At 62.6% G+C, this 112,592-nt stretch carries 111 protein-coding genes and 1 pseudogene (1 of these 112 only partly in view); 47 read left to right on the forward strand and 65 right to left on the reverse strand.

What is annotated here, in order from left to right:
• From LJY18_RS06025 to LJY18_RS06035, 3 genes are all read left to right on the forward strand, one after another.
• Positions 1-58: the end of a heavy metal translocating P-type ATPase gene (locus LJY18_RS06025; protein ID WP_238040870.1), read on the forward strand. The gene continues 2,294 nt to the left of window position 1, outside the view; 58 of the gene's 2,352 nt are visible here — the last part of the coding sequence; its start codon lies off the left edge, out of view; its stop codon occupies positions 56-58.
• A gap of 65 nt (positions 59-123) precedes the next feature.
• Positions 124-342 carry a hypothetical protein gene (locus tag LJY18_RS06030; protein ID WP_238040871.1) on the forward strand — a complete coding sequence of 73 codons (219 nt, stop codon included), beginning with the start codon at positions 124-126 and terminating at the stop codon, positions 340-342.
• Positions 343-451: 109 nt separating this feature from the next.
• Positions 452-1,015, forward strand: a complete 564-nt coding sequence (locus LJY18_RS06035) for a carboxymuconolactone decarboxylase family protein (protein WP_238040872.1) — start codon at positions 452-454, stop codon at positions 1,013-1,015.
• A 78-nt stretch (positions 1,016-1,093) separates the two neighbouring features.
• Here the strand turns inward: LJY18_RS06035 and bufA2 are convergent, their stop codons facing one another.
• Positions 1,094-1,354 carry a BufA2 family periplasmic bufferin-type metallophore gene (bufA2, locus tag LJY18_RS06040; RefSeq protein WP_238040873.1) on the reverse strand — a complete coding sequence of 87 codons (261 nt, stop codon included), beginning with the start codon at positions 1,352-1,354 and terminating at the stop codon, positions 1,094-1,096.
• Positions 1,355-1,956: 602 nt separating this feature from the next.
• On the opposite strand from bufA2, the gene LJY18_RS06045 reads away from it, so the two are divergent.
• The 3 genes from LJY18_RS06045 to LJY18_RS06055 are packed head-to-tail and all read left to right on the forward strand — an operon-like array spanning position 1,957 to position 5,568.
• The gene (locus tag LJY18_RS06045; protein ID WP_238040874.1) at positions 1,957-3,807 is read left to right on the forward strand and encodes a copper resistance system multicopper oxidase; all 1,851 of its coding nucleotides are present in this window, start codon (positions 1,957-1,959) and stop codon (positions 3,805-3,807) included.
• 12 nt (positions 3,808-3,819) lie between these two features.
• Positions 3,820-4,743, forward strand: a complete 924-nt coding sequence (locus tag LJY18_RS06050; protein ID WP_238040875.1) for a copper resistance protein B — start codon at positions 3,820-3,822, stop codon at positions 4,741-4,743.
• 9 nt (positions 4,744-4,752) lie between these two features.
• Positions 4,753-5,568, forward strand: a complete 816-nt coding sequence (locus LJY18_RS06055; protein ID WP_238040876.1) for a c-type cytochrome — start codon at positions 4,753-4,755, stop codon at positions 5,566-5,568.
• Between the two features lie 282 nt (positions 5,569-5,850).
• On the opposite strand, the gene glmS is transcribed toward LJY18_RS06055, so the two are convergent.
• From glmS to rpmH, 21 genes are all read right to left on the reverse strand, one after another.
• On the reverse strand, positions 5,851-7,701 hold the full coding sequence (gene glmS, locus LJY18_RS06060) for a glutamine--fructose-6-phosphate transaminase (isomerizing) (protein WP_238040877.1): 1,851 nt from the start codon (positions 7,699-7,701) through the stop codon (positions 5,851-5,853).
• A gap of 12 nt (positions 7,702-7,713) precedes the next feature.
• On the reverse strand, positions 7,714-8,484 hold the full coding sequence (locus tag LJY18_RS06065; RefSeq protein ID WP_238040878.1) for a DeoR/GlpR family DNA-binding transcription regulator: 771 nt from the start codon (positions 8,482-8,484) through the stop codon (positions 7,714-7,716).
• 137 nt (positions 8,485-8,621) lie between these two features.
• A complete protein-coding gene (gene glmU, locus LJY18_RS06070) occupies positions 8,622-9,986 on the reverse strand; it encodes a bifunctional UDP-N-acetylglucosamine diphosphorylase/glucosamine-1-phosphate N-acetyltransferase GlmU (protein ID WP_238040879.1) in 1,365 nt (454 codons plus the stop codon).
• 96 nt (positions 9,987-10,082) lie between these two features.
• Entirely contained in the window at positions 10,083-10,511 is a 429-nt protein-coding gene (locus LJY18_RS06075; protein ID WP_238040880.1) for a F0F1 ATP synthase subunit epsilon, read from the reverse strand.
• Between the two features lie 42 nt (positions 10,512-10,553).
• Complete coding sequence (gene atpD, locus LJY18_RS06080) at positions 10,554-11,930, reverse strand: F0F1 ATP synthase subunit beta (RefSeq protein ID WP_238040881.1); 1,377 nt, start codon at positions 11,928-11,930, stop codon at positions 10,554-10,556.
• A gap of 30 nt (positions 11,931-11,960) precedes the next feature.
• Positions 11,961-12,821, reverse strand: coding sequence for a F0F1 ATP synthase subunit gamma (atpG, locus tag LJY18_RS06085; RefSeq protein ID WP_238040882.1), 861 nt, complete (start codon positions 12,819-12,821; stop codon positions 11,961-11,963).
• Positions 12,822-12,871: 50 nt separating this feature from the next.
• The gene (gene atpA / locus LJY18_RS06090) at positions 12,872-14,416 is read right to left on the reverse strand and encodes a F0F1 ATP synthase subunit alpha (RefSeq protein ID WP_238040883.1); all 1,545 of its coding nucleotides are present in this window, start codon (positions 14,414-14,416) and stop codon (positions 12,872-12,874) included.
• 21 nt (positions 14,417-14,437) lie between these two features.
• Entirely contained in the window at positions 14,438-14,974 is a 537-nt protein-coding gene (locus LJY18_RS06095) for a F0F1 ATP synthase subunit delta (protein WP_238040884.1), read from the reverse strand.
• Positions 14,975-14,988: 14 nt separating this feature from the next.
• Positions 14,989-15,459 carry a F0F1 ATP synthase subunit B gene (locus LJY18_RS06100; RefSeq protein ID WP_238040885.1) on the reverse strand — a complete coding sequence of 157 codons (471 nt, stop codon included), beginning with the start codon at positions 15,457-15,459 and terminating at the stop codon, positions 14,989-14,991.
• Between the two features lie 57 nt (positions 15,460-15,516).
• The gene (atpE, locus tag LJY18_RS06105; protein ID WP_003097235.1) at positions 15,517-15,774 is read right to left on the reverse strand and encodes a F0F1 ATP synthase subunit C; all 258 of its coding nucleotides are present in this window, start codon (positions 15,772-15,774) and stop codon (positions 15,517-15,519) included.
• 166 nt (positions 15,775-15,940) lie between these two features.
• Positions 15,941-16,810, reverse strand: a complete 870-nt coding sequence (atpB, locus tag LJY18_RS06110; protein WP_238040886.1) for a F0F1 ATP synthase subunit A — start codon at positions 16,808-16,810, stop codon at positions 15,941-15,943.
• A 14-nt stretch (positions 16,811-16,824) separates the two neighbouring features.
• Entirely contained in the window at positions 16,825-17,232 is a 408-nt protein-coding gene (locus LJY18_RS06115; protein WP_238040887.1) for a F0F1 ATP synthase subunit I, read from the reverse strand.
• Positions 17,233-17,379: 147 nt separating this feature from the next.
• Positions 17,380-18,252, reverse strand: coding sequence for a ParB/RepB/Spo0J family partition protein (locus tag LJY18_RS06120; protein WP_238040888.1), 873 nt, complete (start codon positions 18,250-18,252; stop codon positions 17,380-17,382).
• A 10-nt stretch (positions 18,253-18,262) separates the two neighbouring features.
• Complete coding sequence (locus tag LJY18_RS06125) at positions 18,263-19,051, reverse strand: ParA family protein (protein WP_238040889.1); 789 nt, start codon at positions 19,049-19,051, stop codon at positions 18,263-18,265.
• A 12-nt stretch (positions 19,052-19,063) separates the two neighbouring features.
• Positions 19,064-19,711: a 16S rRNA (guanine(527)-N(7))-methyltransferase RsmG gene (gene rsmG, locus LJY18_RS06130; RefSeq protein WP_238040890.1), complete on the reverse strand. Its 648-nt coding sequence runs from the start codon at positions 19,709-19,711 to the stop codon at positions 19,064-19,066.
• Positions 19,711-21,603, reverse strand: a complete 1,893-nt coding sequence (gene mnmG, locus LJY18_RS06135; RefSeq protein WP_238040891.1) for a tRNA uridine-5-carboxymethylaminomethyl(34) synthesis enzyme MnmG — start codon at positions 21,601-21,603, stop codon at positions 19,711-19,713. Before mnmG ends, rsmG begins: the two co-directional genes overlap by 1 nt.
• Positions 21,604-22,290: 687 nt before the next feature.
• A complete protein-coding gene (gene mnmE / locus LJY18_RS06140; RefSeq protein ID WP_238040892.1) occupies positions 22,291-23,658 on the reverse strand; it encodes a tRNA uridine-5-carboxymethylaminomethyl(34) synthesis GTPase MnmE in 1,368 nt (455 codons plus the stop codon).
• An 87-nt stretch (positions 23,659-23,745) separates the two neighbouring features.
• Positions 23,746-25,494, reverse strand: coding sequence for a membrane protein insertase YidC (gene yidC, locus LJY18_RS06145; RefSeq protein ID WP_238040893.1), 1,749 nt, complete (start codon positions 25,492-25,494; stop codon positions 23,746-23,748).
• A gap of 2 nt (positions 25,495-25,496) precedes the next feature.
• Positions 25,497-25,742 carry a membrane protein insertion efficiency factor YidD gene (gene yidD / locus LJY18_RS06150; RefSeq protein ID WP_238040894.1) on the reverse strand — a complete coding sequence of 82 codons (246 nt, stop codon included), beginning with the start codon at positions 25,740-25,742 and terminating at the stop codon, positions 25,497-25,499.
• Complete coding sequence (gene rnpA / locus LJY18_RS06155; RefSeq protein ID WP_238040895.1) at positions 25,735-26,136, reverse strand: ribonuclease P protein component; 402 nt, start codon at positions 26,134-26,136, stop codon at positions 25,735-25,737. Before rnpA ends, yidD begins: the two co-directional genes overlap by 8 nt.
• A 14-nt stretch (positions 26,137-26,150) precedes the next feature.
• On the reverse strand, positions 26,151-26,285 hold the full coding sequence (gene rpmH / locus LJY18_RS06160) for a 50S ribosomal protein L34 (protein WP_002551315.1): 135 nt from the start codon (positions 26,283-26,285) through the stop codon (positions 26,151-26,153).
• A 522-nt stretch (positions 26,286-26,807) separates the two neighbouring features.
• Here rpmH and dnaA point away from each other — a divergent pair.
• The 5 genes from dnaA to LJY18_RS06185 all read left to right on the forward strand — a co-directional run bounded on the left by dnaA (position 26,808) and on the right by LJY18_RS06185 (position 35,586).
• Positions 26,808-28,262 (forward strand): chromosomal replication initiator protein DnaA, encoded by a 1,455-nt coding sequence (gene dnaA / locus LJY18_RS06165; protein WP_238040896.1) that lies wholly within the window; start codon positions 26,808-26,810, stop codon positions 28,260-28,262.
• A 32-nt stretch (positions 28,263-28,294) separates the two neighbouring features.
• Positions 28,295-29,398 carry a DNA polymerase III subunit beta gene (dnaN, locus tag LJY18_RS06170; protein WP_238040897.1) on the forward strand — a complete coding sequence of 368 codons (1,104 nt, stop codon included), beginning with the start codon at positions 28,295-28,297 and terminating at the stop codon, positions 29,396-29,398.
• A 7-nt stretch (positions 29,399-29,405) separates the two neighbouring features.
• On the forward strand, positions 29,406-30,509 hold the full coding sequence (gene recF / locus LJY18_RS06175; protein ID WP_238040898.1) for a DNA replication/repair protein RecF: 1,104 nt from the start codon (positions 29,406-29,408) through the stop codon (positions 30,507-30,509).
• Positions 30,510-30,512: 3 nt separating this feature from the next.
• Entirely contained in the window at positions 30,513-32,930 is a 2,418-nt protein-coding gene (gene gyrB / locus LJY18_RS06180; protein ID WP_238040899.1) for a DNA topoisomerase (ATP-hydrolyzing) subunit B, read from the forward strand.
• Between the two features lie 1,519 nt (positions 32,931-34,449).
• Positions 34,450-35,586: a BCCT family transporter gene (locus LJY18_RS06185; protein ID WP_238040900.1), complete on the forward strand. Its 1,137-nt coding sequence runs from the start codon at positions 34,450-34,452 to the stop codon at positions 35,584-35,586.
• Positions 35,587-35,699: 113 nt separating this feature from the next.
• On the opposite strand, the gene LJY18_RS06190 is transcribed toward LJY18_RS06185, so the two are convergent.
• The 7 genes from LJY18_RS06190 to glyQ form a co-directional block, all read right to left on the reverse strand.
• Positions 35,700-36,644 carry a phosphatidate cytidylyltransferase gene (locus LJY18_RS06190; protein WP_238040901.1) on the reverse strand — a complete coding sequence of 315 codons (945 nt, stop codon included), beginning with the start codon at positions 36,642-36,644 and terminating at the stop codon, positions 35,700-35,702.
• A 1-nt stretch (position 36,645) separates the two neighbouring features.
• Positions 36,646-37,266 (reverse strand): lysophospholipid acyltransferase family protein, encoded by a 621-nt coding sequence (locus tag LJY18_RS06195; RefSeq protein WP_238040902.1) that lies wholly within the window; start codon positions 37,264-37,266, stop codon positions 36,646-36,648.
• Between the two features lie 146 nt (positions 37,267-37,412).
• A complete protein-coding gene (locus LJY18_RS06200) occupies positions 37,413-38,018 on the reverse strand; it encodes a CDP-alcohol phosphatidyltransferase family protein (protein ID WP_238040903.1) in 606 nt (201 codons plus the stop codon).
• Positions 38,019-38,279: 261 nt separating this feature from the next.
• Positions 38,280-39,053 (reverse strand): lysophospholipid acyltransferase family protein, encoded by a 774-nt coding sequence (locus LJY18_RS06205; RefSeq protein ID WP_238040904.1) that lies wholly within the window; start codon positions 39,051-39,053, stop codon positions 38,280-38,282.
• A gap of 26 nt (positions 39,054-39,079) precedes the next feature.
• Positions 39,080-39,610: a D-glycero-beta-D-manno-heptose 1,7-bisphosphate 7-phosphatase gene (gene gmhB, locus LJY18_RS06210; RefSeq protein WP_238040905.1), complete on the reverse strand. Its 531-nt coding sequence runs from the start codon at positions 39,608-39,610 to the stop codon at positions 39,080-39,082.
• 109 nt (positions 39,611-39,719) lie between these two features.
• Positions 39,720-41,774, reverse strand: coding sequence for a glycine--tRNA ligase subunit beta (gene glyS / locus LJY18_RS06215; RefSeq protein ID WP_238040906.1), 2,055 nt, complete (start codon positions 41,772-41,774; stop codon positions 39,720-39,722).
• A complete protein-coding gene (glyQ, locus tag LJY18_RS06220; RefSeq protein WP_238040907.1) occupies positions 41,771-42,718 on the reverse strand; it encodes a glycine--tRNA ligase subunit alpha in 948 nt (315 codons plus the stop codon). The genes glyS and glyQ overlap by 4 nt, the downstream gene beginning before the upstream one ends.
• 83 nt (positions 42,719-42,801) lie before the next feature.
• On the opposite strand from glyQ, the gene LJY18_RS06225 reads away from it, so the two are divergent.
• The 4 genes from LJY18_RS06225 (at position 42,802) to LJY18_RS06240 (ending at position 45,587) form a co-directional block, all read left to right on the forward strand.
• Positions 42,802-43,356 carry a DNA-3-methyladenine glycosylase I gene (locus LJY18_RS06225; protein WP_238040908.1) on the forward strand — a complete coding sequence of 185 codons (555 nt, stop codon included), beginning with the start codon at positions 42,802-42,804 and terminating at the stop codon, positions 43,354-43,356.
• A gap of 196 nt (positions 43,357-43,552) precedes the next feature.
• On the forward strand, positions 43,553-44,440 hold the full coding sequence (locus LJY18_RS06230; protein ID WP_238040909.1) for a lysophospholipid acyltransferase: 888 nt from the start codon (positions 43,553-43,555) through the stop codon (positions 44,438-44,440).
• A gap of 99 nt (positions 44,441-44,539) precedes the next feature.
• Positions 44,540-44,803, forward strand: coding sequence for a PilZ domain-containing protein (locus LJY18_RS06235; protein WP_238040910.1), 264 nt, complete (start codon positions 44,540-44,542; stop codon positions 44,801-44,803).
• A 124-nt stretch (positions 44,804-44,927) separates the two neighbouring features.
• Positions 44,928-45,587 carry a 7-cyano-7-deazaguanine/7-aminomethyl-7-deazaguanine transporter gene (locus tag LJY18_RS06240; RefSeq protein WP_238040911.1) on the forward strand — a complete coding sequence of 220 codons (660 nt, stop codon included), beginning with the start codon at positions 44,928-44,930 and terminating at the stop codon, positions 45,585-45,587.
• A 40-nt stretch (positions 45,588-45,627) separates the two neighbouring features.
• Here the strand turns inward: LJY18_RS06240 and LJY18_RS06245 are convergent, their stop codons facing one another.
• From LJY18_RS06245 to def, 5 genes are all read right to left on the reverse strand, one after another.
• The gene (locus LJY18_RS06245; protein WP_238040912.1) at positions 45,628-45,951 is read right to left on the reverse strand and encodes a tetratricopeptide repeat protein; all 324 of its coding nucleotides are present in this window, start codon (positions 45,949-45,951) and stop codon (positions 45,628-45,630) included.
• Positions 45,952-46,040: 89 nt separating this feature from the next.
• A complete protein-coding gene (gene trkA / locus LJY18_RS06250) occupies positions 46,041-47,414 on the reverse strand; it encodes a Trk system potassium transporter TrkA (protein ID WP_238040913.1) in 1,374 nt (457 codons plus the stop codon).
• 116 nt (positions 47,415-47,530) lie between these two features.
• Positions 47,531-48,835, reverse strand: a complete 1,305-nt coding sequence (rsmB, locus tag LJY18_RS06255; protein WP_238040914.1) for a 16S rRNA (cytosine(967)-C(5))-methyltransferase RsmB — start codon at positions 48,833-48,835, stop codon at positions 47,531-47,533.
• Positions 48,832-49,776 carry a methionyl-tRNA formyltransferase gene (gene fmt / locus LJY18_RS06260; RefSeq protein ID WP_238040915.1) on the reverse strand — a complete coding sequence of 315 codons (945 nt, stop codon included), beginning with the start codon at positions 49,774-49,776 and terminating at the stop codon, positions 48,832-48,834. Before fmt ends, rsmB begins: the two co-directional genes overlap by 4 nt.
• Before the next feature lie 68 nt (positions 49,777-49,844).
• A complete protein-coding gene (def, locus tag LJY18_RS06265; RefSeq protein WP_238040916.1) occupies positions 49,845-50,351 on the reverse strand; it encodes a peptide deformylase in 507 nt (168 codons plus the stop codon).
• Positions 50,352-50,503: 152 nt separating this feature from the next.
• On the opposite strand from def, the gene LJY18_RS06270 reads away from it, so the two are divergent.
• The 3 genes from LJY18_RS06270 to LJY18_RS06280 all read left to right on the forward strand — a co-directional run bounded on the left by LJY18_RS06270 (position 50,504) and on the right by LJY18_RS06280 (position 53,354).
• Positions 50,504-51,529, forward strand: coding sequence for a LysM peptidoglycan-binding domain-containing protein (locus LJY18_RS06270; RefSeq protein WP_238040917.1), 1,026 nt, complete (start codon positions 50,504-50,506; stop codon positions 51,527-51,529).
• Between the two features lie 111 nt (positions 51,530-51,640).
• On the forward strand, positions 51,641-52,753 hold the full coding sequence (gene dprA / locus LJY18_RS06275; RefSeq protein WP_238040918.1) for a DNA-processing protein DprA: 1,113 nt from the start codon (positions 51,641-51,643) through the stop codon (positions 52,751-52,753).
• Between the two features lie 43 nt (positions 52,754-52,796).
• Entirely contained in the window at positions 52,797-53,354 is a 558-nt protein-coding gene (locus LJY18_RS06280; RefSeq protein ID WP_238040919.1) for an L-threonylcarbamoyladenylate synthase, read from the forward strand.
• 160 nt (positions 53,355-53,514) lie between these two features.
• Here the strand turns inward: LJY18_RS06280 and LJY18_RS06285 are convergent, their stop codons facing one another.
• On the reverse strand, positions 53,515-54,492 hold the full coding sequence (locus LJY18_RS06285; protein WP_238040920.1) for an NADPH:quinone reductase: 978 nt from the start codon (positions 54,490-54,492) through the stop codon (positions 53,515-53,517).
• A gap of 173 nt (positions 54,493-54,665) precedes the next feature.
• Here LJY18_RS06285 and hemF point away from each other — a divergent pair, with 173 nt between their 5' ends.
• Positions 54,666-55,583 carry an oxygen-dependent coproporphyrinogen oxidase gene (hemF, locus tag LJY18_RS06290; RefSeq protein WP_238040921.1) on the forward strand — a complete coding sequence of 306 codons (918 nt, stop codon included), beginning with the start codon at positions 54,666-54,668 and terminating at the stop codon, positions 55,581-55,583.
• Between the two features lie 80 nt (positions 55,584-55,663).
• Positions 55,664-56,485 (forward strand): shikimate dehydrogenase, encoded by an 822-nt coding sequence (gene aroE, locus LJY18_RS06295; RefSeq protein ID WP_238040922.1) that lies wholly within the window; start codon positions 55,664-55,666, stop codon positions 56,483-56,485.
• Between the two features lie 137 nt (positions 56,486-56,622).
• Here the strand turns inward: aroE and LJY18_RS06300 are convergent, their stop codons facing one another.
• The 3 genes from LJY18_RS06300 to betC all read right to left on the reverse strand — a co-directional run bounded on the left by LJY18_RS06300 (position 56,623) and on the right by betC (position 60,797).
• Complete coding sequence (locus tag LJY18_RS06300; protein ID WP_238040923.1) at positions 56,623-58,191, reverse strand: SulP family inorganic anion transporter; 1,569 nt, start codon at positions 58,189-58,191, stop codon at positions 56,623-56,625.
• 118 nt (positions 58,192-58,309) lie between these two features.
• A complete protein-coding gene (gene choX, locus LJY18_RS06305) occupies positions 58,310-59,236 on the reverse strand; it encodes a choline ABC transporter substrate-binding protein (protein ID WP_238040924.1) in 927 nt (308 codons plus the stop codon).
• Positions 59,237-59,288: 52 nt separating this feature from the next.
• Positions 59,289-60,797 carry a choline-sulfatase gene (gene betC / locus LJY18_RS06310; protein WP_238040925.1) on the reverse strand — a complete coding sequence of 503 codons (1,509 nt, stop codon included), beginning with the start codon at positions 60,795-60,797 and terminating at the stop codon, positions 59,289-59,291.
• Positions 60,798-60,911: 114 nt separating this feature from the next.
• Between betC and LJY18_RS06315 the strand changes: the two genes are divergently transcribed.
• A complete protein-coding gene (locus tag LJY18_RS06315; protein ID WP_238040926.1) occupies positions 60,912-61,820 on the forward strand; it encodes a choline sulfate utilization transcriptional regulator in 909 nt (302 codons plus the stop codon).
• Between the two features lie 134 nt (positions 61,821-61,954).
• Positions 61,955-62,869: a D-alanyl-D-alanine endopeptidase gene (gene pbpG, locus LJY18_RS06320; protein WP_238040927.1), complete on the forward strand. Its 915-nt coding sequence runs from the start codon at positions 61,955-61,957 to the stop codon at positions 62,867-62,869.
• A 76-nt stretch (positions 62,870-62,945) separates the two neighbouring features.
• Here pbpG and LJY18_RS06325 read toward each other — a convergent pair whose 3' ends face one another.
• The 7 genes and pseudogenes from LJY18_RS06325 to trpB form a co-directional block, all read right to left on the reverse strand.
• Positions 62,946-63,422 (reverse strand): nuclear transport factor 2 family protein, encoded by a 477-nt coding sequence (locus tag LJY18_RS06325; protein ID WP_238040928.1) that lies wholly within the window; start codon positions 63,420-63,422, stop codon positions 62,946-62,948.
• Positions 63,423-63,668: 246 nt separating this feature from the next.
• A pseudogene (locus tag LJY18_RS06330) lies at positions 63,669-64,583 on the reverse strand (pyridoxamine 5'-phosphate oxidase family protein); the annotation flags it as partial.
• 67 nt (positions 64,584-64,650) lie between these two features.
• The gene (locus LJY18_RS06335) at positions 64,651-65,277 is read right to left on the reverse strand and encodes a glutathione S-transferase family protein (RefSeq protein ID WP_238040929.1); all 627 of its coding nucleotides are present in this window, start codon (positions 65,275-65,277) and stop codon (positions 64,651-64,653) included.
• Positions 65,278-65,509: 232 nt separating this feature from the next.
• Positions 65,510-66,415, reverse strand: coding sequence for a LysR family transcriptional regulator (locus LJY18_RS06340; protein WP_238040930.1), 906 nt, complete (start codon positions 66,413-66,415; stop codon positions 65,510-65,512).
• A gap of 6 nt (positions 66,416-66,421) precedes the next feature.
• Positions 66,422-67,333 carry a LysR family transcriptional regulator gene (locus tag LJY18_RS06345; RefSeq protein ID WP_238040931.1) on the reverse strand — a complete coding sequence of 304 codons (912 nt, stop codon included), beginning with the start codon at positions 67,331-67,333 and terminating at the stop codon, positions 66,422-66,424.
• A gap of 177 nt (positions 67,334-67,510) precedes the next feature.
• Positions 67,511-68,320 (reverse strand): tryptophan synthase subunit alpha, encoded by an 810-nt coding sequence (gene trpA / locus LJY18_RS06350; RefSeq protein ID WP_238040932.1) that lies wholly within the window; start codon positions 68,318-68,320, stop codon positions 67,511-67,513.
• Positions 68,317-69,528 carry a tryptophan synthase subunit beta gene (trpB, locus tag LJY18_RS06355; RefSeq protein ID WP_238040933.1) on the reverse strand — a complete coding sequence of 404 codons (1,212 nt, stop codon included), beginning with the start codon at positions 69,526-69,528 and terminating at the stop codon, positions 68,317-68,319. The genes trpA and trpB overlap by 4 nt, the downstream gene beginning before the upstream one ends.
• 140 nt (positions 69,529-69,668) lie before the next feature.
• Here trpB and LJY18_RS06360 point away from each other — a divergent pair, with 140 nt between their 5' ends.
• From LJY18_RS06360 to LJY18_RS06375, 4 genes are all read left to right on the forward strand, one after another.
• Entirely contained in the window at positions 69,669-70,556 is an 888-nt protein-coding gene (locus LJY18_RS06360; protein ID WP_238040934.1) for a LysR family transcriptional regulator, read from the forward strand.
• 107 nt (positions 70,557-70,663) lie between these two features.
• A complete protein-coding gene (locus LJY18_RS06365) occupies positions 70,664-70,879 on the forward strand; it encodes a dodecin (protein WP_238040935.1) in 216 nt (71 codons plus the stop codon).
• A 318-nt stretch (positions 70,880-71,197) separates the two neighbouring features.
• The gene (locus LJY18_RS06370) at positions 71,198-72,199 is read left to right on the forward strand and encodes an LLM class flavin-dependent oxidoreductase (protein WP_238040936.1); all 1,002 of its coding nucleotides are present in this window, start codon (positions 71,198-71,200) and stop codon (positions 72,197-72,199) included.
• Between the two features lie 67 nt (positions 72,200-72,266).
• Complete coding sequence (locus LJY18_RS06375) at positions 72,267-72,692, forward strand: OsmC family protein (RefSeq protein ID WP_238040937.1); 426 nt, start codon at positions 72,267-72,269, stop codon at positions 72,690-72,692.
• Between the two features lie 106 nt (positions 72,693-72,798).
• Here the strand turns inward: LJY18_RS06375 and LJY18_RS06380 are convergent, their stop codons facing one another.
• Entirely contained in the window at positions 72,799-73,212 is a 414-nt protein-coding gene (locus tag LJY18_RS06380; RefSeq protein WP_238040938.1) for a PA0061/PA0062 family lipoprotein, read from the reverse strand.
• Between the two features lie 81 nt (positions 73,213-73,293).
• Here LJY18_RS06380 and LJY18_RS06385 point away from each other — a divergent pair, with 81 nt between their 5' ends.
• Together LJY18_RS06385 and LJY18_RS06390 are read left to right on the forward strand one after the other, a co-directional pair.
• Positions 73,294-74,373 (forward strand): aminopeptidase, encoded by a 1,080-nt coding sequence (locus tag LJY18_RS06385; protein ID WP_238040939.1) that lies wholly within the window; start codon positions 73,294-73,296, stop codon positions 74,371-74,373.
• Between the two features lie 62 nt (positions 74,374-74,435).
• Complete coding sequence (locus LJY18_RS06390) at positions 74,436-74,705, forward strand: DUF1161 domain-containing protein (RefSeq protein ID WP_238040940.1); 270 nt, start codon at positions 74,436-74,438, stop codon at positions 74,703-74,705.
• A 112-nt stretch (positions 74,706-74,817) separates the two neighbouring features.
• Here the strand turns inward: LJY18_RS06390 and LJY18_RS06395 are convergent, their stop codons facing one another.
• Both LJY18_RS06395 and LJY18_RS06400 read right to left on the reverse strand, forming a co-directional pair.
• Complete coding sequence (locus LJY18_RS06395; protein ID WP_238040941.1) at positions 74,818-75,465, reverse strand: HAD hydrolase-like protein; 648 nt, start codon at positions 75,463-75,465, stop codon at positions 74,818-74,820.
• A 14-nt stretch (positions 75,466-75,479) separates the two neighbouring features.
• Positions 75,480-76,022 (reverse strand): gamma carbonic anhydrase family protein, encoded by a 543-nt coding sequence (locus LJY18_RS06400; protein ID WP_238040942.1) that lies wholly within the window; start codon positions 76,020-76,022, stop codon positions 75,480-75,482.
• Between the two features lie 199 nt (positions 76,023-76,221).
• Here LJY18_RS06400 and LJY18_RS06405 point away from each other — a divergent pair, with 199 nt between their 5' ends.
• The 5 genes from LJY18_RS06405 to LJY18_RS06425 all read left to right on the forward strand — a co-directional run bounded on the left by LJY18_RS06405 (position 76,222) and on the right by LJY18_RS06425 (position 82,643).
• Positions 76,222-77,895, forward strand: coding sequence for a diguanylate cyclase (locus LJY18_RS06405; RefSeq protein WP_238040943.1), 1,674 nt, complete (start codon positions 76,222-76,224; stop codon positions 77,893-77,895).
• 145 nt (positions 77,896-78,040) lie between these two features.
• A complete protein-coding gene (gene prlC / locus LJY18_RS06410; RefSeq protein WP_238040944.1) occupies positions 78,041-80,089 on the forward strand; it encodes an oligopeptidase A in 2,049 nt (682 codons plus the stop codon).
• Complete coding sequence (locus tag LJY18_RS06415) at positions 80,086-80,370, forward strand: YheV family putative zinc ribbon protein (RefSeq protein WP_238040945.1); 285 nt, start codon at positions 80,086-80,088, stop codon at positions 80,368-80,370. Before prlC ends, LJY18_RS06415 begins: the two co-directional genes overlap by 4 nt.
• A gap of 259 nt (positions 80,371-80,629) precedes the next feature.
• On the forward strand, positions 80,630-81,691 hold the full coding sequence (locus tag LJY18_RS06420; RefSeq protein ID WP_238040946.1) for a PA0069 family radical SAM protein: 1,062 nt from the start codon (positions 80,630-80,632) through the stop codon (positions 81,689-81,691).
• Between the two features lie 238 nt (positions 81,692-81,929).
• Positions 81,930-82,643: a carbonic anhydrase gene (locus LJY18_RS06425; protein WP_238040947.1), complete on the forward strand. Its 714-nt coding sequence runs from the start codon at positions 81,930-81,932 to the stop codon at positions 82,641-82,643.
• An 86-nt stretch (positions 82,644-82,729) separates the two neighbouring features.
• On the opposite strand, the gene LJY18_RS06430 is transcribed toward LJY18_RS06425, so the two are convergent.
• Positions 82,730-83,386 carry a hypothetical protein gene (locus LJY18_RS06430; protein ID WP_238040948.1) on the reverse strand — a complete coding sequence of 219 codons (657 nt, stop codon included), beginning with the start codon at positions 83,384-83,386 and terminating at the stop codon, positions 82,730-82,732.
• A 353-nt stretch (positions 83,387-83,739) separates the two neighbouring features.
• On the opposite strand from LJY18_RS06430, the gene coxB reads away from it, so the two are divergent.
• From coxB to LJY18_RS06450, 4 genes are read left to right on the forward strand one after another with little or no spacing between them, the layout of a single operon-like run.
• Complete coding sequence (gene coxB, locus LJY18_RS06435) at positions 83,740-84,864, forward strand: cytochrome c oxidase subunit II (RefSeq protein WP_238040949.1); 1,125 nt, start codon at positions 83,740-83,742, stop codon at positions 84,862-84,864.
• Positions 84,865-84,868: 4 nt separating this feature from the next.
• Entirely contained in the window at positions 84,869-86,473 is a 1,605-nt protein-coding gene (gene ctaD, locus LJY18_RS06440) for a cytochrome c oxidase subunit I (RefSeq protein ID WP_238040950.1), read from the forward strand.
• Positions 86,474-86,485: 12 nt separating this feature from the next.
• Complete coding sequence (locus tag LJY18_RS06445) at positions 86,486-87,037, forward strand: cytochrome c oxidase assembly protein (protein WP_238040951.1); 552 nt, start codon at positions 86,486-86,488, stop codon at positions 87,035-87,037.
• Between the two features lie 11 nt (positions 87,038-87,048).
• On the forward strand, positions 87,049-87,936 hold the full coding sequence (locus LJY18_RS06450; RefSeq protein WP_238040952.1) for a cytochrome c oxidase subunit 3: 888 nt from the start codon (positions 87,049-87,051) through the stop codon (positions 87,934-87,936).
• Positions 87,937-87,990: 54 nt separating this feature from the next.
• On the opposite strand, the gene LJY18_RS06455 is transcribed toward LJY18_RS06450, so the two are convergent.
• Positions 87,991-88,194: a twin transmembrane helix small protein gene (locus tag LJY18_RS06455; protein ID WP_090500813.1), complete on the reverse strand. Its 204-nt coding sequence runs from the start codon at positions 88,192-88,194 to the stop codon at positions 87,991-87,993.
• 76 nt (positions 88,195-88,270) lie between these two features.
• Here LJY18_RS06455 and LJY18_RS06460 point away from each other — a divergent pair, with 76 nt between their 5' ends.
• Genes LJY18_RS06460 through LJY18_RS06480 form a run of 5 tightly spaced genes read left to right on the forward strand, consistent with a single transcriptional unit; the run spans position 88,271 to position 92,258 of the window.
• Positions 88,271-89,002 carry an SURF1 family protein gene (locus tag LJY18_RS06460; RefSeq protein WP_238041124.1) on the forward strand — a complete coding sequence of 244 codons (732 nt, stop codon included), beginning with the start codon at positions 88,271-88,273 and terminating at the stop codon, positions 89,000-89,002.
• Positions 88,977-89,561, forward strand: a complete 585-nt coding sequence (locus LJY18_RS06465; protein WP_238040953.1) for a hypothetical protein — start codon at positions 88,977-88,979, stop codon at positions 89,559-89,561. The genes LJY18_RS06460 and LJY18_RS06465 overlap by 26 nt, the downstream gene beginning before the upstream one ends.
• A gap of 28 nt (positions 89,562-89,589) precedes the next feature.
• Positions 89,590-90,690, forward strand: a complete 1,101-nt coding sequence (locus tag LJY18_RS06470) for a COX15/CtaA family protein (protein ID WP_442964471.1) — start codon at positions 89,590-89,592, stop codon at positions 90,688-90,690.
• A 21-nt stretch (positions 90,691-90,711) separates the two neighbouring features.
• Positions 90,712-91,626 carry a heme o synthase gene (gene cyoE / locus LJY18_RS06475; protein ID WP_238040954.1) on the forward strand — a complete coding sequence of 305 codons (915 nt, stop codon included), beginning with the start codon at positions 90,712-90,714 and terminating at the stop codon, positions 91,624-91,626.
• Entirely contained in the window at positions 91,623-92,258 is a 636-nt protein-coding gene (locus LJY18_RS06480) for an SCO family protein (RefSeq protein ID WP_238040955.1), read from the forward strand. The genes cyoE and LJY18_RS06480 overlap by 4 nt, the downstream gene beginning before the upstream one ends.
• A gap of 40 nt (positions 92,259-92,298) precedes the next feature.
• Here LJY18_RS06480 and LJY18_RS06485 read toward each other — a convergent pair whose 3' ends face one another.
• On the reverse strand, positions 92,299-92,724 hold the full coding sequence (locus tag LJY18_RS06485) for a VOC family protein (RefSeq protein WP_238040956.1): 426 nt from the start codon (positions 92,722-92,724) through the stop codon (positions 92,299-92,301).
• A 110-nt stretch (positions 92,725-92,834) separates the two neighbouring features.
• Between LJY18_RS06485 and LJY18_RS06490 the strand changes: the two genes are divergently transcribed.
• Positions 92,835-93,698 carry a LysR substrate-binding domain-containing protein gene (locus tag LJY18_RS06490; protein WP_238040957.1) on the forward strand — a complete coding sequence of 288 codons (864 nt, stop codon included), beginning with the start codon at positions 92,835-92,837 and terminating at the stop codon, positions 93,696-93,698.
• Positions 93,699-93,849: 151 nt separating this feature from the next.
• Here LJY18_RS06490 and LJY18_RS06495 read toward each other — a convergent pair whose 3' ends face one another.
• The 7 genes from LJY18_RS06495 to LJY18_RS06525 all read right to left on the reverse strand — a co-directional run bounded on the left by LJY18_RS06495 (position 93,850) and on the right by LJY18_RS06525 (position 99,586).
• Positions 93,850-94,620, reverse strand: coding sequence for a MetQ/NlpA family ABC transporter substrate-binding protein (locus LJY18_RS06495; protein WP_238040958.1), 771 nt, complete (start codon positions 94,618-94,620; stop codon positions 93,850-93,852).
• Positions 94,621-94,694: 74 nt separating this feature from the next.
• Entirely contained in the window at positions 94,695-95,372 is a 678-nt protein-coding gene (locus tag LJY18_RS06500) for a methionine ABC transporter permease (protein WP_238040959.1), read from the reverse strand.
• Positions 95,372-96,379, reverse strand: a complete 1,008-nt coding sequence (locus tag LJY18_RS06505) for a methionine ABC transporter ATP-binding protein (protein ID WP_238040960.1) — start codon at positions 96,377-96,379, stop codon at positions 95,372-95,374. Before LJY18_RS06505 ends, LJY18_RS06500 begins: the two co-directional genes overlap by 1 nt.
• A gap of 172 nt (positions 96,380-96,551) precedes the next feature.
• A complete protein-coding gene (locus LJY18_RS06510) occupies positions 96,552-97,385 on the reverse strand; it encodes a tetratricopeptide repeat protein (RefSeq protein ID WP_238040961.1) in 834 nt (277 codons plus the stop codon).
• A 131-nt stretch (positions 97,386-97,516) separates the two neighbouring features.
• Positions 97,517-98,305, reverse strand: coding sequence for a zinc ABC transporter permease subunit ZnuB (gene znuB, locus LJY18_RS06515; RefSeq protein WP_238040962.1), 789 nt, complete (start codon positions 98,303-98,305; stop codon positions 97,517-97,519).
• Entirely contained in the window at positions 98,298-99,104 is an 807-nt protein-coding gene (gene znuC / locus LJY18_RS06520; RefSeq protein ID WP_238040963.1) for a zinc ABC transporter ATP-binding protein ZnuC, read from the reverse strand. Before znuC ends, znuB begins: the two co-directional genes overlap by 8 nt.
• On the reverse strand, positions 99,101-99,586 hold the full coding sequence (locus LJY18_RS06525) for a Fur family transcriptional regulator (protein WP_238040964.1): 486 nt from the start codon (positions 99,584-99,586) through the stop codon (positions 99,101-99,103). The genes znuC and LJY18_RS06525 overlap by 4 nt, the downstream gene beginning before the upstream one ends.
• Positions 99,587-99,653: 67 nt before the next feature.
• Between LJY18_RS06525 and znuA the strand changes: the two genes are divergently transcribed.
• Positions 99,654-100,607, forward strand: coding sequence for a zinc ABC transporter substrate-binding protein ZnuA (znuA, locus tag LJY18_RS06530; RefSeq protein ID WP_238040965.1), 954 nt, complete (start codon positions 99,654-99,656; stop codon positions 100,605-100,607).
• 139 nt (positions 100,608-100,746) lie between these two features.
• Here the strand turns inward: znuA and LJY18_RS06535 are convergent, their stop codons facing one another.
• The 7 genes from LJY18_RS06535 to LJY18_RS06565 all read right to left on the reverse strand — a co-directional run bounded on the left by LJY18_RS06535 (position 100,747) and on the right by LJY18_RS06565 (position 109,081).
• Positions 100,747-101,538 carry an outer membrane protein OmpK gene (locus LJY18_RS06535; RefSeq protein WP_238040966.1) on the reverse strand — a complete coding sequence of 264 codons (792 nt, stop codon included), beginning with the start codon at positions 101,536-101,538 and terminating at the stop codon, positions 100,747-100,749.
• 310 nt (positions 101,539-101,848) lie between these two features.
• Positions 101,849-102,808, reverse strand: a complete 960-nt coding sequence (locus tag LJY18_RS06540) for a 2-oxoglutarate and iron-dependent oxygenase domain-containing protein (protein WP_238040967.1) — start codon at positions 102,806-102,808, stop codon at positions 101,849-101,851.
• 130 nt (positions 102,809-102,938) lie between these two features.
• Complete coding sequence (locus LJY18_RS06545; RefSeq protein WP_238040968.1) at positions 102,939-104,021, reverse strand: BMP family ABC transporter substrate-binding protein; 1,083 nt, start codon at positions 104,019-104,021, stop codon at positions 102,939-102,941.
• A gap of 303 nt (positions 104,022-104,324) precedes the next feature.
• A complete protein-coding gene (locus LJY18_RS06550; RefSeq protein ID WP_238040969.1) occupies positions 104,325-105,251 on the reverse strand; it encodes an ABC transporter permease in 927 nt (308 codons plus the stop codon).
• 123 nt (positions 105,252-105,374) lie between these two features.
• Complete coding sequence (locus LJY18_RS06555; RefSeq protein WP_238040970.1) at positions 105,375-106,472, reverse strand: ABC transporter permease; 1,098 nt, start codon at positions 106,470-106,472, stop codon at positions 105,375-105,377.
• A 13-nt stretch (positions 106,473-106,485) separates the two neighbouring features.
• Positions 106,486-108,027: an ABC transporter ATP-binding protein gene (locus tag LJY18_RS06560; RefSeq protein ID WP_238040971.1), complete on the reverse strand. Its 1,542-nt coding sequence runs from the start codon at positions 108,025-108,027 to the stop codon at positions 106,486-106,488.
• A 397-nt stretch (positions 108,028-108,424) separates the two neighbouring features.
• A complete protein-coding gene (locus tag LJY18_RS06565) occupies positions 108,425-109,081 on the reverse strand; it encodes a TetR/AcrR family transcriptional regulator (protein WP_238040972.1) in 657 nt (218 codons plus the stop codon).
• A 208-nt stretch (positions 109,082-109,289) separates the two neighbouring features.
• Here LJY18_RS06565 and LJY18_RS06570 point away from each other — a divergent pair, with 208 nt between their 5' ends.
• From LJY18_RS06570 to LJY18_RS06580, 3 genes are all read left to right on the forward strand, one after another.
• Positions 109,290-110,009 (forward strand): class I SAM-dependent methyltransferase, encoded by a 720-nt coding sequence (locus LJY18_RS06570; RefSeq protein ID WP_238040973.1) that lies wholly within the window; start codon positions 109,290-109,292, stop codon positions 110,007-110,009.
• A gap of 435 nt (positions 110,010-110,444) precedes the next feature.
• Positions 110,445-110,612 (forward strand): hypothetical protein, encoded by a 168-nt coding sequence (locus tag LJY18_RS06575; RefSeq protein WP_238040974.1) that lies wholly within the window; start codon positions 110,445-110,447, stop codon positions 110,610-110,612.
• 567 nt (positions 110,613-111,179) lie between these two features.
• The gene (locus LJY18_RS06580) at positions 111,180-112,451 is read left to right on the forward strand and encodes an MFS transporter (protein WP_330872717.1); all 1,272 of its coding nucleotides are present in this window, start codon (positions 111,180-111,182) and stop codon (positions 112,449-112,451) included.
• Positions 112,452-112,592 lie beyond the last annotated feature (141 nt).

Raw genomic sequence — 112,592 nt, forward strand, 5'->3', positions numbered from 1 at the left:
GAGTTCCGCCTCGGTGGTGTTCAATGCCCTGCGCCTGCGCCGGGTAGTCATCGACTGAACGGGCGACAACACTCGACTTGCAGCTTGCTGCTGGATTTATCAATAACCTGGAGACGTCCTTTGATGCATGACCCCTCGATGTGGCCATTTGGGCCCGTGATGATGCTGGTGTTCTCAGTACTGATCATCCTGCCGTTTTGTCTGATCTTTAAAAAGGCGGGGTATTCGCAGTGGCTGGGGCTGTTGATGGTTGTGCCCATCGTCAACTTCGTTCTGCTGTATTTTCTGGCGTTTTCCAGTTGGCCGGCACACAGCGCCCGGCAAACACCCGCCAATGAGTAGCCACTCGGATCAGTTGTGCCCGGCGCTGCAGGCCAGGCCCTCTTGCCCAGGGCCTGATGGAATGGGCCAAAAGCGCTGACCCGTTAGCCTGTGCACACGAGGAAGGACGATGAGAGTTTCAGCGCGACCAATCCGTGACTATCCCTGGTGGGTACGGCCCTTCTTCTGGAATCAGCAAAGAAAATACGGCGCCATCCTGCAACCTGGCTTGCTCTGGGCACGCGTGCCGAAACTGTTCGCGGCAGTGGCTATTCTGTATGGCGTGCTGGACAGAAAAGGTTCGCCGCTGAGCCCAGTTTTGCGCTCACTGGTTACAGTGCGGGTCTCGCAAATCAATCAGTGTGAGTTCTGCGTGGATATCAACTCGGCCACGCTCGCCAAGCGCACGGGCTCCATGGAGAAAGTCGAGAGTCTCGCGCAGTGGCGCGATAGCGCGTTATTTGACGAAAGCGAGCGGACGGTGCTGGAGTACGCGGAGGCCATCACCTACCCGGAGCGTCGGGTCACCGATGAATTGATGGGGAAAGTAAGCCGACTCTTCGATGAGGACGGCATCATTGAACTGACCGGGCTTATTGCCTTCCAGAACTTATCGAGCAAATTCAATAGTGCGCTCGATGTGCCCGCCCAGGGCTTGTGCAAGCTCCCGCCGGCTCCGGCGAGTGGCCCCTGAATTGATCACGCCGAGGTTACCGCGATTGCTTATCAAGGGGGGCGAAGCAAGGGAGTGGCAGGCACTCCCTGCGCAACCTTACTTGCCGGTCTTGCCACCCGCCTCGTCGCACTTGGCCTGGGTCATCAGGTTGAAGCCCTGGCCTTTGCAGGCGCCTTCACCCTTGCAGGCATTGGTGGCGGTCATGCAGTCGTTCTGGCCTTTGCAGGCATTCACACCGTAGCACTGCACTTGAGCTGTTTGCGCATCTTGGGCCGCTTGCGCCGGCAGACTGGCGAACAGGCCGGCGGCAACCAATGCCAATGCGGCGCCGGTGACGGCAGAAGATATTGTCGACATAGGGCTATTGCTCTTGCTGGGGATGGTTGAGGTCACGACTGACCGAGAGAAGCCTGCATAGCGCTGCTGTTCAGGCTTTGTAGAGTAGACCTTACAGAACCCGGGCAAATCCCTACAAGCGAAAGATAGCTTGCTGACAGAACTGTAATCTTTGCCTCAGCGGGCTGGCAGGCCGCGCAGATCACGATTGTCTCGAACCCGAAGCTCGATAAAAAAAGGATCGGCGGGGCAACCGAACGCTATCCAGGACAGCCCCATGCACCTCATGCTAAGCCGCGTCGCCATCGTCGGCCTGAAGCGAGGGCAACGGCGCACGCCGCTTGGCGCGGATCGAGCAAACTGCAACTATCTCTGCACCGGTCGCACAGCAGCAGACCAGCGATTCGCCGCCGGCCATAGCTGAGCCGCGCATGAAGCGCCATGCCGCCAGTTGAGCCTCATCAGGGCAGCCAAGCTGACAGAAATGTAATCTGCCGCAAGGTCGAAATATGGCAGTTTACCCTCGCTGAAGTTTGCCGGTTCCGCAGCGCCGCGAGCAAGGCCGTCAGCCAAAGCGCTGGCTACTCAGCACCGATTTCTATTGATTGATTGGACAACACGCCATGCACAGCAAAACCTCGAGGCGAACGTTCGTCAAAGGCCTGACCGCCGGCGGCCTATTGGCGAGCCTGGGTCTCTGGCGGGCTCCGGCCTGGGCGGTAGTCAGCCCAGGGCAGCCCAACGTTCTCAGCGGTAGCGACTTCGAACTCTATATTGGCGAAACGCCGGTGAACATCACCGGCGCGCCCCGTACCGCGATGACCATCAACGGCAGCCTGCCTGGGCCGCTGCTGCGTTGGCGCGAGGGCGACACGGTGACCTTGCGGGTCAAGAATCGCCTGAGCCAGGACACCTCGATCCACTGGCACGGCATCATACTGCCGGCCAACATGGATGGCGTGCCCGGCCTGAGTTTTCATGGCATCGCCCCCGATGGAATGTACGAGTACCGCTTCAAGGTGCAGCAGAACGGAACCTACTGGTACCACAGCCACTCGGGGCTGCAGGAACAGGTGGGGGTCTATGGCCCGATCGTGATCGACGCCAAGGAACCGGAGCCGTTCCAGTACGACCGCGACTATGTGGTAATGCTGAGCGACTGGAGCGATGAAGACCCCGCGCGGGTCTTGGCCAAGCTGAAAAAGCAATCGGACTACTACAACTTCCACCAGCGCACTCTCGGCGACTTCATCGCCGACGTCAGCGAACAAGGTTGGTCGGCCGCCGTAGCCGATCGCAAGATGTGGGCCGAGATGAACATGAGCCCCACCGACCTCGCCGACGTCAGTGCCTATACCTACACCTACCTGATGAACGGCCGGGCGCCGAATGGCAACTGGACCGGCATCTTCCAGCCCGGCGAGAAGCTGCGCCTGCGCTTTATCAACGGCTCGGCCATGAGCTATTTCGACGTGCGCATCCCCGGCCTGAAGATGACCGTGGTCGCCGCCGACGGCCAGCACGTCAACCCGGTCAGCGTCGATGAATTGCGCATCGCGGTGGCGGAAACCTATGACGTGATAGTCGAACCGGCAGGTGCCGAGGCCTACAGCATCTTCGCCCAGTCCATGGACCGCAGCGGCTATGCCCGCGGCACCCTGGCCGTGCGCGAGGGCCTGAGCGCGCCAGTGCCCGAACTCGATCCACGCCCGCTGATCGGCATGGGCGATATGGGCATGGATCACAGCCAGATGGCTGGCATGGGCGACATGGGCGGTATGGACCACAGCCAGATGGCCGGCATGGGCGACATGGCCGGCATGGACCACAGCCAGATGGCTGGCATGGGCGACATGGCCGGCATGGACCACAGCCAGATGGCTGGCATGGGCGACATGGCCGGCATGGATCACAGCAACATGGGCAGCCCGGCCGCAACGAGCGGCGAGATGCAGTCCCACCCGGCTTCCGAGACCAACAACCCGCTGGTCGACATGCAGACCATGATGCCCACCCATAAATTGAATGACCCGGGTATGGGCCTGCGCGACAACGGTCGACGGGTCCTGACCTACGCCGACCTCAAAAGCAGCTTCGCCGACCCGGACGGCCGCGAACCGAGCCGTACCCTGGAACTGCACCTGACCGGCCACATGGAGAGGTACGCCTGGTCCTTCGATGGCATCAAGTTCTCCGATGCCGAGCCACTGCGGCTCAAATACGGCGAACGCCTGCGCATCACCCTCGTCAACGACACCATGATGGCCCACCCCATCCACCTGCACGGCATGTGGAGCGACCTGGAGGACGAAGAAGGCAACTTCATGGTGCGCAAGCACACCATCAACATGCCACCTGGCTCCAGACGCAGTTACCGGGTCACCGCCGATGCCCTTGGGCGCTGGGCCTACCATTGCCACCTGATGTTCCACATGGAAATGGGCATGTTCCGTGAAGTACGCGTGGATGAATAAGGGAATCTGCCGATGAGCCTATTAGTGAACCAAAAAATACTGGTCGGTGGCGCTTTGGCACTGCTACTGGGCAGCGCTGGCCCAGCCGTGGCTGCCGAGCCGATGGACCACGCGGCGATGGGCCATGGCGCCAAACCCGCCGTGCCGCCCAGCCAAATGGAGTCCGTCAACCACGCGGCCATGGATCACAGTCAGATGAACCACGGCAGTCGCGAGCCAGCCAGCAGCCGGACGCCGATCCCGCGGCTGACCGATGCCGATCGCGCCGCCGCATTCCCGCCGCTGGACGGTCATAAGATGCACGACAAGGCGCTCAACGGCTTCCTGCTGTTCGAAAAGCTGGAATACCAGGATGCCGATGAAGGCAGCGTACTCAGCTGGGACGCCTCGGGCTGGATCGGCGGCGATATCGACCGCTTGTGGCTGCGCTCGGAAGGCGAGCGAACCAATGGCGTGACCGAAGATGCCGAACTCCAGGCACTCTGGGGCCACGCTATCGGCCCCTGGTGGGAGCTGGTCGGCGGGGTGCGCCAGGACTTCAAGCCGGGCTCGGCACAAACCTGGGCCGCGTTCGGCGTGCAGGGCATGCCGCTGTTCGGCCTGGAAGTCGAAGCCACCGGTTTCGTCGGCGAGCAAGGGCAAAGCGCCCTGCGCCTGGAAGGCGACTACGACATGCTACTGACCAATCGACTGATCCTGCAGCCCACTGCAGAGCTGAATTTCTATGGCAAGAACGACCCTGGACGCGGCCTGGGCTCCGGCCTGGCCAACAGTGAAATCGGTCTGCGCCTGCGCTATGAAATTCGCCGAGAATTTGCCCCCTATATCGGGGTTAGCTGGAACCGCGCCTACGGCAATACCGCCGATCTGGCGCGCGATGAAGGCGGCTCTGTCAGCGAGGCTCGCTTTGTCGCCGGTATTCGACTGTGGTTTTGAGGACCTGAGATGAAAAGAACAATAAAAACCTTGGTGGCAGCCAGCATTGTCGCCAGCATCGCGGTCACCGCCGGCGCCTACTATGGCCTGGTCAACGTGGGCGCCGACGATCCCCATCCGCCTGCCGTCTATGCCTTCCTGGCCATGGCCCGTGATCGCTCGATCCTGTTGCGCTCACGGGATATCCAGGTACCCGATCTGCAGAACCAGGCCCTGATCCGCGCCGGGGCCGGCAACTACAACTCGATGTGCATCGGCTGCCACCTGGCGCCCGGTATAGCGGCTACCGAGTTGAGCCAGAGTCTCTACCCGGCACCGCTGAACTTGACCAAGGCCGGCTTCGATCGCGATCCGGCGGCGACCTTCTGGATTATCAAGCACGGCATCAAGGCCAGCGGCATGCCCGCCTGGGGCAAGAGCATGGCCGACCCCTATATATGGGGCCTAGTCGCCTTTATGAAAAAGTTGCCCGACCTCGATGCCCAGCAGTATCGGACCCTGGTTGCCAGTAGCGCGGGCCACCAGCACGGCGGGGGCGAGAGCGAGATGCACAACCATGAGGGTCAGCACAACAGCGCGGAGGCAGGCGCCGATCACCATTCCGGCGAAATGGCCGGGATGAACCACCCTGATGAAGCCGCAGCCGACCATCACGCCGGGGAAATGCCCGGGATGAGCCACCCTGATGAAGCCGCAGCCGACCATCACGCCGGGGAAATGCCCGGGACCAGCCACCACGACGTCAAGCCAGCTGCCGCGGCCCCCAAGCCTGCGAGCAAGGGCCACGTCCACGCCGATGGTAAGGAGCATCTCCATGCCGGCTGAAACCGTCGTTTCACAGATCGAGTAGCACGTGTCGCCGCCTTGGCGGCAGCGCTCATCGATGCTGCGCCCAGGGCATCGCCTCGAGCACGCGCGCCGACCTGCCGGGCATCGCCCGGCGGGCTCTGCCGGTATTCCGGACGGCGGCAGGCCTACCAGGTCATTGGCCTGCCCCGCGCCGACAGCGAACAGTGGTAGCCGGGTAACCTGCCAACCTATGGCCGATCATTGCAAATGAACAACAGGGTGGTAACCCTGATGCAGGCCAGTGCTAACGGCACAGCGCTATTCCACCGTCACGCTCTTGGCCAGGTTGCGCGGCTGGTCGACGTCGGTGCCCTTGAGCACGGCGACGTAGTAGGACAGCAGCTGCAGCGGGATGGTGTAGAGAATCGGCGCCAGGGCGTCGTGGATATGCGGCATGTTCACCACATGGGTGCCCTCGCCGTTGCGCAGGCCGGCCTGCTCATCGGCAAACACCAGCAACTCGCCGCCACGGGCACGCACTTCCTGCAGGTTGGATTTGAGCTTCTCCAGCAGCTCGTTGTTCGGCGCCACCGTGACCACCGGCATGTCGCTGTCGACCAGGGCCAGCGGGCCGTGCTTGAGCTCTCCGGCCGGGTAGGCTTCGGCGTGGATATAGGAAATTTCCTTGAGCTTGAGCGCGCCTTCCATGGCCACCGGGTACTGCGCGCCACGGCCGAGAAACAGCGCGTGGTGCTTCTCGGCGAACAGTTCGGAGACCTTCTCCACCACCGTGTCCATCGCCAGGGCTTCACCCAGGCGGGTCGGCAGGCGGCGCAATTCGTCCACCAGCTCGGCTTCCAGCTGTTTGTCCAGGCTGCCGCGGACCTGCCCGAGGGACAGGGTCAGCAGCATCAGGGCGACCAGCTGGGTGGTGAAGGCCTTGGTCGAGGCCACGCCGATTTCCGGGCCGGCATGGGTCAGCAGGCACAGGTCGGATTCGCGCACCAGCGAGCTGATGCCGACGTTGCAGATGGCCAGGCTGGCCAGGTAACCGCCCTGCTCGGGGCTCAGCGCCTTGGCGTTGCGCAGCGCCGCCAGGGTGTCGGCGGTTTCGCCGGACTGGGAGATGCTGATGAACAGGGTGTCGGGTTGCACCACCACCTTGCGGTAGCGGAATTCGCTGGCCACTTCGATCTGGCAGGGAATCCCGGCCAGCTCTTCCAGCCAGTAACGGGCGACCATGCCGGCGTGATAGCTGGTGCCACAGGCGACGATCTGCACGTTTTTCACCCGGGCGAACAGCTCGGCGGCTTGCGAGCCAAACGCCTGGACCAGCACCTGGTTGCTGCCCAGGCGGCCTTCCAGGGTGCGCTGCACGACCTTGGGCTGCTCATGGATTTCCTTGAGCATGAAATGGCGGAACTCACCCTTGTCGGCCGCTTCCGCGCCCTCGTGGTACTGCACGCTTTCGCGCACCACCGGATTGCCGTCGACATCCCATATCTGCACGCCATCGCGGTGGATCTCGGCGATATCACCTTCTTCCAGGTACATGAAACGGTCGGTCACCTGACGCAGGGCCAGTTGATCCGAGGCGAGGAAGTTCTCGCCCAGGCCCAGGCCGATCACCAGCGGGCTGCCGCTGCGCGCGGCGAGCAGGCGATCCGGCTGTTGCGCGCTGATCACCGCCAGGCCGTAGGCGCCGTGCAGCTCCTTGACCGCGGCCTTGAGCGCGGCGGTCAGGTCACCCAGGCTCTGCAGCTTGTGCTCGAGCAGGTGGACGATGACTTCGGTGTCGGTGTCCGAACTGAACACATAGCCCAGGCCCATGAGCTGAGCACGCAGTTGTTCGTGGTTTTCGATGATGCCGTTGTGCACCACCGCCAGATCAATGCCGGAGAAATGCGGGTGGGCATTGCGTTCGCTCGGCGCGCCATGGGTGGCCCAGCGGGTGTGGGCGATGCCCAGACGGCCGGCCAGCGGTTCGGCAACCAGCGCGGCCTGCAGTTCGCTGACCTTGCCCACCCGGCGGCGGCGCTCGAGCTGGCCCTGCTCATTCACCAGCGCCACACCGGCGCTGTCGTAGCCGCGGTATTCCAGACGTTTCAGGCCTTCCACCAGCACGGCGGTGATGTTGCGTTCGGCGACGGCGCCCACGATGCCACACATAGTCTTTCTCCTTTAATGCTCTACGGCGGCGCAGATCAGGTTGACCCCGCGCGCCATCAGTTGTTCACGCACTTCAGCGCTGAGGCGCTCGTCGGTGATCAGGGTATGGATGCTGCTCCAGGGCAGTTCCAGGTTGGGAATCTTGCGGCCGATCTTGTCACTCTCGACCATCACCACCACCTCGCGGGCCACCTCGGCCATCACCCGGGACAGGCCGAGCAACTCGTTGAAGGTGGTGGTACCACGGGCCAGATCGATGCCATCGGCGCCGATGAACAGTTGGTCGAAGTCGTAGGAGCGCAGCACCTGCTCGGCGACCTGGCCCTGGAAGGATTCCGAGTGCGGATCCCAGGTGCCGCCGGTCATCAGCAGCACCGGCTCGTGCTCCAGCTCGCTCAGGGCGCGGGCCACATTCAGCGAGTTGGTCATCACCACCAGGCCCGGCTTGTAGCCAAGCTCGGGAATCATGGCCGCCGTGGTGGTGCCGCTGTCGATGATGATTCGCGCATGTTCGCGGATGCGTGCCACACCAGCGCGGGCGATGGCCTGCTTGTAGGGGGAAATTGGCTGGCCGGCATCGCCGATCAGCTCCTGCGGCAGGGGTACCGCACCGCCATAGCGGCGCAGCAGCAAGCCGTTCTTTTCCAGGGCGGCGAGGTCTTTGCGAATGGTCACTTCAGAGGTGGCGAAACGCTTGGCCAACTCATCCACACTCACCTCGCCCTGCTCGGCGAGCAAGGTGAGGATGGTGTGACGACGTTGCGGCGTGTTGCGTTTCGACATGCTAAGTTTCGATTCGAAAGATAATGGTGCGAATCAAAACCTAATGAAGCTTTCGAGTCAAGAGCCGCTGGGCGACCAGACCCTTCGGCATACTCGCCCAACTCAATAGCGGGCTGCCGCTGCGCGGCGAGGCCGCACTACTTGTTGATCTTCACCGGGCGCTTCCAGGCGTCGATATTGCGCTGCTTGGCCCGGCCGACCGCCAGGGTGCCCGCCGGTATATCGGCGGTGATCACCGAGCCGGCGCCAGTGGTGGCGCCGTCACCCAGGGTCACCGGCGCCACCAGGGCACTGTTGGAGCCGATGAACACGTCCTCACCCAGTACCGTCTTGAACTTGTTCGCGCCATCGTAGTTGCAGGTGATGGTGCCGGCACCGATGTTGCTCCGCGCGCCGATCTCGGCATCGCCCAGGTAGCTCAGGTGCCCGGCCTTGGCACCCTCGCCCAGCACGGCGTTCTTCAGTTCGACGAAGTTGCCGACATGCGCCTTGGCCCCCAGCACGCTGCCGGGCCGCAGACGGGCGAAGGGACCACAGTCGGCGCCCTCGCCCAGTTCGGCGCCGTCCAGATGACTGTTGGCCTTGACCAGCGCGCCCTTGCGCAGGGTGCTGTCCTTGATCACGCAGTTCGGCCCGATCTGCACGCCATCCTCGATGACCACCCGGCCTTCGAGGATCACATTGATGTCGATCAGCACGTCGCGTCCCACCGTCGCCTCGCCGCGCAGGTCAAAACGCGCCGGATCGCGCAGGGTCACGCCCTGGGCCATCAGGCTGCGGGCGGCACGCTGCTGGTAATGACGCTCCAACTCGGCCAGTTGCAGGCGATCGTTGGCGCCCTGCACTTCCATCGCATCCAGTGGTTGCTCGGTGGCCACGACCAGGCCGTCGGCCACCGCCATGGCAATCACGTCGGTGAGGTAGTACTCGCCCTGGGCATTGCTGTTGGACAGGCGCGCGAGCCAGTCGCCCAGACGCTTGCCGGGCACGGCGAGAATGCCGGTGTTGCCTTCGCAGATCTGCCTTTGCTCGGGCGTGGCGTCCTTGTGCTCGACAATCGCCTTCACCACGCCAGCCGCATCACGCACGATACGGCCATAGCCGGTCGGGTCGATCAGGTCGACGGTCAGCAGCGCCAGTTGCTCGGCGCCGACCCGTTCCAGCAAACGCTCGAGGGTGGCAGTCTCGATCAGCGGCACATCGCCGTAGAGAATCAGCACGCGCTCGGCAGTCAGCGCCGGCAGGGCCTGGGCCACGGCATGGCCGGTGCCCAGTTGTTCGTTCTGCAGGACGAAGTTCAGGTCATCTGCGGCCAGTCGCTCACGCACCAGGTCTGCGCCATGCCCGATCACCACATGGATGCCGACAGGTGAAAGCTGTCGGGCGCGGTCGATGACGTGCGCGAGCATGGATTGTCCGGCGATCGGATGCAGGACTTTCGGCAAGGCGGAGCGCATGCGGGTGCCTTGGCCGGCGGCGAGGATGACGATATCGAGAGACATAGGCAGACACTGATCCAAAAAATGCGGACAAAGAAAAAGGGTAGCCAAGGCTACCCTTTTACTGACTTTCGATGAAGTGCAACGTCTAGCTTGGTATCAGCTGCCGCCGTACTTCTTGCGCAGCTGCTGGACGGTGCGCAGCTGAGCTGCGGCCTCGGCCAGACGAGCGGCGGCGGAACCGTAGTCGAACTCGGCGCCTTTTTCATGCAGGGCCTTCTCGGCAGCCTTGACGGCTTCCTGAGCAGAGGCTTCGTCGAGGTCGGCAGCACGCTGCACGGTGTCGGCAAGAACCTTGACCATGTTCGGCTGCACTTCAAGAAAGCCACCAGAGATGTAGTACACCTCGGTTTCGCCACCCGGCATGACCAGACGAATCGGGCCCGGCTTGAGGTCGGTGATCAGCGGCGCGTGACCCAGAGCGATACCCAGATCGCCCAGGTTGCCGTGCGCAATCACCATCTCGACCAGACCGGAGAATATTTCGCCTTCTGCGCTGACGATGTCGCAATGGACTGTCATAGCCATATCTAGCCTCACAAAAGCGCCCGTCTCCGGGCGCACGGGTGATTACAGTTTCTTCGCTTTCTCGATGGCTTCTTCGATGCCGCCGACCATGTAGAACGCCTGCTCCGGCAGGTGATCGTAATCACCTTTCAGAATACCGCTGAAACCAGCGATGGTGTCCTTCAGGGAAACGTACTTGCCAGGCGAACCGGTGAAGACTTCGGCGACGAAGAACGGCTGCGACAGGAAGCGCTGGATCTTACGCGCACGGGATACCAACTGCTTGTCGGTTTCCGACAGCTCGTCCATACCCAGGATCGCGATGATGTCCTTAAGTTCCTTGTAACGCTGCAGCACGTACTGCACGCCACGCGCGGTGTCGTAGTGCTCTTGACCGATCACGTTCGGGTCAAGCTGACGCGAGGTGGAGTCGAGCGGGTCGACCGCTGGGTAGATACCCAGGGAGGCGATGTCACGGGACAGTACGACGGTGGCGTCCAAGTGGGCGAAGGTGGTCGCCGGGGACGGGTCAGTCAAGTCATCCGCAGGTACGTAAACGGCCTGAATCGAGGTGATCGAACCGTTCTTGGTCGAGGTAATACGCTCTTGCAGGATACCCATTTCCTCAGCCAGCGTCGGCTGATAGCCCACGGCGGAAGGCATACGGCCCAGCAGAGCGGATACTTCGGTACCGGCCAGGGTGTAACGGTAGATGTTGTCGACGAACAGCAGAACGTCGTTACCTTCGTCACGGAACTTCTCGGCCATGGTCAGGCCGGTCAGTGCTACGCGCAGACGGTTGCCTGGTGGCTCGTTCATCTGACCGTAAACCAGGGCTACCTTGTCGAGAACGTTGGAGTCCTTCATCTCGTGGTAGAAGTCGTTACCCTCACGGGTACGCTCGCCCACACCGGCGAACACGGAATAACCGCTGTGCTCGATGGCGATGTTACGGATCAGCTCCATCATGTTTACGGTCTTGCCGACACCGGCACCACCGAACAGGCCGACTTTACCGCCTTTGGCGAACGGGCAGATCAGGTCGATAACCTTGATGCCGGTTTCCAGCAGGTCGTTGCCGCCCGCTTGTTCAGCGAAGGACGGCGCAGGACGGTGAATGCCCCAACGCTCTTCTTCGCCAATCGGACCGGCTTCGTCGATCGGGTTACCGAGTACGTCCATGATCCGGCCCAGGGTCGCTTTACCGACCGGTACGGAGATGGCAGCGCCAGAGTCGATAACGTCCAGACCGCGCTTCAAGCCTTCGGTAGAACCCATCGCAATGGTACGAACCACGCCGTCGCCCAGCTGTTGCTGAACTTCCAGAGTGGTTTCCGCGCCTTGTACTTTCAGCGCGTTGTAGATGCTCGGAACCTGATCGCGTGGGAATTCCACGTCGATCACGGCGCCGATGATTTGTACGATACGTCCGCTACTCATAGCTGGATCCTCTGAATATTTGAACCGGTATCAGACCGCGGCTGCGCCGCCAACGATTTCCGAGATCTCTTGGGTGATCGCCGCCTGACGTGCCTTGTTGTAGATCAGCTGCAAATCGCTGATCAGATCACCGGCGTTGTCGGTAGCGTTCTTCATCGCGATCATCCGCGCCGCTTGTTCAGCCGCGTTGTTCTCGACCACCGCCTGGTACACCTGCGACTCCACGTAGCGCACCATCAAGCCGTCCAGCAGCTCCTTGGCATCGGGTTCATAGAGATAGTCCCAGTGATGCTTGAGCTGTTGATCCGAATCAGCCACCAGGGGAATCAACTGTTCCACTGTCGGCTGTTGCGTCATGGTGTTGACGAACTTGTTCGAGACCACGGACAAACGGTCGATGCGGCCATCGAGGTACGCATCGAGCATGACCTTGACGCTACCGATCAGATCATTGATCGACGGTTCTTCGCCCAGGTGGCTGATCGCAGCAACGACATTGCCACCAAAGCTGCGGAAGAAAGCCGCACCCTTGCCACCAATCACGCAGAGGTCGATCTCTACACCTTGTTCGCGGTTTACCACCATGTCCTTGACCAGGGCCTTGAACAGGTTGGTATTGAGGCCACCACACAAGCCACGGTCACTGCTCACCACCACATAACCAACGCGCTTTACTTCGCGCTCGATCATGAACGGGTGACGGTATTCCGGGTTGGCGTTGGCCAGATGACCAATCACCTGGCGGATGCGCTCCGCGTAAGGACGGCTGGCAGACATGCGCATTTGAGCCTTGCGCATCTTGCTGACAGCTACCTTTTCCATGGCGCTGGTGATCTTTTGCGTGCTTTTGATGCTCGCAATCTTGCTGCGAATCTCTTTTGCGCCTGCCATTTGACACCTATCGGGTTAGCAGGCGGAGGTCATAAGACCTCCGCTGCGGCTTACCAGGTTTGGGTGGCCTTGAACTTCTCGATACCGGCTTTGAGGCCAGCGTCGATTTCGTCATTGAAGTCACCCTTCACGTTGATCTTCGCCATCAAGTCGGCGTGATCGCGGTTGAAGTAAGCAATCAGAGCTTGTTCGAAGCTGCCGATTTTGACGATTTCGATGTCCTGCAGGTAGCCACGTTCGGCCGAGTACAGGGACAGCGACATGTCGGCGATGGACATCGGCGCGTATTGCTTCTGCTTCATCAGCTCGGTAACGCGCTGACCATGCTCAAGCTGCTTGCGGGTGGCTTCGTCCAGGTCAGAAGCGAACTGGGCGAAAGCCGCCAATTCACGGTACTGAGCCAGAGCGGTACGGATACCACCGGAAAGCTTCTTGATGATCTTGGTCTGAGCGGCACCACCTACGCGGGAAACCGAAACACCGGCGTTCACTGCCGGGCGAATGCCGGAGTTGAACATGGCCGATTCCAGGAAGATCTGACCGTCGGTGATCGAGATCACGTTGGTCGGAACGAACGCGGAAACGTCGCCAGCCTGGGTTTCGATGATCGGCAGAGCGGTCAAGGAACCGGTCTTGCCTTTCACTTCGCCATTGGTGAACTTCTCGACATACTCTTCGGACACGCGCGATGCGCGCTCCAGCAGACGGCTGTGGAGATAGAACACGTCGCCCGGGTAGGCTTCACGGCCTGGCGGACGGCGCAGCAGCAGGGAAATCTGGCGGTAAGCCACGGCTTGCTTGGACAGATCGTCATACACGATCAGCGCGTCTTCGCCACGGTCGCGGAAGTATTCGCCCATGGTGCAACCGGAGTACGGTGCAATGAATTGCAGCGCAGCGGATTCGGAAGCACTGGCCGCGACGATGATGGTGTTAGCCAAGGCGCCGTTTTCTTCCAGCTTGCGCACCACGTTGGCGATAGTCGATTGCTTCTGACCAATTGCTACGTAGACACACTTAATGCCGCTGTTCTTCTGGTTGATGATGGCATCGATCGCCAGAGCGGTTTTACCGATCTGACGGTCACCGATGATCAGCTCGCGCTGGCCACGGCCAACCGGGATCATGGCATCGACGGCCTTGTAACCGGTTTGCACCGGTTGGTCGACCGACTTACGCCAGATCACGCCCGGTGCAACCTTCTCAACCGCGTCGGTAGCGACGTTGTTCAGCGGGCCTTTACCGTCAACCGGGTTACCCAGGGCATCGACTACGCGACCCAGCAGTTCCGGACCAACCGGAACTTCGAGGATGCGGCCGGTGCACTTGGCGCTCATGCCTTCAGCCAACGACTGATAGGCACCGAGAACCACGGCGCCGACAGAGTCGCGCTCAAGGTTCATCGCCATGCCGTAAACGGCACCCGGGAACTCGATCATTTCACCGTACATAACGTCGGCGAGACCGTGAATGCGCACAATACCGTCGGATACGCTGACGACAGTGCCTTCGTTACGGGCTTGCGAGGCAACATCGAGCTTGTCGATGCGGCCCTTGATGATTTCACTTATTTCGGAAGGATTGAGTTGCTGCATAGCTCTGCTGCCCCTTCAAACTCAAGATTTCAATGCTTCGGCCAGCTTCGCGATTTTGCCGCGAACTGAGCCATCGATAACCAGGTCGCCGGCGCGGATTACGACACCACCGATAAGGCTGGCATCCTCCGTTGCATGCAGGCGCACTTCCCGGTTGAGCCGTGCACTGAGAACCTTGGCGAGTTTGTCTTGCTGTTCATCGCTCAATGCAAAGGCACTGGTGACATCCACGTCGACCGATTTTTCCTGTTCGGCTTTGTACAGCTCGAACAGATCGGCGATCTCCGGCAGCAAGGCCAGGCGATCGTTTTCGGCGACAATGTGAATGAAATTGCGTACCTGGGCGTCGAACTTGTCACCACACACCTCGTTGAAGGTGGTGGACTTATCTGTACTCGTCAGACGCGGAGCCCCGAGCATGCGCTGGATGGTGTCGTCTTGCGACACCGCAGCAGCCAGGCCGAGCATGGCTGACCAAGAGGCCAGTTGCTGGTGGGCCTGGGCATACTCAAAGGCAGCCTTGGCGTAAGGTCGGGCCAGCGTGGTCAGTTCTGCCATGATCGCGCCCTCGCTTAAATTTCGGCTGCCAGTTTGGAAACCAGCTCCGCATGCGCGTTTTGGTCGATAGATTTGCCCAGGATCTTCTCGGCACCGCTGACGGCCAGGCTACCCACTTGGGCACGCAAGGCGTCTTTGACGCTGTTCAGTTCCTGTTCGATCTCGGCCTGAGCCTGAGCCTTCACGCGGTCAGCTTCGACACGGGCCTGGTCACGGGCTTCGTCGACGATCTGGGATCCACGCTTCTTGGCTTGCTCAATGATTTCGGCTGCTTGGCCTTTGGCTTCGCGCAGTTGTTGGGCCACTTTATCTTGGGCCAACTCCAGGTCACGAGCCGCACGGCTGGCAGCGTCCAGTCCATCTGCAATCTTCTTCTGACGATCCTGCAAAGCCGTAATGACCGGAGGCCACACGAACTTCATGCAGAACAGCACGAAGATGAAGAAGGCAACGGACTGGCCAATCAGGGTTGCATTAATGTTCACGCCAACACCTCGCTCGTTCGTTGTCCATCAAACCAATCCACTCGAATACTCGAGTGATTAGCCTGCAATTTGACCAACGAAGGGGTTCGCGAAGGTGAAGAACAGTGCGATACCAACACCGATCATGGTCACGGCGTCGAGCAGACCGGCGACGATGAACATTTTAACTTGCAGCATCGGTACCATTTCCGGCTGACGCGCTGCGCCTTCCAGGAACTTGCCGCCCAGCAGGCCGAAACCAATGGCGGTACCCAGGGCACCCAGGCCAATCAGCAGTGCTACAGCGATCGCGGTCAGACCAACTACAGTTTCCATCTTTCCTCCCGACTTTTATGTCGTATTGGTTTAAGGTTTTCTAAGGTAAAGCGGTAAAGCTAAATCATTGCCTGTGTTGCCCTTGCGGGCGTCCACCTCGAGCAGAGCGCAGCCTCATCTGCCGTTTCCCCGGAGGGGAAGGGCATCGAGGATGCGCATTGCGCCCTTAGTGGTTGTCTTCGTGCGCCATCGACAGGTAGACGATGGTCAGCATCATGAAGATGAACGCTTGCAGCACGATGATCAGGATGTGGAACACCGCCCACGCCCACTGCAAGACGATACCCAGACCGCCCAGCAGCAAGCCGCCGCTGAACATGACTGCGATAAGGATGAAGATCAGCTCGCCGGCGTAGAGGTTACCGAACAGACGCAGCGCCAGGGAAATCGGCTTGGCGATCAGGGTCACCAACTCAAGCAGCAAGTTGACCGGCACGAACAGGGCCTGGACCAGAACGTTCTTGCTGCCAAACGGGTGCAGGGTCAGCTCACCGATGAAACCGCCGATACCCTTGACCTTGATGCTGTAGTAGAGGATCAGGGCGAACACCGACAGGGCCAGGCCCAGGGTCGCGTTCGGATCGGTGGTCGGCACCACGCGGAAGTACAGGTGCGGGTCGCCGACGAGGGTCGCGGCCAGCAGCGGCAGCCAATCCACCGGGATCAGGTCCATGAAGTTCATCAGGAAGACCCAGACGAAGATGGTCAGACCCAGCGGTGCGATCAGTGCGTTGCGACCATGGAAAGTGTCTTTGACACTGCCATCGACGAACTCAACCAGGACTTCGACTAAATTCTGCAGACCACCCGGTTGCCCGGAAGTGGCGCGCTTGGCTGCAGCGCGGAACAACAGAATGAAAAGCAGGCCGAGCACCACCGACACCAACAGGGTATCGACATGGAATGCCCAGAAGCCCATTTCTTGAGCTTCCCTGACGTTGTGGGCAAAGCTCCAGCCATTAACCGGGTGCTGACCATAGGTCAGGTTGGTCAAATGATGCTGGATATAACCCGAAGCGGTTTCTGCAGCTGCCATATATCCCTCGAGCGCTAAGGTCTTAAAAATCTTATTTTCATTAGCAAGGGTGAGAACCAGTTGACCAACTGGGTCAACAGGAATACGCCGAATACTGCCAGCGCATCCAATGGCTTCACACCTGCAAACGTCAGTGCAAATAGCACTGCCGTCAAAATCAGTTTGCCCGCTTCACCGGCATAAAAAGACCGGACTATCGCCTGGGCGGCCCGCGCTCCACTGAAACGGAACGCCTTGTGGGCAAAGTACAAATTCGGCAACCAGGCAATCAGGCCACCGCACAACCCCGAATAACCACTAACTGCTCCGCGTGTGACATACAGCACCGCAGCCGCTAACAGTAGTACAGCCAACTGGGTCAGCAAGACCGGAAACACCGCTAAACGATGAAAGGGCGTGCGATTTGGCTTGCGAACATCCATCGTCACAGTCCCTACGGCGTCGGCCGCCTTAAATCAACGACTTGGCATATTTCCTGCCGACAAAAGCGCGCAAAGTATAGGGGCGCAAGTCCCACGGTTCAACTGTCAGGTAGTGATTTCCGTGAACCTGCTACATGGTCAATTGTTTCAGCGAATGTGGGCCAGAACACCCTGCAATTCATCCAGCGAGCTGTAACGAATCACCAGTTGACCTTTGCCCTTCTGTCCGTGCTTGATCTGCACCGGAGAGCCCAGGCGCTCAGCCAGACGCTGTTCCAGGCGACTGATATCCGGGTCGGTCTTGGGCGTCACAACCGGCTTGTCCTTGCCACTCAACCACTGGCGAACCAGGGCTTCGGTTTGCCGCACTGTCAGCCCGCGTGCGACAACGTGTCGCGCCCCTTCGACCTGTTGCTCCGCTGGCAAACCAAGCAGAGCGCGCGCATGGCCCATCTCCAGGTCACCATGGGACAGCAGGGTCTTGATCTCGTCCGGCAGACCGATCAGGCGCAGCAGGTTGGTGATGGTCACGCGGGATTTGCCCACGGCCTCAGCCACCTGCTGCTGGGTCAGCTGGAATTCCTGCTGCAGCCGTTGCAGGGCAACGGCCTCGTCGATCGGGTTGAGGTCTTCACGCTGGATATTCTCGATCAGCGCCATGGCAATCGCCGCCTCGTCGGGCAGTTCGCGCACCATCGCCGGGATCTTGTCCAGGCCAGCCTGCTGGCAGGCACGCCAGCGCCGTTCTCCGGCGACGATCTCGAAACGGCCTTCGCCAATCGGCCGCACCACGATCGGTTGCAGGACACCCTGGGCCTTGATCGACTGTGCCAGTTCCTCCAGCGCGGTGGCATCCATGTCGCGGCGCGGTTGGTACTTGCCGCGCTGGATCAGGTCCAGTGGCACGTATTGCAGCTCGCGGCTATCGACCTGGGCGGCTTCTTCCTGCAGAGCAGTGACGGTGGTGCCCCCCAGCAGGGCGTCCAAGCCTCGTCCCAGCCCTCGTTTCTTGACGGCCATGCGGAGTTCCTTATGCGGTTGCGGTGTGGGCGCCGGCGCGCTGACGGCGAACTAGTTCGCCAGCCAAGGCCAGGTAGGCAATGGCGCCACGGGATTGCTTGTCATAGACCAGCGCCGGCATGCCGTAGCTGGGGGCCTCGGCTAGGCGAATGTTGCGCGGGATAACGGTTTGATACAGCGTGTCGGGGAAATGCTGCTTGAGCTGCGCCGATACATCGTTGGTCAGGCTGATACGTGGGTCGTACATGGTGCGCAGCAGGCCTTCGATCTTCAGCGAAGGATTGAGCATTTGCGCAATGCGCTGAATGCTGTTGATCAGGTCGCTCAAGCCTTCCAGGGCGAAATACTCGCATTGCATGGGGATGATCACCCCATCGGCGGCCACCAGGGCATTGACCGTGAGCATCGACAGCGCCGGCGGGCAGTCGATGAGGATGTAGTCGTAGTTCTCGCGGATTGGCGCCAGGGCGTTACGCAGGCGACTTTCCTTCATTTTCATTTCCAGCAGGCCAACTTCCGCAGCCGTCAGGTCACGGTTGGCCGGCAGCAACTGGTAACCGCCGTGCTCGGAATATTGCATGGCCTCGATCAGGTTGCATTCACCGATCAACACGTCGTAGATCGAATGCTCCAGGGCATGCTTATCCACACCGCTGCCCATGGTCGCGTTGCCCTGTGGATCAAGATCGATCAGCAGTACGCGGCGCTTGGTCGCAACCAGCGAGGCCGCCAGATTGATGCAGGTGGTGGTCTTGCCCACGCCGCCTTTCTGGTTGGCGATTGCGAATACTTTAGCCATGTTGCGTTCCCCCTAGACCGAGCGACGCAGTATCAGCAGATGACGCTGACCTTGGCAACCGGGAACCTTGAGCACATGGGTGGCTGCCAGGCGGAAGTCGGCCGGCAGGGCTTGCAGTTCGTCATCCGGATGCACGCCCTTCATGGCCAACCACTGGCACTGGCCATCACCGAGATGGCGGGTCCAGTTGGCAAAATCCTCGAGGCTGCTGAACGCACGGGAGACGATACCGCTGAACGCCTGCTGCGGCTTGAAGGCCTCGACCCGGCTGTGGATAACTTCCAGGTTGCTCAGTTTCAGCTCCAGCTTCACCTGGGTGAGAAAGCGGGTTTTCTTGCCGTTGGAGTCGAGCAGGGTGAACTGCCGCTCGGGGAACAGGATGGCCAGAGGAATGCCCGGCATACCGCCGCCACTGCCGACGTCCAGCCAGTTATCCCCAGCATCAAAGACGAAGGGCTGCACACTCAGGCTGTCGAGCAGGTGGCGCGAAACCATTTCGTCCGGGTCGCGCACCGCGGTGAGGTTGTAGGCCTTGTTCCACTTGATCAGCAGCGCCAGATAGGCCAGCAGCTGTTCCTGCTGCAATGCTGATACCTCGACGCCCAGCTCGAGGGCGCCTTGCGCCAGTTCTTCGGCGTGCTTGCTGGTTACCACAGACATCAGGCGCTTTGCTCCAGCTGGCGACCAGCTCCGCGTTTTTTCAGGTGGATCAGCAGCAGGGAAATCGCCGCCGGGGTGACCCCGGGAATCCGCGAAGCCTGGCCGAGGGTTTCAGGACGAGTGTTGCCAAGCTTGTGCTGGATCTCCTTGGACAGGCCGGAAATCCCGTTGTAATCGATATCCGCAGGCAATTGGGTGTCTTCGCTGGCGCGCAGCCGGGCGATTTCATCCTGCTGACGATCGATGTAGCCGGCGTACTTGGTCTTGATCTCGACCTGCTCGGCGACTTGCGGGTCTTCTGCCCCTGCGCCGGTCAGTTCGACCAGACCGAGGTAATCGATCTCCGGGCGCGACAACAGGTTGAGCAGGTTGTACTCGTGGGTCAGCGGCGTACCGAAATGCGCGGCAATCGCATCGCCCTGGGGCGTACCGGGCCTGACCCAGGTACTTTTCAGGCGCTGTTCTTCCACCGCGATGGCTTCACGCTTGATCTCGAATGCGGCCCAGCGGTGATCATCGACCAGGCCCAGCTCACGGCCTTTTTCGGTCAGGCGCAGGTCGGCGTTGTCTTCGCGCAGGATCAGCCGGTATTCGGCCCGCGAAGTGAACATGCGATACGGCTCCTGGGTGCCCAGGGTGATCAGGTCGTCGACCAAAACGCCGAGGTAGGCTTCGTCGCGGCGCGGGCACCAGCTGTCTTTGCCCTGCGCACGCAACGCGGCATTGGCCCCGGCGAGCAGACCTTGGGCGCCGGCTTCTTCGTAACCGGTGGTGCCATTGATCTGGCCGGCAAAGAACAAACCGGCGATGACCTTGGTTTCCAGGCTGTATTTCAGGTCACGCGGATCGAAGTAGTCGTACTCGATGGCGTAGCCCGGACGCACGATATGGGCGTTTTCCATGCCGCGGATCGAACGCACCAGCTGCAATTGCACGTCGAATGGCAACGACGTGGAAATCCCGTTGGGATAAAGCTCATGGGTGGTCAGCCCCTCAGGCTCGATAAATACCTGATGGCTGTCCTTGTCGGCAAACCGGTGGATCTTGTCTTCGATCGATGGGCAGTAACGCGGCCCGACGCCTTCGATCAACCCGGAATACATCGGCGAACGATCGAGATTGGCGGCAATGATCTCGTGGGTCCGCGCATTGGTATGGGTGATCCAGCAACTGACCTGAGGCGGATGCTGCTCACGTGTTCCGAGGAACGACATGAGCGGAATCGGCGTATCGCCGGGTTGCTCGGTCATCACGGAAAAGTCCACCGAGCGGCCATCGATGCGTGGCGGAGTGCCGGTCTTCAGGCGACCGACCCGCAGCGGCAATTCGCGTAAGCGCTGGGCCAGGGCAATCGATGGTGGATCACCAGCGCGGCCGCCGGAATAGTTCTGCATGCCGATGTGGATAAGTCCACCGAGGAAGGTGCCGGTGGTCAACACCACCGAATCGGCGAATATCCGCAGCCCCATCTGGGTGACCACGCCTTTGACTTGGTCGTTCTCGACGATCAGGTCATCCGCGGCCTGCTGAAATATCCACAGGTTGGCCTGGTTTTCCAGGGTTTCGCGAATTGCCGCCTTGTACAGCACCCGATCGGCCTGGGCGCGAGTGGCGCGAACGGCAGGGCCCTTGCGGCTGTTGAGCACGCGGAACTGGATGCCGGCCTTGTCGGTGGCGGTTGCCATGGCGCCGCCCAGGGCGTCGATTTCCTTGACTAGGTGGCTTTTGCCAATCCCGCCGATGGCTGGATTGCAGCTCATCTGGCCAAGGGTTTCCACGTTATGGGTCAGCAGCAGGGTTTTTACCCCCATGCGTGCCGCTGCCAAAGCAGCCTCGGTGCCGGCATGACCACCGCCGATCACGATCACCTGAAAACGGGAAGGGAAATCCACCACGCACCTCGTGCCTGTTGAGAAGCTTTGAAAAGCCGGAAAGCCGGCGAGTATAGGGATTTAGCCGGTGTGAAAGAAGCCTTTTGCACAAAAAATAGCCAGCCTGCCTTGGCTCTCCCAGAGCGTCCGGTTAATAAAGAATAAAAGAATAGATTTATATAGATCTTTGTTTTTATGTTTATAAAGTACGGAGCGCTTTTCTGTGGATAGATCGCTGCAGCCCAATGCTCATGTGCCCTGCAGCGTTTCAAAAGGCTGTGATGATCCTGCCGTTAGCCTGTTGGGTAGCCGTAGACAGCCTGTGGATTAAAGTGATGGTTATCCACAGGGGCATTTATCCTCAGTTTTATCACCGGGTTATGGACTGGGCTCAGGCACGGTTTTCCACAGGGCTTAGACGAGAAAATAACCGAATATAAAACCGTATTTGGCTAAGATAACGACTGCCCGAAGGATGCAAACGTGAAGTCGTTGGGCAGGACGGCTCGCCCAGGTCGCAGGATCGGGTAAACGCAGAGGGGGATATTTCTATCAGCCGCAGGAGCTGAAGGCGTTAGCCAGCAGGGCTGATCGATGTTGTGGCAGCGAGTGCTATCGCTGCGCTCTACGGGGTTTGCGTAGCCGGGTTCTGCAGCGCGGTCGAGCTGAAACGGAGTACCGCCCAGCTCACCGTGGGCAAGGCGCTAGCTACTTGCCGATACAGAAGCTGGAGAAGATCCGTCCGAGCAGGTCGTCGGAGCTGAACGCACCGGTGATCTCCCCCAGAGACTGTTGCGCCAGGCGCAGGTCTTCGGCGAGCAGCTCACCGGCCCCTGCCAGGGTCAGCTGAGCGTGACCGTGGTCGAGATGGGTTGCAGCGAGGCGTAACGCCTCCAGATGGCGCCTGCGGGCACTGAAGCTGCTCTCGGCAGTCTGTTCATAGCCCATGCAGGCTTTCAGGTGCTCGCGCAACAGGTCGAGACCGTCGCTGGATCTGGCCGAGAGGCTGATGGTTACATGGCCATCGCTGCCGACTTCCAGGGCAATGGCTTCGCCCGACAGATCAGCCTTGTTGCGAATCAGGGTGACTTTGCCCGGGGCGGGGCGCTGAGCGAGAAATTCAGGCCATAGCGAGAAGGGGTCGTCGGCTTCTGGAGCAGTGGCATCGACCACCAGGAGAATACGGTCGGCTTCGCCAATGGCTTTAAGTGCGCGCTCGACGCCGATCTTTTCCACTTGATCCTGGGTGTCGCGCAAGCCGGCGGTATCCACGACATGCAACGGCATGCCATCGATGTGGATATGTTCGCGCAGGACGTCGCGGGTGGTGCCGGCGATCTCGGTGACTATGGCGGCTTCACGCCCGGCCAGGGCATTGAGCAAACTGGATTTACCGGCATTCGGCCGACCGGCGATCACCACTGTCATGCCATCGCGCAACAGCGCGCCTTGTCCTGCTTCGCGCAGCACCTCGGCCAGATCTGTGCGTACGCCCTCGAGCAGGCTGAGCACATGGCCATCGGCAAGAAAGTCGATTTCCTCTTCGGGAAAGTCGATGGCCGCCTCGACGTAGATGCGCAGGCTGATCAGGCGTTCGGTCAGGCCATACACGCGACGCGAGAACTCGCCTTGTAGCGAACGTAAGGCATTTCGCGCGGCCTGTTCCGAGCTGGCTTCGATCAGGTCGGCAATCGCTTCGGCCTGGGCCAGGTCGAGTTTGTCATTGAGGAATGCACGCTCGCTGAACTCACCGGGACGTGCCTGGCGCGCGCCGAGTTGCAGGCAACGGCGCAGGAGCAAGTCGAGCACCACCGGACCGCCGTGGCCTTGCAGTTCCAGTACATCCTCGCCGGTAAAGGAGTTGGGGCCGGGAAAGTACAGGGCCAGGCCCTCATCCAGCACCTGCTCGGCATCGGCAAAAAAAGGCCCGTAATGGGCATAGCGGGGTTTCAGTTGGTGCTGGCAAATCGCCAGGGCCAGTTGCCCGGCCAGGGGGCCCGAGACCCGCACGATGCCGACACCACCGCGGCCCTGGGCGGTAGCGACGGCGGCAATGGTTTCACGGACTGCTGACATGCTGGACTCCAAACGCTGGATAGCAAGACGCCCCACGATGGGGGCGTCTTGGGTAACGGCTTGCTAGAGCTTAGGCGCTCCGACTGATCAGGCCGCAGCCGCCTTGGTCGCCGCTTCGATCTTGCGGGTAATGTACCACTGCTGGGCGATCGACAAGACGTTGTTGACCACCCAGTACAGCACCAGACCGGCCGGGAACCAGAGGAAGAAGAAGGTGAAGATGATCGGCATCAGCTTCAGCACCTTGGCCTGCATCGGATCCGGCGGCGTCGGGTTGAGCTGCTGCTGGATGAACATGGTGGCGCCCATGATGATCGGCAGGATGAAGAACGGATCCTTGATCGCCAGGTCGGTAATCCAGAACATCCAGGGAGCCTGGCGCATCTCCACGCTTTCCAGCAGGGTCCAGTAGAGCGCGAGGAACACCGGCATCTGAACCAGAATCGGCAAGCAACCGCCCAGGGGGTTGATCTTCTCTTTCTTGTACAGCTCCATCATCGCCTGGGACATCTTCTGCCGATCGTCACCGTGCTGCTCTTTCAACAGCGCCAGTTTCGGCGCTACGGCACGCATGCGCGCCATCGACTTGTAGCTGGCGGCAGACAGTGGGAAGAAGATCAGCTTGATGATGACGGTCAGGACGATGATCGACCAGCCCCAGTTACCCAGGATGCTGTGGATATGTTCCAGCAACCAGAAGATCGGTTGGGCGAGGAACCACAGAATGCCGTAGTCGACAGTCAACTCCAGTCCGGGGGACAGGGTTTTCAGATGACCCTGAAGTTTCGGGCCGGCATACAGAATGGCACTGATTTCGCCTTGGGCGCCGGGAGCAACCTGAACGGCCGGGCCGGTAAAGCCGACAATGTAATTGCCTTGGCTATCCTTGCGGGTCTGTACTTGGTTGGTGGTGCCTTTTTCAGGAATCCAGGCAGTGACAAAATAGTGCTGCAGCCAGGCAACCCAGCCTCCTTCGACGGTTTCTTTGAAGACTTGCTTGTCGATATCTTTCATCGACACTTTTTTGTACGGCTCGTCGGCTGTCCAGAGCGCGCCACCCAGGTAGGTAGCGGTGCCAGTGGCAGTGGTCGAAGAGGGATCGTCACTGCCATCGCGCTTGAGCTGGGCGAACATATTGCCGCTCCACGCTTTGCCACTCTGGTTATCGATCAGGTAGCTGACGGTCATCTGGTAAGACGCGGGATCTACGCACCCCGGCTTTTTCTGCTGTTGTTCAGTGGCCGAGCACTCGGGGTTCAGGCCACGGGTGAAGGTGAAGCGTTTGATGTAATTGACGCCGTCTTCGCTGAGCTTGAGGTCTACCTGCAGCTGGTCCTGGCCTTCGGCCAATTCATAACTCTGCTTGTCGCTGCTCCACAGGGCACGGCCGCTGGATCTGTCCGGTGCGCTAGCGCCAATCAAACCGCTTTGCGCCAGGTAGGTGCGTTCGCTGCCGTTATCGAACAGCTGGAAAGGCACCTCCGGGTGGTCTTGGCGGCGCGGGTACTGCGGCAACCGCAGCTCCACCACATCACCGCCACGTGGATCGATGGCCAGATCCAGGACGTCGGTTTTCACTCGAATCAGTTGGTCACTGACGGCCACTGGGGCAACGCTGATGGAGCCTGATTCGGCGGCAGGGGCTGCAGTCGGTATGTCGTCACCGCTGGCGGTTTGGGCGCGGGCAGTGGTATCCGGCAAGCTCGGAACATTACTGCTGACTGCTGCAGTCTGAGTCGGCAGGGCAGCTTGACCGTAGTCCTGGTTCCAATTGAGAACCATCATATAGGACACGATTGCCAGGGCGACGATCAGGATCGAGCGTTGAATATCCATGATTATTCGGCCATCGAAGAGGAACGGGAGGTTTTCGCGGGGGGAACCGGGTCGTAGCCACCGGGATTCCACGGGTGACAGCGGCCGAGCCGGCGCAATGCCAGCCAGCCACCACGCATGAGGCCTTGTTGTTCAATGGCTTCATGCGCGTAGCAGGAGCAGCTTGGATAAAAACGACAGTGACTGGCCATCAAAGGACTGATGGCATAGCGGTAGAACTGGATTGGAACCAAGGCCAGTTTACGCATGGGGACTGTCGTTTATCCCGATAGGGGTAGAAGTTTCCGGGTTTGGTTTGTTGCGTGCGAGGCGTTTCCAGAGCTTGCCGAACTGGTGAGCCAGTTCGGCATTCTGCAGATCGCCCAGGCCTTTTCGCGCAACCACTACGATGTCCCAACCAACCAGGTTGTCCTGGTGGAGGCGGAACGATTCGCGGATCTGGCGTTTCAGGCGATTGCGCTCAACCGAGAGCTTGACGCTCTTCTTGCCGATCACCAGACCCAGACGGGGGTGGTCAAGCTGGTTGTTGCGCGCCAGCAGCAGGACATTTTTGCCCGGAACTTTGCCGCTAGGGGAGTCGAAGACTGCCTTGAATTGTCGGGGGGTTAGCAGACGCTTTTCCCGACTGAAGTCTCGACTCACCACGATACCGAAATTTAGACGGCGAGACGCTTACGGCCCTTGGCGCGGCGACGCGACAGGACAGCACGGCCGTTCTTGGTGGCCATACGAGCACGGAAACCGTGAGTGCGAGCGCGTTTGATAGTGCTGGGTTGGAAAGTGCGTTTCATGGCGTGTTACCTGGCTGTCGACTACGGGCCGGAATGGCCCCCGTTTTAAGAGACCGGCGATTCTAGAGAATCACGAGGGTCAGGTCAATTTCCAACCAGCATTTTCGTTAATAAAGAAATATAGAGAAGAGAATATTTAAAGCTTTTCTGTAATGTTAACTACTATTAGTAAGCCGTTTTTCTGTGCATAAGTGCCCTAAGCCCTTTATCCATGCTGCTTACGCGGCAGGGTAAGTCTGTCAGGAAGAGGTGCTGCAGCTGTGTGAAGGCAGCGGATAAGCTGGGGATGGAATGCCATGTTATCCACAGCAGGGTTCATGCACCACTTATGCCCAGGCTTATCCGCCGGGCTTAAGCGGGGTTATCCACAGACTTGAATCTGCAATTATCGACCAGTGGTAAGGGCCATGGCCGACGTCAGGTATCTCAGCAGAGCGATCGTTACGTGTGGATAACTCGCTCTTCGGCCGCTACAATGGCGGCTGTTTTTTGCCTCGCCGCTTTCCTATTTAGGGGTTATCCGTGTCCGTTGAACTTTGGCAGCAGTGCGTAGAGCTTCTGCGCGATGAACTGCCTGCCCAGCAATTCAATACCTGGATCCGACCGCTGCAGGTCGAAGCCGCAGGCGACGAGCTTCGCGTCTATGCGCCGAACCGTTTCGTGCTTGACTGGGTCAATGAAAAGTACCTGACCCGGCTGCTGGAATTGCTCGCCGAACGCACCAACGGCATGATGCCGTCACTGTCCTTATTGATAGGCAGCAAACGCAGCAGCGCTCCTCGCGTGGCTGCCGCTCCGGCGCCAGTTGTGACCAGTACGCCAGCGGCCGCGCCGAGGGCCGCCCCTGCGCTGTCAGAGCCATCGCGCTCCAGTTTTGACCCCATGGCCGGGGCTGCCAGCCAGACCGCTCCTGCGCGCACTGAGCGCACGGTCCAGGTGGAAGGCGGGCTCAAGCACACCAGCTACCTGAACCGTACCTTCACCTTCGACAATTTCGTTGAGGGCAAGTCCAACCAGTTGGCCCGCGCGGCGGCCTGGCAGGTGGCGGACAACCCCAAGCACGGTTACAACCCGCTGTTCCTTTATGGCGGCGTGGGGCTGGGTAAGACCCACTTGATGCACGCGGTGGGTAATCATCTGTTGCAGAAGAACCCGAATGCCAAGGTCGTGTACCTGCATTCCGAGCGCTTCGTTGCCGATATGGTCAAGGCACTGCAGTTGAATGCGATCAACGAGTTCAAGCGTTTCTACCGTTCGGTGGATGCCTTGCTGATCGACGACATTCAGTTTTTCGCCAAGAAAGAACGCTCTCAGGAGGAGTTCTTCCACACCTTCAACGCGCTGCTTGAGGGTGGCCAACAGGTGATTCTGACCAGTGACCGCTACCCGAAGGAAATCGAAGGCCTGGAAGAGCGCCTGAAATCGCGCTTCGGTTGGGGCCTGACGGTGGCGGTCGAACCGCCTGAGTTGGAAACCCGGGTGGCGATCCTGATGAAGAAGGCCGATCAGGCCAAAGTTGATCTGCCTCACGACGCGGCGTTCTTCATTGCCCAGCGCATTCGTTCCAACGTGCGCGAGCTGGAAGGCGCGCTCAAGCGAGTAATCGCGCATTCGCACTTCATGGGCCGTGACATCACCATCGAGTTGATCCGTGAATCGCTGAAGGATCTGTTGGCGCTGCAAGACAAGCTGGTCAGCATCGACAATATCCAGCGCACCACGGCCGAGTACTACAAGATCAAGATCTCCGATCTGCTCTCGAAACGCCGTTCACGCTCGGTGGCAAGACCGCGGCAAGTGGCGATGGCACTGTCGAAGGAACTGACCAACCACAGCCTGCCGGAGATTGGTGATGCCTTCGGCGGCCGCGATCACACCACGGTATTGCATGCTTGCCGTAAGATTGCTGAACTGAAGGAATCCGACGCGGATATCCGCGAGGATTACAAGAATCTGCTGCGTACGTTGACCACTTGAATACGCCACTCCACTAGGCAAGGGACTAGACCATGCATTTCACTATTCAACGCGAAGCCTTGTTGAAACCACTGCAACTGGTCGCCGGCGTCGTGGAACGCCGCCAGACCTTGCCGGTGCTGTCCAATGTGCTGCTGGTGGTCGAAGGCCAGCAACTGTCGCTGACCGGTACCGATCTCGAAGTCGAGTTGGTGGGCCGCGTAAGCCTGGAAGAGCCGGCCGAGCCCGGTGAAATCACCGTACCGGCGCGCAAGCTGATGGATATCTGCAAAAGCCTGCCGAATGATGCGCTGATCGATATCCGCGTCGATGATCAGAAGTTGCTGGTCAAGGCCGGACGTAGCCGTTTCTCCCTGTCGACCCTGCCGGCCAATGACTTCCCCACAGTCGAGGAAGGACCGGGTTCGCTGACCCTTAGCCTGAGCCAAAGCAGACTGCGCCGCCTGATCGAACGCACCAGTTTTGCCATGGCGCAGCAAGACGTGCGCTATTACCTCAATGGCATGTTGCTGGAAGTCCAGACGGGTATTCTGCGTGCAGTTGCCACCGATGGTCATCGCCTGGCCATGTGTTCGATGGCCGCCGAGATCGAGCAAACCGAACGGCATCAGGTGATAGTGCCGCGCAAAGGCATTCTCGAGTTGGCTCGTCTGCTGACCGAGCAGGATGCCAACGTCAGTATCGTCCTGGGCCAGCATCATATTCGTGCGACCACCGGCGAGTTCACCTTCACCTCCAAACTGGTTGACGGCAAGTTTCCCGATTACGAACGTGTGCTGCCGCGCGGTGGTGACAAATTGGTGGTCGCCGATCGTCAGGGGCTGCGCGAAGCGTTCAGCCGCACGGCTATTCTCTCCAACGAAAAGTACCGCGGTATTCGTTTGCAACTGGCGGCTGGCCTGCTGAAAATCCAGGCCAACAACCCGGAGCAGGAAGAGGCCGAAGAAGAGATTGCCGTGGACTACAACGGCAACCAGTTGGAGATCGGTTTCAATGTCAGCTACCTGCTCGATGTGCTGGGTGTGATGACGACTGATCAGGTGCGCCTGATTCTGTCCGACTCCAATAGCAGTGCCCTGGTGCAGGAGGCCGATAACGACGATTCCGCCTATGTCGTTATGCCCATGCGTCTGTAACTGCTAAATGTCCCTCACCCGCATCATGGTTACCGCGGTGCGCAATTTGCACCCGGTGACCCTCTCCCCCTCCCCGCGTATCAATATCCTCCACGGCGCCAATGGCAGCGGCAAAACCAGTTTGCTGGAAGCCGTGCATCTGCTCGGTTTGGCCCGATCATTTCGCAGCACACGACTACTGCCAATGATTCAGTACGAGCAACAGGCTTGTACGGTTTTCGGTGAAGTGCAACTGGCCGATGGCCGGCAAAGCAGTTTGGGAATTTCCCGTGATCGTCAGGGCGAGTTGCAGATTCGCATCGATGGGCAGAATGCGCGCAGTGCTGCCCAGTTGGCTGAAGCGCTGCCATTGCAATTGATCAACCCGGATAGTTTCCGCCTTCTTGAAGGCGCGCCCAAGGTTCGCCGGCAGTTTCTCGATTGGGGAGTGTTCCACGTGGAACCTCGCTTTATGCCGGCCTGGCAGCGCCTGCAGAAGGCCCTGCGGCAGCGGAACTCGTGGCTGCGGCATGGTACACTTGACGCCGCTTCGCAGGCGGCCTGGGACCGTGAGCTTTGCCTGGCCAGCGACGAGATTGATGGTTACCGCAGGGCCTATATCAAGGCCTTGAAACCGGTGTTCGAACGCACGCTAAGCGAGCTGTTGGAGCTGGAAGGCTTGACCCTCAGTTATTACCGCGGCTGGGACAAGGACCGCGAGCTGAATGAAGTGCTGGCCACTTCCCTTCTCCGTGATCAGCAAATAGGTCATACCCAGGCCGGCCCCCAGCGCGCGGATCTCAGATTGCGTCTGGCAGCCCATAGTGCCGCGGAGATATTGTCGCGAGGCCAACAGAAGCTGGTTATTTGTGCCCTGCGCATTGCTCAGGGCCATTTGGTTAATCAGGCCAAGCGCGGGCAATGTATTTATCTGGTGGATGACTTGCCGTCAGAACTGGATGAGCAGCATCGCCGCGCCTTGTGTCGTTTGTTAGAAGACTTGCACTGCCAGGTGTTCATCACCTGTGTAGACCATGAATTGTTGAGGGAAGGCTGGCGCACGGATACGCCCGTTGCCATGTTCCACGTGGAACATGGCCGTATCACCCAGACCGATGACCACCGGGAGTGAAGCATGAGCGAAAACCAAACGTACGACTCCAATAACATCAAGGTCTTGAAAGGCCTGGATGCCGTACGCAAGCGACCTGGCATGTACATCGGCGATACCGATGATGGCAGCGGTCTGCACCACATGGTATTCGAGGTGGTCGACAACTCGATTGACGAAGCTCTGGCGGGACATTGCAGCGACATCACCATCACCATTCACCCCGATGAATCCATCAGTGTGAGCGACAACGGTCGTGGCATCCCGGTAGATATCCATAAAGAGGAAGGCATTTCCGCCGCCGAGGTCATCATGACCGTGTTGCATGCCGGCGGTAAGTTCGATGACAACTCCTACAAGGTTTCCGGTGGTCTGCACGGTGTTGGGGTCTCAGTGGTCAACGCCCTTTCCGAGCATCTGCTGCTCACCGTGCGCCGCAGTGGCCACATCTGGGAGCAGACCTATGTGCATGGTGTGCCACAAGAACCCATGCGCATCGTTGGCGACACCGACACCACGGGTACCCAGATTCACTTCAAGCCGTCCTCGCAGACCTTCGCTAATATCCATTTCAGCTGGGATATTCTGGCCAAGCGCCTGCGCGAACTGTCGTTCCTCAACTCCGGCGTGGGCATCGTCCTCAAGGACGAGCGCAGCGGCAAGGAAGAGCTGTTCAAGTACGAAGGCGGTTTGCGCGCCTTCGTCGAATACCTCAACGTCAACAAGACTGCGGTAAACCAGGTGTTCCACTTCAGCATCCAACGTGAAGACGGCATCGGCGTGGAAGTGGCGTTGCAGTGGAACGACAGCTTCAACGAGAACCTGCTGTGCTTCACCAACAATATTCCCCAGCGCGATGGCGGCACCCACTTGGCGGGCTTCCGTTCGGCGCTGACGCGTAACCTGAATGCCTACATCGAGCAGGAAGGTCTGGCCAAGAAGCACAAGATCGCCACCACCGGCGACGATGCCCGCGAAGGTCTGACCGCGATTATCTCGGTCAAAGTGCCGGACCCCAAGTTCAGCTCGCAGACCAAGGACAAGCTGGTCTCCTCCGAGGTCAAAACCGCGGTCGAGCAGGAAATGGGCAAGCACTTCTCCGACTTCCTGCTGGAGAATCCAGGCGAAGCCAAGGCCGTGGTCGGCAAGATGATCGATGCCGCCCGTGCCCGTGAGGCCGCGCGTAAAGCACGTGAGATGACCCGGCGTAAAGGCGCCCTGGATATCGCCGGCCTGCCCGGCAAACTGGCCGACTGTCAGGAAAAGGATCCAGCGCTGTCCGAACTCTACATAGTGGAAGGGGACTCCGCGGGCGGTTCTGCCAAGCAGGGCCGTAACCGCAAGACCCAGGCAATCCTGCCGCTCAAGGGCAAGATCCTCAACGTCGAGAAAGCCCGTTTCGACAAGATGATTTCCTCCCAGGAAGTCGGCACCCTGATCACCGCGCTGGGCTGTGGTATCGGCCGCGATGAATACAACATCGACAAGCTGCGCTATCACAACATCATCATCATGACCGACGCCGACGTCGACGGTTCGCACATCCGTACCCTGCTGCTGACCTTCTTCTTCCGACAGTTGCCGGAACTGGTCGAGCGCGGCTACATCTATATCGCCCAGCCACCGCTGTACAAGGTCAAGAAGGGTAAGCAGGAGCAGTACATCAAGGACGACGAGGCCATGGAGGAATACATGACCCAGTCGGCCCTGGAAGATGCCAGCCTGCATGTCAACGAAAGTGCACCCGGCTTGTCAGGCGAGTCGCTGGAGCGGCTGGTCAACGACTACCGCCTGGTCATGAAGACCCTCAATCGCTTGTCGCGGCTGTACCCGATCGAGCTGACTGAACATTTCGTCTACATTCCCCGCGTCAGTACCGAACAGTTGGCGGACAAGGACGCCATGCAAGCCTGGCTAGACCTGCTGGATGCACGTCTGAAAGGCATGGAGAAGTCCGGTCTGGGGTACAAGACCAGCCTGCATGAAGACCCGGAGCGTCACCTGTGGTTACCGCAGGTCGAGCTGATTTCCCACGGGGTCTCCAGCTATATCACCTTCAATCGCGACTTCTTTGCCAGCAACGACTACAAGACCGTTACCAGCTTGGGCGACCAGTTGAACAGTCTGCTGGAGGAGGACGCGTACGTGCAGCGCGGCGAGCGCAAGAAGGCAGTAACCACCTTCAAGGACGCCTTGGGCTGGCTGATGACCGAAAGTACCAAGCGCCATAGCATTCAGCGCTACAAGGGACTCGGTGAAATGAACCCGAACCAGTTGTGGGAAACCACCATGGATCCCGAAGTACGGCGCATGCTCAAGGTGACGATCGAAGACGCCATTGGTGCGGATCAGATCTTCAATACCTTGATGGGCGATGCTGTAGAACCCCGCCGCGAATTCATCGAGGCCAACGCCTTGGCGGTTTCCAATCTGGACTTCTGATCCTGGTGTCGACGGGCGCATGAACTGACCTGTTTGTGCGCATTTGTTGTCATGAGCAGAACGAAAAACCCCGGCCAAAAGCCGGGGTTTTTCATTTTATGATCAGTGGGTTACGAGTGGCGTGGCGAGATCAAGGCTCCTGTACTGCTGGAGTGTACTGTGGACCGAGTGAAAATCAGCTGTGTCGGCAATGCAGAAAATCCGAGGGCGGTGAAACCGCAGAGAAATATTGCAGACCGCCGGGGTAAACAGCGCCCAATAGTTTCCACGCCGGTGTGTACAACCATCCGCTCATTTGCTCGGTGAATTGCGGTGTTATCAATGCACAGCAGTACGGATATTCGGCGGCTGGCTCTGGTCAGTGGCCAGGGCATCAGCCCCAAATAGAAATTGGTCATCGCAGTTTGACCTCCTTTCCGGCAAGCACCACAAAAGCGGGGAAGTAACCTGCCGCGTGATCGCCGCCACAGCAAGACGAGAATGACCTGCTGAAGATGGAGAAGCCAGAAAGCACTGAGGGGAGCCATTGGCTCCCCTCTAATAACTAATGCGTGCTTTGTTTTTCTTGTTTAGCGATCTGTTGTTGTTATTAGTGATCGACAGCTTTTTCATCAGATCCCCAAGAGGGATCAAGGGCAAACGTATTTCTTTGGTTGCTGGTAATGCCCTTGTCACCAGGTGATCCAACCAGAACGAGCTACCTCAGGGTAGTTTTATTCTTCTAAGACTGGTTGCCGGAATGAACCCGGAAAAGCCTACCCTCTCCAAAAAAATCGGTTTGCTGCTTCTCTGCGGTTTTGTTTTTGTTTTACCAGAGTCGAGATGTTTTTTCTTTTTGCTGTTTTTGTTGTTGTTCTTCCGTAGATAAAGCACGGCTCGTGCCAGATTCAAAATATCTTTATAAATCAATATATTGTTAGATGGCGGTTGTTTCAGCCAGGTGAGAAGCGTGCCCGATCTGTTTCCCTATCACTCAGTTGCGTTACCTGAGGAAGGCGGCCGTAACACGGGGCGCTTGGTGGGCGGTGTCACTCAGGGCGCTTGGTGAGAAAAAGGGTGGGCCATAGCGCTGGCGTAGCCGCGCGATCAGGCCGCCTGTGGGAGCCTGCCGCTGATCAGGTAATCCAACCGATTGAGCAGGAGAACCCCGCCGCTGGAATCGATGATCCGCCCTGCCCTTCAAGTAATCACTCGGACAGTGCGTGCCCTGGCCGGAGACAGGATAAAAGGTGTCGCCTACAGCAATGCGAAGGGTTGCAGCTAACGACAGGATAACGACCACACCAGAGCGTGCACGCCGCCAGCCCTGGAACTCAAGATGTTGGCCCGGATCAACTTGGCACAGCTGCCGACCGTAGTTGAACCCTGGCTATCAGGTACCAGGACCTCAGCGCGGCAAGCAAGGACCAATCCGCACGCAATCCATCCAGCCATTTCAACAACAAGTACAACGCTAAGGCTGACCTGAAGGTTGATCCTGACCCACAGCTACAGGCTAGGCGTTCGGTATGGGATCGTTATGAATATTGTATTGTCCGGCGCGATCATCACGCTGTTGCTCGCCACCCTGTTTGTCCTGATGCGCTGGGGTAATCAGCGCTGTCATGGCGCCGAGCCAGTGGGGTTGTTGACCTTCATGGCCATCCTGTTCACGTCGGGCCTGGACATGGGCCTGATCATATTTCCGTTGACCGAGTTCCCGGTCTACGCCAAGGATGGGCCATATCAATTCTCCAACCCGTTGGCTGTCGAGTTCGGCTTCTGGGGCTTTCTGATTTGGGTGTTTTACTTCATCACCACCTTTTACTTCTGTGTGATCGAGCCACGGGTGAAGTTCTTCGAGCTGAAACCGGTGAAGATCATCAACAATCTGGTGATCATCTCGACCTGCGCCTTCACCGCTTACCTGTTTCTGGTGAATATCGCCTGGTATGCCCCGGAAGTTGGCGAGGCCTGGGGTTACCTGGTGGTCTTCCTGATACTGTTGGCGGCGGTCTATTCGAGTACGGATCTCCGGTACCTGAAGATCCTGAGCGTGGCGTCGACCTGGTTGTTCTTCGCCCTGATTGCCGGAATGTGGTGGTTGATGGATGCCGATGCAGGCTACGTGGCCGAGGCGGCTGCGGCGATCGGCAGCGGCTATTTCGCCAAGCTGCATGAGTTCGTCCTGCCGCTGAGCGACTACCACGCCTTCTATTTGTTCTGGTGGTTTGCCTGGAGCGTGATGATCGGCCAGTTCGTATCGCGCTTTGTCGGTGGCCTGAAGACCTATCAACTGCTGCTGGCCCTGCTGATCATTCCGTCCATACCCTTGGCGATATGGTTTTCCGTGCTGTACTACTACTTCGCCAACGCCATCGAGATCACCTTGCTGTTGAAGCTGGCGATGGTCACGGTGGGGATTATCTTCGTGATCAATTCGGTCGATTCGCTGGTGCGCTTGTACACCGACAATCTCGGGATCAAGGTCGAGAAACTGGGGCGGCCGAAGTTCATTTTGCTGAACGTGAGCCTGCTGACTGCCCTGGTCCTGCTGTTCAAATTTACCCCGTTCGAAATTCAGACGGTGGGGCTGGTGGTGATTGCCCTGTATGCCGCGACCATCGCGACCCTGATGTGGCGCCACCGGCCGGCGCTGGCCTCGATCAATGGCTGAAAAACCTATCCACTGAACGGTATATCGAGGCTTGGCTTCAGCGAATAAAACCGCTATCGAGTACTCGAGGCTGTTCCATTCCTGGGACGTGCTGGCGGCCGACATTACTGATGTCAGGCCAGTGCCGGCACCCACCAGTAGCGCACGAAGTGGAAGAATATCGGAGCGGCGAAGCACACCGAATCCAGGCGGTCGAGCATGCCGCCATGGCCTTCGATCATATGGCCCCAGTCCTTCACCCCGCGGTCGCGTTTGATTGCCGACATCACCAGGCCGCCGGCGAAACCGAGCAGGTTGACTGTCAGGGCCATGAGCGCAGCCTGCCAGAAGTTGAACGGGGTGATCCAGCACAGCAGTGCGCCAACCAGGCAAGCCAGGCTGACACCGCCGATAAAGCCTTCCAGGGTCTTCGAGGGCGACAGGCGTGGGGCAATCTTGTGTTTGCCGAATAGCTTGCCGCAGACGTATTGCAGCACGTCGGAGAGCTGCACCACGATGATCAGCCAGGCAATCAGCAACAGGTTGCGGCCTTCATAGCCGGGGATGTCGAGGGTCAGCAGTGCCGGCACTGCGGAGATGCAATACACCGCGATCATCAGGCCCCATTGCACCTTGGACGCCCGCTCGAGAAAGCGCGTGGTATCGCCGCCCAGGGTGGCGAGAATCGGTAGCAAGAGAAACAGGTAAACCGGGATAAAGATGGCGAACAAGCCGTACCAGTCCAGCGCGATCAGCAGGTACTGCATGGGCAGGGCGAAATAGAAGGCCGCCACCAGTGCCGGGTAATCACTGCGCCGGGTCGGAGTCAGGGTCATGAATTCGCGCAGGGCATAGAACGAGACAAAGTAGAACAGCAGGATGACGCCGATATCGCCGAACAGAAAGGCCACGCCTATCACCAGCACCATCACCCACCAGGCGTTGATCCGCGCATTGAGGTTGTCGATCACCGGATTGGGCGTGTTGCCGGTGCGGCGCTTGAGCAAAAAGCCAATGGCCGACGCCAGCAGTAACAGGGCGCCGATACCGGCGAACAGCATCAGGGTGTTGTGATCCATCTCAAACCTCCTCGGGCGCCATGGCCAGCAGGGCATTGCGCGCGCGTTCGAGGAACGCATGCTTATTCTCTGTTTCGAGCCGCTGCAGCGGCTCGCCGAAACTCAGGGTGCACAGCAGCGGCAATGGCAGCGCCCTGCCCTTGGGCATGACGCGGCTGAGGTTGGCGATCCATACCGGGATCAGCTCGACCTGTGGTCGTGCCTGGGCCAGGTGGTAGAGGCCACTCTTGAATGGCAGTAGGCCGTCCTCCAGATTGCGCGTGCCCTCGGGGAACAGGATCAACGAATCACCGTTGTCCAAGGCGTCGAGCATGGGTTGCAGCGGATTGGCGTCGGGCGAACTGCGCTCGCGGTCGATCAGTACGCCGTTGAACACCCGGTTGATCAGATAGCGGCGCACGCCATCGCGCTGCCAGTAGTCGGCACCGGCCACCGGGCGGGTCGTACACCGCAGCTCTGGCGGCAACGAGGCCCAGAGCAGGACGAAGTCGCCATGGCTGCTGTGGTTGGCGTAGTACAGCCGTTGCACCGGCTGGGCGGTGCAGCCGAGCCAGAGTGCACGGGCGCCGGTCAGCAGGCGCGCGGCGGAGGTGATTGCAAAAGCGCTCAGGGAAGCGAGCATGACGACTCCTTATCCAGTAATGATTAGCTGAGGACGGCCGAGAATGATCATTACCAGCAGCCGTCAGGCAACGTACCGAAGCAAGAGCGCACCGCCGTGAGGGGGACGCTTCGCGCATGGAGATGCCCTTATGTCGAGGTGGCAGATCAGGCCGCTTCGGCGAGGCCCTGGCGCACGCGGTTGTAGAGGGTGTAGAGCAACAGGGCGAGGACCAGGGCGAGCAGGCCGTCGATCCAGCTGGCCGGCAACAGGCCGCTGGCTACACCGGCGCCGAGCACACCGAAACAGAAGGCCCGGTCGCTCTTGCCCATGGGCCCGTCGTAGCGGCGCGAGGCACCGACCATCGGCCCGAGTACGCCGGCGTATTCGCTGATCAGGGCCAGCAGCACCACCAACACCACCAGCAGCGGCGAGACGCCGGGCAGCAGGGCGAACGGCAAGTACAGGGCGCTGTCGGCGATCAGGTCGCAGAGTTCGTTGAGGTAGGCGCCGAGCCGCGACTGTTGAGCGAATTCGCGGGCGAGCATGCCGTCCACGGCGTTGAGCGCCATGCGCAGCAGCATCCACAGCGGGATCAGGGCGAACAGCCAGGCGTGCTGATGGAAGATCGCCAGGAGGCTGCCGAGCAGCAGCGAAAGCAGGGCCGCTGCCAACGTCACCTGATTGGCGCTCACACCTCTGTCGTAGAGGTACTTCACGCCGGGACGTAGCAGGTTCTGGAAGTGTGGCTTGAGTTGATATATGGACGGCATCGGCCTGAATTCCCTTTCAGTGCACTGCAGTGGTGAACAGCTTAACTGCTTTGTGTATGGCGCAGTCGCGCGCCAGTGTCGAATTAGCGCAACGGGTGAAAACTTATGCCCAGTTGTCGTGCGTTCCATGCTCTATATAAAGCATCGAATAATCAGTTAGTTATATTTCAATAAAGGATATTGCCAATATTTCGCCCACAGCTTATCCACAGGTAGCGCAGTAGGCGGCGGATTCTCCATGGTGACGAATCCACCCGGTGGCTAGAGGCTTTCGCTGGTATCGCAGGCGGCACCTTCGGCGGCCAGGGCACCGATATCGCGTTGTGCCTGGCTGATCCAGGCGAAGGCGCGATCATTCAACGCGGCAATCGCCCGCGGGCCTGTGCCTTCGGCCTGCATGGCCGGGCCTATTACCACCTGAATGGTGCCGGGGGTCTTGCCCCAGCCTTGCTTGGGCCAGAACTCGCCGGCGTTATGGGCGATGGGCAATACCGGCAGGTTGGCGTTGACCGCCAGGGAGGCGCCGCCACGGGAGAATTTGCCGATCTGGCCGGTGGCGATCCGCGTGCCTTCCGGGAAGATCAGCACCCAGGCGCCCTGCTCCAGGCGCTCGTGACCCTGCTTGGCTAGCTGCTTGAGTGCGGCTTTGGGGTTGCTGCGGTCGATGGCGATGGGTTTGAGCATGGCCATGGCCCAGCCGAAGAACGGCACATAGAGCAGTTCGCGCTTGATCACCTGGCTCAGTGGCTCGAACAGCGCCGAGAGGAAGAAGGTCTCCCAGGTGCTCTGGTGTTTGGCGAGGATCACGCAGGGCCGCTGCGGGATGTTCTCCAGGCCTGTGACCTGGTAGCGGATGCCCAGCACCACCTTGGCCAGCCAGACGGCGCAACGGCACCAGGTCTGATTGACGAAACGGTAGCGCGCCCGAAACGGCAGGAACGGCGCGACGAACATGCTGAGGATGCACCAGAAGCACGCGCTGGCAGACAGCAACAGGTAGAAGAGGAAGGTTCTGATGGTCTGCAATATCGACATGGGAGCGTGTACCGTCCTGCTGTATTTCAGTGGATAAGTTGGCTGGCGACCGCCGCCAGGTCATCGAATACCAGGGTTCCGGCAGGCAATGGCTGGGCCAGAGTCCGCAGGCCTTTGCCGGTCTTGACCAATACCGGCTGACAATCGACGGCCAGTGCGGCTTTAAGGTCACCGCTGCTGTCGCCGACGAACCACACCCCGGCCAGACTGACGCCGTAGTGTGCGGCTATCTGCTGGAGCATACCGGGCTTTGGCTTGCGGCAGTCGCAGCCGTCATCCGGACCATGCGGACAATGCACGATCAGCCCCAACTCGCCGCCCTGCTCGGCAACCAGTTGGCGCAAGCGCGCGTGCATCGCCTCCAGCGCGGCCTGATCGAAATAGCCACGCGCCAGACCGGACTGGTTGGTGGCAACCGCGACCGTCCAGCCGGCCTTGGACAAGCGGGCGATGGCGTCGACGGCACCGGGCAGCGGCAGCCACTCGTCAAGGTTTTTGATATAGGCGTCGGAGTCGTAATTGATCACGCCGTCGCGGTCGAGAATCAGCAGTTTCATGGGGCGTCCGTGGCCGGATTGCGGTGGTGGCCGCAACCCGGCGAAGGTGATGATGGGTCTCGCGAAGGTCTACCTGCGCGATCCGACCCATCCTACGATCAGGCGAGCGTCAGCTCAGTACCGAGATATCGGCCACGCCAAGGAACAGGCCGCGCAGTTTGGCCAGCAAGGCATAGCGGTTGGCCCGCACTGCCGGGTCTTCGGCGTTGACCAGCACCGACTCGAAGAAGGCGTCCACCGGTTCGCGCAGGCCGGCCAGTTGGGCCAGGGCGGCGCTGTACTGACGCGCCTCGGCCAGTGGCTGCACCGCCTGTTCGGCCTGCTGGATAGCGGCGTTGAGGGTGAACTCGCTCGGCGTATCGAAGTGGTGGGCCTGGATACTCGCGGCGACCTGACCCTCGGCCTTGCCCAGCAGGTTGGATACGCGCTTGTTGGCGGCGGCCAGGGCCGCCGCTTCAGGCAGGGCGCGGAAGGTCTGCACGGCCTGCACGCGCTGGTCGAAGTCCAGCGGCGAGACCGGGTTGACCGCCCGCACGGCCTGGTAGACGGCGACATCGACGCCTTCGTCTTCATAACGCGCGCGCAGGCGGTCGAAGATGAAGTCCTGCACCTGGGACGCCAGATTGCCGGCTTCGACCTTGCCGTCGAACTGCTCGATGGCGAAGGCGATGGTGGCCGCCAGATCCAGATCCAGTTGTTTCTCGATCAGGATACGCAGCACACCGAGGGCGGCGCGGCGCAGGGCGTAGGGGTCCTTGCTGCCGGTGGGCAGCATGCCGATGCCGAAGATGCCGACCAGGGTGTCGAGCTTGTCGGCCAGGGCCACCGCGGCGCCGGTCAGGGTGCTCGGCAATTCGGCGCCGGCACCGCGCGGCATGTATTGCTCGTTCAGTGCCAGGGCGACGTCGTCCGCCTCGCCGTCATGCTTGGCGTAGTAATAGCCGGCGATGCCCTGCATTTCCGGGAACTCGCCGACCATCTCGCTGGCCAGGTCGCACTTGCACAGCAGGCCGGCGCGCGCGGCGCGCGTAGCGTCGCCGCCAACGCGCTGGGCGATGAAGCCGGCCAGCGCGGAAACCCGCTTGGCCTTGTCGTAGACCGAGCCGAGCTGGGCCTGGAACACTACATTGGCCAGGCGCTGGTTGAGGGTCTCGAGCTTGTGCTTCTGGTCCTGCTTGAAGAAGAACTCGGCGTCGGTCAGGCGTGGGCGCACCACCTTCTCGTTGCCGGAAATGATCTGCTGCGGATCCTTGCTTTCGATGTTGGCCACGGTAATGAAGCGCGGCAGCAACTTGCCGTTGGCATCGAGCAGACAGAAGTACTTCTGGTTGTCCTGCATGGTGATGATCAGGGCTTCCTGGGGCACGTCGAGGAAGCGCTCCTCGAAGGAGCAGACCAGCGGCACCGGCCATTCGACCAGGGCGCTGACTTCATCCAGCAGCGCAGGCGGCACTATCGCAGTGCCCTGCTGCTCGCTGGCCAGTTGCTCGATGCGCGCGGCGATCTGTGCGCGACGCTCGGTGAAGTCGGCGATCACATAGGCGCTGCGCAGGTCCTCGGCGTAGTTGGCCGGTGCCGAGATGCGCACTTCCTGATTGGCGTGGAAGCGGTGGCCGCGCGAGACTCGACCGGAGGTCTGGGCGAGGATTTCGCAATCGATCACCTGGTCGCCGAACAGCATCACCAGCCACTGGCTCGGACGGACGAATTCGGTCTTGCGCGCACCCCAGCGCATGCGCTTGGGAATCGGCAGCTCGTTCAGCGAGGTTTCGACGATGCCCGGCAGCAGGCCGGCGGCGGCCTGGCCAGGGATGCGCAGGCTGAATCTCAGCTTTGGCCCACTGCGGTCGATCTCCGTCAGCTCGACACCACATTTCTTGGCGAAGCCCAGCGCCGCCTGGGTCGGGTTGCCGTCCTTGTCGAAGGCCGCCTGCAGGGGTGGGCCATCGAGGTTCTGGGTGCGATCGGCTTGTTGCTCTTCAAGTTGCTCGACGAGCACCGCGAGACGGCGCGGCGCGGCATAGTAGCGCACCTTGCCATAGCTCAGCCCGGCGCCTTTCAGGCCCTTTTCGATACCGGCGAGGAAGGCTCGGCCCAGGGTGTTCAAGGATTTTGGCGGCAGTTCTTCGGTGCCCAGTTCTACCAGGAAATCGTGCGCACTCATTCTGCTGCCTCCAGCTTGGCCAATACTTCATCACGCAGGTCGGGGGCGGCGAGGGGGAAGCCGAGTTTGCGCCGCGCTTGCAGGTAGCTCTGCGCCACGGCGCGGGCCAGGGCGCGTACGCGCAGGATGTATTGCTGGCGCGCGGTCACCGAAATGGCGCGGCGGGCGTCCAGCAGGTTGAAGGTGTGCGAGGCCTTGAGCACCATCTCGTAGGTCGGCAGCGGCAGTTCCAGTTCGATCAGGCGATTGGCTTCCGACTCATAGAAGTCGAATAGCTCGAAGAGCTTCTCGACGTTGGCGTGCTCGAAGTTGTAGGTCGACTGCTCCACCTCGTTCTGGTGGAACACATCGCCGTAGGTGACGGTGCCAAACTGACCATCGGTCCACACCAGGTCGTAGACCGAGTCGACGCCCTGAATGTACATGGCCAGGCGTTCCAGGCCGTAGGTGATCTCGCCGGTTACCGGGTAGCATTCGATGCCGCCGACTTGCTGGAAGTAGGTGAACTGGGTGACTTCCATGCCGTTCAGCCAGATTTCCCAGCCCAGACCCCAGGCGCCGAGGGTCGGCGATTCCCAGTTGTCCTCGACAAAGCGGACGTCGTGTACCAGCGGGTCGATGCCGATGGCCTGCAGCGAGCCGAGGTACAGCTCCTGGAAGTTTTCCGGATTGGGTTTGAGTACCACCTGGAACTGGTAGTAATGCTGCAGGCGGTTGGGGTTCTCGCCATAGCGGCCGTCAGTCGGACGACGCGAAGGCTGCACGTATGCAGCGTTCCAGGTCTCTGGGCCGATGGCGCGCAGGAACGTGGCAGTGTGGAAGGTGCCGGCGCCCACTTCCATATCGTAAGGCTGTAACACCACACAACCTTGCTCGGCCCAGTATTGTTGCAGGGTGAGGATCAAGTCTTGGAAGGTGCGCACGGCAGGCGTAGTCTGGCTCACGGAAAATTCACCTGTTGGGGCTGCGACAGAAAGGGCGGGAGTATACCCCAATCGACGCGGCCTCCACCGCCCTGGAAGGCCCTATGCCGCGTTGCTTCTGGTGTACCGACGACCCGCTCTATCAGGCCTATCACGATCAGGAATGGGGCGTGCCACAGCGCGATCCCCAGGCCCTGTTCGAGTTATTGCTGCTGGAGGGCTTTCAGGCCGGTTTGTCCTGGATAACCGTGCTGAAGAAGCGCGAACGGTACCGCGAGGTGCTGTTCGGCTTCGACGTGCAGCGTTTGGCCGTTATGAGCGATGAGTATCTGGAAAGCCTGATGCAAGACCCCGGTATTATCCGCAACCGCTTGAAACTCAAGGCCGCGCGGCAGAACGCCCAGGCCTGGCTGAGGCTGGAGGATCCGCTGGCGCTACTCTGGTCGTTCGTCGGCGGCGCGCCTAAGATCAATCACTTCAGCGAGCGCAGCCAGATGCCGGCCGTCACCGTGGAGGCCGAAGCCATGAGCAAGGCGCTGAAGAAGGCCGGCTTCACCTTCGTCGGCCCGACCATCTGCTACGCCTATATGCAGGCCACAGGGATGGTCATGGACCACACCACCGATTGCGACCGCTATGCCGTGCTGGCCGGTGTGTAAGTCGGGCTGAGCCCAGCGAGGCCCCACTCCCGGTTGCCGCTCGGCACAATCCCGTTGGGCGGGGCCATCCGCCTGGATCACCCGCATGACTGGCGGGTTGCGCCCGCCCTATTTCCCAACCCAAACCAAGGGGCACGCCTGCAACCGTTTCAGCCGGTTACAATGCCGGCTTTTATCCAACTGCCTGGAGTCGTACGTGGAAGTATTCAAAGGCCGCCTGGTGGTCGGCTTTCTCCGTCTGTTCGCCCTGCTGCCCTGGCGCGCCGTGCAGGCGGTGGGCAATGTCATCGGCTGGCTGATGTGGAAGCTGCCGAACAGCTCACGCGAGGTGGTGCGGATCAACCTGGCCAAGTGCTTTCCCGAACTGGGCGAGGACGAGCGTGAGCGCCTGGTCGGTCAGAGCCTCAAGGACATCGGCAAGACTCTCACCGAAAGCGCCTGCGCCTGGATCTGGCCGGCCCAGAAGTCCATCGGCCTGATCCGTGAGGTCGAGGGCCTGGAAGTCCTCGAGGAGGCTCTGGCCAGCGGCAAGGGCGTGGTCGGTATCACCAGCCATCTGGGCAACTGGGAGGTGCTCAATCACTTCTACTGCGCCCAGTGCAAGCCGATCATCTTCTACCGGCCGCCCAAGCTCAAGGCGGTCGACGAGTTGCTGCGCAAGCAGCGGGTCCAGCTGGGTAACCGGGTGGCGCCCTCGACCCGCGAAGGTATCCTCAGCGTTATCAAGGAAGTGCGCAAAGGCGGCGCCGTGGGCATTCCCGCCGACCCCGAGCCCAGCCTGTCGGCAGGGGTGTTCGTGCCCTTTCTGGGCACCCAGGCGCTGACCAGCAAGTTCGTGGCCGGCATGCTGGTTGGCGGCAAGGCCCGCGGGGTGTTCCTGCATGCCCTGCGCCTGGCCGATGGTTCCGGTTTCAAGGTGATCCTTGAGGCGGCGCCAGCAGAGATGTACAGCGAAGATGTGGAAACCGCGGTGGCGGCGATGAGCGCGGTCATCGAGAAATACGTGCGGGCCTACCCGAGCCAGTACATGTGGAGCATGAAACGCTTCAAGAAGCGCCCGCCAGGCGAACCGAGGTGGTACTGAGTCGAGGCGCCCGAACGGCACCTTTTGCCCATTGCTGCTCGGTGTTTCCAGGATTTGGCGCGATGAATCGAACCTCACCCGCTTAGGAGGGCCACCGCCATGCCCAGTCAGCGCCAGCACCCTCGTACCTCAATGAAGTGTCGGATCAAGATCTGCCACCCGAGTTTCGGTGAAGTGGTGGCGCAGACCCGTGACCTCTCCGATGGCGGCGTCTACGTCCAACACCCGGATCTGCTGGTCCTGCCCCAAGGCACAATAGTTACCGGTCAGGTACAGGATCTGCCGATCGAGGCACCGGTGCTGCAGATGGAAGTGATGAGGGTGGACGCCAAAGGTATCGGCCTGCGCTTTATTGAGCGTTGACCTACGGGCCGCCGCGCTGAAAACTTATCCCAGTGGTCAAGAAACCGCTAGAATGCCGCGCGGTGAATATTTCCAGCCGCGGCAATGGGTTCCCTAACCCCATCTCATTTAAAAAGGACATGCCATGCCCACAGTCCCTGCGACTATCTGGCGCCCGGCCCTGAGCGGCCTGATCGCCTTTCACATGCTTATCATCATTGCCAGCAACTACCTGGTGCAGCTTCCCATGACCCTGTTGGGTTGGCAGACCACCTGGGGCGCGTTCAGCTTTCCGTTCATCTTCCTCGCGACCGACCTTACCGTGCGCCTGCTCGGCAAAGGGCCGGCGCGGCAAGTGATCGCGCGGGTCATGCTGCCCGCCTTGGTCGTCTCTTATGGGGTGTCCGTGCTGTTCCAGAGCGGCAGTTTCGCCGGCGTTAGCGCGTTGCTGGCGTTCAACCTGTTCGTCGCCCGCATCGCCCTGGCCAGCTTCCTCGCCTATGTCCTCGGGCAGCTGCTGGATATCCAGGTATTCGACCGCCTGCGCAACCTGCGTCACTGGTGGGTGGCCCCGGCTGCCTCGACGGTGTTGGGCAACCTGCTGGACACCTTCGCCTTCTTCTCCATCGCCTTCTGGCAAAGCAACGACCCGTTCATGGCCGAGCACTGGGTCGAGATCGCGGCAGTGGATTACGCCATCAAACTGGCGGTCAGCCTGCTGCTCTTCGTGCCCCTCTACGGCATGCTGCTCAACGCCATCGCCCGGGCTGTGCCCAAGCGCGAGGTGCTGTCTTCCCGAGGTTGACGGCGACGCAACAGCGAACCGGGGGCCGACTGCGTGTGAGCTACTCGGGTTGCTGCTGGCGTTTATCCAGCTTGCGCAGGAATACCGTCATTTCCTTTTCCGCCTGCTTGTCGCCATGATCGCGCGCGGCCTGCAAGCCCTGCTCCCATGCCTGGCGGGCCGCCAGCGGTTGTTCGGCGGCCAGCAGCGCCTTGCCGAGCAACTTCCAGGCGGCCGAATACTTGGGGTCGAACTCGACACAGCGCTGCAGGTGTTCGGCGGCGCGCGCCGGTTCGCCCGCATCCAGATAGCCCTTGCCCAGGCCGAAGCGCAGCAGGGCGTTGTCCACGCCCTTGGCCAGCATTTTTTCCAGGGATTCGAGCATAAAACCTCCGAGTAGGAGCGGACGGAACGCCTAGTTCCAAGCCCGCGAAGCTCTTGCGTTGCCCAGCTAGCAGGCATGGCCTCCTGTGCTCAGAAAAACGTCAGGCCGACCTGGAACAGTCGCTCGGCATCGCGGATGTACTTCTTGTCCACCAGGAACAGGATCACGTGGTCGCCGGATTCGATCACCGTGGCGTCGTGGGCGATCAGCACTTCCTCGGCGCGAATGATCGCCCCGATGGTGGTGCCCGGCGGCAGCGGGATGTCCTTGATGGCGCGGCCGACCACCTTGCTCGACTTGGCGTCGCCGTGGGCGATGGCCTCGATGGCTTCGGCGGCGCCGCGACGCAACGAGTGCACGCTGACGATATCGCCACGGCGCACATGGGTCAGCAGGGTGCCGATGGTGGCCAGCTGCGGGCTGATGGCGATGTCGATCTCGCCGCCCTGGACCAGGTCGACATAGGCCGGGTTGTTGATCAGGGTCATCACCTTGCGCGCGCCGAGACGCTTGGCCAGCAAGGACGACATGATGTTGGCCTCGTCGTCGTTGGTCAGGGCGAGGAAGATGTCGGCATCGCTGATGTTCTCCTCGACCAGCAGGTCGCGGTCGGAGGCGCTGCCCTGGAGGACCACGGTGCTGTCGAGGTTTTCCGAGAGGTAGCGGCAGCGCGCCGGGTTCATCTCGATGATCTTCACCTGATAGCGACTCTCGATCGCCTCGGCCAAGCGCTCGCCGATATGCCCGCCGCCGGCGATCACCACCTTCTTGTAGCTGACCTCCAGGCGGCGCATCTCGCTCATCACCGCGCGGATGTGGCCCTTGGCGGCGATGAAGAACACCTCGTCGTCGGCCTCGATCACCGTATCGCCCTGCGGCAGTATCGCCCGGTTGCGCCTGAAGATCGCCGCCACCCGGGTGTCGACATTGGGCATGTGTTCGCGCAACTGGCGCAGTTGTTGGCCGACCAGCGGGCCGCCGTAGTAGGCGCGCACGGCCACCAACTGGGCCTTGCCTTCGGCGAAGTCGATTACCTGCAGCGAGCCGGGGTATTCGATCAGGCGCTTGATGTAGTTGGTCACCACCTGTTCCGGGCTGATCAGCACGTCGACCGGAATCGCTTCGTTGTTGAACAGGCCGGAGCGGGTCAGGTAGGCCGCCTCGCGCACCCGGGCAATCTTGGTCGGGGTATGGAACAGGGTGAAGGCCACCTGACAGGCGATCATGTTGACTTCGTCGCTGTTGGTCACCGCGATCAGCATGTCGGCATCGTCCGCGCCGGCCTGGCGCAGCACCGTGGGGAAGGAGCCGCGGCCCTGTACGGTGCGGATATCCAGACGGTCGCCGAGGTCACGCAGGCGATCACCGTCGGTGTCGACCACGGTGATGTCGTTGGCCTCGCTGGCCAGGTGTTCCGCCAGGGTGCCGCCGACTTGGCCAGCGCCGAGAATGATGATTTTCAAGCGATCACTCCTGTTGGGTGGACCGGGCTGCGTTCAGCTCCAGTCCACCGACTCCAGTTATACGGGCGTTGCGCTGGACTCGAGCCTGTGCAGCCCGGCCCAGCCGACGAATCTGTTCAGCATGCGGCGATCTTGCTCAGCTTGGCATAGTAGAAACCATCGTGACCGTCGATTTGCGGCAACAACTGGCGACCGTGGGCCACCTGGAGACCGAAGTCGGCGCTTATCTCCAGTTCACGGGCGCTCGGCGTACGGGCGAGAAAGGCGGCGATGTTGTCACTGTTCTCCATGGGCAGCACCGAGCAGGTGGCGTACAGCAGGATGCCGCCGACTTCCAGGGTCGGCCACAGGGCATCGAGCAATTCGCCCTGCAACTGGGCCAGCGCTGGAATATCCGCGGGTTGACGGGTCAGCTTGATGTCCGGATGGCGGCGAATCACCCCGGTGGCGGAGCACGGCGCGTCGAGCAGAATCCGCTGGAACGCCTGGCCATCCCACCAGGCCGCGGTATCACGGCCATCGGCGGCGATCAGCTCGGCGTCGAGGTTGAGGCGCTTGAGGTTTTCGCGCACCCGGACCAGGCGCTTTTCTTCCAGATCCACGGCCACCACGCCGGCCAGTGCCGGTTCGGCCTCGAGCAGGTGACAGGTCTTTCCGCCCGGTGCGCAGCAGGCATCCAGCACCCGTTGCCCGGGGGCCAGTTCGAGCAGGTCGGCGGCCAGTTGCGCGGCTTCGTCCTGCACGCTGAAGTAGCCTTCGGCGAAGCCCGGCAAGCCGGTGACATCGCACGCTTGCAGCAAACGGATGCCGTCTCGGCTGAACGTGCAGGGCTCGGCGGCGAATCCGCTGCGGCGCAGCTCAGCCAGGTAGTCATCGCGGCTGCCGAGGCGGCGATTGACCCGCAGGATCAGCGGCGGATGGGCGTTGTTGGCTGCGCAGATGGCTTGCCATTGTTCGGGCCATTGGGCTTTCAGGGCTTTCTGCAGCCAGCGTGGATGGGCGCTATGCAGCACCGGATCGCGATCCAGGCTGGCAATAATGCTGTCGCTGTCGCGCTGGGCATTGCGCAGCACGGCATTGAGCAGGCCCTTGAGCGAAGGCTTCTTCAATTTGTCGATACAGGCGACGGTCTCGCCGATGGCGGCGTGGGCGGGAATACGCGTGTAGAACAACTGATACAGCCCGATCAGCAGCAGTGCCTCGACATCCCGGTCGACCGCCTTGAAAGGTTTTTGCAGCAGTTTATCGGCGATCAGCGCCAGGCGTGGTTGCCAGCGTGCGGTACCGAACGCCAGATCCTGGGCCAGGCCGCGATCGCGCTGCTCAACCCTGTCCAGCAGCGGTGGCAGGCTGCTGCCCAGGGAGGCCTTGCCATTGAGCACGACAGCCAGGGCGCGGGCGGCTGCGAGACGAGGGTTCATACGCCGAGCACCAGGCCGACGGCGAACTGCTCGCGGCGGCTGTTGTACAGGTCACTGAAGTTAAGCGCCTTGCCGCCGGGTAGTTGCAGACGGGTCAAGCGCAGTGCGCCTTGGCCGCAGGCAACCGTCAGGCCCTGTTTGTCGGCCGCGAGTATGCTGCCGGGAGCACCGCTGCCCTCACCCAACTCAGCCGCATGCACCTTCAGCGCTGCGTCACTCAGGGTGCTGTGGCAGATCGGCCAGGGGTGGAAGGCGCGGATCAGCCGCTCCAGTTCCAGCGCCGGGCGCGTCCAGTCCAGACGTGCTTCATCCTTGTTCAGCTTGTGCGCGTAGGTGGCCAGGCTGTCGTCCTGCACATCGCCGACCAGGGTGCCGCTGGCCAGGCCGCTGATTGCTTCGAGCACTGCCTGCGGGCCAAGAGCGGCCAGGCGGTCGTGCAGGCTGCCGCCGGTGTCGTCGGCGGCAATCGGTGTGCTGACTTTCAGCAGCATCGGCCCGGTGTCCAGGCCAGCTTCCATCTGCATGACGGTGACCCCGGATTCGCTGTCGCCGGCTTCAATGGCGCGCTGGATCGGTGCGGCGCCGCGCCAGCGCGGCAGCAGTGACGCGTGGCTGTTGATGCAGCCCAGTCTCGGGATATCCAGGACCACCTGCGGCAGGATCAGGCCGTAGGCCACGACCACCAGCAAGTCTGGCGCGAGCGCTGCCAGTTCGGCCTGGGCTGCCGGGTCGCGCAGGGTTTGCGGCTGAAATACCGGAACTGCATGCTGCAGTGCCAGCTGCTTGACCGGGCTGGCGGCGAGCTTCTGTCCGCGGCCGGCCGGCCGATCCGGCTGGCTGTACACGGCAATGATCTGGTGCGGGCTATCGAGCAGGGCCTTGAGGTGTTCGGCGGCGAACTCCGGGGTGCCGGCAAAGACGATACGCAAAGACTCGGACATGGATTCTCGCTAATCACTACTGAAAAAGAAGAAGGCTTGCCGCGGCAAGCCTTCTATCAAGGTGTGGTTCAAGCCTGCTGGCGATGTTGCTTTTCCAGCTTCTTCTTGATCCGGTCGCGCTTGAGGTTGGACAGGTAATCGACGAACAGCTTGCCGTTGAGGTGATCGCACTCGTGCTGGATGCACACCGCGAGCAGGCCTTCGGCGATCAGTTCGTAGGGCTGGCCATCGCGGTCCAGGGCCTTGATCCTGACTTTTTGCGGTCGGTCGATGTTTTCGTAGAAGCCCGGCACCGAGAGGCAGCCTTCCTGGTATTGCTCCACCTCGTCGGTGAGGGTCTCGAACTCGGGGTTGATGAACACCCGGGGTTCGCTTCGGTCTTCCGACAGATCCATCACCACCAGGCGCTTGTGTACGTTGACCTGGGTCGCGGCTAGGCCGATGCCGGGGGCTTCGTACATGGTTTCAAACATGTCGTCGATCAGTTGACGCAAGGCGTCGTCGACCATGTCCACCGGCTTGGCGATGGTGCGCAAGCGTGGATCGGGAAATTCGAGGATGTTTAAGATAGCCATATGCGTTTGTGATGCACTTGTGGAATAAAGTCAAAATCCGCTGCTAAGATGATGAGCAGCATTGAAAAACGGCTTCACGCCGCAGTACTACTGGGTTTAGTCGCGGCGCTAGGGCGCTCCACGTGAAGACACATAATAAAGGGATTCACCGCATGAGGAAATCACTACTCGCCCTGCTATTGCTTGCCGCTAGCGGCTTGGCCCAGGCCGAAGTGCATCTCAAGGACGGTCACCCAGACCGTTATACCGTGGTCAAGGGCGATACTCTCTGGGATATTTCCGGGCGGTTTCTCAGTGAGCCGTGGAAGTGGCCGGAAATCTGGCATGCCAACCCGCAAGTGGCAAACCCCCACCTGATCTATCCCGGCGACCAACTCAGCCTGGTCTATGTCGATGGTCAGCCACGCCTGATGCTCAGCCGCGGCGAGTCGCGTGGCACCATCAAGCTGTCGCCGCAGATCCGCAGCACGCCGATGGCCGAAGCGATTCCGACCATCCCGCTGGGAGCGATCAACAGCTTTCTGCTGAGCAACCGCATCGTCGATACCCCTGAAGCGTTCGAGAGAGCACCCTATATCGTCGCCGGCAACGCCGAGCGCGTGGTCAGCGGTGCCGGTGATCGGGTCTACGCGCGCGGTTCCTTCGACGAAACTGCGCCGGTGTATGGCATCTTCCGCCAAGGCAAGACCTACGTCGACCCGGATACCCAGGAGTTCCTCGGGATCAACGCTGATGACATCGGCGGCGGTGAGATCGTGGCCGAGGAAGGTGATATCGGCACCATGAACCTGACCCGCTCGACCCAAGAAGTGCGCCTCGGCGATCGCCTGTTCGCCACCGAAGAGCGGGCGATCACCTCGACCTTCATGCCCAGCGCGCCGAGCAGCGACATCAAGGGATTGATCCTCGACGTCCCGCGCGGCGTGACCCAGATCGGCCAGTTCGACGTGGTCACCCTGAACAAGGGCGCGCGTGATGGCCTGACCGAGGGTAACGTGCTGGCGGTGTACAAGACCGGCGAAACCGTGCGCGACCGGGTCACGGGCGAAGCGGTGAAGATCCCGGATGAGCGGGCCGGTCTGTTGATGGTGTTCCGCACCTACGAAAAGCTCAGCTATGGCCTGATCCTTGGAGCCACCCGCCAGCTTGCGGTGATGGACAAGGTCCGCAACCCGTAACGCCCCAGCGCCAGCCGCGCGCCTGCGCGGTTGGCGTTTCTGCTGCACCGCTACCTGCCGCCCGTACTCCCCCGCGAAGTTTCCGGGCGCGACCGATCAAGGATGATCGCCATGGCGCAATGCCCCAGCTACCGTATTTCCCCTGCCGAACTCGAAGCCCGCCTGCGTCTGCACAGCCTGCCGGAGCTTGGGCCGCGGCGTTTCCGCAAACTGCTCAGCGCCTTCGACAACGCCTGCGCGGCCCTTAGTGCGCCGGCCAGCGCCTGGCGTTCACTGGGTTTGCCGGTGGCTTGTGCCGAACCCCGGCGCAGCAGCGAGGTGCGTGAGCGCGCTGCTGCCGCCCTGGCCTGGCTGGAGGCGGAGCGGCATCATCTGTTGATGTGGGACGATCCGAGTTACCCGGGATTGCTCGCCGAGCTCGGCGATGCACCCCCCTTGCTCTATGTGGCCGGCGATCCGGCGTTGCTCGAGCAGCCGCAACTGGCCATGGTCGGCAGCCGCCGCGCTTCAAGGCCCGGACTGGATACCGCGCACAGTTTCGCCCGCAGCCTGGCTGCCGGTGGCTTCGTCATCACCAGCGGCCTGGCGCTGGGCATCGACGGCGCGGCCCATCGAGGCGCACTGGATGCGGCAGGCAAAACCATCGCGGTACTCGGCACCGGCTTGCAACGCCTGTATCCGGCGCGGCACCGGCAGCTGGCCGCGGACATCGTCGAGCATGGCGGTGCGCTGGTGTCGGAGTTGCCGCTGGATTGCCCGCCGCATGCGGGCAATTTCCCTCGGCGCAACCGCATCATCAGTGGCCTGTCCCTCGGCGTGCTGGTGGTCGAGGCCAGCCCTTCCAGCGGTTCACTGATCACCGCGCGGCTGGCGGCCGAACAAGGCCGCGAGGTCTATGCCATCCCAGGTTCGATCCACCACCCCGGTGCGCGCGGCTGCCATCAGCTGATCCGCGATGGCGCCGTGCTGGTGGAAAGCATCGAGCATATTCTCGAAGCGCTGCGCGGCTGGCAGTTGCAGTCGCCGTTGGCGAACCAGACGAGTGCGACCCAGCGTTTCGAGCACCCGCTGCTCGACTTGCTGCATGCGGCGCCGCACAGCAGTGAAGCCCTGGCGGCGGTCAGCGGGTGGCCGTTGTCGCAGGTGCTGGCGGCCCTCACCGAGCTGGAGCTGGACGGCCACATAGCCTGCGAAGCCGGACGCTGGGTGGGCCGCGCCCGCTAGCTTGGATACACTGCGCGGCATTCCTTCAGCGGGAGAGCAGTGAATGGTCAGCAGTTGGCAGGTACAGCAGGCGGCGCGCGTGGTGCGTCAGGGCGGAATAATTGCTTACCCGACCGAGGCGGTGTGGGGGCTGGGCTGCGACCCGTGGAACGAAATCGCGGTGGAGCGCCTACTGGCGCTGAAAGAGCGACCTATGGGCAAGGGCCTGATCCTGGTGGCGGACTGCATTGAGCAGTTCGATTTTCTGCTCGCAGATCTGCCGGATATCTGGCAAGAGCGCCTGGCCAGTACTTGGCCGGGGCCCAATACCTGGCTGGTACCGCATCAGCAGCGCCTGCCCGAGTGGATCACCGGCGAGCACAGCAGCGTCGCTTTGCGCGTCAGCGATCACCCGCTGGTGCGCGAACTCTGCGCCCTCACCGGCCCGCTGGTCTCGACCTCGGCCAACCCTGCCGGCCGCCCGGCGGCCCGCACGCGCCTGCGGGTCGAGCAGTACTTTCCGCGGCAATTGGACAAGGTACTCGGCGGCGCCCTGGGCGGGCGCAAGAACCCCAGCCTGATTCGCGACCTGATTAGCGGCGATGTGATCAGGCCATCCTGATGCTTTCGGCTTTGGTAGGGTGGATTGACGGCGCCTTGTCATGAAATCGAGAGTTAGGCGGTTTGTCAGCGCCGCGTAACCCACCCTTTCAGGCGCCGCTGATAGCCATGGCGGGTTACGCCGCGGCAGACATTGGACTGTGCGGCGCGCCTCAACCAGCCTATGGCAGCAGAATGGTCGAGCCGGTGGTCTGTCGGGCGCTCAGGGCGGCTTGCGCGGCTGCGGCGTCCTTGAGGGCATGGCGATTGCTGATGTCGACCTGGAGCCGGCCGCTTTCGATCATGCCGAACAGTTCGTCGGCCATCATCTGCAGGCGCTCGGGGGTATCGGCGTAGCCGGCCAGGGTCGGCCGGGTGACGAACAGCGACCCTTTCTGCGCGAGGATGCCCAGGTTGACTCCGGTGACCGCCCCGGAGGCGTTGCCGAAGCTGACCAGCAGCCCGCGTGGGGCCACGCAGTCCAGCGAGGTTTCCCAGGTGTCCTTGCCGACGCCGTCGTAGACCACCGGGCACTTGTGCCCATCGGTCAGTTCCAGCACGCGCTGGGCCACGTTCTCATGGCTGTAGTCGATGGTCGCCCAGGCGCCCTGCGCCATAGCCCGCGCGGCTTTCTCGGCCGAGCTGACGGTGCCGATCAACTTCACTCCCAGGGCCTTGGCCCACTGGCAGGCCAGGGAGCCGACGCCACCGGCGGCGGCATGGAACAGGATGGTTTCGCCGCCTTGCAGTGGAAATACCTGGCGCAGCAGGTACTGCACGGTCAGGCCCTTGAGCATCACCGCCGCGGCCTGCTCGAAGCTGATGGCATCCGGCAGTTTGACCAGCTTGCCGGCCGGCAGCACGTGCAGTTCGCTGTAGGCACCCAGCGGTGCGGTGGCGTAGGCCACGCGGTCGCCGACTTGGAACTGGCTGACCTGCGCGCCGACGGCTTCGACGATGCCGGCAGCTTCATTGCCCAGGCTCGATGGCAGCGCCGGTGGCGGATACAGGCCGCTGCGAAAGTAGGTGTCGATGAAATTCAGGCCGATCGCCTGGTTCTGCACGCGGACCTCGTGGGGACCGGGTGCGGCGGGCTGGTAGTCGCGGTACTCGAGGACTTCGGGGCCGCCGTGGCTGCTGAATTGAATACGCTTGGCCATCTCAGGCTCCTTGTCGCAGGGTTCGCCCACGGGCATGGGCGATTAAGGCCCCTATCCAACCGCTGTGCAGGCGCGGCGTCAACAGCAAGCCGGTGTCGGCAAATGTTATGCTGGCCGCCGATTTCGCCTGCTGGGTAACCTCCGGCTGGCCTGACTGCTTTCAAGGTGCCGCCGTGAGTGACCGTACTGAGGCCGTAAAGGCCTATCTGCTCGACCTGCAAGACCGTATTTGCTCCGCCCTGCAAGCCGAGGACGGTGGCGCCGAGTTCTTCGAGGATAGCTGGCAGCGCCCGGCCGGTGGCGGTGGCCGCACGCGGGTGATGGAGAATGGCGCGCTGATCGAAAAGGGCGGAGTGAACTTCTCCCATGTGTTTGGCGACGGCCTGCCGCCTTCGGCCAGCGCCCATCGCCCGGAGCTGGCCGGACGTGGTTTCGAGGCGCTTGGCGTGTCCCTGGTGATCCACCCGGAAAACCCCTACGTTCCAACCTCCCATGCCAACGTGCGCTTCTTCAGTGCCGAGAAAGAGGGCGAAGAGCCGGTCTGGTGGTTCGGTGGTGGCTTCGACCTGACCCCTTATTACGCCAACGAAGAAGATTGCGTGCACTGGCACCGGGTCGCTTTTGAGGCCTGCGCGCCTTTCGGCGCCGAGGTCTATCCGCGCTTCAAGGCCTGGTGCGATCGCTACTTCCAGATCAAGCACCGCGGCGAACCTCGCGGCATCGGCGGCCTGTTCTTCGACGACCTGAACCAGTGGGACTTCGACACCAGCTTCGCCTTCATGCGCGCGATCGGCGATGCCTACCTCGCGGCCTACCTGCCCATCGTGCAGCGGCGCAAGCTGACTCCCTACGGCGAGCGCGAGCGCGAGTTCCAGGCGTTCCGCCGCGGCCGCTATGTCGAGTTCAATCTGGTCTACGACCGCGGCACCCTGTTCGGCCTGCAGTCCGGCGGGCGCACCGAGTCGATCCTCATGTCGCTGCCGCCGCAGGTGCGCTGGGGCTACGACTGGAAGCCCGAGCCGGGCAGCGAGGAGGCGCGCCTGACCGAGTACTTTCTGACCGACCGCGACTGGCTGGCTGAGCCACAATAGACGCTAGGGTGGGCGTCAGCCCACCTCTCTGGAAAGGGCGGTGGGCTGAAGCCCACCCTACGCATCCCACGAGGTGTTTCATGGACCGCTACGCTGTATTTGGCAACCCCATCGCGCACAGCAAGTCGCCGATGATTCACCGGCTGTTCGCCGCGCAGACCGGCGAGCAGCTGAGCTATGAGGCGCTGCTCGCCCCGCTGGATGACTTTCCCGGCTTCGCCCGGGCGTTCTTCGCCGAGGGCAAGGGCGCCAACGTCACGGTGCCGTTCAAGGAGCAGGCCTTTCAGCTGGCCGACAGCCTGACCGCCCGCGCCCGACGCGCCGGCGCGGTGAACACCCTGAAGAAGCTGGATGACGGCAGCCTGCTCGGCGACAACACCGACGGCGCCGGGCTGGTGCGTGACCTGACGGTCAACGCCAGTTTCGGCCTGCGCGGCAAACGCATTCTCCTGCTGGGCGCCGGCGGGGCCGTGCGCGGGGTGCTCGAGCCCTTGCTGGCGCAGCAGCCGGCGGCCCTAGTGATCGCCAACCGCACGCTGGCCAAGGCCGAGCAGCTGGCCCGCGAGTTCGCCGACCTGGGGCCGGTGGTGGCCTGCGGTTTCGACCGGATCGATGCGCCGGTGGACCTGATCGTCAACGGCACTTCGGCCAGCCTGAGCGGCGAGCTGCCGCCGCTGGCGGCGAGCCTGATCAGGTCCCATCACACGCTGTGCTACGACATGATGTACTCCAGGCAGCCAACCGCCTTCAACCGCTGGGCCGCCGAGCAGGGCGCGGCGCACACCCTGGATGGCCTGGGCATGCTGGTCGAGCAGGCCGCCGAGGCGTTCTTCCTCTGGCGCGGGGTGCGCCCGGACAGCGAGCCGGTACTGGCCGAGTTGCGCCGCTCGCTCGCGGCCTGAAGCGGGCTGAATGCCCCGGTTGATTGCCTAGCGCAAGCTCGGCAGCTGACTGCAACCCGTAGGGTGCGCTGCGCGCACCAACGACTCGCCGATCATGGCACATGACATAACCGTACAAGCGCAGCGCACCCGGAACCCTAATCCTCGAACTGCACCGGGCACAGCTCGGCGCCTTCGAGTTTGAGGATTTCCTCGATCACCTGCGGTCGGGCGCGGCGCAGGATCAGGTGGCGGTCTTGCGCCAGCAGCCGCCGCGCTTCCTGGTGGAGCATTTCCACCCCGGCGTAATCGATGAAGTTGACGTGGTGGGCATCGATGATCACCCGCTCGCCTTTACTGCGCTGGATGATCTGTTGCAGGTAGTGGCAGGCACCGAAAAAGATCGACCCCTCAACGCGCAGCAATTCCTCCTCGCCCTCCTGCCAGAACTTCACCCGTGGCTGCGAGGTGCGCTTGAGGTAGAAGAACAGCGAGGCCAGCACCCCGGCATAGATCGCCGTTTGCAGCTCCAGCAGCAGGGTGGCGAGCAGGGTCAGCAGCATCACCAGGAACTCCGAGCGACTGACCCGGAACAGTGCGCGTACCCCGGCAATATCCACCAGCCCCCAGCAGATCAGCAGGATGCTCGCGGCCATGCTGGGCAGCGGGATATGGGCGATCAGGCGGGCGCCGACCAGGGCAAACAGGGCCACCAGCAGCGCGGAAAACACCCCGGCCAGGGGCGAGCGTGCGCCGGCCTGCAGGTTCAGGGCCGAGCGGGTGAAGGAGCCGGCCGACAAGGAACCGGAGAACCAGGGGCCGATCAGGTTGGACAGGCCCTGGGCGCGCACCTCCTGGTTGGCGTCGAGGAACTGCTGGGATTTGCTGGCCAGCGCGCGGGCAATCGACAGGCTGGTGACCAGGCCGAGCATGCCGCAGGCCACCGCAGCCGGTAGCAGCTGCAGGATGCTCTCCAGCTCGAAGCGCAGCGGGCTGAACGGTGGCAGCTGGCCGTCGAAGGCGCTGACCAGGGCGATGCCGCCGAGCTGGGCCGGCCAAGCCAGCACGGCCAGGCTGCCGGCGACTATGCCGATCAACAGGGCCGGCAGGCGTGGCCAGAATCGTCTTATCAGCAGGCTGACGCCCAGGCTGAAGAGAGCCAGGGCCAGGGAGCGCCAGTCGATTTCCGCCAGGTGTTCGCCGAGGTTGAGCAGGGTCGCCAGTGCCGTCGCCTGGCTGGGCATGCTGATGCCGATGAGGTTGGGCAACTGACCGAGCACGATCACCGTCGCGGCGCCGAGGGTGAAGCCGAGCACCACCGAGTGCGAGACGAAGTTGACCAGGGCGCCGAAGCGCAGCAGGCCGAGCAGCCACTGGAACAGCCCGGCGAGAAAGCTCAGCAACAGGATCAGGGCGATAAAATCGTCGCTGCCCGGCGTCGCCAATGGGCTGACGCTGGTGAACAGGACGATGGAGATTGCCGCGGTCGGCCCGCAGATCAGGTGCCAGGACGAGCCCCACAGGCAGGCGATGATCACCGGCACTATGGCCGCGTACAGGCCATACTCGGCGGGCAGGCCGGCGATCAAGGCATAGGCGATGGATTGCGGCAGAGCCAGGATGGCGCCGCTCAGGCCCACCAGCAAATCATTGCCGAGGCTGCGTCGGCTGGTGTTGGGCAGCCATCTGAGGAAAGGCAGTAGGGTTTGGCGGTTGGGTAGCTGCATGGGGGCGTCTAGTTATGGGCTGGAGGCGGACTGCCCCGTCGAGCACAAGTCCCGGCCGATCCGGGGCGGCCAGCGTAGGGTGAACCTGGGCTCACCCTACGCAATCCAGCCTGGCGATTCAAAGCTTAGCTTTGACCGCCGCCATCGCGTCGCCGCCATCGCGGGTGGTGACACCTTTGAGCCAGGCGTCCAGCACCGCCGGGTTGGCCTGGAACCAGGCCTTGACCGCCTCGGTGTTGCTCGCCTGCTTGCTCAGCACCTGATTCATGATGCTGTTCTCCATCTCCTGGGTGAAGCTCAGGTTGCTCAGCAGCTGGCTGACGTTCGGGCATTGCGCGGCATAGTCTTTGCGGGCCAGGGTGTTGACGCTGCCACTTTCGCCAAAATACTTTTCGCCACCCTTGAGGTACTTGATGTCGTAGTTGACGTTCATCGGGTGCGGGGTCCAGCCGAGGAACACCACGAACTGGTCGCGTTTCACCGCGCGGCCGACTTGCACCAGCATCGCCTGTTCGCTCGATTCCACCAGTTTCCAGTCACCCAGGCCGAACTCGTCGGCTTCAATCATCTGGCGGATCGATTCGTTGGCCGGCGAGCCCGAGGCGATGCCGTAGAGCTTGTGCTTGAACTGGTCGGCATATTTGTCGAGATCGGCAAAGGTCTTCACCCCAGCCTCATAGGCGTAGGTCGGCACGGCCAGTGTGTACTCGGTGCCGCTGAGGTTCTGCGCCAGCTTGGCCACCTCACCGCTGGCGACGAACTTGTCGTAGTTGCTTTGCTGCGCCGGCATCCAGTTGCCGAGGAAGACATCGACCTGGCCCTTCTGCAGGCCGGCGAAGATGATCGGCACGGCCAGGATCTGGGTTTGTGCCTTGTAGCCCAGGCCGTCGAGCAGGAAGCTGGTGATGCCGTTGGTCACCGCGATGTCGCTCCAGCCCGGATCGCCGAGTTTGACCGTGGCGCATTGGGCGTCTTCGGCCTGGGCCTGCAGGGTGCCGACGGCCAGCAGCAGGCTCGCGGTACATAGGGTGCTGATCTTGTTCATGGGGCATCTCCACTTATTTTAGTTGTAGTAGCACGCTTGTCGGTTGTCGCGATCATGGCCGCGGGTAGCGGGCGCGGCGCTCCAGGTCGTCCAGGTCGATGTGGTTGCGCATGTATTGCTGGCTGGCGTCGACCATGGGTTGATGGTCCCAGCTCTTCAGCTTGCCCTTGGCCAGCGACTCGGCGACGAAACGTCGACGCCGCTGGCTGGCGAGGGTGGCCTGATGGATCGCCGGCATGTCCCAGCGCTGGTGGGCGTCATCGAGGAACTCGGCCAGCAGGCCTTGGTGATCGGGCGACTGGGCCAGGTTCTCCAGCTCTTTCGGGTCATTGGCCACGTTGAACAACAGTAGTGGGTCCTGTTCGGAATAGATGAATTTCCAGTCGCCGCGGCGGATCATCATCAGCGGGCTGTTGGTGCCTTCGCCCATGTACTCGCCGAGTACTTCGTCGTGCCCGCCGCTGCCCTGCAAGTGTGGCAGCAGGGAGCGGCCATCGAGCGGCAGGCTGGGGTCCAGCGAACCGCCGGCCAGCTCCACCAGGGTCGGCAGCAGGTCGGCGGTGGACATCGACTGGCTGACCCGGTGCGCGGCGAATTGGCGCGGCGCGTGCACCACGAAGGGCACCCGTGCGGCCATCTCGAACCAGTGCATCTTGTACCAGAGTCCGCGCTCGCCAAGCATGTCACCATGGTCGCCGGAGAAGACGATGATGGTGTCCTCGGCCAGGCCGCAATCGCCGAGGGTTTTCAGCAGCTTGCCGATATTCGCGTCGATATAGCTGCAGGCCCCGAAATAGGCGCGCCGCGCATCCCGGATCTTCTCCGCGGGCAGCGCCTTGCCCCACAGGTCGATGACCTTGAGGATGCGTTGCGAGTGCGGGTCGAGGTCCTGCTGGTCGATGTTGACCCCCGGCAGCGGGACGTCCTCGTCGCGGTACAGGTTCCAGAACTCTTCCGGGATGCAGTAGGGGTCGTGCGGGTGAGTCATCGACACCGTCAGGCAGAACGGCTGCTCGGCGTTCTCGCGGACATGGTTGTAGAGATACTGCTGGGCCTTGAACACCACCTCTTCATCGAAATCCAGCTGGTTGGTGCGCACCGTTGGGCCAGCCTGCAATACCGAGGACATGTTGTGGTACCAGCTCAGGCGTTCGTCCGGCGCGTCCCAGTTCACCGCCCAGCCATAGTCGGCCGGGTAGATGTCGCTGGTCAGGCGCTCTTCGTAGCCATGCAGCTGGTCCGGGCCGCAGAAGTGCATCTTGCCGGCCAGCGCCGTGTGGTAGCCGAGGCTGCGCAGGTAATGAGCGTAGGTCGGCACATCGCCGGGAAAGTCGGCGGCGTTGTCGTAGGCGCCGATTTTCGACGGCAGCTGGCCGCTGACCAGGGTGAAGCGTGACGGGGCACAGAGCGGGCTGTTGCAGTAGGCGGAATCGAATACCACGCCGGTTTCGGCCAGGCGCACCAGGTTGGGCATCTTGATCGGTGAGGCCGGATCATGGATCGGCAGCAGCGGAGCGGCCATCTGGTCGGCCATGATGAAGAGAATGTTGGGACGTTTCATGGCGAGCCGTTATTCCATATAAAAAATTTATGCGAAATTGCTGCTAGCGATAATCTGCGCTGCAAGAAATGTGGTAAACCCGCTGCAAACACATGACTCGGATAACTACAGCTTATGTTTGAGAGTATCGAGGGCGTTTCCCTGGACGTGTTGCGGGTGTTCGAGTCCGCCGCCCGCCATCTGAGTTTCACCGCGGCGGCGACCGAACTGGGCAGCAGCCAGCCGGCGATCAGCCAGCAGATCAAGCGTCTGGAGCAGCAGCTGGCGACCCGTCTGTTCGATCGGGTCTATCGCGGCATCGTCCTTACCGAGGCCGGCGAGATGCTGCTGCGCTATGTGCGCAGCGGACTGGAGTCGCTCGATGCCGGCCTGATGGCGGTCACCGCCCGGCAGCAGCACGAGGTCTTGCAGGTGGCCACCGACTTCGCCTTCGCCGCCTATTGGCTGATGCCGCGCCTGCCGCGTTTTCATCAGCTCCACCCCGAGGTGGATGTCAGCCTGATCAGCAGTGCGCGTGACCTGGGCACCCTGCCTTCGGACATCGACGTGGCCATCGCCTTCGGCGAGGGTCGCTTCAAGCATGGCGAGGCCCGCCTGCTGTTCAACGAGGAGGTGTTTCCGGTGTGTAGCCCCCAGTTGCTGCGCGACCGTCAGTTGCCGCTGCCGGCCGCGGCGCTGGCCGAGTTGCCGCTGCTGCACCTGCGCCCCGAGAGCCGCTCGCGCTGGTTTGACTGGAACGGCCTGTTCCATGCCTTGGGCGTCGCCGCGGCGCCCGGTGCCGGCGCCCTGCGTTTCGACAACTACACTCTGCTGATCCAGGCGGCGATTGCCGGCCAGGGCGTGGCCATCGGCTGGCGCCATCTGGTCGACGAATTGCTGGCCCAGGACCTGCTCTGCCGGGTCTGTGCTGGCGAGGTGCGTTCCGAATTCGGCTATTACCTGGTGCTGCCCGCGCGCAAGCGTCGGCAGCGCCTGACCGAGCAGTTCGTCGATTGGCTGCAGAGCGAATTGGACGGCACCTGAAAGCATCCGCCGAACGGACAGAATGGCGCCGCGCAGGCACCCTACACTGCAACAGAGATAGATGAGTGCCGTATACTCCGCCGGTCGCAAGGGACAGTGCCGACTTTCTTCCACCCCACCTTGTGAATCGTCCTGTGAATATCCGTCATTCGCTAGTCAGTCTGCTGCTGATCTGCAGCTGCGTTGCAGTTGCCTCGAACGCCCATGCCGCCGCCAAGGCTCCCCGTCAGCAGGAGCTTGCCGCAGGCAGTGCGCTGCTGGTCGACCTGCAGACCAACCAGGTGCTCTACTCCAGCAACCCCGATGTGGTGGTCCCGATCGCCTCGGTGACCAAGCTGATGACCGCCATGGTCGCGCTGGATGCCAAGCTGCCGCTTGAGCAAGTGCTGCCGATCACCATCCGCGACACCCAGGAGATGAAGGGGGTGTTTTCACGGGTGCGGGTGGGCAGCGTAATCAGCCGGCGTGACATGCTCCTGCTGACCCTGATGTCGTCGGAGAATCGCGCGGCGGCCAGCCTGGCGCACCATTATCCCGGTGGCCACACAGCTTTCGTCGCGGCGATGAACGCCAAGGCCAAGGCACTGGGCATGCACCACACCCGCTACGTCGAGCCGACCGGGCTGTCGGAGCACAACGTCTCCACCGCCAATGACTTGGTGCTGCTGCTCAAGGCCACTCGGCAGTACCCGCTGATCAGTGAGCTGAGCACGACCCGGGAAAAAACCGTGGCCTTTCATAAACCCAACTACACCCTGGGTTTTCGCAACACCAACGCCCTGGTGCGCAAGGCCGACTGGAGCGTGCAGGTGACCAAGACCGGCTACACCGACGAAGCCGGCCATTGCCTGGTGATGCGCACGATGATGAATAAGCGCCCGGTGGCCTTCGTGGTGCTGGACGCCTTCGGCAAGTACACCCACATGGCCGACGCCAACCGCCTGAAGCGCTGGCTGGAAACCGGCAAGATCACCCCGGTGCCGGCCGCGGCAATCAACTACCGCCAGCAGAAGACCCTGCAGCGGCGCTTGCAGGCGGCGCAGCCTTAACCGCCATTGAAAAGCGCCTGCGCCCCAGCGCGCGGATAAGCCGTTGTTCCCAGCGGCTTGTTCATGGGCGGGACGGCTACAGGCCCAGCTCGCTCAACCCCGGGTGATCATCCGGGCGCCGGCCTTGCGGCCAGTGGAACTTGCGTTCGGCGGCGCTGATCGGCAGGTCGTTGATGCTGGCATAGCGCAGGCGCATCAGGCCCTGATCGTCAAACTCCCAGTTCTCGTTGCCATAGGAGCGGAACCAGTTGCCCGTGGCGTCGTGCCACTCGTAGGCGAAGCGCACGGCAATGCGGTTGCCCTCATGGGCCCAGAGTTCCTTGATCAGGCGATACTCCAGCTCGCGTTGCCACTTGCGTTCGAGGAAGGCCTGGATCTCGGCGCGGCCCTGGGGGAACTCGGCGCGGTTGCGCCAGCGGCTATCGAGCGTATAGGCCAGAGCCACCCGCTGCGGGTCGCGGCTGTTCCAGCCGTCTTCGGCCATGCGCACCTTCTGTATCGCGGTGTCGTGGCTGAAGGGTGGCAAGGGTGGACGGCTTTCGGCGTTGCTCATGGGATTGCCTCGCAATGGTGGGTGGTCGGTTAAAGCTCCAGCACCAGGCTGCTCGAGCCCTCGCTGGCGTGCGCCGGAATGGCGCAGCAGATCAGTACTTCACCGGCCGCAGGGGGCTCTGCCGGCGGAATCGGGTAATGCACCTGGCCACTGATCAGGCGGGTGCTACAGGTGCACCGGCAACTGAATTCCGGCTTCAGGCCGTGACCCTCGGCCAGTTCCAGCAAACTGCCGCTTTCCAGGTGTCCAGCGCAACGCCAGGGCCGCCGGCCGCCGCAGCACTTGGGTGACGTGCAGGCGCCAGAGCCGTTCGGCGCCCTGAAAGGCCGTCACTTCGGGGCCGTCGAAGACGATCTCGCTGTGGCCGCTGAGCTGTAGCAGATCACCGCTGCTGAAGTCGATAAACAGCAGGCCGGCGCGCGGGTTGAGCAGCAGGTTACCCAGGGTGTTAAAGAAGAGGTTGCCGGCGAAGTCCGGAATGCTCAGGCAGTCGCCCTCGACCTGGACGAAACCGGTCTGGCCGCCGCGATGGGAGACATCCACCGAACGCCGCGCGGGATCACCGTCCGGGTCGGCATAACTGGCGACGAAGCAGGTATCGGCGCCGCGAATCAGTTCGCGGGCGGCCTCGTCCAGCGCCTCGAGCCGCTGCAGTTGAAGGCCTTGCCGTGGCCCGGGCTCGCGGACAAAGTGCGCTTCGCGCTGCTGGATATATTGCGGGCAGTTGCCGAAAGCCTGCTCCACCCTCACGCCGAAGCCCGTCGCGGAAGCGCCCGTGACATGGCCGTTGACCCGGTTGCGCCGGCGGCTGTGCAGCTCGATGCCGAGCAGGCCGACCGCCGCGCCGTCGGCCAGATTGGCCGCCGCCGGGTCGCTGGGGTCAGGTCGGCAGTCCAGCTGCAGCAGGTGCGGCTCAGGCGCATGGGCAAAGCCCGGCCGGCCTTCGAGGATGCTGGCCCAGGGCTGGCCCTCGGCGTCCACCGAACCGAGCAGGATAAAGGGCAATTGCCGATAGAAATCGCGATGCTGCTCGGGCAGGTGATCGCGGATTACCCGACTGCCGATCGCCTGCATGCGCTCGGCCACGCCGACGCGTTGCTGCAGGGCCTGTTCCCCGGCATGCCAGGGCGTAGGCGGGTGTTCTTGAGGCTGGGAAACCATGGCAATGACTCCAGAACAATGCAGACGACAGGGCGCCGGTCAGCGTGCGGCTGAGCGGCGCCGCGGGTCAGGCTTGCAGGCCGGCGGCGCTGCGTGGCATCGGCACGAAGTGCGGCAGCGCTTCGATACGGGCCAGCCAGGCGCGGATATTCGGGTAGTCGGCCAGCGACACGTTGCCCTCAGGCGCGTGGGCGATGTAGCTGTAGCAAGCAATGTCGGCAATGCTCGGCTGCTCGCCAACCAGGAACTGCCGACCCTGCAATTCGGCCTCGATCACCTGGAGCAGGGCGTGGGCATTGGCGATCACTTCTTCGGCGTTGTAGGGCGCGCCGAACACGGTGATCAAGCGTGCGCGGGCGGGCCCCGCCGCGAGCGGTCCGGCGGCAACCGATAGCCAGCGCTGCACGGCGGCAGCCCCTGTGGCATCGCGCGGTAGCCAGCGGCCGTCGCCGTATTTCAGCGCCAGGTAGACCAGAATGGCATTCGAGTCGGCCAGCACGGTGCCGTTGTCGTCGATCACCGGCACCTGGCCGAAGGGGTTCATCGCCAGGAACTCCGGCTGTTTGTGCGCGCCCTTGGCCAGGTCGACGAACACCAGTTCGCTGGGCAGGCCAAGCAGGGACAGCATCAGCTCGACACGGTGGGCATGGCCGGATAGGGGATGACGAAACAGTTTGATGGCGTTCTGGGTCATGGCAGTCTCCGCAAGGCAGTTGAGTGGATCGCTCAGCGGCGGGTGCTATTAGCAGAGGCCGCGCCGATGGACGTGATGATCCATCCCAGATGGAAATTGCAGAATCACCAGAAATGACAATCCACTGTTTCAGTTTCTGCAATAACCTCCGAGGCCGCCCTGGCCGTATTCGGTCTTGCACCGCGCGCCTGGCGCTGATCCGGGGCCTGCGCTCGGCAATCGCTGGAGGCCATCAGGTTGGTGCCAGCGCGGGGTGCTCGCGCAGTTTCGCCGCCGCGAAATCGACGAAGCTGCGCACCCGCGCGGCGGCCCTGCGGCCTTCACGGTAAACCAGGTGGACCGGTTGGCTGGGCAGTTCGAAGGCCGTCAGCACCGTGCGCAGTTGGCCCGTCTGCAGCTGCGCATGAATCTGATAGCTCATGCAGCGGGTCAGGCCGGCGCCCCGGCAGGCCGCCGCAATCGCCGCCTGGGTGGTGGTGCAACTGAGGCGCGGATGCAGGTTCAGCGCCAGTGCCCGGCCATTGTGCTGAAAGTGCCATTCCGGCAAGCGCGTATCGGCACTCGAATGGATGATCTGCCGTGCCTTCAAGCTTTGCGGGGTCACGGGCTCGCCCTGCGCGGCCAGGTATGCCGGACTGGCGCAGACCACATGGCGAATGTGCCCGACCTGCAGGGCGTACAACGATGAATCCGCCAGTTCGCCAACCTGGATGGCGACATCCACCCCTTCCTCGTGCAGGTTGGGGACGCGGTCCAGGTACTGGCCGAGAATCTGCACCTCGGGGTAGGCATCCAGGTAGTCGAGCAGGACCGGCGTCAGCACCTGCTGGCCAAACAGCAACGGCGTGGCCAGCGTCAGCCGACCACGCGGCTGCCGGTGCAGGCCACTGGCCGACTCATCCGCCTCGGACACCTCGTGCAGGATGCGCTGGCAGTCCAGGGCAAAGCGCTGGCCGGTCTCGGTCAGTTGTACGCCGCGGGTGCTACGGCTCAGCAAAGGAGCGCCGAGACGCTGTTCCAGGGTGGCAATGGCGCGGGTCAGCGTCGGTGCGGACAGGTTCAGGCGTCGCGCCGCCGCAGCCAGGCTGAGGTCTTCGGCCACGGCCTGAAATGCGCGCATCTGTTGATAGCGGTCCATTCTCGGTCAGCGCGCCGGTGGATTGAGTGCCGCATCGCCGCTCAGGCGCTCGACGCAAAAATCGACAAAGCTGCGCACCTTGGCCGGCACCCTGCGACCGCCTTGATAGACCACGTGGATGGGTAGCGGCGGTGGTTCGAAGCGCTCCAGCAGCAGTTCCAGCTCGCCGGCGGCCACCTGCGCGGCCACCTGATAGGAGAGCACGCGGGTCAGGCCCCAGCCCAGTTGTGCGGCATTGATCGCGGCCTGATTGGCGGTGACCACCAGGCGCGGTTCCGGGCGGATGGTCAACGCGCCCTCGGGCGCGCTGAATTGCCAGTCGGTGAGCAGGCTGCTGCTGGCGGCGAGAACGATGCGGGCGTCGTGCAGGTCGCGCGGATGCGCTGGCCGGCCGTGCCGCTGCAGATAGCCCGGGGAGGCGCAGACCACCTGGCGCACATGGCCGACCGGCACGGCGTGCAAACCGCTGTCAGGCAGGTGGCCGATGCGCACGGCGACATCGATGCCCTCGTCGACCATGCTCGCCACGCGGTCGAGCAGCAGGGCCTTGATCGTCACCGCCGGGTGCTGCTCGAGGTAGTCGACCATCAGCGGGGTGACGAACAGCTCGCCGAACAGTACCGGGGCGGTCAGGCACAGGAGGCCACGGGCGATGGCATGGCTGCCGGCGGCGGATTCCTCCGCTTCCTCCAGCTCGCCGAGAATCCGGCGGCAGTCTTCCAGGTAGCGCTGGCCCGCTTCGGTCAGGTGCACGCTGCGTGTGGTACGCGCCAGCAGCAGGGTGCCGATGCGCTCTTCGAGGGCTGCCACCGCGCGGGTCACGCTGGGGGGCGACAGGTTCAAACGGCGTGCTGCCAGGGCAAAGCCCTGTTCCTCGGCGACGGCGAGAAACACCTGCATCTCCTGAAACCTGTCCACTCGCGCGACTCCTGCTTGGCTGGTCATTCCATTATGGGCAACAGTGTTCGGGTTTTGACTGTGGTTATTTAGAGTTCTTGTCAGTCAGGCTGGCGTTGAGTGTCGCGTACAGGTTCTGCACAGACCAAAAAGCCGCTATGCCTGTGCGGCAATAGCGGCTTTTTGGGCGGACGAGGGTTACAGGCGGGCGTTGCGCACCCCGTCGGCCAGGTCGCGGCACAGGCTCAGCACACCCTGTACGGCCTGTTCGCTGTCCTCGGCATGGGCGATCTGGTCGATCAGCGCCGAGCCGACCACCACGCCGTCGGCCAGGCGGGCGATGGTCGCCGCGTGTTCCGGGGTGCGGATGCCGAAGCCGATGCTGATCGGCAGGTCGGTATGCCGACGCAGACGGGCCACCGCTTGCTCGACGTGTTCCAGGGTCGCCGCACCGGCGCCGGTGACGCCGGCCACCGAGACGTAGTAGACGAAGCCGGAACTGCCGTTGAGCACCTTGGGCAGGCGCGCATCGTCGGTGGTCGGGGTGGTCAGGCGGATGAAGTCCAGGCCCGCGGCTTGCGCCGGGTCGCACAGGTCGATGTTATGTTCCGGCGGCAGGTCGACCACGATCAGGCCGTCGACTCCCGACTCCTTGGCTTCGGCAATAAAGCGCGCCACGCCGTAATGGTGGATCGGGTTGAAGTAGCCCATCAGCACCAGCGGCGTGTTCTGCTCGCCCTGGCGAAACTCGCGAACCATCTGCAGGGTCTTGGCCAGGTTCTGCCCGCCATCCAGAGCGCGGATATTCGCCAGCTGGATCGCCGGGCCATCGGCCATCGGGTCGGTAAAGGGCATGCCCAGTTCGATCACGTCGGCACCGGCAGCTGGCAGGCCCTTGAGGATCGCCAGCGAGGCGTCGTAGTTGGGGTCGCCAGCGGTGACGAAGGTCACCAGGGCGGCGCGGTTCTGTTGCTTCAGCTCGGCAAAGCGGGTCTGCAGACGGCTCATGCTTGGTTCTCCAGTTCGCCCATGTGGTGCATCACGGTTTGCATGTCCTTGTCACCGCGCCCGGACAGGTTGATCACCATCAGGTGTTCCTTGGGCAGCGTCGGCGCGCGCTTGAACACTTCGGCCAGGGCGTGAGCGCTTTCCAGCGCGGGAATGATGCCTTCCAGGCGACAGCACTTGTGGAAGGCGTCGAGGGCTTCCTGGTCGGTCACCGAGGTGTATTCGACCCGGCCGACGTCATGCAACCAGGCGTGTTCCGGGCCGATGCCGGGGTAATCCAGGCCGGCGGAAATCGAGTGGGCGTCGATGATCTGGCCATCGTCATCCTGCAGCAGGAAGGTGCGGTTGCCGTGCAGCACGCCCGGTACGCCGCCGTTCAGGCTGGCGGCATGCTTGCCGGTTGCGATGCCGTAACCCGCCGCCTCGACGCCGATAATCTGGATGTCCTGGTCGTCGAGGAAGGGGTGGAACAGGCCGATGGCATTGGAGCCGCCGCCGATGCAGGCCACCAGGCTGTCGGGTAGACGGCCTTCCTGAGCGAGAATCTGGGTGCGGGTTTCCTTGCCGATCACCGCCTGGAAGTCACGCACCATCGCCGGATACGGGTGCGGACCGGCCACGGTGCCGATCATGTAGAAGGTGTTGTCGACATTGGTCACCCAGTCGCGCAGCGCTTCGTTCATCGCATCCTTGAGGGTGCCGGTGCCGGCGACCACCGGAATGACGGTGGCCCCGAGCAGCTTCATGCGGAAGACGTTGGCCTGCTGCCGGTCGATATCGGTAGTGCCCATGAAGATCACGCACTCCATGCCGAAGCGCGCCGCGACCGTGGCGGTGGCCACGCCGTGCATGCCTGCGCCGGTCTCGGCGATGATGCGTTGCTTGCCCATGCGGCGCGCCAGCAGGGCCTGGCCGATGCAATTGTTGATCTTGTGCGCGCCGGTGTGGTTGAGCTCTTCACGCTTGAAGTAGATCTTCGCCCCGCCGCAATGCTCGGTCAGGCGCTCGGCGAAATACAGCGGGCTCGGCCGGCCGACGAAGTCGCGCTGGAAGTAGGCCAGTTCTTCGAGGAAGCTCGGGTCGGCCTTGGCTTTCTCGTATTCCGCGGCCAGTTCGTGGATCAGCGGCATCAGGGTTTCGGCGACATACTGGCCACCAAACGAGCCGAACAGGCCGTTGGCATCGGGGCCGCTGCGGAATGAAGTCATGGCGTTCTCCTGGGAGTGTTGGGCGTCTGGGAGGCGGGGCATGGCGACCTGCGGCTCCTGCGACAATGGACACAGGATAAGGCTGGGTGGCCTGGGACAAAAGCGATAAGATTGCTGCAACCTGTCAGGAAAACTCACAGATGACCCAAGTGCTTCCCCCCCTCAACGCCCTGCGCGCATTCGAGGCAGCCGCCCGCCTGCAAAGCGTCAGTCAGGCGGCAGAGCAGCTGCATGTCACCCATGGTGCGGTCAGTCGACAGCTCCGTGCGCTGGAGGAGCACCTCGGCGTGGCCTTGTTCGTCAAGGACGGGCGTGGCCTTAAACTCACAGATGCCGGGGTGCGCTTGCGCGATGTCAGCAGCGAGGCGTTTGAACGGCTGCGGGTGGTCTGCAGCGAACTGCAGCAGGGCCAGGCCGAGGCGCCATTCGTGTTGGCCTGCCCAGGCAGCCTGCTGGCGCGCTGGTTCATTCCGCGCCTGGATCGGCTCAATCGCGAGCTGCCGGAGTTGCGCCTGCAACTCTCGGCCAGCGAGGGTGAGCTGGATCCGCGGCGCGCCGGGGTCGACGCCACCCTGTGGTTTGCCGAGCCACCCTGGCCGGCGGACATGCAGGTGTTCGAGCTGGCGGTCGAGCACATAGGACCGGTCTTGAGTCCACGCTATGGGCGCTTTGCCGCGCTGCACCAGGCCCCCGCGGCGGCGTTGCTGGGCGAACCCTTGCTGCACACCAGCTCGCGTCCGCAAGCCTGGCCGAGCTGGGCGGCGAGCAATGGCCTGGATGCGGGCGCACTCAAGCTGGGCCAGGGTTTCGAGCATCTCTACTACCTGCTGGAGGCTGCCGCGGCTGGCCTGGGCGTGGCCATCGCTCCGCAACAACTGGTTGCCGACGATCTGGCGGCCGGGCGTCTGGTCGCGCCCTGGGGGTTCGTCGCAACCCCGGCCCGGCTGGCCTTGTGGGTCCCCGCGCGGCGCCTGGACAAGCGCGCGCAATGCCTGGCCGAGTGGCTGCGCGGCGAGTTGGCGGGCTAGGGTGGCACTTCGGTCGCCGTCTGAAGCGGTCATCGCCGGGCAAAGAGAAACCGCGTACTGCCGACTTATCGACTAGCGTTTAACTAGCCCCTCGAGGAGAAACCGCCATGTCTGATCACCACACCTACAAGAAAGTCGAAGTAGTCGGCTCTTCGCGCATCAGCAGCGATGATGCGATCAACAATGCCCTGGCCGAGTGCGCCAAATCGATCCGCAACCTGGAATGGTATGAAGTCCTGGAAAACCGCGGGCATATCGAAAACGGTAAGGTCGGCCACTATCAGGTGACCCTGAAGGTCGGTTTCCGCATCAGCGATAGCTGAGCAGGCCGTTCGCTTAACTGCCGCTCAACAATCCTTGAAAGGGCGTAACCCCTAGGCAATGGGGGCAGGGGCCTCATGACCACTGCCGCGTCCCGGATGGGCTTGGGGTTTATGCGGGTGACGAAATCCGGGTGGATGGGTAGCGTCTTCTCCACCCGATGCAGTCCTGGCGCATTGACATAGGCTCTGCCGCGCGCCCGTTGAGCGCAGGTGGTGCCTGCTGGCCGGTCGCGCCTGGACGCCGTAGAGTATGCCCCCACGCATTCCACTCGGGTGTCGACTCGCCTCGATAGACCGTACTCGAACAGGCAGGGGCAGATGAGCGCACTGGCAAAGACCAAGATTTCCACCCTCGATCTCGCACCGATCCGCGATGACGGCGGCCCCGAGCAGGCGCTGCATAACTCCCTGGCGTTGGCCCGGCATGTCGAGCGCCTCGGATTCACCCGCTTCTGGGTGGCCGAACACCACAACATGGACGGTATCGCCAGTTCGGCGACCGCGGTGCTGCTGGGCTACCTGGCCGCAGGGACTTCGACCCTTCGTGTCGGTTCCGGCGGGGTGATGTTGCCCAACCACGCGCCTTTGGTGATCGCCGAGCAGTTCGGCACTCTCGCCACCCTGTACCCGGGGCGCATCGACCTGGGCCTGGGGCGCGCGCCCGGCGCCGACCAGTTCACCGCCCATGCCCTGCGCCGCGAGCGCTCCGGCAGTGCCGATGACTTCCCCCGCGATGTCGAGGAATTGCAGGGCTATCTGGGCCCACGCACGCCGAATCAGCGGGTCATCGCCATGCCGGGCACAGGCACCAATGTGCCGATCTGGCTGCTTGGTTCCAGCCTGTTCAGCGCCCAGTTGGCGGGCGAGAAAGGCCTGCCCTATGCCTTCGCCTCGCACTTCGCGCCGCGCTACATGCACGAGGCAATTCGCGTCTACCGCAACCACTTCAAACCCTCGGCGGTGCTCGATGAGCCCTATGTGATGCTCGGTGTGCCCCTGATTGCGGCCGATAGCGATGAGCAAGCGGACTACCTGGCGACCTCGGCCTACCAGCGCATTCTCGCCTTGATCCGTGGCCACAGCCTGGTGCAGAAGGCGCCGGTCAAGAGCATGCAGGGTCTGTGGCTGCCCCACGAAAAAGAGGCCGTTGCCAGCTTCTTCGGCATGGCGGTGGTCGGCGGCCCGGAGAAAGTCCGTGCGCGCCTGGAGGTGCTGCTGGAGCAGACCGGGGCCGACGAGCTGATCTTCACCTGCGACCTCTACGACTTCGCCGACCGCTTGCGGGCCTTCGAGATCCTCGCCCAGCTGCGTGCCGGCTAAATCGCCGCGAACTTGTAGCGCCGATAGCTCTCTGAACGTTGTAGCCCTTACGCAATGGAGAGTTCAGATGAAAAAGACAGCATCGGCCCACTGGCAAGGCGGCCTCAAAGACGGCAAAGGCACTATTTCCACCCAGAGCGGTGCCTTGTCCAGCAGTCCCTATGGCTTCAATACACGCTTCGAGGATCAGCCAGGCACCAACCCTGAAGAGCTGATCGGCGCGGCCCATGCCGGCTGTTTTTCCATGGCCCTGTCCAAGGAACTGGGTGACGCCGGGATGACCGCCGAAAGCATCGAGACCAAGGCCGAGGTGACGCTGGACAAGGTCGACGGCGGCTTCGCCATAACCGCCGTGAACCTCAGCCTGCGCGCGAAGATTCCGGGTGCGGACCGGGCGGCCTTTGAGCAGGCGGTGGAAGCAGCCAAGAATGGTTGCCCGGTATCCAAGGTACTGAATGCCGAGATCACCCTGGAAGCCGTGCTCGACAGCTGAGCGGTGTAGACCGAGTGCGGCTCAAGGTGCGGCAAGCCACGCCTGGCCCACTCATCTGCATTGTACAGATATGCCAGTTCCCGCCGGTTCGGAATGCGGGATCGCGCTAGAACATGCCGCAGCGCAGTACCTTGGCCCTTGCCAGCACATTGCGTTGATCGTCGTAGAGCCAGGCCTGGGCGCTCATCGCCAGTGCCCGCGCTTCGATCCGGTAGTGCTGACCGGCGGCAAAGTCGTCGTAGCGCACGCGGATCTCGCAGGTGCGCTGAACCGGCTCGGTCATCAGGCTGCCGCCGCCCGGCACTTCGAAATGGTAGCGTGTGATCAGTTCGTGGGTGCCAGGGGTGATCTGGAAGTAGCGGCCATCGTTGACGCGCTTGCCGTCGAGTTCCTCGGCCATCAGCAGGTCGCTGGCGGTGGTGTACAGGTCGACCCAGGCCAGGCCGGGGTCGCGCGTCGGCAACGGCGAGGCACAGGCGCTAAGCATCAACAGGCCGACAATCAGGGCTGGATAACGCATGGGAGGCTCCACGGTTGATGTTATGCAATTAGCTTACGCCGATAGTGCGGATAGCAGCTGCAATGCGCTAGCTTGCTGGCTATGACCTATCGCATCGCTCACTCTTTTGTCGACCCCATCTGCCGGCGCTGGGTTCCGCTGCTGGCGGCCCTGCTGTTGCTCGGCGGTTGCGGCACCCTGGACTACTACGGCCACCTGGCTCGGGGGCAGATGCAGTTGCTTCAGGTGCGCAAACCGGTCGATGCCTTGCTGCATGACCCGCAAGTGGATCCAGGCCTGCAGCAACGCCTGATCCTGACTCAGCAGGCGCGCGACTTTGCCAGTACGGGGCTGGGCCTGCCGGATAACCGCAGCTACCGCCTGTATGCCGATATCCAGCGGCCTTTCGTGGTGTGGAACCTGTTCGCCACGGCGGAGTTTTCCGACCAGCCCGAGCTGCACTGCTTTCCCATCGCTGGCTGTGTGGCCTATCGCGGCTACTACAGCCTCGGCCGTGGCCGTGGCGCGGCGGCGCTGCTCAAGCAGCGCGGCTTCGACACCTACCTGGCCGGGATCGAGGCCTATTCCACCCTGGGCTGGTTCGACGACCCGATTCTCAGCAGCATGCTGCGCTGGAGCGATGAACGTCTGGTGGCGGTGATCTTCCACGAACTGGCCCACCAGCAACTGTATGTGGCCGGCGACACCGCGTTCAACGAATCCTTCGCAACCTTCGTCGAGCGCGAAGGGCTGCGCCAGTGGCAGCGGGCGCGCGGCTTGAATGCCGTCGGGCAACGCGAAGCCAAGCAGCACGAACAGTTCATCGCGCTGGTGCTGGCCAGCCGCGCGCGCCTGAAGCAGCTGTATGCCCGCGATCTGACCGCAGACGCCATGCGTGTCGCCAAGCAGGCCGAGTTCGAGCGTCTGCGCCAGGAGTACCGCGTCCTGCGTGAGCGCGAGTGGGGCGGTCGCGGCCGCTACGATGCCTGGGTCGCGGCGCCGCTGAACAATGCCAAACTGCTGCCGTTCGGCCTGTACGACAAGTGGGTACCGGCGTTCGCCGCCATCTTCGCCGAGGTCGGCGGCGATTGGCCGCGCTTCTACCAAAGGGGCGCGACCCTCGGCAAGTTGTCAGCCACGGCGCGCACTGCGGCCCTGCAAACCTTGGCCAAAGCCCGCTAGAACTTGCTGTACCGCGCGCCAGTCAAACGCAGGAGAGTTTCGCAACAGCAAGGGGATGCACGATGAACCGATGGACAGTGATGGTGCTGCTCGGGTTGCTCGGCAGCATTGCATGGGCGGCGCCCAAACCCTGCGAGGAACTGAAGCAGGAGATCGAAGTGAAGATCCAGGCCGCTGGCGTTTCCAGCTACACCCTGGAGATCGTCGACAACGACGAGGTGCAGGATCAGAGCATGGTGGTCGGCAGCTGCGACGGCGGTACGCGGAAGATCATCTACCAGAAGAACGGCTCAGCGCTGGAGCCGCCGCGGATACCATCTGCGCCTCAGTGAGCAAGCCGGGTGTGGACGTTTGACGCCGATCCGGTCGGCAAAACTGCATAACCGAGAAGCCATCGGCTAAGCGCCCCCAATCTGCGCGGCCCGCCCCATCTGGAAGTGCAGCTCAGGCTTGGAAAGCCCGGCGCAGCTCGTCCAGGGTCTGAAAGTGATAGGTTGGCGCCTCGGCCTGCAACTCTTCGCGGCTGCCGAAGCCATAGCCCACCGCCGCCGCGTCCAGGCCATTGCGCCGCGCACCGATCAAGTCGTGCTTGCGGTCGCCGATCATCAACGCGCTGTCCGCCGCCAAGCGTTCCTGCTCGAGCAGATGGGCAATCAGCTCGACCTTGTCGGTGCGCGTGCCGTCCAGTTCGCTGCCGTAGATCACTGCGAAGTGTCGGGCGAAATCGAAATGGCGGGCAATTTCCACGGCAAATACCGCCGGCTTGCTGGTGGCGATATACAGGGTCCGCTGCTGCGTCAGCAACAGCTCAAGCAGCTCGCCCACGCCGTCGAACAGGCGATTCTCATACAACCCGACCTCGCGAAAGCGCTCGCGGTAATGATGCACCGCCTGCCAGGCCGTGGCCTCGTCGAAGGCATAGGTCTGCATGAAACACTGCAACAGCGGCGGCCCGATGAAGTGCTCCAGCGCCTGCAGATCGGGTTCGTCGATGCCCAACTGTGCCAGCGCATGCTGCACCGAACGGGTAATGCCTTCACGCGGATCGGTCAGGGTGCCGTCGAGGTCGAAGAGGATGTGCTGGTGGTGCATGCCGCCCCGCTGCATCAGCTGGTATAGCCTTCCATCAGGTGCTGATCCTTCAGGCGTACATAGTTGTCGGCGCTGTAGCGGAAATAGCTGCGTTCCTTTTCGGTTAGCTCGCGGGCTTTTTTCGCCGGGCTGCCGACGTACAGGTAGCCGCTTTCCAGGTGGCTGCCGGGAGTGACCAGGCTGCCGGCGCCGAGCACCACTTCCTCGTCGATCACCGCGCCATCCATGATGATGCTGCCCATGCCGATCAGCACCCGGCTGGCGATGTTGCAGCCGTGCAGGGTGACGTTATGGCCGATGGTCACATCGTCGCCGATATTCAGCGGGTAGCCGCGCGGGTTGAAGGGCCCGGCGTGGGTGATGTGCAGCACGCTGCCGTCCTGGATGCTGGTGCGCTCGCCGATGCGGATGCTGTGCATGTCGCCACGGATCACCACCAGCGGCCAGATTGAACTGTCGGAGCCGATTTCTACATCGCCGAGCACCACGGCGGAGCTATCGACGAATACCCGTTCGTCGAGCAGCGGAGTGAACTGCTGGTAACTGCGGATTGCCACGATGGGAGTCTCCCGAGCTGGTTTATGCATGAGTGTAATCAACTCTGACCGATAACGCCGGTCTGGCGAGCGTAACCGTTCGCCAGAAACTGATGACTCAAGGCCATTGCACTGGCAGAATTCGGCAAAAAGCTTCCTCCCAGTTGCCGGAGGGACACGTAGCCGCAAGGTCAGGTTTTCGATGGTGGTGGGGGATCTATTGAGCGTAAAGGCGCTGGCCTGGCGCATCCTGGCCGGCTTGTCGCTCTGGCTGTGTCTCGGGCTGGTTCAGGCCGAGGCAAGTACCCTGGTTGCGCCAGGACAGGGCGAGATGGTCAACCTGGCGCCCCATCTGCAGTTGCTCGAGGATCCCAGTGGTCAGCTCAGCCTGGAGCAGGTCCAGGCCCTCGAGTTCCGCGACAATCAGGCCGAGTCGGCCAACTTCGGCTTCAGCCATTCGGCCTGGTGGGTGCGGGTGCGCCTGAGTAATCCCTCCGCGCAAATCCGCCACCTGATGCTGCGCCAGGACTATCCGCTGATCGACTGGCTCGAGTTCTGGAGCCCTCAACCAGATGGCAGCTGGCAGGTGCGCAACACTGGCGACCGGCGGCCATTCGCCAGCCGCGAGATCCACCATCGCGATTTCATCTTCAGCCTGGACCTGCCGCCTTACAGTGAACAGACCTATTACCTGCGCTATGCCTCGGCCGGGCCGATCAACATCGGCCTGGGCCTGTCCTCGGCGCAGACACTGTTCGAGCGTATTAGCCTGGAGCAGCTGGCCTACGGCTTCTACTACGGCGCCTTTCTGTCGCTGGTGCTGTACAACCTGTTCATGTTTCTGGTGGTGCGCGACCGGGCGTTCTTCTTCTACCTGTTGTATGTCAGCTGCTACGGCCTGTACATGGCCGTGCACAACGGCCTGAGCTACCAGTTCCTCTGGCCGGACAGCCCGCGCCTGGCCAACGACAGCCTGTTGCTGCTGCTCGGCCTGTCGCTGCTCTGGGCCCTGCAGTTCGCCCGCGGCATCCTCGCCACCCGCCAGCTGGCACCGCGCCTGGATCGGCTCAGCCAGTTGCTGCAGGGCCTGTGCGTCCTACTGATGCTGGGCATTTCCGAGTTCAGCTATGGCCAGCTGATCCAGCCGTTTGCCGGGTTGACCCTGGTCATCACCCTGCAGTTGCTGCTGCTCGGTGTGGTCGCGCTGCTGGCCGGTGCACGCCCGGCCCGCTACTACCTGCTGGCTTGGTCCGCGTTGTTGGTTGGGGTGGTGATCTACATGCTGAAGACGTTCGGCTGGTTGCCGCACAATATGCTGACGCAGAATGCCTTCCAGCTCGGCTCGCTGATCGAGATGGTGCTGCTGTCGCTGGCCCTCGGTAGCCGGGTGCGCGAGTTGAAGCGCAGCAGTTATCTGGACGCCCTGACCGGCCTGTGCAATCGCCGCCACTTCGACAGTCAGATGCACAAGGAGCTGCAGGTGGCACGTCAGCTCGGCCGGCCGCTCAGCCTGTTGCTGCTGGACATCGACCACTTCAAGCGCTTCAACGACAACCACGGCCATCAGGCCGGCGACCGCGCCTTGCAGAAGGTGGCGCGGCTGCTGCAATGCGAGGTGCGCAAGCCATTCATTGCCTGCCGCCACGGTGGCGAGGAATTCGCCGTGATCATGCCCAACAGCAGCGCGGCGGAAGCCACGGTGCTGGCCGAGCGCTTGCGCCGCGAACTGGCCAACCTGGTCCAGGGGGATACGCCCCTGACCCTGAGCATCGGCCTGGCCAGCCTGGCCGATGGTCCCTTCGAACACCCGGAACAGCTCTTCGCCGCTGCCGATGAGGCGCTCTATGCCGCCAAGCGTGGTGGCCGCGACCAGTTGGTGTGTTACCAGGGCTAGCGTCGCGGCCGGGGGCGCGGCGATGTGCCGCCGCCAGGTCAATCGCGCCGATAGAGCGCTTTGCTGCGGCTGCGGGCCTGGCTTGTATTAAGATAGCGGCCATTACGGCGCGTTCGACGCCGCCCGAATTAGCCAAGGTGCCACCGTGACTGCGAACAATCCGCTGCTTCAAGATTTCGACCTGCCGCCCTACTCCGCCATTCGCCCGGAGCACGTCGAGCCGGCCATCGATAGCATTCTCGCCGACAACCGTGCGGCCATCGCCGACCTGCTCAGCCGCCAGGCCGACCAGCCGAGTTGGGACGGGCTGGTGCTGGCGCTCGACGAATTGAATGATCGTCTTGGCCGCGCCTGGAGCCCGGTCAGCCATCTCAATGCGGTGTGCAACAACGCCGAATTGCGTGCGGCCTATGAGACCTGCCTGCCCAAGCTGTCCGAGTACTCGACCGAGCTGGGCCATAACCGTGCGCTGTACGAGGCCTACCATGCCTTGGCCGCGAGCCCCGAGGCGGCTGGGTTCGATGTTGCCCAGCAGACCATCCTCAAGCACAGCCTGCGCGACTTTCACCTGTCCGGCATCGACCTGCCCGAGGCCGAGAAGCAACGCTTCGGCGCCATTCAAAGCAAGCTCTCCGAGCTGGGCAGCCGCTTCTCCAACCAGCTGCTCGATGCCACCCAGGCCTGGAGCAAGCAGGTCAGCAGCGAGGCGGCGCTGGCCGGCCTGACCGATTCGGCCAAGGCGCAGATGGCCCAGGCGGCCGAGGCCAAGGACCTGGACGGCTGGCTGATCAGCCTGGAATTTCCCAGCTATTTCGCGGTGATGACCTACGCCGACGACCGCGCCCTGCGCGAAGAGGTGTATGCCGCTTATTGCACTCGCGCCTCCGATCAGGGGCCGAATGCCGGCCAGCACGATAACAGCCCGGTGATGTTGGAAATCCTCGCCTTGCGCCAGGAACTGGCCAAGCTGCTCGGTTTCGCCAACTACGCCGAGCTGAGCCTGGCGAGCAAGATGGCCGAATCCACCGACCAGGTGCTGCACTTCCTGCGTGACCTGGCGGTGCGCAGCAAGCCGTTCGCCGCCCAGGACCTGGCCGAGCTGCAGGCCTTCGCGGCCGAGCAAGGTTGCAGCGACCTGCAAAGCTGGGATGTCGGCTACTACAGCGAGAAGCTGCGCGAGCAGCGCTACAGCATTTCCCAGGAAATCCTCCGCGCCTACTTCCCCATCGACAAGGTGCTGGGCGGCCTGTTCGCCATCGTCGAGAAGCTCTATGGCATCCAGATCGAGGAGCTGTCCGGGTTCGACGCCTGGCACCCGGATGTACGCCTGTTCGAGATCAAGGAGCACGGCGAGCATGTCGGGCGCTTCTTCTTCGACCTCTACGCTCGCGCCAACAAGCGCGGTGGCGCCTGGATGGACGGCGCCCGCGACAAGCGGCGCAGCGCCTCGGGCAAGCTGATCAGCCCGGTGGCCAACCTGGTGTGCAATTTCACCCCGGCGGTGGGCGACAAGCCGGCGCTGTTGACCCACGACGAAGTCACCACCCTGTTCCACGAATTCGGCCACGGCCTGCATCACCTGCTGACCCGGGTCGAGCATGCTGGCGCCTCGGGGATCAATGGTGTGGCCTGGGATGCGGTCGAGCTGCCGAGCCAGTTCATGGAGAACTGGTGCTGGGAGCCCGAAGGCCTGGCGCTGATTTCCGGTCACTACCAAACTGGCGACGCCCTGCCGCAGAACCTGCTGGACAAGATGCTGGCGGCGAAAAACTTCCAGTCCGGCCTGATGATGGTGCGTCAGCTGGAGTTCAGCCTGTTCGACTTCGAACTGCACGCCACTCACGGCGACGGCCGCAGTGTGCTCGAGGTACTCGAAGGCATCCGCGACGAAGTCTCGGTGCTGCGCCCGCCGGCCTACAACCGCTTCCCCAACAGCTTTGCGCATATCTTCGCCGGCGGTTACGCGGCCGGTTACTACAGCTACAAATGGGCCGAAGTGCTCTCGGCGGATGCCTTCTCGCGCTTCGAGGAAGAAGGCGTGTTCAACCGCGACACCGGTCGCGCCTTCCGCGAGGCGATCCTCGCCCGCGGCGGTTCCCAGGAACCGATGGAGTTGTTCGTCGACTTCCGCGGCCGCGAGCCGAGCATCGACCCGCTGCTGCGGCATCTGGGCCTGAGCCAGGAGGCCGCATGAGCGACGTGCCTAAGGTAAGCAAGAGGCGCTTTATCGCCGGCGCCGTGTGCCCGGCGTGCAGCGAGATGGACAAGATCCAGATGTGGGACGAAGACGGCGTACCGCACCGCGAATGCGTGGGCTGCGGTTACGCCGACACCCTGGATGCGCGCGGCAACTCGGTGCCCAGGGAGCTGCCGACTCGGGTCAACGTCAGCGCACTGAAGCCCAAGGCTGCCAATCCCAAGGTGCAGGCGGTGCAGTTCTTTCCCAATCCCAAGCTGAAGAAGCCGACCGAGTAAACCCGCAGGGGCTAACCGCTGCTGTCACCCGGCGACGCAGTTTGCCAGGTGTTGGCTTCGTCGCTGACGCCCAGCGTCACGGGCGGCGTGCCCAGGCACCAGCCAGGGAGCGATGAACGCGATGGCGGATGGTCAGCGGCTGCCACAGGCCGTGCCCATGATCATGGGGTCGACGGCCTGGACCGGCAGGCGACGGCTGGTACTTGGTGATCAGGCAGAATAACTGTACTTATATACAGTATTCTGCCGGAGTCGCTCCATGTCTGTTTCCCTGCCGCCGCGCGGTCGCGGTACCGCCAGCAACCCGCATAACCGCTTCGCGCCGACCCGTTCGGTGGCCGAGGATGACGGCTGGTATCAGGACGAGACGCCGCCGTCGCGCGCCACCGAGGTGCGCAGCGAGATGGCCAAGAGCGTCATCACCCGCAACAACTCGCCGGATGTCGGTTTCGACCGGTCGGTAAATCCCTATCGGGGCTGCGAGCATGGCTGCATCTACTGTTTCGCCCGGCCCAGCCACGCTTACTGGGATATGTCGCCGGGCATCGATTTCGAAACCCGGTTGATCGCCAAGACCAACCTGGCCAGCCGCCTGGAAGAGCAACTGCAGAAACCCGGCTACGTACCGCAGCCGATCGCCCTGGGCATCAACACCGATGCCTACCAGCCGATCGAGCGCGAGCAGCGCCTGACCCGCCAGGCCCTGGAAATTCTCCTGCGCTACAAGCATCCGCTGCACATCATTACCAAGGGTTCGCTGATCCTGCGCGACCTCGATCTGCTCAGCGAGCTGGCCAGTCAGCGCCTGGTCAGCGTGGCCTTCAGCCTGACCACCCTCGACGACGAACTGAAACGCATCATGGAGCCGCGCGCCGCTTCGCCGGGGGCACGCCTGCGCGCCATGCGCACGCTGCACGAGGCCGGGGTGCCGGTCGGGGTGATCTGTGCGCCGATGATTCCGCTGATCAACGACAGCGAGCTGGAGCGCCTGCTTGAGGCCGCCCGCGATGCCGGCGCAGGCTCGGCCGGCTATGTGCTGCTGCGCCTGCCGCTGGAAATCGCCGGGCTGTTCGAGCAATGGCTGCAGGCGCACTTTCCCGAGCGCGCCGCCCATGTCATGAGCCTGATCCGCCAGTCGCGCGGCGGCAAGAACTATGACAGCCGCTTCGGCAGCCGCATGCGCGGCGAAGGCCCGTTCGCCGAACTGCTGGCCCAGCGCTTTCGCCTCGCCAGTCGCAAGCTGGGCCTGGATCGCCGTGACACCCAGGGCCTGGACTGCTCGCAGTTCTGCCCGCCGGGGGCGCAGCTGAGCCTGCTCTGAATACTGGGAGGTTATGAGCCGACGGTTTCCTGCGGCCGCCTGCAGATGCCCGCGGTTAATCGTGCACTGGAACGCGAATTGCTTTTGATCGAACAGGAGATCTGGCCGGCCGCCATTGTCCGGGTTCGCAGTGACCCAGGGTGCGCGTCGAGTGTCCAGTTAAGGTGCGCAATCACTGGCCTGAGGTGTTGGCTGCGCCAGGAGGATGCGCCCCCGCAGATTTTTCGAGGTTAGCCCTATGGACAAACAAGAGCAGCAGAACATTCGCGTGGTGGAAAGCGCCGAGGAAGCGCTGCGGCATATTGTCGACGGCTTCCAGCGCTTCCGTGAGGAGGTCTTTCCGCAGCAACAGGCGTTGTTCAAGAAGCTCGCCCATGAGCAGACGCCACGGGCGATGGTCATCACCTGCGCCGATTCGCGCGTCGTCCCCGAATTGATTACCCAGAGCGATCCCGGCGACCTGTTCGTCTCCCGCAACGTCGGCAATGTGGTGCCGCCTTACGGGCAGATGATGGGCGGGGTCTCCACCGCCATCGAGTACGCGGTGATGGCGTTGGGCGTGCAGCACATCATCATCTGCGGGCATTCCGACTGTGGCGCGATGAAGGCGGTGCTCAACCCCGAAGACCTGGAGCGCATGCCGACGGTAAAAGCCTGGCTGCGCCATGCCGAAGTGGCCAAGATCGTGGTGGAGGACAATTGCGGCTGCGCCGACCACAACACCCTGGGCATCCTCACCGAGGAAAACGTGGTGGCCCAACTCGACCACCTGCGTACTCATCCCTCGGTAGCCTCGCGCCTGGCCAGCGGTCAATTGTTCATCCATGGCTGGGTGTACGACATCGAGACCAGCGAGATCAAGGCCTATGACGCCGAGAAAGGCGAGTTCCGCCAGATCGGCGACGGCCCACTGCCGATGGCCACACCGCGACCACGTTATTTACAGATCTGAAAGCCGGCGGCATCCGGCCGTACAAGGTCGGACGGCGCCCCGCTCAACCCTGCGAAAGCGTTGTTCCCGGTTCGTGCGCGCGCTCGTCAGCTCGCCGCGCGCGATTCGTCCAGCTGCAGTTCTACTCCCAGTTGGCCTGACAGGCAGGGCCAGCGTTTCCAGGCGGCTTCGGTGTGCGGGTCGCTCAAGCGTTCGCGATAGGCGTGCACCGAGGCCTGGTCGAAGCTGGCCTCGTCGAGCATGCCATCCACGGCGTGGTGCACGGCTTCGTCCAGCTGATTGGCAAACGGCTCGCCGATCAACTGGTGGGCGATCAGGTTCGCCACCGTGGTGTCCAGCGGAATCAGGGGGCGGCCAAGGTGGGCGATGTAGCGGTCGTTGACCTCCTCGACCAGGCGGTGGGCCAGGTAGGCTTCGTCCAGCAGACCGTCGAGACCATCATGTCCGGCCATCAGTGCAGGTGGCTGGAGGAAAAACTGTTCGGCGACTTTCAGTACTGGCTTGATCTGCGCTTCGATGCCGGCTTCGCGCGCGACCTGGTTGGCCGCCTCCAGAACATCGGGCACCTGCTCGATATAGGCGCTGACAAAGCGCGTGAGCACCCCGAGGGTGTCAACGTCGGGTAGACGGATGGAGGGATGTAGACGCTCCAATTGCGTGCTCAGTTGTACGGAGAGTTGCTTGCTCCCGGCTTCGTGTTGGTGAGCGCGCTGAATCAGTTCGCGCAATGCGTGGGTATTCATGACTACTCCTGAAGTGAGGACATGGGCGTGAACCATAGCTGGCTGGAGGCAGCTGCTCAGACGCGATTGTCATAAATTTTTCATACTTATACGAGAGCGCTATAACGCGCTATCACTCATTGTAGCTGGGTCATATCCACCGTGGCGTTTAGCGCAAGGCTTGCGCGGTGTTGACGATTTTTGTTTTGACGTTGCCAGGTCGAAGTCGCCGTCTATACTCGAATTCGAAAGACAGTACCTGATAACACCGGACGGGCTTCGGCACGGAGAGGTTTCGACAGTTGTCATGGCCGTCGATCCTTTTGCTGCATGCCCCGCCGGCGGGATAACAAGAACGATAAGGGGAACCCGCAATGATGCGACATCCACGTGTTTGGATGAGCCTCCTGCTGTGTTTGGTATTCAGTTCGGCTAACGCCAGCTGGACGCTTAACATGGCGCCCGGCGCTACTGAGGTCAGTCGCTCGGTGTTTGACCTGCACATGACCATTTTCTGGATATGCGTCGTGATCGGCGTGGTGGTATTCGGCGCAATGTTCTGGTCGATGCTGATTCACCGCCGCTCAACGGGGCAGCAGCCCGCGCACTTTCACGAAAGCACCACGGTGGAGATCCTCTGGACCGTGGTGCCGCTGGTGATTCTGGTACTGATGGCGATCCCGGCGACCAAGACGCTGATCGAAATCTACGACAGCTCGGAATCCGAACTGGATATCCAGATCACCGGTTACCAGTGGAAATGGCACTACAAATACCTGGGCCAGGACGTCGAGTTCTTCAGCAACCTGACCACGCCGCAAGACCAGATCCTTAACCAGGCCGAAAAGGGCGAGCACTACCTGCTTGAGGTCGATCAGCCGCTGGTGGTGCCGGTTGGCACCAAAGTACGCTTTCTGATTACCTCCGCCGATGTGATCCATTCCTGGTGGGTGCCGGCCCTGGCCGTGAAGAAGGACGCCATTCCCGGCTTCGTCAATGAGTCCTGGACGCGGGTCGAGGAACCAGGGATCTATCGCGGTCAGTGCGCCGAGCTGTGCGGCAAGGATCACGGCTTCATGCCGATCGTGGTCGAGGTCAAGTCGAAGGAGGACTACGCCGCCTGGCTGGCCGAGCGCAAGCAGCTAGCGCTTGCCGAGCAGGAGCTGACTAGCAAGGAGTGGACCCAGGAAGAACTCCTGGCCCGTGGCGAAAAGGCCTATAACACATCCTGCGCTGCCTGCCACCAGCCTACTGGCGAAGGTTTGCCGCCGATGTTCCCTGCACTCAAAGGCTCCGCCATCGCCACCGGCCCAGTCGCAGGACATATCGACATCGTGGTCAACGGCAAGCAGGGCACCTCCATGGCCGCCTTCGGCAAGCAACTGTCGGAAGTCGACATTGCCGCGATCATCACCTACGAACGCAACGCCTGGGGCAACAAAGTGGGTGACATGGTCACACCACAAGACGTTCTCGCGTTCAAACAAGCTCAGGAGTAAGGACATGAGTGCAGTGATCGATACGGATCATAAAGGTCATGGCCATGCCGGGGATGACCATCATCATGGCCCCGCCAAAGGTCTGATGCGTTGGGTGCTGACCACCAACCATAAAGACATCGGCACCATGTACCTGTGGTTCAGCTTCGCCATGTTCCTCCTCGGCGGCACCATGGCCATGGTGATCCGCGCCGAGCTGTTCCAGCCAGGCTTGCAGATCGTGCAGCCTGAATTCTTCAACCAGATGACCACCATGCATGGCCTGATCATGGTTTTCGGCGCGGTGATGCCAGCCTTCGTCGGCCTGGCCAACTGGATGATTCCGCTGATGATCGGTGCGCCGGACATGGCCTTGCCGCGGATGAACAACTTCAGCTTCTGGCTGCTTCCGGCGGCCTTCAGCATGATGGTCAGCACCCTGTTCATGGAAGGCGGCGGGCCGAACTTCGGTTGGACCTTCTACGCGCCGCTGTCCACCACCTACGCGCCGGAAAGCGTGACCTTCTTCATCTTCGCCGTGCACCTGATGGGTATCAGTTCGATCATGGGCGCGATCAACGTGGTTGCCACCATCCTCAATCTGCGCGCCCCCGGCATGACCCTGATGAAGATGCCGCTGTTCGTCTGGACCTGGTTGATCACCGCCTTCCTGCTGATCGCGGTGATGCCGGTACTGGCTGGCTGCGTGACCATGATGCTGATGGACATCCACTTCGGTACCAGCTTCTTCAGCGCTGCCGGTGGCGGCGATCCGGTATTGTTCCAGCACGTGTTCTGGTTCTTCGGCCACCCCGAGGTGTACATCATGATCCTGCCCGCGTTCGGCGCGGTCAGTGCGATCATCCCGGCCTTCGCGCGCAAGCCGTTGTTCGGCTACACCTCGATGGTCTATGCCACCGCGTCCATCGCCTTCCTCTCCTTCATCGTCTGGGCGCACCACATGTTCACCGTCGGTATCCCGCTGACCGGCGAACTGTTCTTCATGTACGCCACCATGCTGATTGCCGTGCCGACCGGGGTGAAAGTGTTCAATTGGGCCAGCACCATGTGGCGCGGTTCCATGACCTTTGAAACGCCGATGCTGTTCTCGGTGGCCTTCGTCATCCTGTTCACCATTGGCGGTTTCTCCGGCCTGATGCTGGCCATCGCCCCGGCCGACTTCCAGTACCACGACACCTACTTCGTGGTGGCGCACTTCCACTATGTGCTGGTGCCGGGTGCGATCTTCGGCATCTTCGCCTCGGCCTACTACTGGCTGCCGAAGTGGACCGGGCACATGTACGACGAGACCCTGGGCAAGCTGCATTTCTGGATGAGCTTCGTCGGCATGAACCTGGCGTTCTTCCCCATGCACTTCGTCGGCCTGGCCGGCATGCCGCGGCGCATCCCGGACTACAACATGATGTTCGCCAACTTCAACATGGTCTCGAGCATCGGCGCCTTCATGTTCGGCGCGACCCAGTTGCTGTTCCTGTTTATCGTCATCAAGTGCATCCGTGGCGGCAAGCCGGCGGCGGCCAAGCCTTGGGACGGTGCCGAAGGGTTGGAGTGGACGATCCCGTCGCCGGCGCCGTACCACACCTTCCAGACCCCGCCGGAAGTGAAGTAAGGAGCCGCGGCCATGAGTGAAGCCCTGCCGATTCGCCGCCTGGTTATCCGCCTGTCATTGGTGGTGGTGGCGATGTTCGGCTTCGGTTTCGCCCTGGTGCCGATCTACGACGTAATGTGTCAGGCCTTCGGCATTAACGGTAAAACCGCCGGGGTCTATGAGGCCGGGCAGCAAAGTGTGGATTTGTCGCGCCAGGTGCGCGTGCAGTTTCTCGCCACCAATGCGGCCGACATGGTCTGGGAGTTCCGTCCGCTGGGCGATGAAGTGACGGTGCATCCGGGTGACAGCACGCAGATGGTGTTCGTCGCGCACAACCCCACGGACAAACCAATGACCGCTCAGGCGATCCCCAGCATTGCTCCCTCCAAGGCAGCGGCGTATTTCCACAAGACCGAGTGTTTCTGCTTTACCCAGCAGATTCTGCAGCCCGGTGAACGTATTGAAATGCCGGTACGTTTCATCGTCGATCGAGATTTACCGGCAGATGTGCGCCACCTGACCCTGGCCTACACCCTGTTCGATATCACTGCGAGTAAACCGCCTGTAGCCCAGGTGGGCCAATAAGGAGAACAAAGATGGCAGCTCATGAGCAGTACTACGTTCCGGCCCAGAGCAAGTGGCCGATTATCGCCACCCTTGGTCTGCTGATCACGGTTGTCGGGCTCGGCATCTGGTTCAATGATATGAAGGCCGAGCGGGCCGACTCCAACGGTCCGCTGATCTTCTTCGTCGGTGGCCTGTTCCTCGCCTACATGTTGTTCGGCTGGTTCGGTACCGTGATCAAGGAAGGCCGTTCCGGCCTCTACAGCGCGCAGATGGACCTCTCGTTCCGCTGGGGCATGAGCTGGTTTATCTTCTCCGAGGTGATGTTCTTCGCCGCGTTTTTCGGCGTGCTGTTCTACGTGCGCACTTGGGCCGGGCCCTGGCTGGGCGGCGAAGGCGACAAGGGTATCGCCAACATGCTCTGGCCAGGTTTCGAGTACAGCTGGCCGTTGCTCAACACGCCGGATCCAAAGCTCTATCCGGCCCCCAGCGGCATTATCAGCGCCTGGGGCTTGCCCTTGCTCAACACCGTGCTGCTGGTGAGTTCCAGCTTCACCCTGACCTTCGCTCACCATGCCCTGCGCAAGAACCAGCGCAAGCCGCTGACACTCTGGCTCGCGTTGACCCTGGTACTCGGCGCGGCCTTCCTGGTGTTCCAGGCCGAAGAATATATCCATGCCTATACCGAGCTCGGCTTGACCCTGGGCTCGGGCATCTATGGGGCCACCTTCTTCATGCTCACCGGTTTCCACGGTGCCCATGTCACCTTGGGGGCGATCATGCTGACGGTGATGCTGGTGCGCGTCCTGCGTGGCCACTTCAGCCCCGAGCATCACTTCGGCTTCGAGGCGGCCGCCTGGTACTGGCACTTCGTCGATGTGGTGTGGATCGGCTTGTTCACCTTCGTTTATGTACTCTGACCCGCGCGGCCTAGCCTTAGCGCCAGGAGGGGGCGTTGCAGGCGTGACCTGTGCTTACCAAGTCACCTGGGGCACCAGTTGGCCGCTATAGAAGCCCCAGGCAATCAGGGCTACAGTCAGGGCAGTGAGCGTGACCCGAACGGTCAGGGAGTTGACCACTCGGGAAGAGCGACCCTCGTCCTTGACCAGGAAGAAAAGACCGCTGAACAGGCTGACCACTGTAGCGAGTAGCAAGAGGACGATCGCGACCTTGAGCATTGGGTAACTCCGGGGGGAGAGTAATGTGTTGCAGATGCAGTATAACCAGCTTGCCCTGGGCTTCGGGGCGCGCTCGATGAACGCCTTTCGCCCCGGCTGGCTACCCAGTCTGCTGGTGCTGATGCTGTTCCCTGTGCTTATCGGCCTGGGTTTCTGGCAGCTGGCGCGCGCCGAAGAAAAGCGCGAATTGCTGACCGACAATCAAGCGCAGCAGCTGGCCGCACCTGTCGCCATCGCTGAGCTCGAGGGCCATGCAAACCTTGCCTATGTGCGGGTGAAGCTGCAGGGTTACTTCGATGCGCAGCACAGTTTCCTGCTGGATAACCGCACCCGTGATGGTCAGGCGGGCGTCGAAGTCCTGCAACCCTTTCATGATCAGGCCAGCGGTCTCTGGCTATTGCTCAATCGCGGCTGGCTGCCTTGGCCGGATCGCCGCACAACCCCGACTTTCGCCACGCCCGATACGCCGCTGCGCCTGCAGGCCTGGGTGTATGTATCCCTGGGCGATGGCCTGCAACTGCAGCAGGGACCGCAGGGCAATGCCTGGCCACGCTTGATCAGTACGGTCAAACCGGACGAAATCTGGCAGCAGTTGGGGCGCGCGGGCCTGAGTCATGAGGTGCGTCTAGCCCCTGGCCCCGGGTCTTTTCGGGTCGACTGGCCGGTGATCGCCATGAGCCCGGATAAACACCTGGGCTATGCTTTTCAATGGTTCGCCTTGGCAACGGCTTTGCTTGGCCTGTTCATCTATCTAGGTTTGCATAACGCGCGGGAGATTCGCCTTGAACCCAGCCATCACTCTTCCTGAAGTATCACCCAGCCGTCGTCGGCGCGGTCGTCTGCAGCTGATCATGATTCTCGCCGTGGTTATCGGCCCAATGATCCTGGCCAGCGCCATGTACCAGTGGCGCTTCTGGGTCCCGGAAACCCGCAGCTACCACGGCGAGCTGATTGGCACTGGCCAGACCCGTGCTGATCTCGGTGTTTCCGCTGCGCCTGAGGTGCGCTGGCAGTTGCTGGTGACCGTACCGGGTACCTGCGATACGGATTGCAAGCAACTGGTGTTTCTCGCGCGGCAGATCCATATCGGCCTCAACCGCGATACCGCGCGGGCCTCACATGCCGTGGCCAGCACCCAACCCTTGGCCGATGACTATGACGCGCTGCTGCGCCGCGAATACCCGCAGTTGACCCGCTATCAACTGGAGCCCCAGGCCTATGGCGAAGTCGCCGGCAAAGCCAAAGGGGCGCAGCTGTGGATAGTCGATCCGCGTGGCAATCTGGTGCTGCGCTACGACAGTCGCAGCAAGGGCAAGGCGATTCTCAACGACTTGCGCCATTTGCTGAAGATTTCCCAGATCGGCTGATCTAGACGAAGGCACAAGGAGTACCACGATGGTCAAACCCGGATACCGCCTTGCCTTGTTCGCCACCTTCCTGGCCGTGGTGGTGGTGTTGCTAGGTGCCTACACCCGGCTGACTCACGCGGGCTTGGGCTGTCCGGATTGGCCAGGCTGCTACGGTTTCCTCGCGGTGCCCATGAGCGAGCACTCGCAGGCCCTGGCCGAGGCGCGGTTCCCCGAGGCGCCGGTGGAGGTGGCCAAGGGCTGGTACGAGATGGTTCATCGCTATTTTGCCGGCAGTCTCGGCCTGGTGATCCTGGGTCTGGCGGCTCATGCACTGCGCCGTCGCGGTGCCGCGGGGCAACCGCTGAAACTGCCGCTATTGCTGCTCGGCCTGGTGATCCTGCAGGGCGCCTTCGGCATGTGGACGGTGACCCTGAAACTCTGGCCACAAGTGGTTTCCGCCCATTTGCTCGGCGGCTTTGCCACCCTCAGTCTGCTGTTCCTCCTGACCTTGCGCCTGTCTGGTGCGGCACCGCCGTTGCCCGCACTTTCCGCCCGCCTGCGCGCTCTGGCCGCAATCAGCCTGCTGCTGGTGATCGGGCAGATTGCCCTCGGCGGCTGGGTCAGCAGCAATTACGCGGCGGTTGCCTGCGTGGACCTACCGACCTGTCATGGCGAATGGTGGCCGGCGATGGATTTCGCCAACGGCTTTCATCTTACCCAGCATATCGGCCCTAACTACCTAGGTGGCCAGCTCGACAGCGACGCCCGCACGGCCATCCACATGACCCATCGTCTCGGCGCATTGGTGGTCACCCTGGTGCTCCTGCTGCTGGCCTGGCAACTGCGCCGTGCCGGTTTGTCGCGACTGGCTGGCATGCTGCTGTTGGCACTGGGCGTACAGGTCAGCCTGGGGATCAGCAACGTGGTGTTCCATCTGCCGCTGCTGGTGGCGGTGGCGCACAACGCCGGTGGTGCGCTATTGCTGCTGACGACGGTGATGGTCAACTACCGGGTGCGCTTGAACTTACCGAGCAGCCAGCTTGCTGTGGTCCGGCATTCCGGCGATCCAGTCGTGCGGCAACACAACGTCGGGGCGCCGGATCCCCAGCAAAGACTAGGCGTCCCCCTGGCTCCAACAGGTCAATAAAGAACAACAAGGAGAGACCTTATGGCTACTCTACTGCGCGAACAACAGGCTCACGCCAGCTGGCGCGACTATCTGGAACTGACCAAGCCGCGGGTGGTGGTGCTGATGCTGATCACCTCACTGGTCGGCATGTTCCTCGCTACCCGTGCCGGCGTGCCCTGGACAGTACTGGTTTTCGGCAACCTGGGTATCGGCCTGTGTGCCGGTGGTGCGGCGGCCGTCAACCATGTGGTGGACCGGCGCATCGACTCGATCATGGCGCGCACCCACAAACGCCCGCTGGCCGAAGGGCGGGTTACCCCGCTGGCGGCACTGAGCTTCGCCCTGCTGCTGGCGGTGGCCGGATTGGCCCTGCTGTTGACCTTCACCAATGAACTGGCCGCCTGGTTGACCCTGGCCTCGCTGCTTGGCTATGCAGTGATCTACACCGGCTTTCTCAAACGCGCCACGCCGCAGAACATCGTGATCGGCGGCTTGGCCGGCGCCGCCCCGCCGCTGCTCGGCTGGGTCGCGGTGACCGGCGAGCTGACCGCCGAACCGCTGCTGCTGATGCTGATCATCTTCGCCTGGACCCCGCCGCATTTCTGGGCCCTGGCCATTCACCGCAAGGCCGAATACGCCAAGGCCAACATCCCGATGCTGCCGGTGACCCACGGCGAGCACTACACCAAGGTGCACATCCTGCTCTACACCCTGGTGATGTTTGCCGTGACCCTGCTGCCCTATGCCATCCACATGAGCGGCCTGTTCTACCTGGTCTGCGCCATCGGCCTGGGCGCGCGTTTTCTGCACTGGGCCTGGGTGCTGTACCGTGACAGCAAGCCGCACGCGGCGATCAATACCTTCAAATACAGCATCTGGTATCTTTTCTCGCTGTTTATCGCCCTGCTGGTCGATCACTACCTGCTGTTCAACCTGTCATCGTTGGTGTCATGACCCGTACCCAGATCACCGTTTTCGTTCTTGTAGCCATAGTCGCGCTGGTACTCGGCTTGACCGTCAACAAGGTGCTGAGCAACAAGGGCCTGGCCGACCCGACTGCGCTGCTCGATGCCGGCATCGTACTGCTGCCACAGAGCCGCACGCTGCCGGAGCTGAGCTTCGTCGATCAGGATGGCCAGACGTTTGACGTCGATCAGCTCGAGAATAAGTGGAGCCTGCTGTTTTTCGGCTACACCTTCTGCCCGGATATCTGCCCGGCTACGCTCGCCCAGCTGCGCCAGCTGCAAGGCCAGCTGCCGGAACAGACTCGGGCCAACCTGCGGGTGATTCTGGTCAGCGTCGACCCCAATCGCGACACGCCAGAGCAGTTGAAGAAATACCTCGACTACTTCGATGCCGGATTTATCGGCCTGACGGCCGAGGAAGCCATCCTGCAGAAATTCGCCAATGCACTGAGCATTCCCTATATCCCGGCTGATACCAGCAAGGAAAACTACACCGTCGACCACAGCGGCAACCTGGTGATCATCGGTCCGGACGGTACCCAGCGCGGTTTTATTCGCGCGCCCTTGAACAACGCCAAACTGGCGGCCCAGTTGCCAGGGTTGATCAATCCGGTGGAGTGATTGGAGGGGCGGGCCGCGTAGGTGGCAACCCATCACCGAGCTATTTGGCGAACAGCTGACTCATATCCTTGAACGCCTTGAACTCCAGGGCGTTGCCACAGGGGTCGAGGAGGAACAGGGTGGCCTGTTCGCCGACCTGGCCCTCGAAGCGCACGTAGGGCTCGATCACAAATTGCGTGCCCTTGGCCTGTAGCTGCGCCGCCAGTGTTTGCCATTCATCCCAGCCCAGCACCACGCCGAAATGCGGTACCGGCACCTCGTGGCCGTCCACCGGGTTGCTGTGCGCGGCCTTCTGATACTCCATCTGCGGCGCCTGGTGAATCACCAACTGGTGGCCGAAGAAGTCGAAGTCCACCCAATGCGCACTGCTGCGGCCTTCGGCGCAACCGAATACCTCAGCGTAGAAGTGTCGGGCGGCGGCCAGGTCGTGGACGGGTATGGCCAGGTGAAAGGGGGCGAGCGCCATGGAGAGATTCCTTGTGGTGACTGTCCGCTGATTCTCAGCAACAACGATACTGAGTAAAAGCGAATATTATTGTCCGCAAGCACAAATAAAATTGATCAGTCGAGGCGGCAATGTTGCGTGAGTTGAGAACCTTCGTGATGGTCGCCCGCCACGGCACCTTCGCCGCCGCCGGCCAGCAGGTCGGCCTGACCCAGTCGGCGGTGAGCGCGCAGATGCGCGTGCTGGAGCAGGGCTTGGGTGCGCGCCTGTTCGACCGCAGTGGCCGCGCCGCCGTGCTCAATGCCGCCGGCCGGCATGCCCTGCCGCTGGCCGAGCAGATGCTCGCGCTCTATGCCCAGATGGCGCTGCCGACCTCGGCTGCCGAGTGGCAGGGCGAGCTGAAGGTCGGCGCCATCGCCAGTGTCCAGACCGGCTTGTTGCCCGAAGCCCTGCCGCGCTTTCGAGCTGCTGCGCCGCGGGTCGAATTGCAGCTGGTGCCCGGGGTGTCGCTGAATCTGCTGAGCCAGGTGGATGCCGGTGAACTGGACCTGGCGTTGCTGATCAAACCGCCGTTCGAGTTGCCCAAGGAGTTGCTGCAAATCAGTCTGGTGCGCGAACCCTTCGTCCTGATCACGCCCTTGGGCGTTATCGGCGATGAGCCGCTGCAGATCCTCGCCGAGCAGCCGTTCGTGCGCTACGAGCGCCGCTCCTTCGGCGGCCGGCTGGTCAGCCAGTTCCTTCGCGAGCAACGCCTGAACGTGCACGAGGCGCTGGAACTGGACGAACTGGAGGCCATCGTGCGCATGGTCGAGTGCGGCCTTGGTGTCTCGCTGATCCCGCGCGCCGGCCTGTGGCTGCAGCGGCCGACTCAACTGCGGGTGCTCGAATTGGGCGAACTGACTTTCCACCGCGAACTGGTTGCGCTGCTGCGCCGTGCCCAGCAGCAGCCGGCCCTGGAGTGTCTGCTGGAATGCCTGCGCGCTCCGACCCAGTAGCATGGCCAGGGCGCCGAGCCGTGGCAGTCCCGTATCAGTGACCGCTGCACTGGGCTAAATCCCAGCGCGGAGTTGGCGTGCCGGCGCCGCACAACTTGCCGGCAACAAAAAGCCCGCACAGGGCGGGCTTTCGAGGTGTGCAGGCGGTCGCTTAGAACGCCGGCACCACCGCGCCCTGGTATTTCTCCAGGATGAAGGCTTTGACTTCAGGGCTGTTCAGCGCCTTGGCCAGTTTCTGCATGGCAGCGCTGTCCTTGTTGTCCGGGCGAGCCACCAGGATGTTGACGTAAGGCGAGTCGCTGCCTTCGATGATCAGCGCATCCTTGGTCGGATTGAGCTTGGCTTCCAGGGCGTAGTTGGTGTTGATCAGCGCCAGGTCGACCTGGGTCAGCACCCGCGGCAGGGTCGCGGCTTCCAGTTCCCGCACCTTGATGGCCTTGGGGTTGTCGGCGATGTCTTTCGGCGTGGCCAGGATGTTGCTGGCGTCCTTCAGCTTGATCACCCCGGCTTTCTGCAGCAGCAACAGGGCACGGCCGCCGTTGGTGGCGTCGTTGGGGATGACCACGGTGGCGCCCTGTGGCAGGTCCTGAAGATCCTTGATCTTGCTCGAGTAGGCACCGAAGGGCTCGACATGCACGCCGGCGACGCTGATCAGCTCGGTGCCACGGCTCTTGTTGAACTCGTCGAGGTACGGCTGGTGCTGGAAGAAGTTGGCATCCAGGCGCTTCTCGGCGACCTGCACGTTGGGCTGGACATAGTCGGTGAAGACCTTGATATCCAGTTCGACGCCGTCTTTGGCCAGGGCCGGTTTGACGAACTCGAGGATTTCCGCGTGCGGCACGGCGGTGGCGGCGACGGTCAGGGTTTCGGCCTGGGCGGACAGTGCGACCAAGGCCGCGGCGGCGACTAGCAATTTTTTCATGAAGGGCTCCTTGTGGGATCAGGGGTGGCGGCGGGTGGCCGGCCTGTTTTCGGGCTGTTTATGTTCGAGAGCTTTTATTTCCTGGAGAAATGCACCACCAGCTTGTCGCCAGCGGTTTGCAGGATCTGCACCAGCACCAGCAGCAGGACCACGGTGACCAGCATCACGTCGGGCTGGTAGCGCTGGTAGCCATAACGCACCGCCAGATCGCCCAGGCCGCCGCCGCCGATCAGGCCGGACATGGCGGTGTAGGACACCAGGGTAATGGCGGTCACTGTCACGGCGGCAAAGATGCCCGGCAACGCTTCGGGCAGCAGGGCGTTGACCACGATCTGCCGGGTCGTCGCGCCCATCGCCTGAGTCGCCTCGATGATGCCGCGATCCACCTCGCGCAATGCGGTTTCCACCAGGCGGGCGAAGAACGGCGTGGCACCCACCACCAGCGGCGGAATGGCCCCGGCCACGCCCAGCGAAGTGCCGGTGACCAGCACGGTGAAGGGGATCATCACGATCAGCAGGATGACGAAGGGCACCGAGCGCAGGATATTCACCAGCAGCGAGAGAAAGCCGTAGAAGGTTTTCTGTTCGAACATCTGCCGTGGACTGGTGAGGAACAGCAGCACGCCCAGGGGCAGGCCGAGCACTATGGTGAACAGCAGCGAACCGCCGAGCATGCTCAGGGTGTCCAGGCTGGCCTGCCAGATTTCCGGCCAGTCGACATTGGGTAGCAGTGAGGTCAACAGGGCGTCCATCAGCGCAGCACCTCCATGTGTACGTCGGCGGCGTTGAAGCGCGCCAGCGCGGCCTCCAGGTCGCCACCAGTGAGGGCCAGGGTCAATTGGCCGTAGGGCGTGTCCTTGATGTGGTCGATGCGCCCGGCAAGGATGCTGTAATCCACCCCGGTCTCGCGCGCCACGGTACCGAGCAGCGGTGCATAGGTCGCCTGGCCCTGGAAGGTCAGGCGCAGGATGCAGCCCTGCACATGGGCGAAGTCGTCGTGCAGTTCGTCCTCGTCGACCTGCTCGGCTTCCTGGACGAAACGCTTGGTGGTGGCGTGCTGCGGATGCAGGAACACATCGGCCACCGGGCCCGACTCGACAATCACGCCGGCGTCCATCACGGCCACGCGGTCACAGACCCGGCGGATCACGTCCATCTCGTGGGTGATCAGCACGATGGTCAGGTTCAGCTCGCGGTTGATCTGCGCCAGCAGTTGCAGCACCGAGGCGGTGGTCTGCGGGTCGAGGGCGCTGGTGGCCTCGTCACACAGCAGGATCTTCGGCTCGGTGGCGAGGGCGCGGGCAATGCCGACCCGCTGCTTCTGCCCGCCGGAGAGCTGCGCCGGGTATTTGTTGGCGTGCTCGCTGAGGCCGACCCGAGCCAGCAGTTCGGCTACCCGCGCCTGCATGGCGCTACGTGACAGCACCCCAGCCAGTTTCAGCGGCAGGGCGACGTTGGCGGCAACGGTCTTCGACGAGAGCAGGTTGAAGTGCTGGAAGATCATCCCGACCTGCTGGCGGAAGCGCCGCAGGCCACCCGCGTCCAGCGCGGTGACATCGTCCCCGTCAATCTGGATGCGTCCGCCGGAAGGCTCTTCCAGGCGGTTGATCAGACGCAGCAGGGTGCTCTTGCCGGCCCCGGAATGGCCGATGATGCCGAACACTTCGCCACGGGCAATCTGCAGGTCACTCGGCTGCAAGGCCGGGATATCGTGGCCACTGACGCGATACGCCTTGTGGACCTGGTGAAAATTGATCACGCATTAAACCTTTTGGGTTTGTCGAGCTGCCGGGTAGGCGAAAGGGCGCCTAGTCTACCCGGCGCCGTTTAGGCCGCAAAAATCTTTGTAGACCTATGGTTATAGCCATATCGCATGAATGAGCGCGACCACAGGCAGCTGCGCTGTCCTGGCGGCACCCACTCGCACAGGGCTAGTGCTGCGGGCTAAGCCGCAGTTGCGGGGTCTGTCCGGGCTTGAGCACCTGGTTGATGGTCGGGCTGAAGCGCGGGTCGAGGCGTTCGACCCGCGCGTTGAGCAGCGGGGCGAGCCACAGATAATCACTGGCATGGCGGACCTGGATGTCCACTGCACAGCGGAACTTGACCACATCCGCGGCGACCCTATCGAGCAGGCGGTACAGACTCTGGTTGTCGCGGCTGTCCAGCATCGGCAGGGCCACCACGCTGCTGTGTGCGGCCGGATCGATCAGCTGGGCGTCTGGTTGTGGCGCCTCTTCGGGCAACTGGATCGCCCTGAGCGCCGCCGCCTGGCGTTCGGCCGCCTGGCCCAATTGGCGCGCCTGTTCCCCGCGTGCGGCCTGGGCCTGGACGGCAGCCTGTTCGGCGGCGTTACTGGCCAGATCCGCGGCATCCAGCTCGGTTTGCCGAACCTGGGCAATGGCGCCCCCCACCCCGGTGGTCAGTGCGGGTGCCTGTGGCATCAATTGACGCGCCTGGCGGAGGGCCTTGGCTGCACGATCCAGATCGCCGGTTTGCAGGGCCGTTTGCCCTTGCCGCAGATAGGCCTCGGCCAGTTGGCGCTGATACAGCTCCAGGCGGGCATCGCCGCTGGCGCGCCCGCGCAGGGATTTGAGCCGGCTTTTGGCCTCGCTCAACTGGCCGCTGGCCAGGTTCTGCTCGAGCAGGCGAAAGTCACCGAGCAGCTCGTCGGTGTTCTGGCCCGGCCCTTGAAGCGTGCTCTGGCACGCAACCAGCAGCAGCGAAATAGCGAGGATGGAAAGACAACGTGAGGCGAACGAGATCATTTCTGCGAGTCTCATGTTGGGCAAAAAACGTGCAATTCTACACCGCCGAGCCGGGCGCCACCAAACCTTGCTGCGCGTGCCCGGGCGATCCCATGTTCATGCCCAAGGCCTGCGACAGCGTAGCCTGAGTCTCAGGCCGTGCGCCGGGGCCAGGCGAAACTGAGCAAGAACAGGCTGGCCGCCGATACCACGATCGAGGGTCCGGCCGGGGTGTCCTGGAACCACGACAGGCTGAGACCACCGCAAACGGCGACTATGCCCAGCAGGCTGGCGCCCAGGGCCATCTGCTCCGGGGTGCGCGCATGGCGCTGGGCCGCCGCTGCGGGAATGATCAGCAACGAGGTGATCAGCAGCACGCCGACGATCTTCATTGCCACGGCGATCACGACGGCGATCAGCAGCATCAGGCTCAGGCGGATTGCCGCCACCGGCAGGCCTTCGACCCGGGCCAGTTCCTCGTGCACGGTGATCGCCAGCAACGGTCGCCAGAGCACGGCCAGCACGACCAGGACCAGGGCGCTGCCGCCGACGATCCAGGCCAGGTCGGCCGGGCCGACGGCGAGCAGGTCGCCGAACAGGTAGCCCATCAGGTCGATGCGCACATCCTTCATGAAGCTCAGCACCACCAGGCCGAGCGACAGGGTGCTGTGGGCGAGAATCCCGAGCAGGGTGTCCGAGGCCAGCGGCTGGCGGGTCTGCAAGGTCACCAGCAACACCGCCAGCAGCACGCAGCCGACCGTCACCGCCAGGGTCGGGCTGACGTCCAGCATCAGGCCGAGGGCGACGCCGAGCAGCGCGGCATGCGACAGGGTGTCGCCGAAATAGGCCATGCGCCGCCAGACCACGAAGGAGCCGAGGGGGCCGGCGACCAGGGCCAGCGCCAGGCCGGCGAGCAGGGCGTTGAGTAGAAAATCAGCCATGCTTGCAGCCATCTCCGTGTACGTGTGGTTGGACCGGACCCTTGATGCTCAGGCCGGCGCTCGCTTCGTTGACCACCGCACCGTGCAGGTCATGCTCATGGTCGTGGCGGTGGTGATAGATCGCCAGGCTCTTGGCGTCCTGGCCGAACAGCTCGACGAACGCCGGGTCCCCGCTGACCTGCTCCGGATGGCCGGAACAGCAGACATGCCGATTCAGGCAGACCACCTGATCGGTGGTGCTCATCACCAGGTGCAGGTCGTGCGAGACCATCAGCACGCCGCAACCATGGCGGTCGCGCAACTGGGTGATCAGGCGATACAGCTCGGCCTGGCCACTGACGTCGACGCCCTGCACCGGCTCGTCGAGCACCAGCAGCTGCGGCTCGCGCAGCAGCGCGCGGGCCAGCAGCACACGCTGCAACTCGCCGCCGGAAATGCTCTGCAAGGGGCTGTCGATCACCTGGTTGGCGCCGACCTCGGCCAGCGCCGCCTGGGCGCTGGCGCGATCGACGCCGGGCACCAGGCGCAGAAAACGCAGCACGCTAAGCGGCAGGGTGGCATCGACATGGAGTTTCTGCGGCATATAGCCGATGCGCAGTTTCGGCTTGCGCCAGACGCTGCCGCTATCGGGCTTGAGCAGGCCGAGCACGGTGCGCACCAGGGTGGTCTTGCCGGCGCCGTTGGGGCCGATCAGGGTGACGATCTCGCCGGGATTGACGCTCAGTTGCACATCCTGCAGCACGCTCTGGCCACGGAAGCCGACGCTAATCCCGGCGAGGCGAATCAGTGCATCGCTCATGCGGCCTCCTGGCAGCCGGCGCAGAGGCCGACCACTTCGACGGTCTGCCCTTCGACCACGAAACCGACGCTCTGCGCACCACTGACGATCGCTTCGCTGATCGCCGCGTGCTCCAGTTCGATGGCCGCATGGCAACTGCGGCAGATGAGGAACTGGCCCTGATGGGCATGGGCCGGGTGACTGCAGCCGACGAAGGCGTTGAGCGAGGCGATGCGGTGCACCAGGCCGTTATCCAGGAGAAAATCCAGCGCCCGATAGACGGTCGGCGGTGCGGCGCGGCGTCCGTCCAGCTCGCTCAACACGGCGAGGATGTCGTAGGCGCCGAGCGGCTTGTGGCTCTGCCAGACCAGCTCCAGCACGCGCTTGCGCAGGGTGGTCAGGCGCAACCCCTGAAGCGTGCAGATGCTTTCGGCCTCGGCCAGGGCTTGGCTGACGCAGTGGGAATGGTCGTGGGGGCGTGAGGCGAGCGGTGGCTGAGTCATGGGCAGGGGACGGCAGAGACTAGAGACGTTATTATATTACCCTTTCCTTCCCGCCAGGGTGTTCTCCGTGTTGCGTCTTTTTTCTGCTGTAAGCCTGCTCTGTGCCGCTTTCCTCACCAGCCCTGCTGCCCTTGCCGAGGTGCGCGTGCTGACCAGCATCAAACCCTTGCAGCTGATCGCCGCAGCCGTACAAGACGGTGTCGGCAGCCCCGAAGTGCTGCTGCCGCCCGGCGCCTCGCCGCACCACTATGCCCTGCGCCCCTCCGATGTGCGGCGGGTACGCGAGGTGGCGCTGCTGTACTGGATCGGTCCCGACCTGGAAAGCTTCCTGCCGCGAGTTCTGGCCGGGCGCAGCCAGCCGAGTGTCGCGGTGATGGACCTGCCCGGCATGCACCTGCGCCACTACGCTGAGGGCCACGATGACCACGACCAGGCCCATGACGAGCACGCCGAGCCCGAGCCGGCGGTCGCCGATGAGCACGATCAGGATCACCGTCCCGGTAGCGTGGATGCGCACCTCTGGCTGTTGCCGGCCAACGCGCGGGTAATCGCCACGCGCATGGCCGCCGACCTGAGCGCCGCCGACCCGGCGAACGCCGCGCGTTACCAGGCCAACCTGGTCGCCTTCGGCAAACGCCTGGAAGCCCTCGACCAGCGCCTGAAACAGCGTCTGAGCGGGGTGGCCGACAAGCCCTATTTCGTCTTCCACGAAGCCTACGACTACTTCGAGGCCGCCTACGGCCTCCAGCACGCCGGGGTGTTCAGCGTGCTCGGCGAAGTGCAACCGGGCGCCCGCCATGTCGCGGCCATGCGCACCCGCCTGGAGCAGGCCGGGCCGAGCTGCGTATTCAGCGAGCCGCCGCTGCGTCCGCGCCTGGCCGAAACCCTGATCGCCGGCCTGCCGGCGACTCTGGCCGAACTGGATACCATGGGCGCCAGCCTGGTCGTGGATGGCAACGGCTATACAACGTTGCTGGATAACCTGGGCAATGACTTGGCCGAGTGCCTGAACGCCTTGTAGCGCCGCGCGGTCGCGCGCACAGGGCGGATCCGCTCTCTCGACAGACCGCGACCCGGAAAGCCTGATGGTGGACCAGGGTGTATCGATCCACCATCAGGCCGCAGGGTCCAGGCTCTGTGGCCTGCCCCTGTTGCAGCCCTCAGAAATGCGCTTTGACCAGCAGGCTGATGGCGCTCTGGTCGGTGCCGCCGAGAATCTCGTCGCCGAGGAAGCTGTCATCGGCGATGCCGTACTTATCGCTCCAGTAGTCGTACTCGACGCCCAGGTAAACCTTCTTGCCGATGCCGAAGGCTTTGGCCACGTCGTATTTGATCTGCGGGTTGAAGTGCAGGTTGGCGTGGTAGCTGTCGTCGTTGTCGACCACCCAGTCCATGAAGCCATCGATCACCAGGTCGGAGTTGCCGAGCGGGACGGTGTAGCTCCAGACCGGGGTGATCTGCCAGACGTTATCGCCATCGCGTTTGCCGTCGGTGGTGCGCAGGTAGGTGTTGATCTGGACGTAGTCGAAGCCGGGAATCGCCAGGTCAATGGCCGGGCCGATCAGGTAGGACTCGGTGTCGTCCTCGCCGAATTCGTAGGTGGCGGCCAGGAGCACGTCCTTGATCGGGCCGAAGGACAGGTCGGCGCCACTGATCTTGCCCAGCGACAGGCGTGGGCTGAACTCGCCGTAGAAGGTGTGGCCATCGCCGGCGCCGTTGGTGGCCTCGGTGTTGAACTTGATGCCGTCGACGAAGAAGAACAGGTCGCCAAAGCTCCAGCCGCTGGCGTGCTCGAAGGTCAGGGTTTGCTGCTTGGGCGGGTCGATGGTGAAGTCGATGCCGTTGAGGTAGCTCAGGCTGTTGTCCTGCCATTGCAACAGGTCGCCCGCCAGGGCCTGACCGGTGGCCAGCAAGCTACCTGCCAGCATGAGAGTGGTTGCGCTGCGCTTCATCGTGAATGCTCCTTGGGTATTTTTTTAGTAGTGAACCTGTCGTGTTGGTCAGGCTTTTTACCCATGAGCAAGAATGGCGCCAGTTCCTGTCTGTCCGGACAGAAAAGCCCATGTTTAGCCGTGCCTGGCGTTGTTCCAGGCCCGGCTGCCCTGGGTCGACGGGGCACAGGGGGCTGAAGCGCCTCTGAAGGGGTGTCGGGAGCTGGCAGTTGCGCGCTGTTATGCGGCGTTATCCGGACTTTTTGCGCCATTTCATTGCGTTTTCCGCGCAAGCAGACTGCACCCGAAGGCGGGCCAAAACGCCTGGCGATCAGGCGTTATCGCGCCGGTAGGCGTAGGTCTCGGCAAAGCGCGAAAGCATGTAATCGGCGCAGGCGATCGGCACGTACCTGGCCGGGTTCTGCTCATCCTGGCAGCCGGGCAGGCAGCTGATCTCGGTATCCGGGTGCGGTTCGGCGAAGAACGGCATCGAGTAGCGATCCACCCCCAACGGGCTGATCACCCGGTGTGGGGTGGACTTGTAGCGGTCGTTGCTCCAGCGCGCCAGCATGTCGCCGATGTTGACCACGAAGGTGCCGTCGATCGGCGGCGCGTCGATCCATTCGCCCTGCAGGTTCTGCACCTGCAGGCCGCCAGCGGCGTCCTGGTAGAGCAGGGTCACGCAGCCGTAGTCGGTGTGTGCGCCGGCGCCTTGCTGGGCGGCGCTGCTGGCGGTCTGTCGCGGCGGGTAGTGGATCAGGCGCAGCACGCTGATCGGCTGCTCGAAGCGCCGGTCGAAGAAGTCGCGCTCGATGCCCAGGGCGAGGGCCATGGCCCGTAGCAGGGTTTTCGCCAACTCGTGCATGTCCAGGTAGTGCTGTTCGAACAAGGGCTGCCAGCCGGGGATCGGCGGGTGGCGGTTGGGCCCACGCAGTGGCTTGCCCGCCAGCACCTCGGGGTGCTCGGCGGGCAGGTGCAGGCCCATGTCGAAGGTCTCCTTGAGGTCGCTGGGGCGTGTCGGGTCGAGTTGCTCGGTGGCGATGGCGCCGTAGCCCCGGTGGTGCTTTGACTGAGTGATGTCGATGCACAGCTTTTCCGCATCCGGGCGGGCGAAGAAGTCAACGGCGGCGGCCGTGAGTGCGGCGATGCGCGCGGCGCTGATCGGGTGGCCCTTGATGTAGAAGAAGCCCCACTGGCGGCAGGCCAGGTCGATCTGCCGGGCGACCTGCGGCCAGCCGGCCGGGTCGCTGGCATAGAGCGGGGCGATGTCGATGATGGGCAGTGAGTTCATGGGGGTTCCTGGAGGGTTAGGTGCTGCGAGTCCTCTGGTACTCCGGGCAGCGGAAAGGGCGGAAATCCGCCCCTGGTGTGCGGTGCTCGCCCGCCTGGGAGAGCACCGCGCCTACGCGTGATGGCTAGGGTTACTGCGGAATTTCCGCGGTGATGCCTTTGACGTAGTAGTTCATCCCGGCCAGTTCGGCATTGCTGGCGGTGGCGCCGACGGGAATCTTGATGGCGCCGGCCTGGTCCATGATCGGCCCGGTGAAGGGGTGGAAGGAGCCGTCCTTGATGCTGGCGATGATGGCTTCGGCTTCGGCTTTGACATCGGCGGGTACCAGATCGCTGATCGGCAGTTCGATGGTGCCGTCGGCCAGGCCGCCCCAGTAGTCTTGGGGTGCCCAGGTGCCGTCGAGGACCGCCTGGGTGCTGCGCGCGTAGTGCGGGCCCCAGTTGTTGACGATCGAGGTGAGCACGGCTTTCGGGCCGAAGTGGGCCATGTCCGAGGCGTAGCCCACCGAGTAGACGCCACGCCGTTCGGCGGTCTGGATCGGCGCCGGGCTGTCGGTGTGCTGGAACACCACGTCGACGCCCTGATCGATCAGCGCGTTGGCGGCGTCGGCTTCCTTGCCCGGGTCGAACCAGGAGTTGACCCACACCACCTTGATCTCGCTGCCGGGGTTGTAGGTGTCCAGGGCCAGCTGGATGGCGTTGATGTCGCGAATCACCTCGGGGATCGGGAAGGAGGCGACGTAGCCGATCTTCTTGCTCTTGGTCATCTTGGCCGCCAGGAAACCACCGACGTAGCGACCTTCATAGGAGGTCGACAGGTAGGTGCCGAGGTTCTTGTCCTGCTTGTAGCCGGTGGCGTGCTCGAAGGTGACCTTGGGGAACTGCTTGGCGACCTTGGCGGTGGGGTTCATGTAGCCGAAGGAGGTGGTGAACACCAGGTCGTAACCGCCCTTGGCCATGTTGCGGATGACCCGCTCGGCGTCGGCGCCTTCAGCCACGTTCTCGACGAAGCTGGTTTGCACCTTGTCGCCGAACTGCTTGATCACTGCCTGACGACCCTGTTCGTGCTGGTAGGTCCAGCCGTGGTCGCCGATCGGGCCGACATAGACGAAACCGACTTTCAGTGGCTCGGCGGCCTGGGCGCTCAGGGCTGCGGTCAGGCCGATGGCGACGGTAACGCCGCGCGCCAGGGCTTTCAGGGAAGGTGTGGACATAGGGTGCAATGCTCCGTGTCGAATTCTTTTATAGGGCCGAAAGGGCGTCCTGGCTAATGCAAAAATCTGACCAACAGGACAATTAATTTGGCAGGCCACGCCGCCGCGCTGGCGCCGTGGTTCTGCGTTGATTGAAGGTTGTCCAAGTGGTCAATAAAGGCGCGTTTTTCGCGCTCAGGCTTGAAGCTGGTGCGCCGCCGTTGGTGCGGCAGCGGGAGCCTAGGCATGGGTGGTGGCGACGCCTGGCGGAGCATCGCTACGCGGATACATGGATTCCCAAAGCACAAGGACCACTGCCTGGGCTCAGAGTCCGGCCTTCCAGGGTTGGCCCAGGGACATGGGCGCGTAGAGGCGGGTCTTGATCGCGTCGCGTGACATCACCACCAGTACCAGGATGGTCGCCACGTAGGGCAGCATCGCCAGCAGGTTGGCCGGCATGCTCACGCCGATGCCCTGGGCCACCAGGTGGAGGATGCTGGCCAGGCCGAACAGGTAGGCACCGAGCAGCACGCGATATACCCGCCAGCTGGCGAACACCACCAGCGCCAGGGCAATCCAGCCGCGTCCGGCGCTCATGTTCTCCGCCCACATCGGCGTGTAGGCCAGCGACAGGTAGGCACCTGCCATGCCGGCCATGGCACCGCCGAACAGCACCGCCAGGGTGCGCACGCGCAGCACGGGTAGGCCCATGGCGCTGGCCGCGTCGGGGTTCTCGCCGACCGCCTGGAGAATCAGGCCGATGCGGCTTTTCAGCAGTGCCCAGGCGACCAGGCCGAACAAGGCGAACGACAGGTACACCAGCACGTCCTGGTTGAACAGCATGTGGCCGAGCAAGGGGATATCCCCCAGCAGCGGGATGCTGATCGGCTCGAAACCGCTCAACGGTTTGCCGACCCAGGTACTGCCGATAAAGGCCGAGAGGCCGACGCCGAAGATGGTCAGGGCCAGGCCGGTGGCCACCTGATTGGCTTGGCAGCCGAGGGCGACCAGGGCGAACAGCGCCGCCAGCAACATGCCGGCCAGGCAGGCCAGCAGCACGCCGAGCCACAGGCTGCCGCTGGCGTAGGCGACGATAAAGCCGATTACCGCGCCGAACAGCATCATGCCTTCCTGGCCGAGGTTGAGTACGCCGCTCTTTTCGCACACCAGCTCACCGAGGGCGACCAGCAGCAGCGGGGTGCCGCAGCGCACCATGGCGAAGAGGATATTGCTCAGCAGTTCAAGGTCCATCGGTGATTCCTCGCGTGATCTTGGGCAGAGCCCCATCTGTAGGCGCGAACTTGCCCGCGCTCGGCAACTGCCTGGGATCGCGGGCAGGGACTGGGCGTGGGCCGCACGCCTGCACGTTGGTTGTCAGGCCAGAGCCTCGGCGCTGGTTTTACGCTGAGCCCATCGCCACTTCAGCCTGGGCTGGTAGAGAATCAGCACGTCGCAGGCCAGCAGGTAGAACAGCATCATTCCCTGGAACAGTTCGGTCAGCGATTGCGGCAGGTTGAGGGTCATCTGCGCGTTTTCCCCGCCGAGATAGAGCAGGGCCATCAGCAGGCCGGCGCAGAGGATGCCGAACGGATTGAGGCGGCCGAGAAAGGCCACGGTGATCGCCGCGTAGCCGTAGCCGGGCGACACCTGCGGCACCAGCTGGCCGATCGGCCCACTGACTTCGCTGACGCCGGCCAGCCCGGCCAGGCCGCCGCTGATCAGCAGCACCAGCCACACCAGTTTTTTCTCGCGAAAGCCGACGAAGCCGGCAGCGCGCTTGTCCAGGCCGAGCACCTTGATCTGGAAGCCGATAAAGCTCTTCTGCAGCAGCACCCACACCGCCACCAGGGCGAACAGGGCGAAGAACACGCCGATGTGCACGCGGCCGTCCTCGAACAGCTGCGGCAGACGGCTGGCATCGCCGAACATCGCCGACTCGGGGAAGTTGAAGCCGTCCGGGTCCTTCAGCGGGCCGTGGACGAAGAACAGCAGCAGGTTGAGGGCAATGTAGTTGAGCATGATGGTGGTAAGGATTTCATTGGCGTTGAACCGCGTGCGCAGCCAGGCCGCCAGCGCGCCCCAGGCGGCGCCGCCGAGCACGCCGGTGAGGATCACGCAGACCAGCGCCCAAGGCGTGTCCCAACCGATGATATTGACCGCCACCGCGCTGCCGGCCAGGGCGCCGATCAATAGCTGGCCTTCGGCGCCGATGTTCCAGATCCGCGCCTGGTAAGCCACCGCCAGGCCGAAGGCGCAGAGCAGGATCGGCAGGGCCTTGATCAGCAGTTCCGAGACGCCGTATGCATCGCTGATCGGCGCGATCAGCAGGGTGTGGAAGGTGACCAGCGGGTCGTGGCCGAGCACGGCGAACAGGATCGCCCCGCTGAGCAGGGTCAGCACCCCGGCGAGCAGCGGCGAGAGCAGGAGCATGGCGCGCGACTGCCGGGTACGGGGTTCGAGGGATAACAGCATGGCGGCGTTCTCGTCAGGTGGCGTCTTGCGGGGAATCGAACTGACCGGCCATCCAGCGCCCGACCTCCGCGGTATGGCTCTTGCCGGTGGCTTTCAGCGGCGACAGGCGGCCGCTGCACAGCGCCCCGAGGCGGTCGCTGATCTGGAACAGTTCGTCGAGGTCTTCGGAGATCACCAGGATCGCCGCGCCGGCATCGCGCAGGGCGATCAGCGCGCGGTGGATGGCCGCCGCGGCGCCGACGTCCACACCCCAGGTGGGGTGGGCCGCGACCAGCAATTTCGGGTTCTGCAGGATCTCGCGCCCGATGATGAACTTCTGCAGGTTGCCGCCGGACAGGCTGCGCGCCGGGGTCCGTGCATCCGGCGTCTTCACCGCGAAGCGGCGGATGATTTCGTTGGCCAGCTCCAGCACCTTGTGCGAGCGGATCATGCCGCGCTGCAGCAGGCCCTGCTGGAAGGCGGTGAGCAGGGCATTGTCGGCCAAGCTCATTTCCGGCACGGCACCGTGGCCGAGGCGCTCGGCGGGAACGAAGGCCATGCCACGCTGGCGGCGGGCATCCGGGTAAAGGTTGGCCACCGGCTCGCCATCGATGCTGATGCGTGCGCTCTCGCTACGCGCCAGGCGCAGTTCGCCGCAGAGCAGGGCGAGCAGTTCGTCCTGGCCATTGCCGGCGACCCCGGCGATGCCGACGATCTCGCCGCTGCGCACCTCCAGGCGCAGGTTGCGCAGTGAAGTGCCGAACGGGTCGGCGTTGTGCCAGGTCAGGTCGTCCACGTGTAGCCGGGTCAGGCCACCCTCGGCCTTCGGGTAGCTGGCTTCCAGGCCTTCGGCATCGCCGACCATCAGCCGCGCCAGCTGCAGGTCGCTGCACTCGCTCGGCACACAGGCGCCGGACACCTGGCCACCGCGCAACACCGTGGCGCGGTGGCAGAGCGCGCGCACTTCGCCGAGCTTGTGGCTGATAAACAGGATGCTGCAACCTTCGGCCGCCAGGGCGCGCAGGGTGACGAACAGCTCGTCGACTTCCTGCGGGGTGAGCACCGAGGTCGGTTCGTCGAGGATCAGCAGGCGGATGTCCTGCATCAGGCAGCGGATGATCTCCACCCGTTGGCGCTCGCCGATCGACAGGCTGTGCACCAGCCGCTCCGGCTCCAAACCCATGCCGTAGCGCAACGAGACTTCGCGGATCTTCGGCTCCAGCTGCTGCGGCGTGCCGGCCTGGCGACCGAGGGCCAGGGCGATGTTCTCGGCCACCGTCAGGGTCTCGAACAACGAGAAGTGCTGGAACACCATGCCGATGCCCAGGCCGCGGGCCTGCGCCGGGTCGCGCACCCGCAACGCCTGGCCCTGCCAGAGCAACGCGCCGGAGTCGGGCTGGGTGACGCCGTAGATGATCTTCATCAGGGTGCTCTTGCCGGCACCGTTCTCGCCCAGCAGGGCATGGATCTCCCCCGGCTGGATACGCAGGTCGATGCGGTCGTTGGCCAGGCAACCGGGGTAACGCTTGCTGATGGCACGCAGTTCCAGGCGCGCGGGCGACGTTGAATGAGGCATGGGAGCTCGACGGTGATTATTCGTTAGCGGTGCATAAGCAAAAAACTGGCCAGTTAGTCAGGAAAATGCTCGGGGCCCGTTCATGCGCTGCCGCGCCAGGCGCAGCCGGACCAAAGCCGCAGGCGTGAGCGCCCATCTGCCCGGTTATGGTGCGTGCAGGACACTGGCAAGCCACATCGGAGGGCACTAAAAGTTTAATGAAAACAAGCGCCTGGGCTTGCGCTGGGCGCTTGGTTGAATTTCGTACAGACACTGGCAAGGCCTTTGGCGACTGGCCTGGCGGCAGCTTTGCAGAGGTTATCCACAGGACCGTCCACAATAATTGTGGAGTAATTGCCGGCGCATCCCGCAGGAGCGGCTTCAGCCGCGAGCTAGGGCTGCCAACTCGCTTGCGGCGCTACGGCGGCGTCAGCCCGCAGCCCTTGAGAATGATGTGTATCAGGTTGTCGCTGGCCCGGCTGAAGTCCTGGTGGGTCAATTCGCCCCTGCCGGTGACTCGGCAGATCTGCGAGCCGAAGTCGGCGTAATGTTGGGTACTGCTCCATAGCAGGAAAATCAGCTGGGCCGGGTCCAGCGGGTCGATCTTGCCGGCCTCGATCCAGGCCTGGAACACCGCCGCGCGGCCATTGAACCAGCTGCAGTAGTCCTGGTTGAAATACTGGCTAAGGCAGGGGCTGCCAGCGATCACCTCCATGGCAAAGATGCGCGAGGCTTCGGGGTGCTTGCGCGAGTAGTCCATCTTGGCGCGGATATAGCCAGCCAGCGCTTCGGCGGGGTCGTCATCGACGCTCAGGTGATTGAAGGTGCTGTCCCACAGCTCGAGGATATTGCTCAGCACCGCCAGGTACAGGCTCAGTTTATTGCTGAAGTAATAGTGCAGGTTGGCCTTGGGCAACCCGGCCTTGAGGGCGATGGCATTCATGCTGGTGCCCTTGAAACCATGCCGGGCGAACTCCTCGACAGCAGCCGCGAGGATGACCTCCTCATTCTGCTGGCGGATACGCCCCGCCGGTTTTTCCGCGTTATTGCAGTGCGAAGGGATATACAAATTCATCAGATTATCTGGCCGGTCGTGCATGTCTCGGGGTCTCTGCAATTTTCTGACCAGATGATCATGAAAACGCCCAAGACCCATGACCCACACCACGACCCTGGCCAGGCGGTCGCCGACCCGCTCTGGGCGCGCGCCTGTCTAATCGTGCGGGACTGCCCTATAGTCCGGCGTTATCAGCGCCACCGCTGGTTCTCCAGGGAAGGCCCGCATGCTGACCATCGAACGCATCTACCCCAAGCAACTCGACCCGAACAATGTCGACGACCAGAACACCCTGCGCATCCATATGCAGCGCTACCGTTTCGCCGCTGCCTGCCTGAGCGGCGAGCGCATCCTCGACATGGCCTGCGGTTGTGGCTACGGCACCGCCTTGCTCGCCGAATTGCACCCGGACAAGGTGCTCGTGGGGGTAGACATCGACCCGGCCGCCATCGCCTATGCCGAGGAGCACTACCGCCTGCCCAACCTTAGCTACCGCTGCGCCGATGCCCAGAGCTTCAGCGCCGAGCCGCGCTTCGACAGCATCGTCAGCCTGGAAACCATCGAGCACCTGCCGAACCCGCAACAACTGGTCGCCAACTATGCCGCGCTGCTGGCCGAGCATGGCCAGGTGATCGCCTCAGTGCCCATCACCCCGACCCTGGACGGCAACCCGCACCACCTGCATGACTTCAGCAAAGCCTCGTTTTTCACCCTGTTTCGCAGCCACGGTCTTCGCCCGGATCAGCAGTTCGAGCAGATCCAGTGGTGGCAATTCAAGGGCTTGTTCGCCAAACGCCCGATCAAGCAGCACCGCTCCGAAGGGGTGGGCAACGCCGTGCTGCAGTACTACCGCAAGCACCCGCTCTACCTGCTGCTGCGCCTGCGTTCGATGCTGCGCTACGGCTTCAGCAATCGCTACCTGACCTGCAATTTCAGGGCGCCCTGAAAGCGCGGAAGTCGTGGGGTGGGAGTGGCGGGCGGTTAAGGGCGGCCAGTCCGGTGTGCGGAGAGAGCCCCCTCGCCAGGGGCGCGAGCAATGTGGGTTGGGTAATCCCTTACAGCATTCGAGCCGCTCGCTTCGCACACCGGGACGGACTAAAGCCCTCCCTTCACTTAGCGTTAGGCGACAGAATCCAAAATGGAGGAAGTCAAACGATATCCAATTCCGAAGATGTACTCAGGGCAATGTGCCAGTCTTACGCAAATGCCATTACCGCAAGTGACTCGGCTAAATACGCAGCAATCTTCACCGAGGACGCGATTCGGATGCCTCCAAGGGCAAATCCAGGATACGGTCGGGAACAGATTCAAAAGGGCGAGCAGGCAGGCTTCGACGTTGCAAAATGAAATGTGAGTTTTTCTCCCCGCAATGCGCTTTCGATTGCTGATCGACTGGGTATACGGCATCGCTGATGTCGAAGTCTTTCTGGTTGACCATGCTGATGGCAACACTGCCGATTTTCGATTAACGGCGTCGCGGCTACTGCAACAACAATCATCTGGTGGATGGTTAGTTGAGCGGCAGATGTGGAATCGCAAGCCAGAGTGATTTTGTGGCGAAAATAACTGTATCTGAGGGCATTATTTGATCAGCTCCGTTAGTGCCAACGCTATAAGGAGCTCGCAGTAGAAATTTCTCCGGGCAATGACCAGCAGCTTAGCGAGGCGCTGCAGTCCATTGCGGCTTCGTCTCCAGCGCAGAGCCGCGCATGCTGGGTAACCCTCCTTGGTTCAGCTGCATCGTTGATTAGAGTTTTCCGCCTGTTGGTGATGCGTGAGCGGGGATAGTCGGTAGCTTGCTTGAATCCGGGCAGGAGAACTCCTAGGCTGTGAGTGTCCGGTTTCACTGTGCACAGGGGCTCCGTAGGCCGAGATCAAGGTTCACTACGGGGTGTGATACCCGACCCTGTTTCCCTTCCCGATCGGTATAGCGGTCCAAGCATTATCAGGTATGTCTTCGGCAAAACTCCCGGGCCCGCTGCCATTTATGTGAGGGCTGCATGATGATCAAGATACATACGAATTTCGCGCATCAACGGGGGGGCAAGGTGCGGCAGGGGGGGTACCGGGAGCCGAAACGGGCCGCAGTCCTCGATGCTTGTCTGTCGGCGGCGGTATGAGGTCTCTTTCGAGCACAGGATTTTCGCTGTTAGGTGCAGCGTTGGTCGCGATCAGTTTCGGGCTCGCGCGCTTCGCGTTCGGGCTGTTCGTGCCCCCTATCCGCGCCGAGCTGGAACTGACGCCGTACGTGATCGGCATCATCGGCGCGCTGCCGCTGATCAGTTTCTTGCTGGCCACGCTGGTCGCGCCGTTCGCCGCCGATCGCCTCGGTGCCCGCAACACCGCGGTGCTGTCCGGTGTTTTCGGCGTCGGCGGTCTGGCGCTGATCAGCCAGGCCTCTGCCGCCCTTTCGCTCGGCGTAGGCGTATTCGCCTGTGGCATCTGCACCGGCCTAATGATGCCGGCGTTGACGGCCGCCATGCAGGCACTGGTGAAACGCTCGCTGCACGGACGCGTCAGCGCGGTCATGAACGCGGGTACCAGCATTGGCGTGATCGTTGCCGTACCGGCGGTTCTGTTCCTGGCCGGCGCCTGGCGTTTCGCCTACCTGTCCTTTGCCGTCCTGGCGGGTATCGGGGTGATTGCCGCGTGGTACTTCATCCCTTCAGTATCGCGGGTCACGCCAGCGAACGCCGCGCCACCGCCTCCGATCAGCGCCCTGCAGTGGTCGCGTCTGTTCAGGCTCTCGCTGTTTGCATTCGTGATGGGCTTCGTCTCCTCCGCGTACTGGATCTTCGCGCCCGATCTGGTGGTCACCCTCGGCGGCCTGCCGCCCGGCGCAACCGGGGGGCTGTGGCTAGCGGTTGGCATCGCCGGTCTCGGCGGCGCCGTGGTGGCCGACCTGGCCGATCGCAACAACCCGGCCATTACACAGGCACTGATGCTGACGATGCTGTCTGCGAGCCTGGCATTGCTCGCCGCCAGCCCCGGTCAGCTGGTGCTCGCGAGCTTTTCCGCGCTGGTCTTCGGCCTGGCCTACATGAGTCTGACCGGGCTCTATCTGATGACCGGCATTCGCCTGCTGCCGGGCCGACTGTCGATGGGGCCGGTACTGCCATTCATGGCCGTCTCAATCGGCCAGGCGACCGGCTCGCCTGTCGTCGGCGTGCTGGTGAGTGAATTCGGCTACGCCGATGCGTTTGCCATGTTTTCGGCAATCGGCATCCTCGCGGCGGTCTTGTCGCCACTGTACCCGCGTTACATTGACCATGGGCCCGAGGAAGAGGCCGAGGACGATACCGGTCTACAGGCAGCGTTCGATCACCAGCTCCTGGGCGAGGATGGCGAGCCACTAAAACCCATCATGGAAGAAGCTATAAACCCGTAGCCGGCACTAGAACCAGAGTAACCGGGACACCCGGGACGCTGATCGTTGACGTCAGTCTCTTTCGGGCCAGGCGCGCACCGTGTCTTGAAAGAAGCCTTCAGCGGGCGCGTTTCGCGGCGATCCTGGGTCAGCAGCCTTGGC

Source organism: Pseudomonas sp. MMS21 TM103 (genome assembly GCF_022132145.1).
Classification (GTDB): Bacteria; Pseudomonadota; Gammaproteobacteria; order Pseudomonadales; family Pseudomonadaceae; genus Aquipseudomonas.

Excerpts from the sequence above, each read along its gene's own strand:
- LJY18_RS06030 (WP_238040871.1), top strand. The coding sequence starts at position 124 with ATGCATGACCCCTCGATGTGGCCATTTGGGCCCGTGATGATGCTGGTG.
- LJY18_RS06035 (WP_238040872.1), top strand. The coding sequence starts at position 452 with ATGAGAGTTTCAGCGCGACCAATCCGTGACTATCCCTGGTGGGTACGG.
- bufA2 (WP_238040873.1), bottom strand. The coding sequence starts at position 1,354 with ATGTCGACAATATCTTCTGCCGTCACCGGCGCCGCATTGGCATTGGTT.
- LJY18_RS06045 (WP_238040874.1), top strand. The coding sequence starts at position 1,957 with ATGCACAGCAAAACCTCGAGGCGAACGTTCGTCAAAGGCCTGACCGCC.
- LJY18_RS06050 (WP_238040875.1), top strand. The coding sequence starts at position 3,820 with ATGAGCCTATTAGTGAACCAAAAAATACTGGTCGGTGGCGCTTTGGCA.
- LJY18_RS06055 (WP_238040876.1), top strand. The coding sequence starts at position 4,753 with ATGAAAAGAACAATAAAAACCTTGGTGGCAGCCAGCATTGTCGCCAGC.
- glmS (WP_238040877.1), bottom strand. The coding sequence starts at position 7,701 with ATGTGTGGCATCGTGGGCGCCGTCGCCGAACGCAACATCACCGCCGTG.
- LJY18_RS06065 (WP_238040878.1), bottom strand. The coding sequence starts at position 8,484 with ATGTCGAAACGCAACACGCCGCAACGTCGTCACACCATCCTCACCTTG.
- glmU (WP_238040879.1), bottom strand. The coding sequence starts at position 9,986 with ATGTCTCTCGATATCGTCATCCTCGCCGCCGGCCAAGGCACCCGCATG.
- LJY18_RS06075 (WP_238040880.1), bottom strand. The coding sequence starts at position 10,511 with ATGGCTATGACAGTCCATTGCGACATCGTCAGCGCAGAAGGCGAAATA.
- atpD (WP_238040881.1), bottom strand. The coding sequence starts at position 11,930 with ATGAGTAGCGGACGTATCGTACAAATCATCGGCGCCGTGATCGACGTG.
- atpG (WP_238040882.1), bottom strand. The coding sequence starts at position 12,821 with ATGGCAGGCGCAAAAGAGATTCGCAGCAAGATTGCGAGCATCAAAAGC.
- atpA (WP_238040883.1), bottom strand. The coding sequence starts at position 14,416 with ATGCAGCAACTCAATCCTTCCGAAATAAGTGAAATCATCAAGGGCCGC.
- LJY18_RS06095 (WP_238040884.1), bottom strand. The coding sequence starts at position 14,974 with ATGGCAGAACTGACCACGCTGGCCCGACCTTACGCCAAGGCTGCCTTT.
- atpE (WP_003097235.1), bottom strand. The coding sequence starts at position 15,774 with ATGGAAACTGTAGTTGGTCTGACCGCGATCGCTGTAGCACTGCTGATT.
- atpB (WP_238040886.1), bottom strand. The coding sequence starts at position 16,810 with ATGGCAGCTGCAGAAACCGCTTCGGGTTATATCCAGCATCATTTGACC.
- LJY18_RS06115 (WP_238040887.1), bottom strand. The coding sequence starts at position 17,232 with ATGGATGTTCGCAAGCCAAATCGCACGCCCTTTCATCGTTTAGCGGTG.
- LJY18_RS06120 (WP_238040888.1), bottom strand. The coding sequence starts at position 18,252 with ATGGCCGTCAAGAAACGAGGGCTGGGACGAGGCTTGGACGCCCTGCTG.
- LJY18_RS06125 (WP_238040889.1), bottom strand. The coding sequence starts at position 19,051 with ATGGCTAAAGTATTCGCAATCGCCAACCAGAAAGGCGGCGTGGGCAAG.
- rsmG (WP_238040890.1), bottom strand. The coding sequence starts at position 19,711 with ATGTCTGTGGTAACCAGCAAGCACGCCGAAGAACTGGCGCAAGGCGCC.
- mnmE (WP_238040892.1), bottom strand. The coding sequence starts at position 23,658 with ATGTCAGCAGTCCGTGAAACCATTGCCGCCGTCGCTACCGCCCAGGGC.
- yidC (WP_238040893.1), bottom strand. The coding sequence starts at position 25,494 with ATGGATATTCAACGCTCGATCCTGATCGTCGCCCTGGCAATCGTGTCC.
- yidD (WP_238040894.1), bottom strand. The coding sequence starts at position 25,742 with ATGCGTAAACTGGCCTTGGTTCCAATCCAGTTCTACCGCTATGCCATC.
- rpmH (WP_002551315.1), bottom strand. The coding sequence starts at position 26,285 with ATGAAACGCACTTTCCAACCCAGCACTATCAAACGCGCTCGCACTCAC.
- dnaN (WP_238040897.1), top strand. The coding sequence starts at position 28,295 with ATGCATTTCACTATTCAACGCGAAGCCTTGTTGAAACCACTGCAACTG.
- recF (WP_238040898.1), top strand. The coding sequence starts at position 29,406 with ATGTCCCTCACCCGCATCATGGTTACCGCGGTGCGCAATTTGCACCCG.
- gyrB (WP_238040899.1), top strand. The coding sequence starts at position 30,513 with ATGAGCGAAAACCAAACGTACGACTCCAATAACATCAAGGTCTTGAAA.
- LJY18_RS06185 (WP_238040900.1), top strand. The coding sequence starts at position 34,450 with ATGAATATTGTATTGTCCGGCGCGATCATCACGCTGTTGCTCGCCACC.
- LJY18_RS06190 (WP_238040901.1), bottom strand. The coding sequence starts at position 36,644 with ATGGATCACAACACCCTGATGCTGTTCGCCGGTATCGGCGCCCTGTTA.
- LJY18_RS06195 (WP_238040902.1), bottom strand. The coding sequence starts at position 37,266 with ATGCTCGCTTCCCTGAGCGCTTTTGCAATCACCTCCGCCGCGCGCCTG.
- LJY18_RS06200 (WP_238040903.1), bottom strand. The coding sequence starts at position 38,018 with ATGCCGTCCATATATCAACTCAAGCCACACTTCCAGAACCTGCTACGT.
- LJY18_RS06205 (WP_238040904.1), bottom strand. The coding sequence starts at position 39,053 with ATGTCGATATTGCAGACCATCAGAACCTTCCTCTTCTACCTGTTGCTG.
- gmhB (WP_238040905.1), bottom strand. The coding sequence starts at position 39,610 with ATGAAACTGCTGATTCTCGACCGCGACGGCGTGATCAATTACGACTCC.
- glyS (WP_238040906.1), bottom strand. The coding sequence starts at position 41,774 with ATGAGTGCGCACGATTTCCTGGTAGAACTGGGCACCGAAGAACTGCCG.
- LJY18_RS06225 (WP_238040908.1), top strand. The coding sequence starts at position 42,802 with ATGCCGCGTTGCTTCTGGTGTACCGACGACCCGCTCTATCAGGCCTAT.
- LJY18_RS06235 (WP_238040910.1), top strand. The coding sequence starts at position 44,540 with ATGCCCAGTCAGCGCCAGCACCCTCGTACCTCAATGAAGTGTCGGATC.
- LJY18_RS06240 (WP_238040911.1), top strand. The coding sequence starts at position 44,928 with ATGCCCACAGTCCCTGCGACTATCTGGCGCCCGGCCCTGAGCGGCCTG.
- LJY18_RS06245 (WP_238040912.1), bottom strand. The coding sequence starts at position 45,951 with ATGCTCGAATCCCTGGAAAAAATGCTGGCCAAGGGCGTGGACAACGCC.
- rsmB (WP_238040914.1), bottom strand. The coding sequence starts at position 48,835 with ATGAACCCTCGTCTCGCAGCCGCCCGCGCCCTGGCTGTCGTGCTCAAT.
- fmt (WP_238040915.1), bottom strand. The coding sequence starts at position 49,776 with ATGTCCGAGTCTTTGCGTATCGTCTTTGCCGGCACCCCGGAGTTCGCC.
- def (WP_238040916.1), bottom strand. The coding sequence starts at position 50,351 with ATGGCTATCTTAAACATCCTCGAATTTCCCGATCCACGCTTGCGCACC.
- LJY18_RS06270 (WP_238040917.1), top strand. The coding sequence starts at position 50,504 with ATGAGGAAATCACTACTCGCCCTGCTATTGCTTGCCGCTAGCGGCTTG.
- dprA (WP_238040918.1), top strand. The coding sequence starts at position 51,641 with ATGGCGCAATGCCCCAGCTACCGTATTTCCCCTGCCGAACTCGAAGCC.
- LJY18_RS06280 (WP_238040919.1), top strand. The coding sequence starts at position 52,797 with ATGGTCAGCAGTTGGCAGGTACAGCAGGCGGCGCGCGTGGTGCGTCAG.
- LJY18_RS06285 (WP_238040920.1), bottom strand. The coding sequence starts at position 54,492 with ATGGCCAAGCGTATTCAATTCAGCAGCCACGGCGGCCCCGAAGTCCTC.
- aroE (WP_238040922.1), top strand. The coding sequence starts at position 55,664 with ATGGACCGCTACGCTGTATTTGGCAACCCCATCGCGCACAGCAAGTCG.
- LJY18_RS06300 (WP_238040923.1), bottom strand. The coding sequence starts at position 58,191 with ATGCAGCTACCCAACCGCCAAACCCTACTGCCTTTCCTCAGATGGCTG.
- choX (WP_238040924.1), bottom strand. The coding sequence starts at position 59,236 with ATGAACAAGATCAGCACCCTATGTACCGCGAGCCTGCTGCTGGCCGTC.
- betC (WP_238040925.1), bottom strand. The coding sequence starts at position 60,797 with ATGAAACGTCCCAACATTCTCTTCATCATGGCCGACCAGATGGCCGCT.
- LJY18_RS06315 (WP_238040926.1), top strand. The coding sequence starts at position 60,912 with ATGTTTGAGAGTATCGAGGGCGTTTCCCTGGACGTGTTGCGGGTGTTC.
- LJY18_RS06325 (WP_238040928.1), bottom strand. The coding sequence starts at position 63,422 with ATGAGCAACGCCGAAAGCCGTCCACCCTTGCCACCCTTCAGCCACGAC.
- LJY18_RS06335 (WP_238040929.1), bottom strand. The coding sequence starts at position 65,277 with ATGACCCAGAACGCCATCAAACTGTTTCGTCATCCCCTATCCGGCCAT.
- LJY18_RS06340 (WP_238040930.1), bottom strand. The coding sequence starts at position 66,415 with ATGGACCGCTATCAACAGATGCGCGCATTTCAGGCCGTGGCCGAAGAC.
- trpA (WP_238040932.1), bottom strand. The coding sequence starts at position 68,320 with ATGAGCCGTCTGCAGACCCGCTTTGCCGAGCTGAAGCAACAGAACCGC.
- trpB (WP_238040933.1), bottom strand. The coding sequence starts at position 69,528 with ATGACTTCATTCCGCAGCGGCCCCGATGCCAACGGCCTGTTCGGCTCG.
- LJY18_RS06360 (WP_238040934.1), top strand. The coding sequence starts at position 69,669 with ATGACCCAAGTGCTTCCCCCCCTCAACGCCCTGCGCGCATTCGAGGCA.
- LJY18_RS06365 (WP_238040935.1), top strand. The coding sequence starts at position 70,664 with ATGTCTGATCACCACACCTACAAGAAAGTCGAAGTAGTCGGCTCTTCG.
- LJY18_RS06370 (WP_238040936.1), top strand. The coding sequence starts at position 71,198 with ATGAGCGCACTGGCAAAGACCAAGATTTCCACCCTCGATCTCGCACCG.
- LJY18_RS06375 (WP_238040937.1), top strand. The coding sequence starts at position 72,267 with ATGAAAAAGACAGCATCGGCCCACTGGCAAGGCGGCCTCAAAGACGGC.
- LJY18_RS06380 (WP_238040938.1), bottom strand. The coding sequence starts at position 73,212 with ATGCGTTATCCAGCCCTGATTGTCGGCCTGTTGATGCTTAGCGCCTGT.
- LJY18_RS06385 (WP_238040939.1), top strand. The coding sequence starts at position 73,294 with ATGACCTATCGCATCGCTCACTCTTTTGTCGACCCCATCTGCCGGCGC.
- LJY18_RS06390 (WP_238040940.1), top strand. The coding sequence starts at position 74,436 with ATGAACCGATGGACAGTGATGGTGCTGCTCGGGTTGCTCGGCAGCATT.
- LJY18_RS06395 (WP_238040941.1), bottom strand. The coding sequence starts at position 75,465 with ATGCACCACCAGCACATCCTCTTCGACCTCGACGGCACCCTGACCGAT.
- LJY18_RS06415 (WP_238040945.1), top strand. The coding sequence starts at position 80,086 with ATGAGCGACGTGCCTAAGGTAAGCAAGAGGCGCTTTATCGCCGGCGCC.
- LJY18_RS06420 (WP_238040946.1), top strand. The coding sequence starts at position 80,630 with ATGTCTGTTTCCCTGCCGCCGCGCGGTCGCGGTACCGCCAGCAACCCG.
- LJY18_RS06425 (WP_238040947.1), top strand. The coding sequence starts at position 81,930 with ATGGACAAACAAGAGCAGCAGAACATTCGCGTGGTGGAAAGCGCCGAG.
- LJY18_RS06430 (WP_238040948.1), bottom strand. The coding sequence starts at position 83,386 with ATGAATACCCACGCATTGCGCGAACTGATTCAGCGCGCTCACCAACAC.
- coxB (WP_238040949.1), top strand. The coding sequence starts at position 83,740 with ATGATGCGACATCCACGTGTTTGGATGAGCCTCCTGCTGTGTTTGGTA.
- ctaD (WP_238040950.1), top strand. The coding sequence starts at position 84,869 with ATGAGTGCAGTGATCGATACGGATCATAAAGGTCATGGCCATGCCGGG.
- LJY18_RS06445 (WP_238040951.1), top strand. The coding sequence starts at position 86,486 with ATGAGTGAAGCCCTGCCGATTCGCCGCCTGGTTATCCGCCTGTCATTG.
- LJY18_RS06450 (WP_238040952.1), top strand. The coding sequence starts at position 87,049 with ATGGCAGCTCATGAGCAGTACTACGTTCCGGCCCAGAGCAAGTGGCCG.
- LJY18_RS06455 (WP_090500813.1), bottom strand. The coding sequence starts at position 88,194 with ATGCTCAAGGTCGCGATCGTCCTCTTGCTACTCGCTACAGTGGTCAGC.
- LJY18_RS06460 (WP_238041124.1), top strand. The coding sequence starts at position 88,271 with ATGAACGCCTTTCGCCCCGGCTGGCTACCCAGTCTGCTGGTGCTGATG.
- LJY18_RS06470 (WP_442964471.1), top strand. The coding sequence starts at position 89,590 with ATGGTCAAACCCGGATACCGCCTTGCCTTGTTCGCCACCTTCCTGGCC.
- cyoE (WP_238040954.1), top strand. The coding sequence starts at position 90,712 with ATGGCTACTCTACTGCGCGAACAACAGGCTCACGCCAGCTGGCGCGAC.
- LJY18_RS06480 (WP_238040955.1), top strand. The coding sequence starts at position 91,623 with ATGACCCGTACCCAGATCACCGTTTTCGTTCTTGTAGCCATAGTCGCG.
- LJY18_RS06485 (WP_238040956.1), bottom strand. The coding sequence starts at position 92,724 with ATGGCGCTCGCCCCCTTTCACCTGGCCATACCCGTCCACGACCTGGCC.
- LJY18_RS06490 (WP_238040957.1), top strand. The coding sequence starts at position 92,835 with ATGTTGCGTGAGTTGAGAACCTTCGTGATGGTCGCCCGCCACGGCACC.
- LJY18_RS06495 (WP_238040958.1), bottom strand. The coding sequence starts at position 94,620 with ATGAAAAAATTGCTAGTCGCCGCCGCGGCCTTGGTCGCACTGTCCGCC.
- LJY18_RS06500 (WP_238040959.1), bottom strand. The coding sequence starts at position 95,372 with ATGGACGCCCTGTTGACCTCACTGCTACCCAATGTCGACTGGCCGGAA.
- LJY18_RS06510 (WP_238040961.1), bottom strand. The coding sequence starts at position 97,385 with ATGATCTCGTTCGCCTCACGTTGTCTTTCCATCCTCGCTATTTCGCTG.
- znuB (WP_238040962.1), bottom strand. The coding sequence starts at position 98,305 with ATGGCTGATTTTCTACTCAACGCCCTGCTCGCCGGCCTGGCGCTGGCC.
- znuC (WP_238040963.1), bottom strand. The coding sequence starts at position 99,104 with ATGAGCGATGCACTGATTCGCCTCGCCGGGATTAGCGTCGGCTTCCGT.
- LJY18_RS06525 (WP_238040964.1), bottom strand. The coding sequence starts at position 99,586 with ATGACTCAGCCACCGCTCGCCTCACGCCCCCACGACCATTCCCACTGC.
- LJY18_RS06535 (WP_238040966.1), bottom strand. The coding sequence starts at position 101,538 with ATGAAGCGCAGCGCAACCACTCTCATGCTGGCAGGTAGCTTGCTGGCC.
- LJY18_RS06540 (WP_238040967.1), bottom strand. The coding sequence starts at position 102,808 with ATGAACTCACTGCCCATCATCGACATCGCCCCGCTCTATGCCAGCGAC.
- LJY18_RS06545 (WP_238040968.1), bottom strand. The coding sequence starts at position 104,021 with ATGTCCACACCTTCCCTGAAAGCCCTGGCGCGCGGCGTTACCGTCGCC.
- LJY18_RS06550 (WP_238040969.1), bottom strand. The coding sequence starts at position 105,251 with ATGGACCTTGAACTGCTGAGCAATATCCTCTTCGCCATGGTGCGCTGC.
- LJY18_RS06555 (WP_238040970.1), bottom strand. The coding sequence starts at position 106,472 with ATGCTGTTATCCCTCGAACCCCGTACCCGGCAGTCGCGCGCCATGCTC.
- LJY18_RS06560 (WP_238040971.1), bottom strand. The coding sequence starts at position 108,027 with ATGCCTCATTCAACGTCGCCCGCGCGCCTGGAACTGCGTGCCATCAGC.
- LJY18_RS06565 (WP_238040972.1), bottom strand. The coding sequence starts at position 109,081 with ATGAATTTGTATATCCCTTCGCACTGCAATAACGCGGAAAAACCGGCG.
- LJY18_RS06570 (WP_238040973.1), top strand. The coding sequence starts at position 109,290 with ATGCTGACCATCGAACGCATCTACCCCAAGCAACTCGACCCGAACAAT.
- LJY18_RS06580 (WP_330872717.1), top strand. The coding sequence starts at position 111,180 with ATGAGGTCTCTTTCGAGCACAGGATTTTCGCTGTTAGGTGCAGCGTTG.